Below are 115,343 nucleotides of genomic sequence, written 5' to 3'. Positions count from 1 at the left end.
TATGAGGGTACGCGTCCCCGGGGCGCCTCCCGGCCGCGGGGGCTCCACGGGGCGGGCGGCCGGGCACGGTTCCTCAGTCGCCGGCCGGTACGTGTTCGGCGGCGGTGCGCAAATCGACCTCGCGCCAGAATCCGGCCCGGATGGCGTAGCGGTCGTGCTCGTCGATCTGGTCGTCCTTGTGGGCCAGCAGCCCGAAGCGGGCGGCGTACCGGAGCAGCTCGCCGTCGATTCGGTGCGGGATGCGCGGGTACTCCGTCGAGAGCTGCTGGAGATGCGCGGTGTCGGAGAGCCGCTCGGTCCAGCGGCGGGCGAAGACCTGGCCCACCTCGAAGGGGTCGCCGCTGACGGCGGTGATGTCCTCCTCGCGGTCAGCCCAGCGCTGCTCGGCGCTGGTCAGCTGGGCCAGGGTCGGAAGGGAGGCCGTCTCGGACGGCTCGCCCACCGGGCCGCCGCGCTCGACCCAGCCCTTGTCGGACGACCAGCGCAGGGTCGCGCTGGGCGCGGGCACCGGCTGGCCGCCGCCGGGCCCGGCCGGTCCCTGTCCGGCGGCGTGGGCGCGGCCCAGTCCGGCCAGGTCCTTGGGGGTGGGGACGACCTTGCCGCCGCCGCTGCCCGGCTCGTCGGCGGCGTCGTCCTGGGTGGCGGGCCGCCGGGTGCCGTTTGTGCCGTTGCGTTCGTGGGTGCGCTCGTCGGCGCCCGGTACGGACGCCGAGGCGGCGGCCGCCGCTGCCGCCGCGACCGCGGACTCGGGCAGCGGCGCGGAGAGGATCGCGGCGATCTCGGGCCGCGGCGCGGGCGGCGGGGCGCAGGGCCCGCCGAGCTCCTTGGCACGTACCGCGCCGGTGATCCAGGCGCGGTCCAGCACCCGCCGCTCATCGGCCTCCGCGACCAGGTCCTCGGACTGGTTGTAGTCGCCGTCCGCGGCCTGCACGGCCCAGAGGTGGACGGCGACGCCGTGCTCCTTGGCGGACATCAGGCCGGGCAGCAGATCACCGTCGCCGGTGACCAGCACGATGTCGGAACAGGCGCGGTTGCGGGCCAGCTCGGTCAGCTCGGCGTGCATGGCGGCATCCACGCCCTTCTGTGCCCAGCGGCCGTCGCTGCGGGTCAGGGCGCCGAGCCGGACGGTGACCCGGGGCATGACCCGCAGCCGGCGGTGCTCCGGCTGCGGGACGCGGTCGGGGGCGCCGTCAAACCAGTAGATCCGCAGCAGCGGCCGTTCGGTATCGGCTTCGGCGCGCTGCCGCAGGCCCTGGATGAGGGCGGCATGATCGACGGTGATCCGGGACCGGGCAGGCTCTCCGGCGAGCAGACTCGCGGCGGCGCCGAGCAAATATCCGGCGTCCACCAGGACGACGCAGCGATCCACGTTCCACCCTCTTCCCTGAGGTGCTGAAGTCCGGTCGCCCCCCGGCTCGGCCTGTGGCGCGAGTTCTCTTCGGCTTCCTTCGAGTCTGCCCGACCGTACGAGGGTTATCTGCCCCAACTGGATCATCGGCGTGGCGGATTCGGCAGGGATCTTGGGTACGGCGCGTAACCGGCCACAATACGCACGGTAATTGCCCGAAATGCACGGTTCTGTCCCGCGTGTAACTCTGGTTCCGGCCCGATCCCAGGATCCCCGTCAGGAGGCACGATCATGGCCAAGAACAAGAACCGTGACCGTAATCAGCAGAAGGACGCCCAAGCGGCCGAGCGCGGCCGCCAGAACGCCGAGAAGTCGGCCATGGAGGCGCACTCCCAGTCCGCCGCAACCACCCCGGGGGACATGGCCCGCAAGAGCCGCGAGAAGCGCTTCGGTCACAACTGACTTATGCCACAGATGAGTTGAGGGCGCGCCCGATGCGGGCGCGCCCCTCACGACGGACCGACGCCGGTGACTCAGCCCGCCAGGCAGGACGGGCCGAGCAGCACCTTCAGATCGCCGAACAGCGACGGATCGGGGGTCACGCGGTGCCGGTCCAGCCGTAGCACCGTGGTCTTCCGCGCCCCCTGGAGCTTGATCCGCACCTCCGTGGAGCCGCGGTGGCTGCTGAGCACCTCGCCGAGCTTCTCGACCATCGGCGGGGTGACCTTGACCGTCGGAATGGTGATCGTCACCGGGGCGTTCGTACCCGCCTCCGAGAGGTCGGGGACCATCATCTCCATGGCGACCAGGCGCGGGATGTCCTCGCGCTTGTCGAGCCGTCCCTTGACGAAGACGACGGTGTCCTCGACGAGTTGGGTGGACACCAGCTGGTACGTCGCCGGGAAGAACATGCAGTCGATGGAGCCGGCGAGGTCCTCGACGGTGGCGATGGCCCAGGCGTTGCCCTGCTTGGTCATCTTGCGCTGGAGGCCGGAGATGATGCCGCCGATGGTGACGATCGAGCCGTCCGAGTAGTCGCCGCCGGTCAGCTGGGCGATGGCCGCGTCCGCCTTGTCGGACAGCACGTGTTCCAGGCCGAAGAGCGGGTGGTCGGAGACATAGAGCCCGAGCATCTCGCGCTCCTGGGCGAGGAGATACGCCTTGTCCCACTCGATGTCGGAGAACTCGACGTCCAGCCCGAAGCCGGGCCCCTCGGAGGCACCGTCGGCGGAATCGCCCATGCCGCCGAAGAGGTCGAACTGCCCCTCGGCCTCCTTGCGCTTGACCTGGACGACATTGTCGATCATCGATTCGTAGTGCGCCGTCAGCCCCTTGCGGGTGTGGCCCATCTCGTCGAAGGCGCCGGCCTTGATCAGCGACTCCGTGGTCCGCTTGTTGCAGACGACCGCGTCGACCTTGTCGAGGTAGTCGGGGAACGAGGCGTACTTCCCCTTCGCCTTGCGGCAGCGGATGATCGAATCGACGACGTTCTGACCGACGTTACGGACCGCGGTGAGGCCGAAGAGGATCACATCGTCACCCTGGGCGGCGAAGTTCGCCACGGACTCATTGACGTTCGGCGGCAGCACCTTGATGCCCATGCGGCGGCATTCGTTCAGATAGACCGCCGACTTGTCCTTGTCGTCGCGCACCGAGGTCAGCAGCGCCGACATGTACTCGGCCGGGTAGTTCGCCTTCAGATAGGCGGTCCAGTACGTGACCAGGCCGTACGCCGAGGAGTGCGCCTTGTTGAAGGCGTAGCCGGCGAACGGGACCAGGACGTCCCACAGGGCCTGGATCGCCTGGTCGGAGAAGCCCTTCTTCTTCGCTCCCTCCTGGAAGAGAACGAAGTTCTTCGCCAGCTCCTCGGGCTTCTTCTTGCCCATCACACGGCGCAGGATGTCGGCCTCGCCGAGGGAGTATCCGGCGATGATCTGGGCGGCCTTCTGCACCTGCTCCTGATAGACGATCAGGCCGTAGGTGAGACCCAGGGTCTCCTTGAGCGGCTCCTCCAGCTCCGGGTGGATCGGGGTGATCTCCTGGCGGCCGTTCTTGCGCTCCGCGTAGTTCGTGTGGGAGTTCATGCCCATCGGGCCCGGCCGATAGAGGGCCGATACGGCGGAAATGTCCTCGAAGTTGTCGGGCTGCATCTGGCGCAGCAGCGAGCGCATCGGGCCGCCGTCGAACTGGAAGACGCCGAGCGTGTCACCGCGGCAGAGCAGTTCGTACGTCTTGGGGTCGTCCAGCGGGAGGTCGAGCATCTCCAGCTTGATGCCCTTGTTGGCCTCCACCATCTTCACGGCGTCGTCCATGATGGTGAGGTTCCTGAGGCCCAGGAAGTCCATCTTGATCAGGCCGAGCGACTCGCACTGCGGGTAGTCCCACTGCGTGATGGTCACGCCGTCCGTGTGCCGCACCCAGATCGGGGCGTGCTCGATGATCGGCTCGCTGGACATGATGACGCCGGCGGCGTGCACGCCCATCTGCCGGACCAGGCCCTCGACGCCCTTCGCGGTGTCGATGACCTTCTTGACGTCGGGCTCGTTCTCGTACATCCCCCGGATCTCTCCCGCCTCGTTGTAGCGCGGGTGCTTGGAGTCGGTGATGCCGCTGAGGTCGATGCCCTTGCCGAGGACGTCGGCGGGCATGGCCTTGGTGAGGCGGTCGCCCATCGCGTACGGGTAGCCCAGCACACGGGCCGAGTCCTTGATGGCGTTCTTCGCCTTGATCTTTCCGTACGTGCCGATCATGGCGACCTTGTCGGCGCCGTACTTCTCCGTCACGTACCTGATCACTTCGACGCGCCGACGCTCGTCGAAGTCGATGTCGACATCGGGCATGGAGACGCGCTCGGGGTTGAGGAACCGCTCGAAGATCAGCCCGTGCGTGATCGGGTCGAGGTCGGTGATGCCCATGGCGTACGCGACGATCGAGCCTGCGGCGGAACCACGGCCGGGTCCCACCGCGATGCCGTTGTTCTTGGCCCACATGATGAAGTCGGCGACGACGAGGAAGTACCCCGGGAACCCCATCTGGATGATGATGTCCATCTCGTACTCGGCCTGCTTCTGCCGGTCCTCGGGGACACCGCCCGGATAGCGGCGGTTCATGCCGCGCCGCACTTCCTCCTTGAACCAGGTGGTGTTGGTGTAGCCCTCCTCCGGGATGTCGAACTTCGGCATCAGGTCGCGCTTCTCGAACATCCCGGCGGTGTCGATCTGCTCGGCGACCAGGAGCGTGTTGCGGCAACCCTCCTGCCAGGCGTCCGAGGAGTCGATGGCGTACATCTCGTCCGTGGACTTCAGGTAGTAGCCGGTGCCGTCGAAGCGGAAGCGGTCCGGGTCCGAGAGGTTCTTGCCGGTCTGGATGCAGAGCAGGGCGTCATGGGCCGTCGACTCATGGGCGTACGTGTAGTGCGAGTCGTTGGTCACCAGCGGCGGGATGCCGAGCTTCTTGCCGATCTCCAACAGGCCGTCGCGGACCCGGCGTTCGATCTCGATGCCGTGGTCCATCAGCTCCAGGAAGTACCGGTCCTTGCCGAAGATCTCCTGGTACTCGGCGGCCGACTTCAGGGCCTCGTCGAACTGGCCGAGGCGCAGCCGGGTCTGCAGCTCGCCGGAGGGGCAGCCGGTGGAGGCGATGAGCCCCTCCGACCACTGGGAGATGGTCTCCTTGTCCATCCGCGGCCACTTCTGCAGCCAGCCCTCGGCGTACGCGTCCGAGGAGAGCCGGAAGAGATTGTGCAGACCGGTCTTGTTCGCCGCCCAGATCGTCTTGTGTGTGTAACCGCCCGAACCGGATACGTCATCGCGCTTCTGGTGCGGCTGGCCCCACTGGATCTTCCGCTTGTTGCGCCGCGACTCGGGCGCCACATAGGCCTCGATACCGATGATCGGCGTGACGCCCGCGCCCTTCGCCGAGTGGAAGAAGTCGTACGCCCCGTGGAGGTTGCCGTGGTCGGACATGGCGATATGCGTCATGCCCATCTCATTGCAGGCCGCGAACATGTCCTTGAGCCGCGCGGCACCGTCCAGCAGCGAGTACTGGGTGTGGACGTGCAGGTGCGTGAAGGGCGGCTTTGCCACGGCGGGGGACCTCCGGATGAGATGAACGGTGCGGCGCGCGACGCCTCGATGAGGAGCTGCGGTCGGGCGACGGGTGGGCGGGCGACGGACTGGTGAGACGGTCCCGAAGTCTACGGCTCCCGACTGACAGACGCGGGGCACTCACGGGTAGCCTCGCCCGTTGTCACAGGCAGATCCGAGCGCTCGACGCGCCCTGATCACCGACTCGTTTCCGCACTTCAGGAGGCACCCAGCGATGTCGTCCCAGCACGCCCCGGCGCAGGACGCCGCGCAGCGCGGCGAGGAAATCCTCGATGTCTTCGGCACCGCGTTCGGGGAGCTGCTCGCCGCCGACCCCGCGGCCTTCCGTGTGAAATTCCGGAAGATGGCGGCCTCCGCCTTCGCCTTCTACCGGGGCACGGCGTGCCTGTTCTACCGGGACCTGGAGGACGGCAGGGACAACGGACCGTATCTGGACGAGCGGACCTCCCGGGTGTGGATCCACGGCGATCTGCACGCCGAGAACTTCGGCACGTACATGGACTCCACCGGCCGGCTGATCTTCAACGTCAACGACTTCGACGAGGCGTACGTCGGGCCGTTCACCTGGGACCTCAAGCGGTTCGCCGCCTCGGTCGCGCTGATCGGCTACGCCAAGGCACTCAGCGACGAGCAGATCACCGAACTTGTGCGGACCTATGCCGCCGCCTACCGCGAGCGGATCCACGCGCTGGCCTCCGGCGGGAAGAGCGCCGACAAGAACGAGGTGCCGCCGTTCTCGCTCGACACCGCCGAGGGCCCGCTGCTGGACGCGCTGCGCGACGCCCGCTCGCTGACCCGGTTCGGGCTGCTGGAGTCGATGACGGAGATCCGCGACTTCGAGCGGCGGTTCTCGGCCGGCGGCGGTTCCGTCGAGCTGGACGCGGCGACCCGCTACAAGGTGCTGGCCGCCTTCGACGGCTATCTGGAGACGCTGCCGGAGTCGAGCCTGGACCGCCCGGACTCCTACCGCGTCAAGGACGTGGTGGGCCGGCGCGGCATCGGCATCGGGTCGGCCGGTCTGCCGTCGTACAACATCCTTCTGGAGGGCAACAGCGACGCCCTGGAGAACGATGTGGTGATCTACATGAAGCAGGCGCAGACCCCGGCCGTCTCGCGGCACATCACCGACGCCGGGGTACGCGAGTACTTCCAGCACGAGGGCCACCGCACGGTGATCTCGCAGCGCGCCCTGCAGGACCACGCCGATCCGTGGCTGGGCTGGACGGAGCTGGATGGCGCGGGCCAGCTGGTCGCCGAGATCTCGCCGTACGCCGTCGACCTGGACTGGTCGGACATCGACGACCTGGAGGAGATCGCCGCGGTGGTGGCCGACCTGGGCCGGGCCACGGCCACCATGCACGCCGCCGCGGACGACGAGAGCGGCCACTCCCTGGTCCCGTTCTCGACCGAGCGCGCCATCGACGCCGCCATCGCGGCCGACGAGGACGGCCTCGCGCAGCTGCTGGTGGACTTTGCGCACGCGTACGGCGCCCGTGCCCGCGCCGACCACCAGATCTTCGTGGATCTGTTCCGCAACGGCCGGATCCCGGGCCTGTAGGACCGGTGGTCCAATGGTCCGGTGGTCCGGTATGCGCGGTTTCGACCACCCTTAGGTGCCGCATACCCCGGCCCATGGCACACTCGCAGGAATGGACCTCTCGGCGGCACACCTGCGGGCACTGCGCGCAGCGCTCTTCACAGCGCTGTGCGTCACGCTGTCCTCGGCGTCCCATGTGCTGCTGTCCCGTATGCCGCTGCCGCTGACCACCGTCGCCGCTCTCTCGGCCGGCGTGTTCGCCATCGCCTACACGCTGGCGGGCCGCGAGCGCGGCTACTGGCGGATCGCCGCGCTGCTGCTCCCCCTGGAGCTGGCCGCCGACACCGTCTTCAGCCTCGGCCAGCACACCTGTTACGGCCGGGGCGGCGGCCCGGTGACCGGCCCGCTGCGCTCCCTGGGCGTGGACCTGGTGTGCGGCGGCGGCAACGTCGGCGCACCGCTGGCGCAGCTGTCCGAGGACAACGCCACGCCCGCCTCGACCTGGACGCTGCTCCTCGCGGCGCATCTGCTGATAGGGCTGCTGGCGGCCGCCTGGCTGCGCCGCGGCGAGGCCGCACTGACGCGGCTGCTGGGCGCGGTGGCCGGCTTCGCGTTCCGCCCGCTGCTGATCGCCGTCGCGGTCATCGGCGCGTCGGCCGCGCCGCGCCGCCCGGCGCCCGCCCCCGTACGGCCCGGTCCGGCCGCCCACGCCGTCCCGCTGCTGGTGCACTGTGTCGTGCGCCGTGGACCGCCCTGCGCGCTCGCTGCCTGAGGCCCCGGCCCGCAGCAGGCGTTCGCCCGTAACGCGCGCGTACGCCTCCGACAGCACGCACCCGTCCCACGGATTCCCACGGAGCAGGATCAGTCATGAGCAATCGCAACAACCAGGCCAACAAGCAGGCAGCCCGTGAGCGGCTGCGCGCCGAGCGTGAGCGGCAGGCGAAGAAGGAGCGGACCCGCAGGCAGCTGATCGTCGGCGGCGCGGTCGTCGCGGTGCTGGCGGTCGCCGGCGGGATCGGCCTGGCGGTCGTCAATGCGGGCGGCGGCAACGGTGGCGGCGGCGCGAGCGGCGACGTCTGGGCGAAGGCCGCGAAGGCCCCGCTCGTCAAGCCGGCCAACACCAGCGGCACCGGTGGTACGGCCATCGTCATCGGCAAGCCGGACGCCAAGCACACCCTCTCGCTCTTCGAGGACGCGCGCTGCCCCGGCTGCGCCAACTTCGAGCAGAAGGTCGGGGAGACGGTCCAGAAGGACATCAAGGACGGCAAGTACAAGGCGTCCTTCCACCTCGGCACGTTCCTCGACGCCAACCTCCAGGGCACCGGCTCCAAGAACGCGCTGAGCGCGATGGGCGCCGCCCTCAACGTCGGCCCGGACGCCTTCCTGGAGTACAAGCAGGCGCTGTTCTCGAAGGAGTTCCACCCCGACGAGGCGGGCCCGGACAAGTTCGCCGACGACAGCTACCTGATCAAGGTCGCGGACACCGTCCCGGCACTCAAGGGCAACGCCGCGTTCCAGAAGGCCGTCAAGACCGGCACCTACGACCGGTGGGCGCTGACCGTGTCCGACGCGTTCAACAAGGTCAAGGACGTCACCAGCACCCCGACCGTCAAGCTCGACGACACGGTGCTGGGCACCGACACCCCGCAGGGCAAGGCGGCCCCGTCCGATCCGGCGGCCTTCACCACCATGGTCGACAAGGCCATGAAGTCCTGACCCCGGCCTAGGGCTTGGCCCGGCCACCGACCCGGCCAAGCCCTGGCCCAATGGGCCCCATCAGGTCGTGACCCCGGCCGGCGCGCCTCCCGCGCCGGCCGTTGCCACGTCCCGGGACCCATCTCGATGCCAAATCTTGACCCGGGCCGGTGCCGTGCCCATGGCAGACTCCCGGCATGGAGGGGACGGGAGTTCGCCCCGGGGCCCGGCCAGGGGCCTCGCCGGGAGTTCAACTCAGGGCGGTGCGGGCCGCGTTGTTCACCGCGCTGTGCGTCACCCTGTCCGCCACGTCCCATGTGCTGCTCTCCGGCGCCCCGTTGCCGCCCGTGACGGTCGCCGCGATCTGCGCCGCCGTCTTCACCGCGGCGTACGCGCTGACCGGCCGGGCACGCGGATACGGCCGGGTCGCCGCGCTCCTGGTGCCGCTGGAGCTGGCCGCCGACACCGTCTTCACCGCCGGGCAGCACACCTGCTACGGACCGGCCGGCGGCCCGGTCACCGGCCCGCTGCACTCGGTCGGCGTCGATCTGCTGTGCCGGGGCGGCGAGTTGGGCACTCCGCTGGCCCGGGTGGCGGCACTCCCCCACAGCCTCAAAGGCATGGGAGGTGCCCCCATTGAGAGCCCTCCCGTGGTACCCGCAGCCGCTCCCTGGCTGCTGCTCGCCGCCCATGTGGCCGTCGGCCTGCTCGCCGCCCTCTGGCTGCACCGCGGGGACGCCGCGCTGGACGCTCTGCTGCGTGCGACGGCCGCCCACGCGTTCCGGCCGCTGCTCATCGCGGTAGCGGTGGCCGCGGGCGCGCCGCCCCGGCTCCGCCGCGGGATCCGGCCGCCGCACCCGGCGCCGCCCGCCCGCCCGCTCCCCCTGCTCGCGCACTGCGTACTGCGGCGCGGCCCTCCCCGTACGGCCGCCGCCTGAGCAGTCCGTACAAGCCATCAGCTCTTCACAGCACCGAGGGGATCGGGACACACCCATGAGCAACCGCAACAGCCAGAGCAACAAGTCGGCCGCCCGCGAGCGGATCCGCGCCGAGCGCGAGCGGCAGAAGAAGAAGGAGCAGCTGCGCCGCCAACTCATCGTGGCCGGCACGGTGGTCGGCGTGCTGGCGCTGGCCACCGGGGTCGGCTTCGCCGTGATGAAGGCGAACGAGCCCACCGGCTGGGAGGCCGCCAAGGAGGCCAAGCTGATCAAACCGGCGCACACCCAGGGCAAGGACGGCACCGAGATCCTGATAGGCGACAAGAACGCCAAGGAGACCCTGGAGGTCTTCGAGGACATCCGCTGCCCGTCGTGCGCCTCCTTCGAGCAGAGCACCGGCGAGACCCTGAACAAGGACATCAAGGACGGCCGCTACAAGGTCCGCTTCACCATGTACTCGTTCATCGACGGCATGGCGGGCGGCGAGGGCTCCAAGAACGCGCTCAGCGCGCTCGGCGCGGCGCTGAACGTCAGTCCGGAGGCCTTCCTGAAGTACAAGGCGGCGCTGTACTCCGTCAAGTACCACCCCGATGAGCGGGAGGACGTCTACGGCAAGGACTCCGAACTGCTCAAGGTCGCCGCCGCGGTACCGGAGCTGAAGAACGACAAGGCCTTCGCGACGGCGGTCAAGAAGGGCACCTACGACCCCTGGGCGATGAAGATGTCGGACCTGTTCGGCCGCAAGGGTGTCCGGGGCACGCCGACCTTCATGCACGGCGACAAGAAGCTGGTGATGGACAAGATCCCGCAGCAGCAGATGACGCAGGCGCAGTACAACGCCCTCGCCGACGCCAACTTCAAGAAGATGATCGACAAGGAGTTCGGCCCGGCCAAGGGGACGGACGCGGGCAAGGACGACGGCAAGGGCGACGACAAGGGCACGGACGGCGGAAAGGGCATCCGTGAGGGCGAAAAGGACCCGACGCGCAAGAACTGAGCGCCCGGCACGGTCCGCAACGTGCGGGTTTTGAGTGCCCCGTAGGGAACGGGTGGGCGAATTCTCGGGATTCCCCGTGAATCGCCCTCCCGAACCTTCCTACCGGCCAGTAGGGTGATCGGCCGTGACCGATCATGAGCAGATCTCCCGCCGCACCGCCGTCACGGCCGTAGCCGCCACCGCCGCACTGCTGCCCTTCGCCGGCGCCGCCACGGCGTACGCCCAAGAGACCAAGGACCACAGCGGGTTCTTCCAGCACGGCGTCGCCTCCGGTGACCCGCTCCCCGACGGCGTCCTGCTGTGGACCCGCGTCACGCCGACCGCCGCGGCCACCCCCGGCTCCGGCCGCGGCCCGGCCACCAAGGTGGGCTGGCAGATCGCGACAGACGCAGACTTCGCCTCCGTCGTCGCGCACGGCAGCGTGACCGCCTCCGCCGCCGCCGACCACACCGTCAAGGCGGACGTCCGCGGCCTGCGCCCGGCCACCCGCTACTACTACCGCTTCACCGTGGACGGCGAGCACTCCCCCGTCGGCCGCACCCGCACCGCGCCCGCCCACGGCTCTGCGGCCGGCAACGTCCGTTTCGGCGTGGTCTCCTGCGCCAACTGGGAGTCCGGCTACTTCTCCCCGTACCGCCACCTCGCGGCCCGTACCGACCTGGACGCGGTGCTGCACCTCGGCGACTACATCTACGAGTACAAGTCGGGTGAGTACCCGGACTTCAAGTACGTAGTACGCCCGCACTCCCCCGCCCACGAGCTGCTCACGCTCGCCGACTACCGCACCCGGCACGGCCTCCACAAGACCGACCCCGACGCGCTGGCCATGCACGCCGCGCACCCGGTCATCGCCATCTGGGACGACCATGAGTTCGCCGACAACGCCTGGTCGGGCGGTGCGGTCAACCACACCCCGGACAGCGAGGGCGCCTGGTCGGCGCGGATGGCCGCCGCGAAGCAGGCGTACTTCGAGTGGATGCCGGTCCGCCCCTCCATCGCCGGCACGACCTACCGCAGGCTGCGCTTCGGCAGTCTCGCCGATCTGCATCTGCTGGACCTGCGGTCGTTCCGCGACGAGCAGGCCAAGCCCGGCAGCGGCGCGGTCGACGACCCGAGCCGGACGCTCACCGGACGGGCCCAGCTGGACTGGCTCAAGGCCGGTCTGGAGCGCTCGGACACCGCCTGGCGGCTGGTCGGCACCTCGATGATGATCTCGCAGATGGCGTTCGGCTCCATACCCGCGCATCTGCTCGGCCCGCTCGCCGAGATCCTCGGCATCCCCAAGGAGGGCCTGGCGGTCAACACCGACCAGTGGGACGGCTACACCGACGACCGCCATGAGCTGCTCAGCCACCTCAGCGACCGCGGCATCGACAACACGGTCTTCCTGACCGGCGACATCCACATGGCGTGGGCCAACGATGTGCCGCTCAAGGCGGCGACCTACCCGGCCACCCGGCCGGTGGCGACGGAGTTCGTGGTCACCTCCGTCACCTCCGACAACGTGGACGACTTCCTGCATGTCGCCCCGCACACCGTCTCGCTCGCCGGCGTCGCCGCCATCAGGGCCGCGAACCGGCATGTGAAGTGGCTGGACATGGACTCGCACGGCTACGGCGTCCTCGACGTCAGCGCCGAGCGCACACAGATGGACTACTTCGGCATCTCCGACAAGACCGACCCGAACGCCACCAGCGAGCTGCTGCGCTCGTACCGCACACGGTCGGGGACCCAGCAGGTGGAGCGGGCCGACCAGCCGGTGGGCTGAGCCCGGGACGCCGGGAGCCCGGTCTCAGCCCCGGGCCCCCTCGCCGTGCGGCCCCGGCCCCGGAGTCACAGCCCGGCCAAGAACCCCAGCGCCACCTTCCAGGCGCTCTCCGCCGCCTCCGCGTCGTAGTCCGGCAGGTCGGGATCGGTGAAGAGATGGCCGGCGCCGGCGTAGCGGAAGACCTCGACATCCGCGCCGGCCCGGCGCATCTGGAGGTACCAGGCGTTCAGCCAGTCGTGCGGCTCGTACGGGTCCGGGTCGGCGACATGCAGCTGTACGGGCAGGTCGTCGGCCTCGGTGCCGTCCGCGATGTCGGAGGTGCCGTGCAGCAGGAGCAGCCCGCGGGTCTTCTCGTCGGCGAGCGCGAGGTTCTGCGCGACCGCGCCGCCGAAGGAGAAGCCGGCGTAGACCAGGCCACGGTCGGAGTGCGGCGCCACGGCCGTGACGGCCCGCTTGAGCAGCTCCTCCTTGCCGATCTCTTCCTTGATGGCCATGCCGTCCTGCACCGATTCGGCGGTCCGTCCGTCGAACAGATCGGGGACGATCACCTCGTGTCCGGCGGCCCGCAGCCGGTCCGCCGCGGCATGCACCGCGGGGCGTAGCCCGCACACCGAGTGAAACAGGACAATCGTCAAAGACCCGCTGGTCGGGGACTCGGCGGAGGCCGGCACTGACATCACTTCCCTGGAGTTGGATCGCACTCCCCCCATCGTGCCAGTTACGGTCGGTGGGACCGGCACGAGCACACCGCACCGCTGCCCGAGCGGTCCCGTACACCGCACCGAGGAGGACCCGTGTCACTGGAGGACGTGCTGCGTCCGATCGCCGTGATCGGTGGCGCGATCGTGGTCACGCTCATCCTGGGCTGGCTCGCCGACCGGGCGCTGCACCGGATCGACGCCGCGCACCCGGAGACGCCGCTGTGGGAGCAGCTGCGCCGCTGCCGGATCCCGCTGCAAGTGGTGCTGTGCGCGGCCCTGTTGCGCGGCGCGTACGACGAGACCGGGCTGGACACCGTCCAGCGGCACTCGACGGCCGTCGGCCGGGCGCTGTCCCTGATCATGATCGCGGCCGCCGCCTGGCTGCTCGTACGGGCCTCGGCGGCGGTCGTCGAGTCCTGGTACTCGCGCTACGCGGCGGGCACCCGGGACGCGGCGCGGGTACGGCGGGTCCGGACACAGGTGACGCTGATCCAGCGGGTGGTGACGGCCGTGGTGATCGTCGTCGCCGCGGCCTCGATGCTGCTGACCTTCCCCGAGATGCGGGCGGTCGGCACGTCCATGCTGGCGTCGGCCGGGCTGCTGGGCATCGTCGCCGGCATCGCCGCCCAGTCCACCCTCGGCAATCTCTTCGCGGGGCTGCAGATCGCCTTCGGCGACATGGTGCGGATCGGCGACACGGTGGTCGTGGACGGCGAGTGGGGCACCGTCGAGGAGATCACGCTGACCTTCCTGACCGTACGGACCTGGGACGAGCGCCGGATCACCATGCCGGTGTCGTACTTCACCGGCAAGCCGTTCGAGAACTGGTCACGCGGCGGGGCGCAGATGACCGGCACGGTGTTCTTCCACCTCGACCACTCCGCGCCGGTGGAAGCCATGCGGCAGCGGCTGCACAAGATCCTCCAGGAGTCCCCGGACTGGGACGGCCGGTCCTGGAACCTGGTGGTCACCGACACCACACCGTCCACGATCGTGGTGCGCGCGCTGGTCACCGCCCGGGACGGGGACACCATCTGGACGGTGCGCTGCGAGGTCCGCGAGCGGATGATCGAGTGGCTGCGGGCCGAGCACGCCTACGCGCTGCCGCGGATCAGCACGGCGGCGGCTCCGGCCGGGCCCGAGGAGATCCGGGTGGCACGGGCGGTCCGCCCTGACGGGAAACCGGACGCGAAGCGGCCGGCGGACTGAGCGCCCGCTACGGCGCGCCCCGCAGGCTCTTTATGTCCAGATGCCGCAGTACCCGGTCCACGACCTCCGGGTCGGCGCCCGGCTCGCTGCGGGCCGCGAGCACCTCGTGCCGGGCCGCGGAGAGCATCTCGCCCTGGATGCGCTGCACCTTCTTCATCCGCGTGATGCGCTTCTCGAAGAGCTCGCGCCGCTCGTCGTCGACGATGTCCGGCGCGATACGGGCACCGATGTCGTACGCGCGGCGCGCCAGCTGATCGCCGACCTCCTCGGGCAGCTCCTCGACCGCCAGGATCTCCTTCAGCCGCCGCTTGGACGCCTTGATGACCCGCAGCGCCAGCTCCCGCTCCAGCGCGTCCTCGGCATCGGTGTCGGCCCGCACCTTGAGCCTGCGCACCAGCCACGGCAGGGTGAGGCCCTGGACGATGAGGGTGGTGAGCACCACCGCGAAGGCGATGAAGAGGATCTCGTCGCGGACGGGGAAGCCGGACCCGCCGTCGATGGAGTACGGAATGGCCAGTGCCAGCGCCACCGAGGCCACACCGCGCATCCCGGACCACCACATGATGAGCGTCTCCCGCCAGCTCATCGGGATGTCCTCGTCGTAGTCGCGGCGCTTGTGCATCCGCTTGGCCAGCCAGGCCGCGGGCAGCAGCCACAGCAGGCGGACCGCGACGACCACGCCGACGACGACGGCGCCGGCACCGAGCAGCTGGCCCCAACGGCCGGACGCGGCCCCGAAGATGTTGTGCAGCTCCAGCCCGATCAGCCCGAAGGCGACGCCGGTGACCAGGGTGTCGACGATTTCCCAGAAGGTGTAGCCGGCCAGCCGGCCCATCACATCGTCGGCGTCCACCGCGTACTCGGCCAGGAAGAGCGCGCAGGTCAGCACCGCGAGCACGCCGGACCCGTGGAACTCCTCCGCCAGGACGTACGCGACGAACGGCACCAGCAGCGTCAGCCCGATCTGGAGCGTCGGGTCGCCGAGCATCCCCATCAGCTTGTTGGTGAGCCAGCCGAGCACCAGCCCGACCGCTATGGCGACCACCGCGGACAGCACCAGCGAGCCGAGCGCGCCGGGCACCGAGAACGTGCCGCTGACGGCCGCGGCGAGCGCGACGTGGTAGAGCACGATGGCGGTGACGTCGTTGAACAGCCCCTCGCCCTCCAGGATCGAGACCATCCGGCGGGGCAGCCCGAGCTTGCCGGCAACGGCCGTCGCGGCGACCGGGTCGGGCGGTGCGACCAGCGCGCCGAGCACCACCGCGGCGGCCAGCGGCATACCGGGCACCACGGCCTGGGCGACCGCGGCGACGGCGGCCGTGGTGGCGAAGACCAGCGCCACGGCGAGCAGGAAGATCGGCCGGAGGTTGGCGGTGAACTGCCGCCAGGACGTGCGCTGCACGGCGGCGTAGAGCAGCGGCGGCAGCACCACCGGGAGGATGAACTCGGGCGGGATCTCGACGTTCGGCACGAACGGCAGCAGGGCCAGAACGGCCCCGGCAAGGGTCATCAGCACCGGCGACGGCAGTCCCAGCCGGTCGCCGACCGGGACCATGACCACGGCTCCGAGGAGAAGGACGAACATCAGAGCCAGCTGGTCCACGAGGCTACGCTCCGGGGTCGGTTTCGATCACTGTCGAGGCACGGGAGGTTCCGCCCCAAGCCTGCCACGACGCCGTTCGGAACCCGCTCAGCCGGTGCGCAGCCGCCGGCGCATCGCCCGATGGGCGAGACCGCTGCCCTCGTCGAACTCCGGTCCGTACGCGGTGTATCCGAGCCGCTCGTAGAAGCCGAGCGCAGACACCTGGGCCTCCAGGTAGACCTCGGTGAGCCCGCGCCGCAGCGCCGCGTCCTCGACCGCGCGCACCAGGGCGACGCCGAGTCCGGTGCCACGGGCGGCGGTGGTGACGGCCAGCCGGCCCAGGACCGCGGTCAGCGCGTCATCGATGACGGCGGACGGGTACTTCTTGCGGGCGGCCGGTCCGTACAGGAAGCGCGCGGTGCCGGCCGGGCGGCCGTCGGGAGCGGTGGCCAGCAGATGCACGGCGTACACGTCGTACGCGTCCATCTCGATGTCCAACGGGACGCCCTGCTCACCGACGAAGACCTCGCGGCGGACGGCATGACAGCCCGTCAGATCGCCGTCGGCGACGATCTCGATGGCGTACGGGTTCATGCCGGGCCGCCGGCGCTCATGCGCCGGCCTCGCTACGGTCACTCACGCGCTCTCGTCCCGCACGGTGTCCAGGGCGTGCTGCAGGTCGTCGGGGTAGGAGCTCTCGAACTCGACCCAGCCCCCGTCGGACGGGTGCTCGAAGCCCAGCCGGACCGCGTGCAGCCACTGCCGGCCGACGCCCAGCCGCTTGGCGAGGGTGGGGTCCGCGCCGTACGTCAGGTCGCCGACGCAGGGATGGCGGTGCGCGGCCATGTGCACCCGGATCTGGTGGGTGCGCCCGGTCTCCAGCTTGATGTCCAGCAGGCTGGCCGCCCGGAACGCCTCGATCAGGTCGTAGTGCGTGACCGACGCCTTGCCCTCGGCGGTGACCGCCCACTTGTAGTCGTGCTGCGGGTGCCGGCCGATGGGGGCGTCGATGGTGCCGCTCATCGGATCGGGGTGGCCCTGGACCAGGGCGTGGTAGCGCTTGTCGACCGTACGCTCGCGGAACTGCTGCTTGAGCAGGGTGTAGGCGCGCTCGGACTTGGCGACCACCATCAGGCCCGAGGTGCCGACGTCGAGGCGGTGCACGATGCCCTGCCGCTCGGCGGCACCGGAGGTGGAGATCCGGTAGCCGGCCGCGGCGAGGCCGCCGATGACCGTGGTCCCGGTCCAGCCGGGGCTGGGATGCGCGGCGACGCCGACCGGCTTGACGATCACGACGATGTCGTCGTCGTCATGCACGATCTCCATGCCCTCGACGGGCTCGGCGACGATCTCCACGGGCGGCGCGGCCTGCGGCATCTCGACTTCCAGCCAGGCGCCGCCGCGCACCCGCTCGGACTTCATCACCTCGGCACCGTCGACCCGGACCTTCCCGGCTGCCGCGAGGTCGGCGGCCTTCGTACGGGAGAAGCCGAACATGCGGGCCAGCGCGGCGTCGACGCGCTCGCCCTCCAGGCCGTCCGGTACGGGCAGGGTGCGGATCTCGGGAATGGTGCTCACCCCACGAGTATGGCAGTCCCGTCACGGTGTCCTGCCCAGCGGCGGCTCCTGGGCCCCGGGGCCGGGGCCCGAGGGCCTGTGGACGGACAGAGACGGCCGGTCAGTCCTTGTGCACCGTGCCGTCCGGGTCGAGCCCGCGGAAGGACAGAATCACGATCAGGAAGCCGCCGCAGACGATCCCGGAGTCGGCGAGGTTGAAGACCGCGAAGTGCGCCGGGGCGATGAAGTCGACCACCGCGCCCTCGAAGACGCCGGGCGAGCGGAAGAGCCGGTCGGTGAGGTTGCCGAAGGCGCCGCCGAGCAGCAGCCCGAGCGCGATGGCCCAGGGCAGGCTGTAGAGCTTGCGCGCGATACGGGCGATCACCACGATCACGGCCGCCGCGATGATCGTGAGGAAGATCGTCAGCGCCTCGCCCATGCCGAACGCGGCGCCGCGGTTGCGGATCACCTCGAACCGCAGCAGCGACCCGATGACGTGGATGGGCGCGTGGTGCTCCAGCTTCTCGACCACAATGATCTTGCTGCCCAGGTCCAGCAGGTAGACGAAGGCGGCGACGAGCAGCAGCGCGACGATCCGCCGCTTGCCCCGGTCCGCGCTCTGCTCCGGCTCCGCCGGCTGTCCCCCTTCGGATCCCGGCGCGGGATCCGCTCCGGAACCCGGCTCGGATTCCGGCGTACCGGTGATGCGTTCCGCCTCTGCCACGTGTGAGTCCCTCAGCCCGTTGAGTCCGCGCCAGGCCGCGCCTGGCTCAGAGCCCGTCCGCGAACCCGGGACTTTCCGGCCGGGGTTCGCAGGGCAAGCTCTGAGGACGAGAGTACGGCACAGCCTTACGGCCGCGGCGGGAACGGGTGCCGGTCACGACGAGGTGGCTGCCGCGTCAGCGCCGCTCCTGCTTCTGCTTGCACTCCACGCACAGCGTCGCGCGCGGGAACGCCTGCATCCGCGCCTTGCCGATCGGCTTGCCGCAGTTCTCGCACAGCCCGTACGTGCCCGCGTCCAGCCGGCCCAGCGCCCGCTCGGTCTGCTGGAGCATCTCGCGGGCGTTGGAGGCCAGCGACAGTTCGTGTTCGCGGGCGATGTTCTTGGTGCCGGTGTCGGCCTCGTCGTCGCCCGCGCCGTCGCCGTCCCGCATCAGTCCGGCGATGGCGTCCTCGGACGCGGTGATCTCGGCGCGCAGCCGTCCCACCTCGCCCATCAGCTCGGCCCGCGCCGCGGCGACCTCGCCCGGTGTCCAGGGGTCCTCACCGGGCCGTACGGCGAGCTCTTCCGGCGTCGCGGCCACCCGGGCCTTGGGCACCGCGGTTTCATGACGGGGCGCCTTGCCGTGCGCCCTGGCCGCCGGCGCGGTCTTCTTCGCCACCACCGTCTTGGCTCCCGTCTTCTTCGCAGGCACCGCTGCCTCCTTGGCCGTGGTCTTCTTCGCCGCTTTCTTCGCGGTCTTCCCTGCGGTCGTCTCCGCGGTCTGCTTTGCGGCCGTCTTCTTCGCCGCCGTCTTCTTCGTGGCCGCTTTCTTCGTGGCCGCTTTCTTCGTCGCCGTCTTCTTCTGCGCTGTCGTCCGGGCGGGCTGTTTCGCGACGGCCTCGTCGGCAGGCGTCGTGCTCTGCTCCGCGGCGGTCTTTTTCGCCACCATGGCCGCGACCCCTTCACATATGTGATCTTGTTCGCGAATCGTGACGGGAACGATAAATCGCCGCACGGCACGCGGCAACGGGACGCACCGCCCGACGGGTCCGGGCCACCCCGCCTGAAGGCGGGGTCTGCCTCGGTTGTGCCCCGCTCCCCGCCCCGTAATCCGGCAGATCATCCCGGCCGGGGAGAGACCCGCACCCCGGCCCCCGGCGTCTCGCCATTCGGGTCACGCCGCGGCACACACCCGGCAAGCACCCCCCGGCCCCCGCCCCTCCCCTCCACTCCCTCGGCTCCGGGAAAACCGGTCGGCCGCTGTCGTCGCGGCCCCGTACACTGGGCCCAGCGAAAGGCATCGATGGGACGAGTAGCGTCGTACGCAGCCAGGAGCGACCCGGGGACGGTGCGAGCCCGGGGGCGTGCACGACGTGAAGATCACCCCGGAGTCGCCGGAAGAAAGCTCTGGACAGTGGGCTCCGCCCACGGGCCGGCAGGTCCCAGGGGCGAGTAGAACCGGCAGCGCGACCCCAATGAGGGGGCGGTGCTACGGCACCGCCAAGGAGGGTGGTACCGCGGGAGCGCGAGCTCTCGTCCCTCCGGACGGAGAACGCAGCAGGTGTCCGCCGGAGGAAGCCCCCGATGAGTCCGCAGCCCCAGTACCGCCAGGTGCCCGCCCAGGTAGACCTTCCCGCCCTTGAGCACGCCGTGCTTGAGTTCTGGCAGGAGCAGAAGGTCTTCGCCCGTACCCTCCAGCAGTCCGAGGGACGGCCCGAATGGGTCTTCTACGAAGGCCCCCCGACCGCCAACGGCATGCCCGGCGCCCACCACATCGAGGCACGCGTCTTCAAGGACGTCTTCCCCCGGTTCCGCACGATGCAGGGCTACCACGTCGGCCGCAAGGCCGGCTGGGACTGTCACGGTCTCCCGGTCGAGCTGGCCGTGGAGAAGGAGCTGGGCTTCAACGGCAAGAAGGACATCGAGGCGTACGGCATCGCCGAGTTCAACGCCAAGTGCCGCGAGTCGGTGACCCGCCACACCGACGCCTTCGCCGAGCTCACCACCCGCATGGGCTACTGGACCGACCTCGACGACCCGTACCGCACGATGGACCCGCAGTACATCGAGTCGGTGTGGTGGTCGCTGAAGGAGATCTTCAACAAGGGCCTGCTGGTCCAGGACCACCGCGTCGCCCCCTGGTGCCCGCGCTGCGGCACCGGCCTGTCGGACCACGAGCTGGCCCAGGGCTACGAAACCGTCGTCGACCCCTCGGTCTTCGTCCGGCTCCCGCTGACCTCCGGCCCGCTCGCCGGCCAGGCCGCCCTCCTGATCTGGACGACCACCCCCTGGACCCTGGTCTCCAACACCGCCGTCGCCGCACACCCCGACGTCACCTACGTCGTCGCCACCGACGGCACGGAGAAGCTGGTCGTCGCCGCGCCGCTGCTGGAGAAGGCCCTCGGCGAGGGCTGGACCGCCACCGGCCAGTCCTTCACCGGCCGCGAGATGGAGCGCTGGTCCTACGAGCGCCCGTTCTCCCTCGTCGAGCTGGAGGGCGCCAACTTCGTCGTCAACGCCGAGTACGTCACGACCGAGGACGGCACCGGCCTCGTCCACCAGGCCCCGGCCTTCGGCGAGGACGACCTCAAGACCTGCAAGGCGTACGACCTGCCGGTGGTCAACCCGGTCCGCCCGGACGGCACCTTCGAGGACGGGCTGACGCTGGTCGGCGGCCAGTTCTTCAAGAAGGCCGACGAGGCGCTGGTGGCCGATCTCGACGCCCGCGGCCTGCTGTTCAAGCACATCGCCTACGAGCACAGCTACCCGCACTGCTGGCGCTGCCACACCGCGCTGCTCTACTACGCCCAGCCGTCGTGGTACATCCGCACGACCGCGGTCAAGGACGCCCTGCTCCGCGAGAACGAGAACACCAACTGGTTCCCGGACTCGGTCAAGCACGGCCGGTTCGGCGACTGGCTCAACAACAACATCGACTGGGCACTGTCCCGCAACCGCTACTGGGGCACCCCGCTCCCCATCTGGCGCTGCGAGGACAACCACCTCACCTGCGTCGGCTCGCTCGACGAGCTGACCGAGCTGACCGGCGCCGACCAGTCCGCCCTGGACCCGCACCGTCCGTTCATCGACGACGTCACCTTCGCCTGCCCGACGTGCCAGGGGACCGCGACCCGCGTCCCGGAGGTCATCGACGCCTGGTACGACTCCGGGTCGATGCCGTTCGCGCAGTGGGGCTACCCGTACCGCAACAAGGAGCTCTTCGAGAAGCGCTACCCGGCGCAGTTCATCTCGGAGGCCATCGACCAGACGCGCGGGTGGTTCTACACCCTGATGGCGGTCGGCACCCTCGTCTTCGACAAGTCGTCGTACGAGAACGTCGTCTGCCTGGGCCATATCCTCGCCGAGGACGGCCGCAAGATGTCCAAGCACCTGGGCAACATCCTCCAGCCGATCCCGCTCATGGACCAGCACGGCGCCGACGCGGTCCGCTGGTTCATGGCCGCCGGCGGCTCGCCGTGGTCCGCCCGCCGGGTGGGCCACACCACCATCCAGGAAGTCGTCCGCAAGACGCTGCTGACGTACTGGAACACCGTCGCCTTCCAGGCGCTGTACGCCCGTACCTCCGAGTGGGCACCGTCCGCGGCCGACCCGGCGCCGGCCGACCGTCCGCTCCTGGACCGCTGGCTGCTCGGTGAGCTGAACACGCTGGTGGCGGGCGTCACCGAGGCCCTGGAGGCCTACGACACCCAGCGGGCCGGGAAGCTCCTCTCCACCTTCGTCGACGACCTCTCCAACTGGTACGTCCGGCGCTCCCGCCGCCGCTTCTGGCAGGGCGACGCGGCCGCGCTGCGCACCCTCCACGAGGTCATCGAGACCGTCACCCGCCTCATGGCGCCGCTCACCCCGTTCATCACCGAGCGGGTCTGGCAGGATCTGGTCGCCCCGGTGAGCGCGGACGCCCCGGACTCCGTCCACCTCTCCAGCTGGCCGGTCGCCGACCAGGCCCTCATCGACCCGGCCCTCTCCAGCCAGATGCTGCTGGTCCGGCGCCTGGTCGAGCTGGGCCGGGCCACCCGTGCCGAGTCCGGCGTGAAGACCCGCCAGCCGCTGTCCCGCGCGCTGGTCGCGGCCGCCGGCTTCGCGGACCTCTCCGAGGACCTGCGCGCGCAGATCGCCGAGGAGCTCAACGTCAGCTCGCTGGCCTCACTGTCCGAGGTGGGCGGCTCCCTCGTGGACACTACGGCCAAGGCCAATTTCCGTGCCTTGGGCAAGCGGTTCGGCAAGGGTGTCCAGGCGGTCGCCAAGGCCGTCGCCGAGGCGGACGCCGCGGCCCTCTCGCTCGCGCTGCGCAACGGCACGGCGAGCGTCGAGGTCGACGGTGAGACCGTCTCCCTCGCCCCCGACGAGGTCATCATCACCGAGACCCCGCGCGAGGGCTGGTCGGTGGCCTCCGACTCCGGCGCGACGGTCGCCCTCGACCTGGAGATCACTCCGGAGCTGCGCCGGGCGGGCCTGGCCCGCGACGCCATCCGCCTGATCCAGGAGGCCCGTAAGAACAGCGGCCTGGACGTCGCCGACCGGATCGCGCTGCGCTGGCAGTCCGCCGACGACGAGCTGCGTACGGCGCTGACCGACCACGCGGGTCTGATCTCCGACGAGGTCCTGGCGGCGGACTTCGCCCCCGGCGAGGTGGCCGAGGACGGCTACGGCGAGGCCTTCACGGACGAGGCCCTGGGCCTGACGTTCCGCCTCCGCAAGGCGTAAGCGGCCCCAGCCCCTGACGAAGCCCCCGGCGCACCAGGCGCCGGGGGCTTCGCCGTATCCGCGGCGGACTCGGCGGCACGGCCGCAAAAAGGGCCGGGCCCCTGGGGAGCAACTCCCCAGGGGCCCGGCCCTGATTGCCGACTACGCGTGCCCTACGCGGGCGTCAGTTGTCGTCCTCGTCGATGAGGAAGCCACGCATCGGTGACGGCGCCTGCTGCATCGGCGACGGGCCCTGCGGCCGCACCGGAGCCATCGGCTGGGTCATCGCCGGCGACATCTGCTGCTGACCGCCGTAGGACGGACCGCCGCCGGACGGGCCGGCCATCGAGTGGTTGCCGCCCATGGACTGGTTGCCACCCATGGTGTGGTTGCCGCCCATCGTGCCCGCACCGGCCGACGCCATCGAGGGGGACGGCGGCAGCGAAGCGGCCGCCGGGGTCCGCGGCGGGGCCAGCGAGTCGTCGGCCTGGTTCTCCAGCTGACGCAGCTGGCTCTCCAGGTACGACTTCAGCCGGGTACGGTACTCGCGCTCGAAGCCACGCAGGTCCTCGACCTTGCGCTCCAGCGTCGCGCGGGCCGACTCCAGCGAGCCCATCGCCACGCGGTGCTTCTCCTGCGCGTCCCGCTCCAGGGCGTCGGCCTTGGCGCGGGCGTCCCGCTCCAGGCCCTCGGCACGGCTGCGCGCCTCGCCGACGATCTTGTTGGCCTCGGAACGGGCCTCCGCGATCGCCTGGTCGGCGGTCTGCTGCGCCAGCGACAGCACACGAGCGGCGCTGTCACCGCCGGGACCGCCCTGCTGCTGCGGCTGCGGCATCTGCTGCGGACCGGGGCCGCCCATCGGGCCGCCCAGAGGGCCACCGGGGCCCATCGGACCGGGACCGTGGCCCTGCGGGCCATGACCACCGGGACCTGGAGGCAGCTGCGGTGCACCACCGGGCAGTTGGGGCGGGCCACCCATCCCCTGCTGCTGCGGCGGGACCGGCTGCGGACCGGATATGGCGGCGGGCACGGGGGCCCCGCCACGCTGCTGCTGCTCCTGCTGCTGGTCGGGTCCCTTGCGCAGGCCCTGCTGCTGCTGGTTCTGCGCGGCGGCGCGGGTGGCAGCGGCCAGCTTGGCGCGGAGGTCCTCGTTCTCGCGCAGCAGGCGGGTCAGTTCGGCTTCGACCTCATCGAGGAAGGCATCGACCTCGTCCTCGTCATAGCCTTCTCGGAGGCGGACGGTCGTGAACTGCTTGTTCCGCACGTCCTCGGGGGTCAACGGCATCTCTACTTCACCTCAACGTAGTCGTCGGCAATCGGCAAGACCGTATCGTTCACACCAACAACACCGACCTCACGACGGTGATCAGGATGTACACGATGATCATCAATACGAAGAAGGACAGGTCGAGCGCCACGCCCCCGAGACGCAGCGGCGGAATGACCCGCCGCAGAAGCTTGAGTGGCGGATCGGTCACAGTGTAGGTGGCCTCCAGAACGACCACCATCGCCTTGCCGGGTTGCCATGAACGGGCGAACTGGAAGACATAGTCCATCACCAGCCGGAAGATCAACACGATCAGGAAGCAGTACAGCGCGATATAGATCACCTGACCAAAGACACTCATCTCGCGCGTCCCTCTCCCCTTGATCCTTGCTGGCCTCGCGGCCTTGGTGTGCCCGGTGTTGCGTCTCAGCTCTGGTTGAAGAACCCGCCCTCTGCGATACGGGCCTTGTCCTCCGCCGTGACATCGACGTTAGCAGGCGACAACAGGAACACCTTCTGCGTCACCCGCTCGATGCTGCCGTGAAGACCAAACACCAAACCGGCCGCAAAGTCGACAAGTCGCTTCGCGTCGGTGTCATCCATCTCCGTGAGATTCATGATCACCGGAGTGCCCTCACGGAAGTGTTCCCCGATGGTACGGGCTTCGTTGTAGGTCCGGGGGTGCAGTGTGGTGATGCGGTAGGGCTCCCGCTCGGACACAACCTTGGGCATGATCACCGGTGCGTTCTTCTCCAGATTCGGGCGGTCGGGTGTGATGGATGCCACTGGGGCGATTCGCGCGGGTCGTCCGCTTTCCGCGGCGAGAGGAGTGGGCTCGCGCTGCGCCGGGGGCGTCACGACTCGGACGGGTTCCTCCCGTTCCGGGCGCGTTTCGGCCTGCACTTGGTGCTGCTGCCGCCGTCCCCGATCGGGCTCCGGGTCAAGCTCGGGCTCGAACTCGTCGTCGGGGTCGAAGCCCCGGCCGTCGTACCCATCGTCCTCCACGAGGCCGAGGTAGACCGCCATCTTGCGCATCGCGCCGGCCATTCTCTGCGTCCTCCGCTCTGTGGTGGATCGGCTCCGTCACCGGGCGCCTTGGATCCACGCGGCCTGCCCGCTTTTTGCGGGAATGACCATATTTTGTGCTGTGGTCCGACTTGCTTGGCGACGTTACCCGAGCCGTGGTCGGACTCCGAGTACCGCAGTACCGACGCGCACATGTGTCGCCCCGGCTGCTACGGCGTCTTCGAGGTCCGCACTCATGCCTGCTGACACCATGTTGGCAGCAGGATGGGTCGCGCGCAGGTCGGATGAGATTTCCATGAGTCGCTCAAAAGCCGCGAGTTGGCGTCCGGCGTACGGACCGGACAGCGGCGCGACGGTCATCACACCGTCCAGCCGCAGACCTTGGGCACCGGCGATCGCCTCACCGAGCGCCGGAACGGCGTCCGGCGCCGCCCCTCCGCGGTCGGCCCGCGCGGCAATCCGCGCGGTGCTGCTCCCGCCCACCCGCCCGGCGCCGCTCCCGCCCACCCCTCCGGCGTTCCCCGACTCGGCGTCAAGTGCCACCTGGATCAGGCAGCCCAGCTCCCTCCCCGTGCGCACCGCCTCCCGGGAGAGCGCGGTAACCAACTTGGGCCGGTCGACCGATTGAACAATTCCGGCGTAACCGGCCACAGACCGCACCTTGTTGGTCTGCAACTGGCCGACGAAGTGCCAAGTAAGGGGCAGATCAGCACATTCGGCAGCCTTGGGTGCCGCATCCTGATCGCGGTTCTCCGCGACATGCCGCACTCCCAGCTCCGCCAGCAGCCGGACATCGCTCGCGGGGTAGGTCTTGGTGACCACGATCAGGGTCACTTCGTCACGTGGGCGGCCGGCCTTGGAACAGGCTGCGGAGATACGTTCCTCCACCTGTGCCAGGTTGTCGGCCAGTTGCGTCCTGCGGTCGTCCGTCACTGCTTCACCCTCCCCCAACCTTCGGCCGGGAGGTGCCCCCAAGCCATACATAGCTCGCCTGCCGCCCGGTTGCGCGGTCGCGCCGGTAGGAGAAGTAGTCCGCCGACTCCAGCGTGCAGATGTGGGAATCATCACTCAACTGCACGCCGGCTGCGGCGAGTTGGGCGCGTACACCCGCGGTGACATCCACCGCCGGGGTGCCCCAGGTGGTCGTCGACCGGGTCTCCGGGACCACCGCGGCGACCTCGGAGCGCATCGCCTCGGGCACTTCGTAGCAGCGCCCGCAGACCGCGGGTCCGGTGTATGCGACGATCCGTCCCGGTTCGGCCCCGAGTGCCACCATCGCCTCGACGGCCGCCGGAACGACTCCGGCGACCAGGCCCGGCCGGCCGGCGTGGGCGGCCCCCGTGATCCCGGCGACCGGGTCCGCGAGCAGCACCGGAGTGCAGTCGGCGGTCAGTACGGCGAGCGCGAGGCCCCGGCGGGCGGTCACCACCGCGTCCACACAAGGGACCTCGCCGGTACGCCATGGTCCGTCGACCACCGCCACATCCCGGCCGTGGACCTGGTTCATCCAGACCACCGCGGCCGGGTCGAGGCCGAGTTCCTTGGCGGCGAGTTCGCGGTTGGCGCGGACCGCCTGCGGGTCGTCGCCGACCGCGCCGCCCAGATTGAGCTGGTCATACGGAGCGGCGCTCACCCCGCCCCACCTGTCGGTGAAGGCGAAGTGCGCGCCGCTCTCGTGGTGCTGTTGCCCTATCACGTGGGTGCTTCGGTCACTTCAGGAAGTCGGGGACGTCCAGCTCCTCGGCCGCGGTGTCCGAGTACGGACGGGCCGGGGGAACCTGCGGGGCGCTCGCCGGGGGCGCCGGCACCTCACCCAGCGACGAGGTCTCGGCCGGGGCCGGCTCTTCGTCCCGTACCGGCACCGCGCCCAGGCCGCCGAAGGCCGACGACCGCGGTTCGGCCGGGGCGGCCGGACGGCTCGGGGCCGGCGTCGGCTCCTCGCGCTTCGCCGAGGTCAGCCCGGTCGCCGCCGAGTCGCGTCGGGCCGGCGGCTGCCCCCCGTCAAAACCCGCCGCGATCACGGTCACCCGGACCTCGTCGCCCAGCGCGTCGTCGATGACCGCACCGAAGATGATGTTGGCCTCGGGGTGCGCGGCCTCGCTGACCAGTTGCGCGGCCTCGTTGATCTCGAAGAGACCGAGGTCGGAACCGCCGGAGATGGAGAGCAGCACACCGCGGGCGCCGTCGATGGACGCCTCCAGGAGCGGCGAGGAGATCGCCATCTCCGCGGCGGCCACCGCGCGGTCGTCGCCGCGCGCCGAGCCGATACCCATCAGGGCCGAGCCGGCCTCCGACATCACGGACTTGACGTCGGCGAAGTCCAGGTTGATCAGGCCCGGGGTGGTGATCAGGTCGGTGATGCCCTGGACACCCGACAGCAGCACCTGGTCCGCAGACTTGAACGCGTCGAGCACGCTCACCTGGCGGTCCGAGATGGACAGCAGTCGGTCATTGGGAATCACGATGAGGGTGTCGACCTCTTCGCGCAGCTGCGCGATGCCGTCCTCGGCCTGGTTGGCGCGACGGCGGCCCTCAAAGGTGAACGGCCGGGTGACCACACCGATCGTCAGGGCGCCCAGCGAGCGGGCGATGTTGGCGACGACGGGCGCGCCGCCGGTGCCGGTGCCGCCGCCCTCACCCGCGGTCACGAAGACCATGTCGGCCCCCTTGAGGACCTCCTCGATCTCCTCGCGGTGGTCCTCGGCCGCCTTGCGACCCACATCCGGGTTGGCGCCCGCGCCGAGTCCGCGCGTCATTTCGCGACCGACGTCGAGTTTGACGTCGGCGTCGCTCATCAGCAGCGCCTGCGCATCGGTATTGATCGCGATGAACTCGACGCCCTTGAGCCCGACCTCGATCATCCGGTTGATGGCGTTCACGCCACCGCCGCCGATGCCGACGACCTTGATGACTGCGAGGTAGTTCTGCGGTGCTGCCACGTCGAAGGCCTCTCGCCTCGAGTTACGTGTCGTCGCCTCACATTCCGTGTGGACGCCGACTGATGCCGATTGGGACGGTTCCGTATCGCCGACCCGAACCCTAACGTTCAAGTTTAGGGTTACCTGTGTCTGTGTTCCTTGGTTCCATAGTCCCTTTGGAACGAGACACTAAGTCGACAAGGCGCGCGCGTTCAACGAACACGCCGAACCTCCCGTTTTTCTTTTCACCCTATGTGATCACCCATAGTCGTAGCCATCCAGGGTGCTGGCCTGCGGCTACACACGTCAACTCCCCGACACCGCAGGCGCACTGGGCACCGAGATGTCGAAGTGGCGCGCGTCACCCGCCGCTTTCAGCAGCGCGACGAGGACCTTTGCCTTCTGAACACCCTGTTCCTCGCTTCCCCACAGGACCGTGCGGCCCCCTGTCAGTTCGAGGGTGAGGGAGTCGTAAGACCGTACGCGGACCTTGTGTACGTCCTTGTGTACGGCCTTGGGCAGGCGCGCGATGACGCCGACCGCGGAGCGTCGCAACCGGTCGGTTCCGAACCGGTACAGACTCCGGGAGTCCGATGCGGTCATTTCCAGAAGCGGAACGCCCTTGGGAGCGGTGGCGACAGTGGCGAAACGGACGCCCTCGACGTCCACTTCGACAAACTTTCCGCCCGATCGGATCAGGAGTTCCGGCGTCCTTTCGGTCACTTTGAGACCGATGGTGTGCGGCCAGGAGCGCACGACATCAACGGATTTGATGCGTGGCAGGCGCGCACGGAGCCGGTCGGCCATCGCGTCGGTGTCCACCGAGACCAGCGGCGTATTCACCGGGGCATCGGCCACGGCAATGACTTCCCCCGGTGTCAGGACCTTGGTGCCTTCGGTCTTGACGTGTTCCACGCGCAGCCAGTTCGACCCGTACAGGGCCCAGACGCCGAACGCTCCGAACAGCACCACGAGAACCAGTGTGATCATCAGGCCGCGACGGCCCGGCGTACGAAAGGGAATCCGGAGCCGGGGGAACCACCGCGCGCGGGACGGCGAGGAAGAGGGCGGGCCGGCCGGCGATTTCTTCTGGTTCCCCGCGCCGCGCCGGGCGGTTGTCGGTCCGGCCACGCTCCCCTGCTCTCTCTCGTCCGCTACCGGTTCTGGGCGATCGCCTCGTACACCATGCCGACCAGCAGCTCATCGGCGTCCCGGCGGCCGAACTCGGAGGCCGCGCGGGACATCTCGTACAACCGGTGCGGATCGGCCAGGACCGGAAGCACGGTGCTCTGCACCCACTCCGTGGTCAGCTGGGCGTCATCGACCAGCAGGCCGCCGCCGGCGTTGACCAGCGGCTGGGCGTTGAGCCGCTGTTCGCCGTTGCCGATGGGCAGCGGGACGAACGCGGCGGGGAGCCCGACGGCGGACAGTTCGGCGACGGTCATCGCGCCCGCACGGCAGAGCATCATGTCGGCCGCCGCGTACGCAAGATCCATCCGGTCCACGTACGGTACCGGGACATACGGCGGCATCCCGGGCATGTTGTCCACGTGCGGCAGTTCGTTCTTCGGGCCGACCGCGTGCAGGACCTGGATGCCGGAGCGCTGCAGCGCCGGTACCGCGGCCTGGATGACCTCGTTCAGCCGGCGGGCGCCCTGCGAACCGCCGGACACCAGCAGTGTCGGCAGGTTGGGGTCGAGACCGAAGGCGGCGCGCGCCTCGGGGCGGACCGCCGCACGGTCCAGGGTGGCGATGGTGCGGCGCAGCGGGATCCCGACATAGCGGGCACCGCGCAGCTTGCTGTCCGGGGTGCTGACGGCGACGAACTTGGCGTACCGGGAGCCGATCTTGTTGGCCAGGCCGGGGCGGGCATTGGCCTCATGGACGATGATCGGCACGCCGAGCCGCTTGGCGGCCAGATAGCCGGGCAGCGCCACATAGCCGCCGAAGCCGACGACGCAGTCCGCCTTCGTGCGCTCCAGGATCTGCTCGGCGGCCTTGATCGTGCCGCGCAGCCGCCCGGGGACGGTGATCAGTTCGGGGGTGGGCTTGCGCGGCAGCGGTACGGCCGGGATCAGGCCGAGCTCATAGCCGCGCTCCGGGACGAGCCTGGTCTCCAGGCCCTTCTCCGTGCCGAGTGCCGTGATCCCCACGGTCGGGTCCTGCCTCCGCAGGGCGTCCGCGAGGGCGAGCGCGGGCTCGATGTGGCCGGCGGTCCCCCCACCGGCGAGTACGACATGCACCGAAATTCACCGCTCTCCGGACGGTCGCTTCTTGACGCGCCGTCTCATCGTCTTCCATCTCACCCCAGCCGGCCTTCTACCGAAAACCGGTGTCCGCGCCGACCGGGCCGCCAACGCCGCCCGTGCAGCGGGCTCGTCACGCGCGAAGGCGATCAGCAGCCCGATGGCGAACATCGTCGGCAGCAGGGCGGAGCCTCCGTAGGAGAACAGCGGGAGCGGGACACCGGCGATCGGCAACAGGCCGAGCACCGCACCGATATTGATCATGGCCTGGGCCGTGATCCAGGTGGTCACGCCTCCCGCGGCGTACCGTACGAAGGGATCCTCCGTGCGTCCGGCCACGCGGATACCCGCATAGCCTAGAGCCGCGAAGAGCGCGAGCACCGACAGCGTCCCCGCCAGACCCAGTTCCTCCCCGGTGATGGCGAAAATGAAGTCGGTGTGCGGTTCAGGGAGTTCTCCCCATTTTTCCATACTCGCGCCGAGCCCGGAACCGAAGAATCCGCCCGACGCCAGGGCATAGATCCCGTGGACGGCCTGCCAGCACTGATCACCGGGGCCCGGGTCGGTCGCGCCGATGCAGGCCAGCCGGGACATCCGGTTGGCGCTGGTCGTGATCAGCAGCGCGCCGATCACCGCGGCGCCGCCGAGGACGCCCACGAAAAGCCGGGTGGGGGCGCCGGCCAGCCACAGCAGTCCGAAGACGATCGCCGTGAGAATGATCGCGGTGCCCATGTCGCCGCCGAGCATGATCAGCCCGAGCAGCAGAAAGGCGACCGGGATCAGCGGCACCAGCAGATGCTTCCACTGCACCAGCAGCTTCTTGTCCTGCTTGCGGGCCAGCAGATCGGCGCCCCACAGGACGAGCGCGAGTTTGCCGAACTCGCTCGGTTGCATCTGGAAAGGTCCGCCCAGGCTGATCCAGTTCTGGTTGCCGTTGACCGCGACCCCTATGCCCGGAATCTGCACCAGGCCCATGAGGAACACCGACCCGGCGAGCAGTGGATAGGCCAGCGCGCGGTGCAGCTTGACGGACGTCCGGGAGGCGAGCAGCAGCATTCCGCCGCCGAGGACGGCCGCGAGCAGCTGCTTACGGAAGAAGTACGTCGGGGCGAGACCGGACTGCATGGCCTTGATCTGGGAGGCCGAGTAGACCATCACCAGGCCCAGGACGGTGATCAGCAGGCTGCCGCCGAGGATCAGGTAGTAGGCGGTCAGCGGCCGGTCCCAGGCCCGTTTCGCCCGGGTGTAGAGCCGGCGGGGGGCGCGGGGGCCGCGCGGACGGGGTCTCCCGGAGGGTCGGCCGCCGCGCGACGGGCGCACCGTGGAGGTCCGACGTCCCGGGCGCGGCGGGGCGGACGGGCTCCCACCCGCCCGCCCTGTCTTCGCTGGCCGGACGGTCATCCTCGTCCCCTCCACAGGTGCGCTCGCCGCGGGTGCCCGACGGCTGCGGGGACTGGCTAGTGATCCTCTGCGGTCAGCTCACCGACCGCGTCGGCGAAGGCTTCGCCCCGCTTGTTGTAGTTGACGAACATGTCCATGGAGGCACAGGCCGGGGCCAGCAGGACCGTGTCACCGGGCTCGGCCAGACGGGTCGCCTGGCGGACCGCCTCGGACATCGCCCCAGTGTCGGTCCGGTCGAGGTCGACGACCGGGACATCGGGGGCGTGTCGCGCCAGCGCTTCGCGAATCAGCGCCCGGTCGGCGCCGATCAGCACCACACCGCGCAGCCGCGCCACCGACCTGCGCACGAGCTCGTCGAAGGTCGCGCCCTTGGCCAGGCCGCCGGCGATCCACACGATGTGCTCGTACGCCGCCAAGGACGCCTCGGCGGCGTGGGTGTTGGTGGCCTTGGAGTCGTCGATGTAGCTGACGCCGTCGACGTCCGCGATGTGCTGGATGCGGTGCGCGTCCGGTTGGAAGGCACGCAGTCCGTCGCGTACGGCAGCGGCGGGCACGCCGAAGGCACGGGCCAGTGCCGCGGCCGCGAGGGCGTTGGCGATGTTGTGCGGCGCCGCTTTCCCTGACTGGGGTGCGACGTCCGAGACCTCAGCGAGCTCCTGGGCCTGCTGCTGCCGGTTCTCGACGAAGGCGCGGTCGACGAGGATGCCCTCGACGACGCCGAGTTGGGAGGGCCCCGGAGTGCCGAGGGTGAAGCCGACGGCGCGGCAGCCCTCCTCGACGTCGGCCGCCCGGACCAGGTCCTCCGTCACCGGATCGGCGACGTTGTAGACGCAGGCGACGGTGTTGCCCTCGTAGATGCGGCCCTTGTCGGCGGCGTACGCCTCCATGGAGCCGTGCCAGTCCAGGTGGTCGGGCGCCAGGTTGAGGACGACCGCGGAGTGCGCCCGTACCGAGGGCGCCCAGTGCAGCTGGTAGCTGGAGAGCTCCACCGCGAGAACGTCATAGGGCCCGTACGACTCGCCGCCCTCCCGGCCCTCGCCGAGCACCACGTCGACGAGCGGGACGCCGATGTTGCCGACGGCGGCGGTCCGCAGACCGGCCGCCTTCAGGATCGAGGCCAGCATCTGGACGGTGGTGGTCTTGCCGTTGGTGCCGGTGACCGCCAGCCAGGGGGCGGAGTCGGGACCGCGCAGCCGCCAGGCCAGCTCGACGTCGCCCCACACCTCGATGCCGGCCTTCTCGGCCGCGAGGAAGAGCGGGCTGGTCGGCTTCCACCCCGGGGTGGTGACCACCAGTTCGGTGCCCTCGGGGAGCGTGTCACCGTCGCCGAGGCGGACGGTGACGCCCAGCGCCTCCAGTTCGGCGGCCTGCGCGCGCTCGCGCTCACCGTCGCTGCTGTTGACGACGGTGACGTGGGCGCCGAGGCCGGCCAGGGCGCGGGCGGCGGGAACGCCGCTCACGCCCAGACCGGCGACGGTGATGTGCCGGCCGGCGAGGTCCTGGGGGTCCCGCGGGTGCTGCGCGGTCACTTGGCCGCCTGCCAGCCGCCGTAGAAGATGCCGAGTCCGACGATCACGCACATGCCCTGGATGATCCAGAATCTGACCACCACAAGGACTTCCGACCACCCCTTGAGTTCGAAGTGGTGCTGGAGTGGCGCCATCCGGAAGACCCGCTTGCCGGTGAGCTTGAAGGAGCCGACCTGGATGACGACGGACATGGTGATCAGGACGAAGAGGCCACCGAGGAGCGCCAGCAGCAGCTCCGTACGGGAGCAGATCGCCAAACCGGCGAGCGCGCCGCCCAGGGCCAGCGAGCCGGTGTCGCCCATGAAGATCTTGGCGGGCGAGGTGTTCCACCACAGGAAGCCGAAGCAGGCACCCATCAGCGCCGAGGCGACGACCGCGAGGTCGAGCGGATCGCGGACCTCGTAACAGCCGGGTCCGGCGGTGGGCACGTTGGCGCAGGACTCCTGGTGCTGCCAGATGCCGATGAAGGTGTACGCGCCGAAGACCATCACCGAGGCGCCGGTCGCCAGACCGTCGAGGCCGTCGGTGAGGTTCACACCGTTGGACATCGCCAGGATCATGAACAGCGCCCAGATCACGAAGATCACCGGGCCGACCTGCCAGCCGAAGTCCTGGGTGAAGGACAGCCGGTCGGACGCCGGGGTCTGCCCGCGCAGATCCGCGAACTGCAGCGACAGCACCGCGAAGGCGATGCCGACGATCAGCTGGCCGGCCATCTTCGCCTTGGCCCGCAGGCCCAGCGAACGCTGCTTGACGATCTTGATGTAGTCGTCCAGGAAGCCGACCAGGCCCATGCCCGCCATCAGGAACAGCACCAGCACACCGGAGAAGGTGGGGTCGCTGCTCGTGATCACCTTGGTCAGCGCATACGCGATGATCGTGGCCAGGATGAAGGCGATACCACCCATGGTGGGGGTACCGCGCTTGCTGTGGTGGTCGCGCGGGCCGTCGTCACGGATGAACTGCCCGTAACCCTTTTTGGCCAGCAGCTTGATCAGCACCGGGGTGCCGATCAAGGTCAGGAAGAGCCCGATCATTCCGGAGAAGAGGATCTGCTTCATCGAGTTCATCGGGACGCGGCTCCGCCCTCAGCGACCGAAACGCCCTCGCCGTCCAGCAATGCTGCGGCGACCCGCTCCAGTCCCACCGACCTGGACGCCTTCACCAGCACGACGTCTCCCGGTCGCAGCTCGCTGCGCAACAGGTCGACCGCCGCCCGCGCGTCGGACACGTGCACCGACTCCTCACCCCACGAACCCTCGTTCTTGGCGCCCATGTCGAGCCAGGCCGCTTCCCTGCCGCCGACTGCCACGAGCTTGCTGACGTTGAGCCGGACGACCAGCCGTCCGACCGCGTCGTGTTCGGCGAGCGAGTCCTCGCCGAGCTCGGCCATCTCACCGAGCACCGCCCACGTACGACCGCCCTTCGCCTTGGCGGCTGCGCCCATCGCGACCAGCGCTCGTAGCGCCGCTCGCATGGACTCGGGGTTCGCGTTGTAGGCGTCGTTGACGACCGTCACGCCATCCGCGCGCTCGGTGACCTCCATCCGCCAGCGGGAGAGCGTGCCGGCTTCGGAGAGCGCGGTGGCGATCTCGTCTACGGGCATGCCCAACTCATGGGCGACGGCGGCCGCGGCGAGCGCGTTCGACACGTGGTGCTCACCGTACAGCCGCATGGTCACATCGCTGCACCCGGAGGGTGTGTGAAGCGTGAAAGCGGGGCGGCCCTGATCGGTGAGCCGGACATTCTCGGCACGTACATCGGCGTCCGGGGCCTCGCCGAAGAGCACCGTACGGGCCTTCGTGCGGGACGCCATGGCACGTACGTACGGATCGTCCGCGTTGAGCACCGCGCGGCCGCCGTTCTCCGCCGAGGGCAGCGCCTCGACGAGTTCGCCCTTTGCCTCAGCGATCCGCTCGCGGCCGCCGAACTCGCCGATGTGCGCGGTGCCGACGTTCAGCACCACACCGATCGACGGCGGGGTCAGCCCGGCGAGATAGCGGATGTGGCCGACGCCGCGGGCGCCCATCTCCAGGACGAGATTCCGGGTGCCGGCCTCGGCGCGCAGCGCGGTCAGCGGCAGCCCGATCTCGTTGTTGAGGTTCCCTTCGGGCCAGACGGTCGGGCCGTGCCGCTGCAAAAGCTGGGCGATCAGGTCCTTGGTGCTGGTCTTGCCGGCCGAGCCGGTGAGGCCGACGACGGTGGCGCCGAGGCGCTCGACGACGGCGCGGGCGAGCGCGCCGAGCGCGGCGACAACGTCGTCAACCACGATGGCAGGGACGCCTACGGGGCGGGCGGCCAGTACGGCCACCGCGCCCGCCTCTACGGCGCCCGCGGCGAAGTCATGGCCGTCGACACGTTCACCGGCGAAGGCCACGAACAGGCCGCCGGGGCGGACCTGGCGGGAGTCCGTCACGACCGGCCCGGTGACCTGGAGGCCGTCATCCGGTATGTCGTGCTGCTGCCCGCCGACGATGCTGGTGATCTCGGCGAGGGACAGGGAGATCACAGGTCACCCCCGGTGTGAAGCAGGCAGTGACGGGGGAAGGGTTGTACGCGCATGGCGATGTGTCATCCCTGGTGGTTCGGCTGCGGCGATTGCTGCGACTGCTGTGACTTCAACGAGTCCTCGATGGCATCGCGCAGCACCTGGCGGTCGTCGAAGGGGCGGACCACTCCGGCGATGTCCTGGCCCTGCTCGTGGCCCTTGCCCGCGACGATCACGGTGTCGCCGGGCTCGGCGCGGGCGACGACGGCGGCGATGGCGGCGGCCCGCTCTTCTTCGACCAGCACCGTGCCGCGTTCGTGGATGGGGACCTCGGCGGCCCCCGCGAGCATGGTGGCGAGGATCGCGAGCGGGTCCTCGGTACGGGGGTTGTCGGAGGTCAGGACGGCGGTGTCGGCGAGGCGGGCCACCGCGGCGCCCATCGGGACGCGCTTGTGCGGGTCACGGTCGCCGCCGCAGCCCAGGACGGCGTGCAGCTTGCCGCCGGTGACCTTGCGCAACGCGCGCAGAACCGATTCGACGGCGTCGGTCTTGTGCGCGTAGTCGACGACGGCCAGGTAGGGCTGGCCCGCGTCCACGCGCTCCAGGCGGCCGGGGACACCGGGGACCGCGGCGACGCCGTCGGCGGCGGTCTGCGGGTCGATGCCGGCGGCGACGAGGGACGTGATGGCGGCGAGCGCGTTGGCGACGTTGAACGGGCCGGCGATCGGGGAGGCCGCGCGCAGCGTCTGGCCGTCCGGGCCGTGCACGGTGAAGGTCGAGCCGAGCGCACCCACCTCGACGTCCGAGGCGCGCCAGTCCGCATCCGGGTGGCCCTCCGCGGAGAAGGTGGTCACCGGGACCTCGGACTCGCCCTCGGCGAGCCGCTTGCCGTATTCGTCGTCGAGGTTGACGACGCCGGCGCGGCTGCGGGCCTTGGTGAACAGCCGGGCCTTGGCCTGGAAGTAGTCCTCCATGCCGGAGTGGAACTCCATGTGCTCCGGGCTGAGGTTGTTGAAGATCGCGACGTCGAAGACACAGCCGTCGACGCGGCCGAGGACCAGCGCGTGGCTGGAGACCTCCATGGCGACCGCCCGGACACCGCGCTCGCGCATGACGGCGAACAGCGCCTGCAGGTCGGTGGCCTCGGGGGTGGTGCGCTCGGACTTGATGCGCTCGTCGCCGATCCGGGTCTCGACGGTGCCGATCAGGCCGGTCAGCGAGCCGTCCGTCTTCGCCGCCGCGGCCCGCAGACCGCCCTCGATGAGGTACGCGGTGGTGGTCTTGCCGGAGGTGCCCGTGATGCCGATCTGGAGGAGGTCCTCGCCCGGCGCCCCGTAGATCGAGACGGCCAGCGCGCCCATACGGGAGCGCGGGTTCTCGACGACGAGGACCGGCAGGCCGGTCTCGGCGGCGCGTTCCTCGCCCGACGGGTCGGTCAGGATCGCCGCGGCGCCGAGGTCGGCGGCCTGCGCGACGAAGTCGGCGCCGTGCAGACGGGCGCCGGGCAGGGCCGCGTAGACATCGCCGGGGCGGACCGCGCGGGAGTCGTGCGTGATGCCGGTGACCGCAACGGGGGACTCGCCGGGGGCAGGAGCCTGGATGCCCAGCTGCTCGGCCAGATCCGCCAGGGGTGTGGGGCGGACCTGCTCGGGGCGGGGCGCTCCCGGATATTTGCCGGGTTCGCCCTTCTCACCGGTCTGGGCTTTGGGGGACTGATCAGAGCGTGACACGGCGGTGAGCGTACCGGGCACAACGGGCTCGGGGCGAAGTGAGGGCCGCGCCGAGGAGCAGTTACCGGATGCGGAAGTGCCGTCGGGGGTGATGGTCGTCACGGCGGTATTGCCTCGATTTCATTGGCCTGGCTTGAACGTGACCGGCAGCCGCGGGGGCTGGGCGCCGGTCGGCGGGACCTGGAGGGTTTTCAGCGCGAACGCCATGACCTGCTGGTAGATCGGACCGCACACCTGGCCGCCGAAGTAGCTGCCCTTGGTGGGGTTCTGGACGGCGCAGTAGACGGTGATACGGGGCTTGTCGGCGGGCGCGAAGCCGGCGAAGGAGGCGGTGTAGCCGTGGTAGCGGCCGGTCCTGGGGTCCACCCGGTTGGAGGTGCCGGTCTTGCCGCCCACCCGGTACCCGGCGATCTTCGCCTTCGAGCCGGTGCCTTCCTCGTCGTCCACCACGGACTCCAGCATGGCGGCGAGCGTGCCGGCGGTCTTCTTGCTGACCACCCGGTTCTTCGCGGGCTTGGGCGCCGGGACGTACCGGCCGTCGGGCCCGGTGGTGCCGCGGACGAGCGAGGGGGCGATGCGCTCGCCGCCGTTGGCGATCGTGGAGTAGACGGAGGCGGCCTGGACGGCGTTGAGGGACAGTCCCTGGCCGAACGGGATCGTGTACTGCTGCGAGGTGTTCCAGTCCTGCGGCTTGGCCAGGATGCCGGCCGTCTCACCCGGGAAGCCGAGCCCGGTCGGCTTCCCGATCCCGAATTCCCGCAGGTAGGAGTAGAGCACCTGGTTGGACTGGCGCTGGGTCCTGCCGAGCTGGCCGGCCGCCAGGATGGTGCCGATGTTGCTGGACTTGGCGAGCACGCCGTTGAGCGTGAGATGCCAGGTGGGGTGGTCGATGTCGTCGGCGAACAGCCGGTCGCCGCGGTGCAGCCGGTTGGGCACGGTGACCCGGGTGGCGGGGGTGGCGACGCCCTCCTCCAGGACGGCGGCCATCGACATCAGCTTGCTGGTGGAGCCCGGCTCGTACGCGTCGGAGAGCGCGGCGTTGCCCAGCGCCGCCGGGTCGGCCTTCGACACGTCGTTGGGGTCGAAGCCCGGCGAGTTGGCCAGCGCGAGGATCTCACCGGTCCGGGTGTCCTGGACGACGACGTAGCCGCGGTCCGCCCGGGAGGCCGCGACCTGTTTGGTGATGGCCTGCTGCGCCGCCCACTGGATGTCGCGGTCGAGGGTGAGCTCGACGTCGGTGCCCGGGACCGCGGGGTGCTCCTGGGTATCGGCGGTGGGGACCCGGCGGCCGCCGGACTGGGCGTAGACGAACTTGCCGTCCTTGCCCGCGAGCTGCTGGTCGAGCCGGGCCTCCAGGCCGCCGCGGCCCTTGCCCTCGCTGTTGACGAAGCCGAGGACGCCGGCGGCCAGGTTCTTGTTGGGGTAGACGCGCTTGCTGTGCTTGTCGGCGAAGATTCCGACGAGGACGTTCGGGCGGGGCGCCCGCTTGGGGGCGGCGGCCGCCTTGGCGTCCAGGGTCTTACGGAGGTCCTTGATCTTCTTCCAGACCTGCGGGGTCTGCTGCCGGGAGAGCAGGACGTAGCGCGCCTTGGGCTTGGCGAGCTTCGCCGCGAGGGTGCCCTTGTCCTCGTGGAGGATCGGCGCGAGCAGCGCCGCGGCCCGCTGCGGAGCGTCGTCGATCTTGGTCTTGTCGGGCGCCAGCAGGCTCGGGTCGGCGGTGATGTCGTACGCGTCCACGGTGGTGGCCAGGTCGACGCCGTCCCGGTCGGTGATCGCGCCGCGCTCGGCGGCCAGCTTGACCGGGACATAGCGGTTCTCGTTGGCCTTGGCGGCGAACGCCCCGGCGTCCACGGCCTGCACCTGGAAGAGCCGTACGACGAAGACCAGCATCACCACGGTCAGCCCGAGGGAGACCAGCCGCAGCCGGGGCCGCGGGCGGCCGAGGCGGAGCGGGGCGGCGCCGGAGCGGGGGCGTACGGGACGGGCGGCGGGGCGGCGGGCGGCGGAGGGCCTGGCGGCCTGTCCGGAGGCCGGCCTGGACGCCTGTGGGGACGCCTTTCTGGGGGCCGCCGAGGGTCTGGGGGCGGCGGGCTCGGCGGCGGTCCGCTCGGCGGCGGTCCGCTTGGCGGCCGGGCGCTGCGGGGTGCCGCCCCGGCCGGCCTGGCCACCGCGGTTTCCGGCCTGGCCACGCCCGGTGGGGCGCGGGACGCGGCGGCGGGGGTCCCTGGGCTCGGTCATACCGTGCTCTCCAGGGCGGGGGCGGCGGGTGCGGTGCACGGGTCGGCGGCCTGGCGCGTCACGGGGTCACCTGCCGGAGGTCGTCGGGAAGAGGGCGGCCGCGATGCCGGACGCCGGACCGATGGGGGCGGGTGGTGCGGAAGAGGCGGAGAGTGCCGGGGAGGCGGTCGTGCCCGAGGCCTCCGGCAGCACCGGGGCGACCGGCGACACCGGTGCCCTCAGCGGACCCGGGAGCGGCGGCGCGGCGGGGGCCTTCAGCACCGACGCGTCGGAGCCGACCTCGTTCGGCTTGCCCCGGACCGTGCCGTCCGGCAGCAGGAACGCCGGGTTGCCGCCCGGCACCATCCCCAGCTCCCGGGCGCGCTTTTCGAGGGCGCCCGGGGCGGAGTACGCGTCCACGTCCTGCTGCAGCGCCTGCTGCTCGTCCGTCAGGTCGTCGGTCTTCTTCTCCAGGTTGCTGAGCTCGAACGACCCTTGGTTGAGGGCGGAGTTGAGCAGCAGGAGCGCGATCAGCCCGGAGCCCAGCAGTACGACGACCAGAAGCACAAAAGGCGTGCGCGCGGCAGTGCCGGCGCCGGAGGGGAAGAGCGCGGAGAGGCGTCCCGGCCTTCCGCGCGGCCGCCCCTGGCCGGTCACACTGCGCCCTTGGCGTTCTCGACGTTCTCGCGGATGCGCTCCGCTCCGCGCAGCCGGGCCGGGGCCGCCCGCCGGTTCTCGGCGACCTCCTCCTCCGTGGGGAGTTCCGCGCCCCGGGTCAGCAGCTTCAGACGGGGCTGGTAGCGCTCGGGGACAACCGGCAGCCCGGCCGGTGCGGTGGTGGCCGCGCCGGCCGCGAAGACCTGCTTGACCAGGCGGTCCTCCAGGGAGTGGTAGGAGAGCACGGCGATCCGGCCACCGACCGCCAGCGCCTTCACCGCGGCCGGAATGGCCCGCTCCACACTCGCCAGCTCACCGTTGACCTCGATGCGCAGCGCCTGGAACGTGCGCTTCGCGGGGTTGCCGCCGGTGCGCTTGGCGGCCTGGGGCAGCGCGTCGCGGATCAGCTCGACCAGCCGCGCGCTGTTGGTGAACGGCTCCTTGGCGCGCTCGCGGACGATCGCCGAGACGATCCGCTTGGCCTGCTTCTCCTCACCGTAGGCACGCAGGATCCGGACCAGTTCCCCGGGCGCGTAGGTGTTGAGGACGTCGGCGGCGCTAATGCCCGTCGACTGGTCCATCCGCATGTCCAGCGGGGCGTCCTGCGCGTACGCGAAGCCGCGGTCGGCCTCGTCGAGCTGCATGGAGGAGACACCGAGGTCGAACAGGACGCCCTGGACGCGCGGCAGCCCGAGCCGGTCGAGGACCTCGGGGAGCTCGTCGTAGACGGCGTGCACCAGGGTGGCGCGCTCTCCGTACGGGGCCAGCCGCTCCCCCGCGAGCCTCAGGGCGGCCGGGTCGCGGTCGAGTGCCACGAGACGGGCCGACGGGAAGGTGGAGAGCAGCGCCTCGCTGTGCCCTCCGAGGCCGAGCGTGCAGTCGACGACAACCGCTCCGGGCTCGGCGAGCGCAGGGGCGAGCATGTCCAGACAACGCTGGAGCATCACGGGTACGTGGCGGGTATTGCTACTCATGCGCCTTCCGATGGGTGGCGGCAGGTGGGTCCCCCCGGCCGTTGGCTGGGGTAGTGCCGCACGTACCGCTTGGTCCCCGCCCGCTCTGAAGGGGAAGTGGTTCTCCGGCGACGGGGAAGTGACGTCGGAGGACCGGTGGAGCGGGAGGAGGCCGAGCCGTACGTACGAAGTGCGTACGTCAGGGACTCGGGATCCAAGGAGAGCGTCGCGCCTCCCACTTCGCGCCACTTTAGTCCACCGGGTGCCCCGGTCAATCAACCGGTTCCGCGCGTCCCGCGACGGCTTTCGCACATCCTTCGCACAGCCCTCTCACCCGGCCTCTCACCCGGACGGCGGAGACGCGGAGACTCATGTGGGTTACCTCACAAGGAGTTACGTTGACCCCTATGCCCGTCCTCACATGCGGCCAAATGTCGCCCTGACGATTACCGTGAGGACATGCCCATATCTGCGTCGCAGCCGATGTCCACGTCCGCCGACAGCGCCGCCGTCCCTACCGGTGGCACGATCACCGACCGCCTCGTCGAGGCCAACCGGCGCTATGCCGCCGCATTCCGCGACCCCGGAATGGATGCCCACCCCGTCCTCAAGGTCGCCGTCGTGGCTTGTATGGACGCCCGGCTCGACCTGCACGACGCGCTGGGCCTGGAGCTCGGCGACTGCCACACCATCCGCAACGCCGGCGGTGTGGTCACCGACGACATCATCCGCTCACTGACGATCAGCCAGCGCGCGCTGGGCACCCGCTCGGTCGTGCTCATCCACCACACCGGCTGCGGGCTACTGAACCTGACCGAGGACTTCCGGCACGAGCTGGCGGCCGAGGTCGGCCAGCGTCCCACCTGGGCCGTCGAAGCGTTCAAGGACCTCGACGAGGACGTACGGCAGTCCATGCAGCGGGTGCGCACCTCGCCCTTCCTGCCGCACACGGACGACGTCCGCGGCTTTGTCTTCGACGTGACAACCGGTCTGCTGCGGGAGATCGACCCGCGGAGCTGACACATCCGGCGGGGCGGCCGCCCGGAGCGAAGCGCAGGTGGCGGGATCGCCGGGGACGGTCCGGACATATCGCCCCGAGTTATCCACAGGCCATGACGCGAGGCCTCGCGGACGGCAAGAATGCGTACGTGACGTTGCCCCGGCGGCTGCCGGGCGCAGCGTCCGTATGCGGGGTGGGCCGGGTCCGTACAGGGGGGCGCCGGCCCGATATGGGGAATTCCCAGCTCCTTACAGAGCGCGGGGAGGGGCCGAGGAGGGCCGAGTGACGACGTATGACGAACGAGCGAGCCTCAGCGATCTGACCACCACGGGCGAGCGTGTTCACCGGTCTGTGGAGGGTGTGATCGAGGGCAAGCCGGAGGTCGTACGGCTCTCGCTGACCGTGCTGCTGGCCGAGGGGCATCTGCTCATCGAGGATGTGCCGGGCGTGGGCAAGACCATGCTCGCCAAGGCGCTGGCCCGCTCCATCGACTGCTCGGTGCAGCGCATCCAGTTCACGCCGGATCTGCTGCCCTCCGACATCACCGGTGTCAGCGTGTACGACCAGCAGCGGAAGGAATTCGAGTTCAAGCCCGGCGCGATCTTCGCCCAGATCGTGATCGGCGACGAGATCAACCGCGCTTCGCCCAAGACCCAGTCGGCGCTCCTGGAATCCATGGAGGAGCGCCAGGTCACGATGGACGGGCAGACCTACGAGCTGCCCAGCCCGTTCATGGTCATCGCGACGCAGAACCCGGTGGAGATGGAGGGCACCTACCCCCTCCCGGAGGCGCAGCGGGACCGCTTCATGGCGCGGGTGTCGATCGGCTATCCGAGCCCGGCCGCCGAGCTGCAGATGCTGGACGTACACGGCGGCGCCTCTCCGCTGGACGACCTCCAGCCGGTCGCGCACGCCCACGAGATCGTGAAGCTGATAGAGGCGGTGCGTACCGTCCATGTCTCCGAAGCGGTGCGCAGATACGCGGTGGATCTGGTGTCGGCCACCCGAAGCCACCCCGATCTGCGGCTGGGCGCCTCGCCGCGGGCCACGCTGCATCTGCTGCGGGCCGCGAAGTCCGCGGCGGCGCTCGCCGGGCGGGAGTACGCGCTGCCGGACGATGTGCAGTCGCTGGCGGTGGCGGTGCTCGCGCACCGGCTGCTGCCCACCGCCCAGGCCCAGTTGAACCGCCGCACCGCCGAACAGGTCGTACTGGAGATCCTGCGGCGCACCCCGGTGCCGGACCCGTCCGCGCAGCAATGGCGGCAGATCCGCGACCAGCCGCCCGGGGCACGGGGGTTGTGATGTCCGACGGGGGGAGCGGGGGCGACGAGGGGACTCCGGAGCGGGGCGGACTGCGGGCGGCCCTCGGGGGGCTGACGACGCGCGGCCGGTCGTTCCTGGCGGCCGGGGTGGCCGCCGCGGTGTGCTCGTACCTCCTGGGGCAAGCGGATCTGCTGCGGGTCGGGCTGCTGCTGGCGGCGCTGCCACTGGTGTGTGTCGTCGTCCTGCACCGCACCCGCTACCGCCTCGCGGGCAGCCGTACCCTCTCCCCCGCCCGGGTGCCCGCGGCCGCCGAATCCCGGGTCCGGCTGCTGATCGAGAACGTCTCCCGGCTGCCAACCGGCGTGCTGATGCTCCAGGACCGGGTGCCGTACGTCCTCGGGCCGCGGCCGCGCTTCGTCCTGGACCGGGTGGAGGCCGGCGGCCGCCGCGAGGTGGCCTACCGCGTCCGCTCCGACCTGCGCGGACGCTATCCGCTGGGGCCGCTGCAGCTGCGGCTGTCGGACCCGTTCGGGATGTGCGAGCTGACCCGTTCCTTCAGCGCGTTCGACACCCTGACGGTGGTGCCCCGGGCCGAGCCGCTGCCGCCGGTCCGGCTGGCGGGCGAGGTGTCGGGGTACGGCGACGGGCGGCAGCGTTCGCTGGCGCTGGCCGGCGAGGACGATGTCATCCCGCGCGGCTACCGCCATGGCGACGATCTGCGCCGGGTCCACTGGCGGTCCACCGCGCGCCACGGCGAGTTGATGGTCCGCAGGGAGGAGCAGCCGCAGAAGGCGCGCTGCTCGGTGCTGCTCGACACCCGCTACACGGCCCACCGGGGAGCCGGGCCGGACTCGGCCTTCGAGTGGGCGGTCTCGGGCGCCGCGTCGGTCGCGCTGCATCTGCTGGAGCGGGGGTTCTCGGTGCGGCTGCTGACCGACACCGGCACCTCGGTGCCGGGCCCGGACGGCGCCGGCGGCACCGCGTCCGCGGACGCGGCGGGCCTGCTGCTGGACACCCTCGCCGTCGTGGAGCACTCCGACGAGGAGGGGCTCTCGGCGGCGTACGACGCGCTGCGCGGCGGCAACGAAGGCCTGCTGATCGCGTTCTTCGGCGATCTGGACGAGGAGCAGGCGGCGGTCGCCGGGCGGATGCGGCAGCGCACCGGCGCGGCCGTCGCCTTCGTCCTGGACGGCGACGGCTGGACGCGGGGTCCGGGCGGGATCAGGTTCTCCGGCGACCAGGTGCCGCTGGCCGAACGGCTGCGGATGCTGCGCGAGGCGGGCTGGACGGCACTGCCGGTGGCCCCCGGCGCCTCGCTCGCCGACCTCTGGCGGACGGCGGACCGGGCCGGGATGCGCCTGGAGCGGACGGCGGAAACCGGGGCGGCGCCGACGGGGGGCGGTGCATGAGCGGGGGGCCGACGCACCGGGACGTGACGTATAAGAGCGTGGCGTACACGGGCGTGGCGTACACGGGCGTGACCTGCGGGAACGTGACCGGTCGGCGGGTGGCGGACGGGCACGTCCCGCCGGTGCCCCGCGCACCGGGCTCCCGCGGTTGGATCAACGACCGGCGCGGCCTCCGTGCGGGCGGTCCCGAGCGCAGCGAGCGAATCGTCAGAGGGTGCGCGCCTCGCGAATGTGAGGCCGAGCGAAGCGAGGTTTCGGCATGAGTGGGCGGGCGCGGCTGGCTCTGTGCGCGGCAGCGGCGACCCTGTGCGCGGCCTGCGCACTGCTGCCGCTGGTGGATCCGGTGACGTGGATGCTCCAGGCGGTGATCCTGCTGGGGATCGTGACCGGGGTGGGGGCACTGACCCGCCGGGTCCCGCTGGCCAGACCGCTGACCATCGGCGCACAGGCGCTGACCGGCGTGCTGCTGATGACCGTGTTCTTCACCCGCGACCAGGCGATCGGCGGGCTGCTGCCGGGCCCGGACGCCATCGCGGCCTTCGGCCGGCTGATGCAGGACGGCGTCCAGGACGTCGGACGGTACGCCATACCTGCCCCCGTCACCCCCGGCATACGGCTGCTGCTGGTCGGCGGAGTGCTGGTGATCGGCCTGGTCGTGGACGCGCTGGCGGTCACGTACCGCAGCGCCGCCCCCGCCGGGCTGCCGCTGCTCGCGCTGTATTCGGTGGCCGCAGGATTGTCCCAGGGCGGCGCGGGCTGGCTGTGGTTCCTGATCGCGGCGGCCGGCTATCTGCTGCTCCTGCTCGCCGAGGGCCGCGACCGGCTGTCCCAGTGGGGCCGGGTGTTCGGCGCCGCGGGCTCCGGGACGGCCCGGCCGGGCGGCGGCCAGAGCTTCGCCGCCGGGGCCGGCGGACCGGCGCCGGCCCCGGTCCGTACGGGCCGCAGGATCGGCGCCGTGGTGCTCGGTATCGCGCTCGTGGTGCCCGCCGCGCTGCCGTCGCTGGGCGGCGGACTGCTCGGCCCGTCCAGCGGCGGACCGGGCCCCGGGGGCGGTGGCGGCACGATCTCCGCCGTGAACCCGCTGGTGTCGCTGCAGAACAGCCTGAACCAGCCGGCGGACAAGGAAGTCCTCAACTACCGCACGACCGCGGCCGACACGCGCGACATGTATCTGCGGATCGTCGCCCTCGACCAGTTCGACGGCACGGCCTGGAAGCCGTCCGAGCGCACCGTCACCGACGTCCCCGACCGGCTGCCCCAACCGCGCGGCCTGAGCTCCGCGGTGGACCTCGAAAGGATCAACACCTCCATATCGACCGCCGAGTGGTACGCCCAGAACTGGCTGCCGCTCCCCTACCCGGCATCCCAGGTGGACATCGCCGGGCGCTGGCGCTTCGAACCCCAGGGCCGCACCCTCGTCGGCGACCGCGGGCAGAACACCCGCGGGGTGCAGTACCAGGTCGAGAGCCTCCAGGTGCGGCCCACGCCCCGCCAGCTGGCCAACGCCCCGGCACCGCCCCCGGAGCTGCTGCGCGAGTACACCAAGGTGCCTGACTCGCTGCCGCCCATCGTGCGGACGACCGCGCGGAAGGTCACCCACGGCACACGGAACGCCTACGAGAAGGCCGTCAAGCTGCAGGAATGGTTCGCGCTCTACGGCGGCTTCACCTACAACACCGAGGTCAGGGCGGGCAGCGGCTCCGAGGCGATAGCCCGTTTCCTGGAGCAGAAGGAGGGCTTCTGCGTCCACTTCTCCTTCTCGATGGCGGCGATGGCCCGGACGCTGGGCATCCCGGCCCGGGTCGCGGTCGGCTTCACCCCCGGCGCCAAACAGCCGAACGGCACCACATCGGTCGGCCTCAAGGACGCACACGCCTGGCCCGAGCTGTACTTCGAGGGCACCGGCTGGACCCGCTTCGAACCGACCCCGAGCCGCGGCAGCGTCCCCGACTACAGCTACCCGGACACCGCGGACACGGGCGACCCCGGCCGCCCCGCGCCGGAGCCGAGCCAGCCCGCGGCCCCCTCGGCCGAACCCTTCGCCGACCCGACCTGCGGCCCCGGTGAGGGGCCCGGAACAGGGTCGGCGTGCGTACCGGTGCCCGCCGAGTCGGGTGCCCGCCCGTCGGACGGCGGCCCGTCCCCCTGGGCTGTCGTCGGCATCGCGCTCGCCGCGCTGCTCGTCCTGCTGCTGCCCGCGCTCCCGATGCTGTGGCGTATCCGTACGCGGTCCCGGAGGCTGGCGGCCGGCGGACCCGGCGGGGACCAAGCGGCAGGCACCCTCTCCGCCTGGCGGGAGATGCTGGACACCGGCTGGGACTACGGCATCCTCCCGGATGACTCGCTGACCCCACGCAAGGCGGCCACGCGGATCGTACGCATCGGGGAACTGCCGCCGGAGGACGCCGACGCCGCCCACCGGGTGGCGGCAGCGGTCGAGCAGGCCCTGTACGCCCCGCAGCCGCGCCCGGTCTCCGGCCTCGCCACGGACGTGGCGCGGGTACGGGCCGGACTGCACGCCACGGCGACGCACGGCCTGCGGCTGCGCGCCCTGCTCGCCCCGCGCTCCGCGGTCCGCCTCCTGTGGGCCGTCTCCGCCCGCTGGAGGGGCCTCGTCGTCCGCTGCACCGCCAGCCGCCCGGTCACCGCGGCACGGCGCGCGGCGGCCGCCCTCCGTCCGGGACGGCAGCGGGCTTAGCGGCCGCCACAGAAACCGCCGGACGAGAAAACGCAGCGGCCGCCCGGTCAGGGTCCGGGCGGCCGCGGAGAGCAAAGGAATGCCGGCGCTTGGGTTCAGGGGCGCGGGCCGCGTAGGGCGGTCCGTAGCCGGTTGCGTAGGCCGGCCCGCAGTCGGCCGCGTAGGCGGAGTCCATTCGGCCCGTCGTACGGCATCGGCATCAGCCCGTTGCCGGGGCAGTGGCCCATTGCCAGGGCAGTGGCCCATCGACCGGCATTGGCTCGTCGCGGGCATTGGCCGTCGCACGAAGAACTCGTTCGCGGACTCCCCGCTGCGAGTTCTCCCGCGAATTCCCGGGTGAGAATCCGGGCGGAGACCTGCGAAAACCCGGCGCGAAGGATTCACGAACGCATCACTGTCGCTTGCCGGTGGTAATGAGGTCCCGACAGCGATTCGGGCCTGTCCGGCCGCTGTGCGGACATTCGCGGATCAGGCCCGAGAGCGCTTTTCCCTGACGCTCGGTGGTGTCAGTGGCCTTGTTCGTCGCGGCGCCGCTGCCAGCGGTCCTCGATGCGGTTCATCATCGAGCGCCGCTGCCTGGCCTGACGGCGTGCGGGGGCACCCGCGGTGCCTCCGGAGCCCGCGCCGGCCTGTTGCTCACCGGCTTTGGGAGCCTTACGCCATCCGGTGACTGCCAGTACCGCGCAGCCGAGCATGACGAGGAAGCCCACCACGCTGATCCAGATCTGCTGCCAGACCATTCCGGCCATGAGCAGCGCGATACCCACCAGGAAGCCCGCGACCGCTTGGTAGACCCGTCGCCGGGTGTACGTACGCAGCCCGCTTCCCTCAAGCGCTGTCGCGAACTTGGGATCTTCGGCGTACAGCGCTCGCTCCATTTGCTCGAGCATGCGCTGCTCGTGCTCCGAGAGCGGCACGGAGACCTCCTACTCGTCGGTCGCGGGGGGCGACCGGGTGCGACCCCTTCAGGATAGGCAGGGAATCGCCCCCGTGAAACCCGCCCCTCTGCGCCAGTTCACTGTCCGGGCCGCTGCGGCTGCCGGTGGTGATGCTGCCTGCATTCCCCACCCGCCTGTCCGTCATGCCGGAACGTCGTACCCCGATCATACGGGGAGAAGGGGCTGATCGGGTGGCCTGTGGCCGACTGCACGCGGTAGTCGTGCGGGCGATTGGGGACGCGGTGCGGTCAGTCGCGCTCGGCGAGGACGTGCAGCTGGGTGGCGACGGAGTGGAAGGCGGGCTGCTCGGCGGCGGCCGCTTCCAGCTTGAGCAATGCCTCCATGGCGCCCGGCTCGGTGTCGACGAGCACACCGGGGACCAGGTCGGCGAAGACCCGTACGCCGTGCACCGCGCCGACCGTCAGGCCGGTGAGGGAGACCAGCGCGGTGAGCTGTTCGGCGGTGAAGCGGCGCGGCACCGGGTCGCCCTCGCCCCAGCGCCCGGCCGGGTCGGTGAGGGCGTGCCGGGCCTCGTTGAAGTGTCCGGCGAGGGCGCGGGCGAGCACGGCGCCGCCCAGGCCCGCGGCGAGCAGGCTGAGGGTGCCGGCCGGGCGCAGCGCGTCGACGGCGTTGCGGACGCCCTCGGCCGGGTCGTCGACGTACTCCAGCACGCCGTGGCAGAGCACGGCGTCATAGCCGCCGCGCTCGACGACGTCGAAGAGGCCGTGGGCGTCGCCCTGCACGGCGCGCACCTGGTCGGCGACGCCCGCCTCCGCGGCCCGGCGCTCCAGGGCGAAGAGGGCGTTGGGGCTGGGGTCGACGACCGTGACGCGGTGGCCGAGGCGGGCCACCGGCACGGCGAAGTTCCCGGTGCCCCCTCCGGTGTCGAGGACGTCCAGGGCCTCACGCCCGGCGGCCTTGACCCGGCGCTCCAGGGCGTCCTTGAGGACCTCCCAGACCACGGCGGTACGAAGGGATGCGCGCGGGCGCAGCGGGTCAGACACGGCGGGTGGCTCCTCGGCGGGGGCATGAACATCTAGCGTCCACCACCCTATTGCGTTCCGGGGCTCGATCGCGTGCCCAGGCGCCCGCAGCCTGCGGCGGCGGGGCGGCTTCCTTTCCTCCCCTCCCCCCCCCGGGCCCCGCCCCAACCCACCCCACCCCCACGCCCCCGTCTGGTGCGTCAGACGCATCGGACGCGCCAGCTCCCTCCACAGCCTCCTCCCCAACCCCGGACCTCCGCCCTGGCCCAACCACGGGCGCAGCCCCAGGCCGAGGCACTGGCCCAGGCCGAGAAGCAGGCCCAGGCCGAGGCACAGGCCCGGACCCAACCCCGGCCGCTGACTCCCCTCAGCCCGCCCGCTGCGGCGGCAGGGACGGCTGGAGCAGCAGCATCCGCTCCACCAGGCGCAGGAACATGCCTGCATCCCGCAGCAGGTCGTCGGCGTCGCGGCGGCTCGCCGCGCCGGCTATGCCCGCCTCCGCCTTGGCCCGGCGGGCGGCGCCGGCGGCGAACAGGGCGCTCCACTCGGCGAGTTCGGGAGCGACCTCCGGGAGAACCTCCCAGGCGCTACGGATACGCTGCCTCCGGCGCACCGTGCTCTCCGGCCTGCCGCGCACGGCGAGGACGGCGGCCGCGGTGCGCAGCGCGGCCAGATGCGCCGTGGCGAACCGCTCGTTGGGGGTTTCCAGGGTCTGCGCCTCGGCCAGGCCGTGCTGGGCCTTGGTGAGGAGATCGAGGGCGGCGGGTGGCGCTGCCGTCCGCCGCAGGACGGGGTGGACATCGCTCGGGGGACCGTACGCAGCGGAGCTGCCCGCTGTGGGACGAGCTGCCATGACGAACCTCCTGTCGTCGCATGCCGGTTCGGGACCGAATGCCGATTCGGGACCGTATGAACCCATCGTGAGGTACACCACTGACAATCGGTGCTGACCTGCTCTTTTGCCGGAAAGGGGACGAGGTTCTCGGCGGATCCCCAACGGATTCCCCGCATCCCCTTGCGGAGAGGGGGGTGGGGTACTGCATACTTTTTGCACTGACCAGTCAGTTCAAGGAGGGATCGTGGACAGCACCCCGCGCGGGGCGGCGGTCACGGCCGCGGGATTCGGGGTCAAGGGCCCCCGCGGATGGGCGTTCCAGGGCATCGACATCACGGCGGAACCCGGCTCGCTGATCGCCGTGCAGGGCCCTTCGGGATCCGGCCGTACATGTCTGCTGCTCGCGCTGACCGGACGGATGAAGACCGCCGCCGGAACCGCCGAGGTCGGCGGTCTGCCGCTGCCCAAGAAGATGGCCGCGGTCCGGGCGGTCACCGCGCTCGCCCATGTACCGGGGATCGCCGAGCTCGATCCCGCGCTGACCGTGGGCGAGCATCTGCGGGAACGCGCCCTGTTGCAGGGCCGGTTCGGCGGCTCTGTGCGCGCGCTGCTGCGGCCGCGCCAGGAACGCAGGGCCGAGGCGCGCGCCTTGGTGGACGCCGCGCTCGAAGCGGCCGGCCTGGACGTGGCATCGCTGCCCAAGGGGATCCGTACGTCGGTGCGCGACCTGGAGCGGCTGGAGGCGCTGCGGCTGTCCGTGGCACTCGCGCTGATCGGCGGCCCGCGGGTGCTGGCCGTGGACGACACCGACCTGAAGCTGTCGGACGGCGAGCGGGCCGCGGCCTGGGCGATGCTGCACGGCCTCGCGGCGGCCGGCACGACGGTCATCGCGGTGTGCAGCGAGCCGCCGGAGGGCGGCGCGGAGGGCGCGGGCCTGGTGCTGGTGCGTACCGACCGCCCGGAGCAGGGCACCGCAGACGGCGCCGGGGAGACCGCAGCTGCCGACGCCACAGGGGACACCGCGACCGCCGACGCCACCGGCGACGATGTTCGCAACGACGAGGAGGGGGCGGCCGATGCGCTCGCCGAAACTGGCCGCGCTTGAGCTGAAGCGGTTCGGGAGGGGGAAGCTGCCGCGCGCGGCACTGGTCGCGCTGCTGCTTCTGCCGCTCCTGTACGGCGCCCTCTACCTGTGGTCCTTCTGGGACCCCTACGGGCGGCTGGACCGGATCCCGGTGGCACTGGTCAACGAGGACAAGGGCGCCGACGTCGACGGCAAGCGCATATCGGCGGGCGACAGCATCGTCACCGGGCTGCGCGACAGCCACGTCTTCGACTGGCGCACCGTGGACGCCGACGACGCCAGGAACGGCGTCGAGGACGGCTCGTACTACCTGTCGCTGAACATCCCGGAGGACTTCAGCCGGCGGATCGCCTCCAGCTCCGGGGACCACCCGGAGACCAGCGCCCTCAAGGTGCGTACGAACGACGCGAACAACTACATCGTCGGGCAGATCTCCCGGACGGTGTTCTCCGAGGTGCGTTCCGCGGCCTCCACGAAAGCCTCGCGGACCTTCCTCGACAAGATCTTTGTCTCCTTCTCCACGCTGCACGGCAAGACGGAGGAGGCCGCGGACGGCGCCGACAGGCTGAAGGGCGGCATCGGCAAGGCCAAGGACGGCACCGGCGAACTGGCCGACGGCCTGGGCACCGCGAAGGACGGCAGCGGGCGGCTGGTGCAGGGCCTCGGGGACCTCGACGCGGGCGCCGGGCGGCTCACCCAGGGCAGCTCCGACCTCGCCCACGGGGCGGACACCGCGGCCGGCGGCTCGCACCAGGTGGCCGACGGGTCCGGGCGGGTGGCCCAGGGCACCCAGCAGCTCGCCGACACCGTCAACGGGATGGCCGACAAGGTCGGGCCCTTCATCCGGGCGCACGGCAAGGAGATCGGCGAGGCCGCACAGCTGGTCGCCGACGGTTCCCAGGCGGTCCGTGACCACCTGGACAAGCTGCCCGCCGCGGCCGCCACCGGGGCGAAGCTCTCCCGGGGGATCTCCGACCACCTCGACCGCTTCTATCGGCTGCGCTGCGACAGCGGGGTCACCCTCGACACCTCCTGCGCCGAGCTGAAGAAGATCACGGAGCAGGCGGCCACCGCGGCGGACAAGGCCGAGGAGGTCAGCGGGTACGTCCACGACCAGGAGAACCTCGACAAGCTCGGCAGGGACCTGGACACGCTGCACCACCTGGCCGGCGAGCTGGCGAAGCACGGACCGACCCTCGGCGCCGACATGGACGCCGCCGTCAAGAAGATCAACGACCTCAACGACGGCGCACACAAGGTCTCCGCGGGTGCCCGCAAACTGGCGGCCGGCACGGACCAACTCGCCGACGGCGCGGGCAAGGTGGCGGACGGTGCGCGCGAGCTGCACGACGGCACCGGCCGCGCCTCGACCGGCATGGGCGACCTCGACTCCGGTGTGGGCAGGCTCAAGGACGGCGCGCAGACGCTGAACGGCGGCATGTTCAAGCTCTCCGACGGCTCCGCGAAGCTGGCCGGCGGGCTGCACGACGGGGCGCGGCAGATTCCCGACTACGGCAAGAAGGACCGCGACGCGCGCACCCTGGTCATGTCCGACCCGGTGCAGCTCGCTTCAGGCTCGGCCCACAAGGCGCCCAACTACGGCACCGGCTTCGCCCCGTACTTCATCCCGCTGTCCCTGTGGGTCGGCGCCATGGTGGCGTACATGCTGATCAAACCGCTCAACCGGAGGGCCCTGACGATGGGCGCGTCCTCGTGGCGGGTGGCGGTGTCCGGGTGGCTTCCGGTGTTCGCCATCGGGGTGCTGCAGACCGCGGCCCTGATGTCCGTGCTGCACTTCGCGCTCGGCCTGGAGATGGCGCGGGCGGCGGGCACAATCGGCTTCCTCGTGCTGGTCACGGCCTGTTTCTCGGCGATCGTGCAGTGGCTGAACGCACAGTTCGGACCGGCCGGCCGGATCCTGGTCCTGGCGTTGCTGATGCTCCAGCTGACCTCGGCGGGCGGTACGTACCCGGTGCAGACCAGCCCCGGCTTCTTCAGCGCCATCCACCCCTTCCTGCCCATGAGTTACATCGTGGAGGGGCTGCGCCGGCTCATCACGGGAGGCGACCTGGGGCCTGTGTGGCAGGGCAGTCTGGTGCTGCTCGCGTTCACCGTCGGGGCGCTCGCGCTGACCTCCCTGTCGGCCCGTGGCCGCCAGGTGGTGCGGATGAAGGACCTGCATCCGGAGCTGAGCCTGTGAGCGCGCACACCGCGGAGACCGGCACAATCGCCCCCATGGACAGCTCCAATACACGCCGCGACGCCACCCGGCGCAAACTCTTCGAGGCCGCGGTCACGCTCATCGCCGAACAGGGCTTCTCCTCCACCACGGTGGACGAGATCGCCGAGCGGGCGGGCGTCGCGAAGGGCACCGTCTACTACAACTTCGCGAGCAAGAACGTTCTCTTCGAGGAGCTGCTGCGGCACGGCATCGAACTGCTGGCGACCTCCCTCCAGGCGGCCGCGGAGGAGGTCGCCGACCGGGGCGGCAGCCGGATCGACGCCCTGGACGCGATGATCCGGGCCGGGCTGGACTTCATCTCCCGTTACCCGGCGCTCACCCAGCTCTACGTGGCCGAGCTGTGGCGCACCAACCGCGCCTGGCAGTCCACCTTGATGGTGGTGCGCGAGCGGGCCATCACCGTGGTGGAGGACGTGCTGCGGGAGGCGGTGGCCAATGATGAGCTGAGCGAGGAGATCGACATTCCGCTCACCGCCTCGGCGCTGTTCGGGATGGTCCTGGTGGCCGCGCTGGACTGGCAGTCCTACCAGCCGGACCGGTCGATCGACGATGTCCACGCGGCGCTGTCGCGGCTCCTCCAAGGGCGGGTCAGCGGCCGCTCGGCCTAGACGGGTAAGTCCCGTGTCCCTTCTGGCTCCCGCCCTACGGGCGGACGAAGGGGCACAGGACTTACTCGTCCAGGGGCCGTGAGTGCGCGCCGTATGGTCGGTACGGCGCGCACCAGTACGGCCCATGGCCCCGCACAAAAGAGTGCGCTGCCCTGGCGCAGATCGTTCCCCCATCGATCCGACCAGGACAGCGCTTCCCCCGTGCTCCCCCGTGGAGCCCCCGTACTTCCCCCGTTACGTCCGGGAGCCGCGCCGTTCCGCCGCCCCGTGTCGGCGGTGCGGCGCCGCGTCCCTTCCGTGGTCCCCACTCTTCCGTCCCGAGGGGCCCCGGCCCATCCGCGTACCTACTCATCTGGGCGTCTGAGTACGGATACTCAAACGTGAGCACCGGAGCCCAGCGCTCGCCTACGATCTTCCGCGTGTCCGTACTTCCGTTGGTCTTCACCAGTGGCTGGGCGAGCGGGATCAACGCCTATGCCGTCGTCCTGCTCTTCGGCCTGCTCGGCGCGACCGGCGTCACCGACGAGGTGCCCGCCGCGCTACAGCGCCCCGATGTGCTGATCGTCGCGGGGGTGCTGTTCCTCGTGGAGGCCGTCGCCGACAAGGTCCCGTACGTGGACTCGGTGTGGGACTCCGTGCACACGGTGATCCGGCCCGTCGCGGGCGCCGTGGTGGCGGCGCTGCTGGCCGGTCACAACGGCTCGCTGCCCGAGCTCGCGGCGGGCGCCGTGGGCGGCTCCACGGCGCTGCTGAGCCATCTGGTGAAGGCGGGCACGCGGATCGCGGTCAACACCTCGCCGGAGCCCGCGAGCAACATCGTGCTGAGCATCGCCGAGGACCTGGGGGTCGCCGGGCTCATCGCGTTCGCGGTGTTCCATCCCGTGGCCGCGGCGGTGATCGCGGGCACGCTGCTGATCGCGGGCATCACGCTGGTGATCTTCCTGTGGTCGCGGATCCGCCGGTTCCTGCGGCGCAGGCGGCTGCGGCGCGAGGAGAAGCGGCTGGCCACGGCGGAGGGCGCGGTGGCACCGCCGGGCTGAACCACCGCCGTTCGGACGTTGTCAGTGGGCCCGGATAAAGTCGCAGGCATGGCACGGATTGCGGTGATCGGCGCCGGGATGGGCGCGATGGCGGCCGCTGCCCGGCTGGCCGTCGCGGGCCACCGGGTGGCGGTGTTCGAGAGCGGCGCGACGCATGGCGGCGCGGTGCAGCGGATCGAGCGGGACGGCTTCGCGTTCGACACGGGGCCCGGCCTGCTGCATCTGCCGGCCGTCTACCGCGATCTGTTCGTCAAGACCGGCCGCGAGCCGCTGGAGAAGTGCGTCGAGCTGTCACAGGTCGACCCCGCGAGCCGCCATGTCTTCGCCGGCGGCACCGCCGTCCCGCTGCCGAACGCCTCGCGCGCCGGGGTGGTCGAGGCGCTGGACGGCGCGCTGGGCGCCGGCTCGGGCGAGCGCTGGAGTGCCTTCATCAACCGGGCCCGCGAGGCCTGGGACGCCACCCGGCGGCCGCTCCTGGAGGAGCCGCTGCGGCCGGACTGGCAGGTGCTGGGGCGCGATCCGTATCCGGCGGTGCGCAGGCGCGGGCTGTTCGGCCTCGGCAAGGGCCCGGCGACCGCCACCCTCGCCGAGGTCGCCCGCCGCGAGCTGGCCGACCCCCGGCTGGTCGCGCTGCTGGAGAGCCATGCGCTGGCCTACGGCTTCGACCCGCGCAGCGCTCCGGCGAGCGCCGCCGTGCTGCCGTATATGGAGCAGACCTTCGGGAGTTGGTACGCGCGCGGCGGTATGCGGGCGCTGGCCGACGCACTGTACGAGCGCTGCCTGGCCCGCAAGGTGGAGTTCTCCTTCGGCGCTGAGGTGACCGGGATCGTCGAGAAGGACGGCCGGGCGGCGGGCGTCGAGCTGGCCGACGGCCAGGTGGCCGGCGCGGAGTTCGTGGTCGCGGGCGTCGCTCCGGCCCGGCTGGCGCCGATGGTGCCGGGCGGGCTGCCGTGGGGCGCGGACGATGTCCGGCCGGACGCCCGTCCTGAGGGTGTGCCGGGGCGGTTCACGGTCGCGCTCGCGCTGCGTGGCGCGCGGCCGCAGGACGCCGCGCACCGGACGGTCGTGCACGCCCGCGACCGCGCGGCCGAGCTGGCGGCCGTCTTCGGGGACGGCGCGGGCCCACGTCCCCCGTGCGCCGACCCTACGGTGACGGTGCTGCGGCCGGACGACCCCGCCTCCCGGCCCGACGACGAGCACGAGGCCGTGACGCTGAGCGCCACAGTGGCGCCGGGCGGCCCGTTGGACCGTGCGGCCACCGAGGCGGCCGCCGACCGGCTGACGGAGATCGCCGAGGCCGCGGTTCCCGGACTGCGGGAGCGGGTGCTGTGGCGGGAGGTCCTGCCGCCCACGGACGAGGCGTTGGTGCCCGGCCCCGCGCTGGCGGGGCAGGAAGGACGCTTTCTGCGGCCCGCCAACCGCACCCGGATACCGGGGCTTTACGCGGTCGGCGGCTGGTCGCACCCGGGCGGCGGGCTGGCGCATGCCGGGATGTCCGGCGCGATCGTCGCGGGCCTGATCGTGAACGGCGATGACTGGCGCGGGTCGACGTGAGAACACAGCCGGTGTGAGAACACAGCCGGTGTGAGGACGTAGTCGGCGTAAGGGCGTCATACGGCGACGGCGCCCGGGCCCAGAGACTCGATGGCTCAGCGCTCAGTAGCGGTACTGCTGCTCGTCGTAGCCCTGCTGCTGGTAGGGCGGGTACGGCGGCTGCTCGGGCGGGAGTTCGCCGCCGCGCTGCTGCGGGACCCACACCCCGCCGGGCGGCGTCTCACCGTAGCCCTGCCCCGGGTTCTGCCCCAGCGGCTGGCCCTGGCCGTCGAGCTGTATGCCGTCGTAGGGCTGCTGCGGGGCATACACCGGCTGCCCATAGGGATCCAGCTGCTCGTACGGGTCGTACTGCGCCGTGTACTGCTGGGCGCCGATGTACGGATCGGAGTAGGGCGCCTGCTGGCCCTGGCCTTGGCCCTGACCGTCCCCGTACGCCGCGTAAGGGTCGGCATAGGCATCCTGGCCCGCGTAGGTCTGACCGTAACTGTCGCCGTACGCATAGCCGTTGCCGTTGCCGTTGCCGTCGCTGGACCCGTTGCCGTTGGCCGCACCGTACGCGTCGTAGGCCGGGTAGTCCGACTGCTGGGCGCGGGCGTCGGGGCTGTAGACGCCGTACTGCCCGGTCTCGTCGGGCATCGGCTGCGGGGCGTAGACGGCGGCGGCGTCCACCCGCGCGTAGCCGTCCTGGCCCGCGTACCCCGGCTGCGGGGCGTAGCCGTCGTCCTGACCCGCGTAGGTCTGCTGCTGGGTCTGGTACGGGTCCTGGCCGAGCGAGCCGTCATTCGCTTCGTAGGCCGTCCCCTGCCCGGCGTAGCCGTCCTGGACGCCCTGGTAGCCGCCCTGGCCGGCGAACATCCCCTGGTCGTCCGTGCCCTGGCCGGTGCCGCCGGTGAGCGGTACGTCTTCCAGGCCGGAGACCTGGAGGGTCGGCTGGGCGGGCGCGCCGCTGGAGCGGGCCCGGCGGCGCCGGCTCTCCCCCGGCTTCCCGCCCAGCGCCCAGCCGGTCGAGAAGCCGCGTTTGAAGGAGAGCGTCACATTCGTCTGCCCGACCGCGAAGGCGATGGCGCCGACCCCGATCACGATCACCGAGGAAACGATGACGCCGACCACCACACCGATGAAGCCGGTGAAGGCGAGCAGCCGCCAGCGCAGCCGGGCCTTGTACTGAAGCAGAACCTCACCGAGGAGCCACAGCGCGACGAGGCCGAACGCGATGTAGAGGACCGTCCAGCCCATATACGCCCCTCTTCCGCCGTTTTCCGGCCACCGTGATCAGGACTGCTGGTGCAGCCCCAGATTCTCGTAGATCTCCAGCGTCGCCGTGGAGTGGTTCAGGGTAATGAAGTGCAACCCGGGAACGTCCTCGGCCATCAAGCGCGCACACAGTTCCGTCGCGTACTCGATGCCAATGGAGCGTACAGCCGCCGGGTCGTCCTTGACGGCGAGGATGCGGTCGGCCAGCTCGGGCGGGAAGGCGGCGTTGCTGAGCTGCGCGAAACGCTCGATCTGGCGCACGTTCGTGACCGGCATGATCTCCGGGATGATCGGCGTCGAGCAGCCGGCGGCGCTGACCCGGTCGCGCAGCCGGAAGTAGTCCTCGGCGTAGAAGAACATCTGGGTGATCGCGAAGTCGGCGCCCGCCCGGCACTTGTCGACGAAGTGGGCGACGTCCGTGTCCCAGTCCGTCGAGCGCGGGTGCATCTCGGGGAAGGCCGCGACGCCGACGCAGAAATCGCCCGACTCCTTGATCAGCTGGACGAGGTCGGCGGCGTAGCCGACGCCTTCGGGGTGCCGCACCCACTCACCCATGGGGTCGCCGGGCGGGTCGCCGCGCAGCGCGAGCATGTTGCGGATACCGGCATCGGCGTACTGCCCGATGATGTTGCGCAGGTCGGCCAGGGAGTGGTTGACCGCGGTGAGGTGGGCGACCGGGGTCAGGGTGGTGTCGGTGGCGATGCGTTCGGTGGCGCGCACCGTGCCGTCACGGGAGGTGCCGCCGGCTCCGTACGTCACGGAGACGAAGGTCGGCGCGACGGCCTCGATCCGGCGAATGGCGTTCCACAGGGTCCGCTCGCCCTTCTCGGTCTTCGGGGCGGCGAACTCGAACGAATACGACTGCTTGCCTGAAGCCAGCAGATCGCGCACGGTACGAGCGCGATCAGTCCTGGTGGAAGCTGTACCTAGGGCCATACGGGCAGGTTAGCCACAGGGCAGGCACACACCAACCATCGACGGCGTTATGCCTGGTTAGCCGGTTTCGTGTCCACTGGTTGGACATCTCCCGGCCATCGGCCGTCCAGAAACCACCACCGGAGCGACCACCCGACCGGCAGCCGGAGCGGCAGAGCCGGAGCGCCATCGGGACCCGATCCCCACATGCGGATTCCGAGCCCGGACAAGAGGTGCGCGGCTCAGGCGCCCCAGGCCCGTACGCGCTTCGCCAGGTCCGCGGCCGCGGCCCCCGGATCGTCCGCCTCGGTGATCGCGCGGACCACCACGACACGGCGGGCGCCCGCCTCCAGCACCTCGTCCAGATTGCCGGCGTCGATCCCGCCGATCGCGAACCAGGGGCGCTCGGGTGCGAGCGAGGCGGTGTAGCGGACCAGGTCCAGGCCGGGGGCGTGGCGGCCCGGCTTGGTGGGCGTCGGCCAGCACGGTCCGGTGCAGAAGTAGTCCACCCCCGCCTCGGCGACCGCGGCGTCCACCTCGGTCTCGGCGTGGGTGGAGCGGCCTATGAGGACATCCGCGCCCAGGATGGCGCGGGCGGCCGGGACCGGGATATCGCCCTGCCCCAGATGCAGCACATCCGCGCCGATGGCGTGGGCGACGTCCGCGCGGTCGTTGACCGCCAGCAGCTTGCCGTGCCGCCGGCAGGCGTCCGCGAAGACCTCCAGATGCCTGAGCTCCTCGCCGGCCTCCATGCCCTTGTCGCGCAGCTGGACGATGTCCACGCCCGAGGAGAGCACCGCATCCAGGAACTGCGGGAGGTCGCCCTGCCGGGTGCGGGCGTCCGTGCACAGATACAGCCGGGCCTCGGACAGGGCCTGTCGTGCAGTGCTCATCGGGTGGTTTCCCCCCAGGTCAGGGGCGTACGGGCCGGGCCTTCCGGTCCGTACGCCCCTCAGATGCGGTTACGGATGATGGTGCGGTTGCCGATGGGAGCGCGCTCGCGCCCGGTGCGTCAGACGGCGAGCGCCTGCGCCCGGCGCTTCACCTCCGTGCCGCGATTCTCGCGCAGCGCCTGCGCCGGGGTGCCGGGCAGGGTGTCATCAGCGGTAAAGAGCCACTCCAGCATCTCCTCGTCGGCGAAGCCGTCGTCGCGCAGCAGCGTCAGGGTCCCTGCGAGCCCCTTGACGACCTTGCCGTCCTTGATGAAATCGGCCGGCACCTGCAGTGCCCTGTTCTCGCCGCGGCGCACCGCGATCAGCTGGCCCTCCTTGACCAGCTGCCGGACGCGCGTCACCTCGACGCCGAACTCTTCGGCGATGTCGGGGAGGGTGAGCCAGGCGGGGACGAGTCCATCGATGTTTGCGTCAATCTCGGTCACAGGACAAGCGTGCCACCTCGCACTGACAGCCGGTACCCGGGCATCGCCATCAGGGGCCGCCCCGCGCCCGCACCACCCCGGGCTCACCGCCGGTTTCGGCTAGCTCACCGCCGATTTGAGCGACACCGACGCGTCCGCGGCCCGTTGCCGGTCGAGGGTGGCGCCCCGCTCGATGAGCTTGCGCCCCTGGGCGAGGTCCCGGGGCCGGCCGACGGCGAGCAGCGCGACCAGGCGGCCGTCCCGCAGCCAGATCACCGACCAGGCGGCACCGGCCGGGTCGCCGCGCCAGACCAGCTCGTCGGCGCCCGAGTGGTGGCCCGCGTACTGCACGAACCGGCCGAACTGCTCGGACCAGAAGTACGGGACCGGGTCGTAGACCAGGCCCTCCGCCGGTTCGCGGGCGATGTTCTCGGCGACCGTACGGGGGCCCTGGAGGGCGTTGTCCCAGTGGTGGATCAGCAGGCGGCGGCCGTAGCGGGCGGACGGGAAGGAGGCGCAGTCGCCGACCGCGTAGACGTCGGGGACGGAGGTGCCCAGGTGTTCGTCGGCCAGCACGGAGCCGTCCTGCGGCGACAGGGCGACGCCCGAGCCGGCCAGCCAGCCGGTCGCGGGCCGGGCGCCGATCCCGACGACCACGGCGTCGGCGGGCAGCGTCGTACCGTCGGCGAGGGTGACCGCGCCCGGCGCGACGGACGCGACCGAGACGCCGGTGCGCAGATCGGCGCCGGCGTCCGCGTACCAGTCGGTCATGTGGGCGGCGACCTCGGCGGGCAGCGCGCCGGCCAACGGACGCTCGGCGGCCTCGACGACGGTGACCGCGCAGCCCGCCTCGCGCGCCGCGGTCGCGAACTCCGCGCCGATCCAGCCGGCCCCGACGACCACGATCTCGTGCTGGGCGGCGAGCACCGGCCGCAGCCGCTTGGCATCATCGAGGGTGCGCAGCAGGTGGACGCCGGGCAGCCCTTCGCTGCCGGGCAGCACGACCGGGTCGGCGCCGGTCGCGAGGACCGCGTAGTCGTACGGGACGGGGCCCTCGGCCGTCTCGACGGCATGGGCGTCCGGCCGCAGGGCGGTGACCCGGCGGCCGAGGTGCAGATCGATGCCGAGCGCGCCGAAGTCGACGTCGAAGGTGGAGCCTTCGGCCTTGCCGAGCAGCACCGCTTTGGACAGCGGGGGGCGGTCGTAGGGCTGGTGCGGCTCGTCGCCGAGGAGTGCGATCGCGCCGCGCCAGCCCTGTTCGCGCAGGGCGACCGCGGTCTGCACACCCGCTATTCCCGCGCCGACGATCACGACGCGCGGCGTGCGGTCAGGGGCCTGGGAAGACGTGCTGTGCTCGCTCACCCGATCACTGTAGGACGGTGTGTCGTGCGGCTCGCAGCAGCGCGCAAGGAGATCTCTGACACAGCGTCACGATCGGCCGTCGCGGGGCGCCACCCGGGCGGGGCCCCGGGGCGCTCCCTTACGGCGCGTCGCGGCCCCGTATTAGGGTGACGGATGCACGCACTCGCGGGAGCCCGGACGCACCGGGCTGAGAGGGAGGCTGGCCGGCCTCCGACCGTACGAACCTGATCCGGGTCATGCCGGCGAAGGGAGGGGCTGGACGCCCATGCATCCACCTGCCACACCACCCATCTCAGCCACGTCATCCACCTCGTCCACAGCACCACCGCGACACCCCGACGTCCTCGTCATCGGGGGCGGCATCATCGGCCTGGTCACGGCCTGGCGGGCGGCCGGCCGCGGACTGACCGCCGCCGTGGTCGACCCCGCGCCGGGAGGCGGCGCCGCCCAGGTCGCCGCGGGCATGCTGGCCGCGGTCACCGAGCTCCACTACGGCGAGCAGACCCTGCTCGGCCTCAACCTCGCCTCCGCGGGCCGCTACCCGCGGTTCACGGCGGAGCTGGAGGAGGCCAGCGGGCAGCGGATCGGCTACCGGCGGTGCGGCACCCTCGCCGTCGCCCTGGACGCCGATGACCGCGCCCATCTGCGCGAACTGCACGCCCTGCAGATCCGGTCGGGGCTGGACTCGCAGTGGCTGTCGGGGCGCGAGTGCCGCCGCCTGGAACCGATGCTGGCCCCCGGGGTCCGTGGCGGGCTGCGGGTGGACGGCGACCACCAGGTCGATCCGCGCCGGCTGGCGAGCGCCCTGCTGATCGCCTGCGAGCGCGCCGGGGTGGCCTTCCACCGTGGCCGGGCAGAGCGGCTGACGGTCTCCGGCGACGTCTCCCGCGGGCGCGCATCGGGCGTCGAACTCGCCGACGGCACGCGGCTGTCGGCCGGTCAGACGGTGCTGGCCGCGGGCAGCCACAGCGGGCGGCTGGCCGGTGTCCCCGAGGACGTGCTGCCTCCGGTGCGGCCGGTCAAGGGGCAGGTGCTGCGGCTGCACATGCCGGACGCGCCGGCCGGTGGTGCCGCCTTCCTCTCGCGCACCGTACGGGCCGTCGTACGGGGCGGGCCGCTCTATCTGGTGCCCCGGGAGAACGGCGAACTGGTCGTCGGCGCCACCAGCGAGGAACTGGGCTGGGACACCACCGTCACCGCGGGCGGCGTCTACGAGCTGCTCCGGGACGCGCACGAGCTGGTCCCCGGCATCACCGAGCTGCCGCTCGTCGAGACCTGCGCCGGGCTGCGCCCCACCTCCCCCGACAACGCCCCGCTGCTCGGCCCGTCCGCGCTGCCCGGCCTCCACCTGGCCACCGGCCACTTCCGCAACGGGGTGCTGCTGACGCCGGTCACCGGCGATGCGATGGCCGAGGTACTGGCCACCGGGAACCTCCCGGAAGAGGCCCGTCCCTTCTCCCCCGCGCGATTCTCCACCGCGACCGCCCAGCGGCCGGAACGCGCCCGCGTCCTAGAGGAGCAGCCCGTATGAGCGCCCCCAGCACCCCCGCCCCCGGTGCCCCGGGTGGCCCCACCCTGTCCGTTTCCGTCAATGGGGAGGCCCGCGAGATCCCCGGCGGTCTGACCCTCGACCGGCTTGTCGCGACCCTGTCCACGGCGCCGGGCGGGGTGGCCGCCGCGGTCAACGAGACCGTGGTGCCGCGCACCCAGTGGTCCGCGACCGCGCTCGGCGACGGCGACCGCGTCGAGGTCCTCACCGCGGTCCAGGGAGGCTGATCACCAGACATGGCCGATACCGCAGTCATCCGGGGGACCGACCCCGCTGGGTCCGACGGCGACGCCGCCGCCGGCACCGACACTCTCACCATTGCCGACACCACCTTCCGGTCCCGTCTGATCATGGGGACCGGCGGCGCGCCCAGCCTCGACGTCCTGGAACGCGCGCTGCTCGCCTCCGGTACGGAGCTGACGACGGTCGCCATGCGGCGGCTGGACCCGACCGTGCAGGGCTCGGTGCTGTCCGTACTGGAACGGCACAAGATCCAGGTGCTGCCGAACACCGCGGGCTGCTTCACCGCTGGCGAGGCGGTGCTCACCGCCCGGCTCGCCCGGGAGGCGCTCGGTACCGACTGGGTCAAGCTGGAGGTCGTCGCCGACGAGCGGACCCTGCTGCCCGACCCGATCGAGCTGCTGGACGCCGCCGAGACCCTGGTGGACGACGGTTTCACGGTGCTGCCCTATACGAACGACGATCCGGTGCTGGCCCGCAAGCTGGAGGACGTGGGCTGTGCCGCGATCATGCCGCTGGGCTCGCCGATCGGCTCCGGCCTGGGCATCCGCAATCCGCACAACTTCGAGCTGATCACCGCGCGGGCCGGCGTCCCCGTCGTGCTGGACGCGGGCGCGGGCACCGCCTCGGACGCCGCGCTCGCGATGGAGCTGGGCTGTGCGGCGGTGATGCTGGCGTCCGCGGTGACCCGGGCGCAGGAGCCGGAGCTGATGGCGGCGGCGATGCGGCACGCGGTCGAGGCGGGCCGGCTGGCGCACCGGGCGGGCCGGATCCCGCGCCGCCACTTCGCGCAGGCGTCCTCGCCCACGGAGGGCGTGGCGGAGCTGGATCCGGAGCGGCCGGCGTTCTGAGCGGCGGAGCGGGGCAGGGACCCGGCGGTGTCCATGACCCGGGTTCCTGTCACCGTTCGGCTGCAGTACGGCCGAGGGGCGGCCGCGGCGTTCGACCTGTCAGTGCTTCCTCGTAGACTCATCTGCCGTGGATACGACCCTTCAGGACCCACTCGTGGGCCAGCTGCTCGACGGCCGCTACCGCGTCCAGGCGCGCATCGCCGCCGGCGGGATGGCCACGGTCTACCGGGCCATGGACACCCGGCTCGACCGTGTGCTCGCGCTGAAGGTGATGCACCCGACCCTCGCCGTGGACGACGCGTTCGTCGACCGGTTCATCCGTGAGGCCAAGTCGGTCGCGCGCCTGTCGCACCCGAATGTGGTGGGCGTCTTCGACCAGGGCACGGACGGTACGTACGTCTATCTGGCCATGGAGTACATCGCCGGGTGCACACTGCGCGACGTCCTGCGCGAGCGCGGCGCCCTGCAGCCCCGGGCCGCGCTGGACATCCTGGAGCCGGTCCTCGCGGCCCTGGGTGCCGCGCACCGTGCCGGCCTCGTGCACCGCGACATGAAGCCGGAGAACGTCCTGATCGGCGACGACGGCCGGGTCAAGGTCGCCGACTTCGGCCTGGTGCGCGCGGTGGACACCAACACCACCGCCTCCACGGGCTCGGTCCTGGGGACCGTCTCCTATCTGGCCCCCGAGCAGATGGAGCACGGCACCGCGGACGCCCGGGTGGATGTCTACGCCTGTGGCGTGGTGCTCTACGAGATGCTGACCGGCGGCAAGCCGCACACCGGCGGCACCGCGGCGCAGATCCTCTACCAGCACCTGCATGAGGACGTGCTGCCGCCGTCCGAGTTCGTGCCGGGTCTGGCGCCGCAGCTCGACGACCTGGTGGCGCTGGCCACCGCCCGTGACCCGCAGCAGCGCGCGCAGGACGCGGTGGCGCTGCTGTCCCACTCGCGGGCGGCCCGCGCGGAGCTGACCGACGAGCAGCTGGACATCGTGCCGCCGCACGCCAAGGAGGTGCCCGCGGAGGGCGCCGTGGCGGGCGGGGACTCCGAGCGTACGGACGTGCTCCCGCGGATCGGCGGCGTGCAGATGCAGCTGCCCGCCGAGGAGACTGACCTCAACCAGCTCAACCGCACCAGCCGGCTGGAGGTGCCGCCGGCGGACGCCGCGCCCCCGACGGACCAGACGACGCGACTGCGTCCGGTGCCCTCCCCATCGGCGCCCCGTGGCGGCCTGCTCCAGCGGCACCGGCTCCTCACCATCGTGGCGGCCGTGCTGCTGGTCCTCGGGGTGGGCACGGGCGTCTGGTACATCACTTCCGGCCAGTTCACGACCGTCCCCGCGGTGCTGGACATGCCGCAGGCCAAGGCGGAGAAGAAGCTCCGCGACGAGGGCCTGGGCGTGAAGGTGAAGCGGGGCTTCAGCTCGAATGTGGAGCGTGGCCGTGTCATGGCCACGGACCCCGCGAACGGCCAGCGGATCCGCGGCACGGGCACGGTCACCATCACCGTCTCCCGCGGCCCGGACATCGTCACGATCCCCGACCTGGCCGGCACCCCGATCGCGGACGCCAAGCGCAAGCTGCGCGACCTCGGGCTGACCCCGGGCACCGAGCGCCGGGTGTTCGACGCCGACGTCGCCAAGGGCTCGGTGATCAGTACGGACCCGACCCCGGGCACCAAGCGCCGGCCCGATACGGCGGTGGCGCTCACGATCAGCCGCGGCGCCCCGCTGAAGGTTCCCGATGTGATCGGCGACGACCGGGCGGACGCCGAGGAGACGCTGCGGGGAGTGGGCTTCAAGGTGAAGTTCGCGGCCCAGCCGGTGTTCTCCGAGGAGGACCGGGGCACCATCGCCCTGCAGTCGCACGGCGGGAAGGACGAGCTGGGCCAGGGCGACACAGTCACCCTCACGGTCTCCAAGGGGCCGGAGATGGTCACCGTCCCGGACGTCACGGGCCAGAACGAAGCGGACGCCAAGAAGGCGCTGACGGATCTCGGCTTCCGGGTCGAGGTGAAGAAGCCGTTCCTCTTCCCCCAGGACGAGGTCGAGAGCCAGTCGGTCGAGGGCGACGAGCAGGCCCCGAAGGGCAGCACGATCACCATCAAGCTCAAGGGAGCGCTGTAAGGGGGGGCGATCCCCGCAGGTAAGGGAGCGGTGTCAGGGATCCTTTCGGTCCCTGGCACCCTGGGAGCGTGAGTACTTCCCCGTCGGCTTCGGCGTCCCCCTCCCCGTCCCCGGATCGCGCCGAGCAGCGCGCCCGTGCACGTAATCCGGTAGGCGGCCATGTGCCGGTGGCCGGCGGCCTGGCCAAGGTCGGCCTTCCCTACGCCCGCGAGCTGGGCGGCGAGACCGTGCAGGTCTTCGTGGCCAATCCACGCGGCTGGGCGACGCCGACCGGGAGCCCCGAGCAGGACGAGGCGTTCCGGGCGGCTTGCGCGCAGGACGACATCCCGGCGTACGTCCACGCCCCGTATCTGATCAACTTCGGCTCACACACCGAGGCGACCGTCGACAAGTCCGTGGCGTCGCTGCGGCACTCGCTGCGCCGCGGCCGGGAGATCGGCGCGCTCGGGGTGGTCGTGCACACCGGCTCGGCGACCGGCGGGCGGCCGCGCGAGCAGGCACTGGCGCAGGTCAAGGAGCGGATGCGGCCGCTGCTGGACGAGCTGACGGGGGACGACGACCCGTGGCTGCTGCTGGAGCCGACGGCGGGCCAGGGTGCGTCGCTGTGCGCGCTGGCGGAGGATCTCGGACCGTACTTCGACGCGCTGGACCGGCACCCGCGGCTCGGGGTCTGCCTGGATACGTGCCATGCCTTCGCGGCCGGTCACGACATGGCGGCGCCGGGTGGAATGAAGGCGCTGCTGGACGAACTGGTGGAGGTCACGGGCGAGGGCCGGCTGAAGCTGATCCACGCCAATGACTCCAAGGACGTGGTCGGTGCCCACAAGGACCGGCACGCGAACATCGGGGCCGGGCACATCGGTGCGGAGCCGTTCGGGGAGCTGTTCCGTCATCCGGCGACCGACGGCGTCCCCCTGGTGATCGAGACACCGGGCGGCAAGGAAGGACATGCGGCGGACGTGGCCCGTCTGAAGGAGCTGCGCGCGCTGGCGTCCGGTCAATCCTGACGGGCGGCGCCGGAACCGGAATTCGGGTCACGTGGCCGGGCCTCAGAGCTCGGGGCCCTCCCCCGGCTCCTCCTGGTAGGAGTAGCGCTGCTCCCGCCACGGGTCGCCGAGGTTGTGATAGCCGCGCTCCTCCCAGAAGCCGCGGCGGTCCGCCGTCATGTACTCGATGCCGCGGACCCACTTGGGGCCTTTCCAGGCGTACAGATGCGGGACGATCAGCCGGACCGGGAAGCCGTGCTCGGCGGTGAGCAGTTCTCCGGAACAGTGCGTGGCGAAGATGCAGTTCTCCGCGGCGAAATCCGCCAGGCGCAAATTCGAGCTGAATCCGTACTCGGCCCACACCATCACATGGGTGACATCCGGCGCGGGCGGCGCGAGCTCCAGGATCGTCTGTGTACGCACCCCGCCCCATTCGGCGCCCAGCATGCTGTATTTCGTCACGCAGTGCATATCGGAGACGACCGTGGCATACGGCAGTTCCGTGAATTCCTCATGCGACCAGCAGTGTTTGCCGCCGTCCGCGGTGGCGCCGAAGGCCCGGAACTCCCAGCGTTCGGGGCGGAACTTCGGAACCGGCCCGTAATGCGTGACCGGCCAGCCTCGTTGCAGTCGCTGCCCCGGAGGGAGCTGAGGATGCTCCTGCTCGCGGCGTTCCGGCTGACCCATGCCCTCCATGTTGTCAGACCGGGAGGGGTGCCGATGACCAGGGAGGTAAGGATTCGGGCAACTCGCACTAAGCGTGAACTTACTGGACGCCCCGCTCCGGGCGGTGCAAGGATGCGCGGCATCTGCCCAGTTCACGCGCGGAAGGAGCCCGCTGCCATGCAGGGCGACCCCGAGGTCATTGAATTCCTCAACGAGCAGCTGACTGCCGAGCTGACCGCGATCAACCAGTACTTCCTGCACGCCAAGATGCAGGAGAACTTCGGCTGGACGAAGCTTGCGAAGTACACCCGCAGCGAGTCGTTCGACGAGATGAAGCATGCCGAGGTGCTGACCGACCGCATTCTCTTCCTCGACGCGCTGCCGAATTACCAGCGGCTGTTCCACGTACGCGTCGGCCAGACCGTCACCGAGATGTTCCAGGCGGACCGGCAGGTCGAGGTCGAGGCGATCGACCGGCTCAAGCGCGGTATCGAGTTGATGCGCAGCAAGGGCGACATCACCTCGGCGAATATCTTCGAGGGCATCCTCGCGGACGAGGAGCACCACATCGACTATCTCGACACCCAGCTGGAGCTGGTCGAGAAGCTCGGTGAGGCGCTCTACATCGCCCAGTTGGTCGAGCAGCCGAGCTGAGACGGGACAGCTGTTGTCATGCCCACCCGCCGGCCGGCCGTCGTACGCCCAGGACGGCCGCTGGGGGCTACGCGGCCCCCGGGAACCCCGCGAGCACCCCTTCGGCCTCCTCCGCGACCAGCGGCTCGGCCGCACCGTTGTCGATGAGTTCGCGCCGGGGGCAGGCGCCACGGCCGAGCAGCGCCTGGATGCGGCGTACGCAGTTGCCGCAGTCGGTGCCGGCCTTGCAGGCGGAGGCGATCTGGCGGGGCGTGCAGGCGCCCGTATCCGCGTGTTCGCGGACCTGCTGCTCGGTGATCCCGAAGCATGAGCAGACGTACACGCGGTTCACCCCCGAGGAGGATTGGCTCGTCGATCCGGCTGATCTTGAGTGAGGTAACCCTTACCTTACCTGTCCCGGCGGGTGCTCCACAACGCAGTGGGGCGCGGATCATCCTGTGATCCGCGCCCCACTGTGTTGTGTATCGGCTTACTGGTCGCGGTACATCTCCGCCACCAGGAACGCCAGGTCCAGCGACTGGCTGCGGTTGAGCCGCGGGTCGCAGGCCGTCTCGTAGCGCTGGTGCAGATCGTCGACGAAGATCTCGTCGCCGCCGCCCACGCACTCCGTGACATCGTCGCCGGTCAGCTCGACATGGATGCCGCCCGGGTGGGTGCCGAGGCTCTTGTGGACCTCGAAGAAGCCCTTGACCTCGTCCAGCACATCGTCGAAGCGACGGGTCTTGTGACCCGAGGCCGCCTCGAAGGTGTTGCCGTGCATCGGGTCGCAGATCCATGCGACCTGGGCGCCGGACGCGGTGACCTTCTCGACCAGCTCGGGGAGCTTGTCGCGGACCTTGTCCGCACCCATCCGCGTGATGAAGGTCAGTCGGCCGGGCTCACGGTCCGGGTCGAGGCGCTCGACTAGGGTGAGCGCGTCCTCCGGTGTGGTCGTCGGGCCGAGCTTGACGCCGATCGGGTTGCGGATGCGCGCGGCGAACTCCAGGTGCGCGCCGTCCAGCTGACGGGTGCGCTCGCCGATCCAGACCATGTGGCCGGAGACGTCGTAGAGGTTGCCGGTGCGCGAGTCGGTGCGGGTCAGCGCCGACTCGTAGTCCAGGATCAGCGCCTCGTGGGAGGAGTAGAACTCGACGGTCCGGAACTCCTCCGGGTCCACCCCGCAGGCGTTCATGAAGTTCATCGCGCGGTCGATCTCGCGGGCCAGCGCCTCGTAGCGCTGCCCGGAGGGCGAGGACTTCACGAAGTCCTGGTTCCAGGCGTGCACCTGGCGCAGGTCGGCGTAGCCGCCGGTGGTGAAGGCGCGGACGAGGTTCAGCGTCGCCGCGGAGGCGTGGTACATCCGCTTGAGCCGCTGCGGGTCCGGGATGCGGGCCGCCTCGGTGAACTCGAAGCCGTTGACGGAGTCGCCGCGGTAGGTCGGCAGCGTCACACCGTCGCGGGTCTCGGTCGGCTTGGAGCGCGGCTTGCTGTACTGGCCGGCGATCCGGCCGACCTTGACCACCGGGACGGACCCGGCGTAGGTCAGTACGGCGCCCATCTGGAGCAGCGTCTTGAGCTTGTTGCGGATGTGCTCGGCCGACACCGCGTCGAAGGCCTCGGCGCAGTCGCCGCCCTGAAGCAGGAACGCCTCACCACGGGCGACGGCTCCCAGGCGCTCACGCAGCTGGTCGCACTCACCCGCGAAGACGAGCGGCGGATAGGACTCGAGCTCCGCGATCACATCGCGCAGAGCCTCTTGGTCCGGCCAGTCAGGCTGCTGCGCCGCGGGCAGGTCTCGCCAGGTGTTGCCACCGGCGTGGGTTTCAGCGTTCACGGTCACATGGCCCACATTACGGGGTCTTCCCGGGCGTCCAGCACGCCGACCGCACTATGAGACAGGCTCCACACCGTGAGGCACGCCCGGCGCGCTCGCGCCCGTGCCGGGTCCGGCCCCGCTCACTCCGGCCCGGCTCACTCGGGAAGCGCGTCCTCCGGAGTGCCGCGGGCGATGGCCGCGAGCGTGCTCAGCGCGTACGGCAGCAGCTCCAGGGGAGCACCGGCCAGGCCGAGGCGTACCGCGTTCGGTGCGGGCGCGGCGGCCTGGGTGCCCTCGGGTGCGACCGCGAAGGCCGTGGCCGGGGTGACGGCGATACCGCGCCGGGCGGCGGCGGCCAGGAAGCTCTCCGCCCGCCAGCCGTCCGGCAGCTGCCACCAGGCGCAGTAGGACCGCGGGTCGGTCCGTACGTCGAACCCTTCGAGGTGCTCGCGGACCCGCGCCTGCCGGACGGCGGCGTCCCGGCGCTTGGCGCGGACGATGCGGTCCACGGTGCCGTCGGCCAGCCAGCGGGTGACGGCTTCCAGGGCGAAGCCGCCCGCGGTCCAGCCGCCGGACCGCAGGGCCGCGGCGACCTTGTCGGTCAGCGGCCCGGGCGCGAGGACCAGGCCGACGGTGAGGCCGGGGGCGAGCCGCTTGGAGAAGCTGTCGACGAGGAAGGTCCGCTCGGGCGCGAGGGCGGCGAGCGGCAGCAGCGGCAGGCCGGGCGGGAACGGTACGCCGGGCGGGAGCGGCAGCCCCGCACTCAGCGGCACTCCGGGGGCGAAGGGGGCGAGCGGAGACACGGGGGCGGGGTGCATGAGGGGGGCGTGCTGCATACCGGGGGCGCCGGGGATGCCCGGGGTGGCTCCCATGCCCGCCAGGCCGGCCGGCGGCAGGGAGAACGGCAGGCCGGGCCCGCCGGCCGGATCCGCCCCGTAGGCAGCGTGGAACACCTCCGGGTGTGTATCTCCCCCCTCGCCCTCACCACCTTCCTCCGCCTTCCCGCCCGCCTCCACGTCCTCCTGGAGGAACGACCAGATCGCGTCCTCGACCGCCCACAGGTCCAGCTCACGCAGGGTCTCGGTCAGTTCGGTGCGCCGCTGGGCCGGCATCGTCACGCCGAGCGGGTTGTGCAGGGTGGGCTGGAGGTAGACCGCGCACAGCGGGGCGGAGCGGTGGGCGGCGCGTACCGCGTCCGGGCGCAGCCCGTACTCGTCCGTCGCAAGCGGTACGAGCGTCACGCCGATCCGTGCCGCGATGGCCTTGACCAGTGGATATGTGAATGCCTCGACGCCCAGTCGGCCGCCCGGCGGGACCAGCGCGGCCACCGTGCCGGCCACCGCCTGCCGGCCGTTGCCCGCGAACAGGATCCGGTCGGGGTCGGCGGCCAGGCCGGTACGGTCGAGGAGTGCGGCCGCGGCGGTGCGGGCCGCCGGGGTACCGGCCGGGCCGACCGGGCCCATCGCCGCTTCGAGGGCGTCGGGGCGCAGCAGCGGCGTGATGCCCTCGGCGAGCAGCGCGGCCTGTTCGGGGACGACGGGGTAGTTGAGTTCGAGGTTGACGCGGGTGCCGGCGGCCGGGGCGGCCGGTTCGGCGAGCGCGGGGCCCGGCGCGTGCTGTGCGGCGCGGACGTAGGTGCCGCGGCCGACCTCGCCGACGGTCAGGCCGCGGCGGGCCAGTTCGCGGTAGACGCGGGTGGCGGTGGAGTTGGCGATCCGGCGCCCGCGGGCGAAGTCACGCTGGGTGGGGAGCCGGTCGCCGGGGCGCAGCCGTCCGGCGGCGATATCCGCCGCGACGGCGTCGGCGATGCGCTGGTAGTCCTTCGCGGCCATGGTCCGCCCCTTCTCGCGATCGCCTTCGCTCCGCCGATGGCACATTGCACCGAGTGCAATGTTTTCATTGCACCGGGATTGTCTGCCTCATAGCATCGAGACGTCAAGGGGCACGAAGCCAACTGACAGGCGAAAGGGGCGAGTTGTGTCGAGCGCGTCGTACGCGAGGGATATCAACGGGATCAGCATCGGCTACGAGGACCGGGGCGCCGGGGCACCCCTGGTACTCGTCCACGGCCATCCCTTCGACCGCACGATGTGGGCACCCCAGATCGAGACCTTCGGAACCGCGGGGCCGCCCGGCGACTGGCGGGTGATCGCCCCGGATCTGCGGGGATACGGCGCCTCGACGGTCGTTCCCGGGGTCACGCTCCTGGAGACCTTCGCCCACGACATCGCCGCGCTGCTGGACGCACTGGGCCTGGGGGCGGAGCGGATCGTGCTCGGCGGGCTGTCCATGGGCGGCCAGATCGTCATGGAGTTCGCCCGGCTGTTTCCGGAGCGGCTGCGCGGCCTGGTGCTCGCCGACACCTTCGCGAGGGGCGAGACTTCCGAGGGCAAGGCGATCCGTAACGCCATCGCCGACCGGCTGCTGCGGGAGGGCATGGGCGGCTACACGGACGAGGTGCTGGACAAGATGGTCGCGCCGTACAACATCGAGCGGCAGCCGGAGGTCGCCGTGCACGTCCGCCGGATGATGCTCGGCGCCCCGCCCGAGGGAGCCGCCGCGGCGCTCCGCGGCCGGGCCGAACGCCTCGACTACACCGAACTGCTGGGGCGGATCACGGTGCCCACGCTGGTCGTCGTCGGCGAGGACGACAGCTACACCCCGGTCTCCGACGCGGAGTTCCTGCACTGGCACATCCGGGACGCCACGCTCACCGTGATCGAGGACGCCGCCCATCTGCCGAACCTGGAGCAGCCCGCCCAGTTCGACGAAGCGCTCGGGAAGTTCCTGGCCACCATCCGGTAGGGTGCGCACCATGCACGCGCAACCAACCATGAACATGAACTGGTGGTGGACCGCTCATCCGGCGGCCCACTGATTCGCGCGCACACCACACACTCCGCGAAGGCCGCCCGAGGGGCGGCCTTCAGTGTTTCCACCGGCCGTTCCTCTTCTGGCTCACCTGGAAGGAACCGCCATGCACCGCGAGCCCCTCGCCCCGACCGACGCCGCCGCGCTCGTCCAGCGGCTGCTCGACCCGGCCTGCCCTCCGTTCGCCCTGCTGCGCCGCCGCTCTCCGGGCCGGGAGTCGGCCGGCTGCCCCGCCACCATCGAGGTGCTGATCGGCGAGGTGGACGAGGTCGAGCGGCTGGCCGACATCCCGCTGGGTGACGGTGTGCCGGACGCGCCGGTGACCGACGCGCTGGCGCTGATCCCGTTCCGGCAGATCCGCGAGCGCGGCTTCCGCGCCCACGACGACGGCACTCCGCTGGCCGTGCTGCGCCCCCGGGAGACAGCCGAACTGCCCCTGGACGAGGTGCTGGCGGCCCTTCCGGCGCATGACGTGCGGGTGACGGACGGGGCGTTCGACGTGGACGACGCGGCGTACGCGGAGATCGTCGGGCGGGTGGTCCGGGACGAGATCGGCACCGGCGAGGGCGCGAACTTCGTCGTCCGCCGGACGTTCGAGGGGGAGATCCCGGACTTCTCGGCGGCCGACGCGCTGGCGCTGTTCCGCCGACTGCTGGCCGGTGAGCGCGGCGCGTACTGGACGTATGTCGTGCACCGGCCCGGGGTGCGCACGCTGGTCGGCGCCAGCCCCGAGGTGCATGTGCGGATGACCGGGGGAACGGTGGTGATGAACCCGATCAGCGGTACGTACCGCTATCCGTCCGGGGGCCCCACCTCCGAGAGCCTGCTGGCGTTCCTCGGCGACCGGAAGGAGGTCGAGGAACTGTCCATGGTGGTGGACGAGGAGCTGAAGATGATGTGCACCGTCGGGGACAAGGGCGGTGTGGTGATCGGGCCCCGGCTCAAGGAAATGGCCCACCTCGCGCATACCGAATACGAGCTGCGTGGCCGGTCCACTCTCGATGTGCGGGAGGTGCTCAAAGAGACGATGTTCGCGGCGACGGTGACCGGGTCGCCGGTGCAGAACGCCTGCCGGGTCATCGAGCGGCATGAACCGGTCGGTCCTGACGGGCGCGGGCGGGGGTACTACGCGGGAGCTCTGGCGCTCATCGGCCGGGATGCCGGGGGTGCGCAGACCCTGGACTCGCCGATCCTGATCCGTACCGCCGATATCGCCGCGGACGGCCGGCTGCGGGTCCCCGTCGGCGCCACCCTGGTCCGTGCTTCCGACCCGCACGGCGAGGTCGCCGAGACGCATGCCAAGGCGGCGGGGGTGCTCACCGCCCTCGGGGTGCGGCCTTCGCCGGTACGGGCCACGGCGGCCGGGGAACCACCGCGGCTGGCCGACGATCCGCGGGTGCGGGCCGCGCTGGACGCCCGCCGCGCCGACCTCGCGCCCTTCTGGCTGCGGATGCAGACCACCGCGCCGACCGCCGCGCTGAGCGGCCATGCGCTGGTCGTCGACGCCGAGGACACCTTCACCGCGATGCTGGCGCATCTGCTGCGCACCTCCGGGCTGGCAGTCACCGTCCGCCGCTACGACGAGCCGGGGCTGCGCGAGGCCGCCCTGACGCACGAGGGGCCGGTGGTGCTGGGCCCGGGGCCAGGCAATCCGTCCGACGCGGCCGACCCCAAGATGCGCTTTCTGCGCGCGCTGACGGCGGAGCTAGTCGCCGGCCATCGCCATGGCCTGCTCGGCGTCTGCCTGGGGCACGAGCTGCTCGCCGCCGAGTTGGGGCTGGAGATCGTGCGCAACGACGTGCCGTTCCAGGGAGCGCAGGAGCGGATCGACTTCTTCGGGCGCCCGGAGACGGTCGGCTTCTACAACACCTTCTCGGCCCGCTGCGATGACACCACTGCGGCCGAACTCGCCATGCACCGCGTCGAGTTGAGCCGGGACGCGGGGACCGGTGAGGTGCACGCGCTGCGCGGTCCGGGCTTCGCCGGGGTGCAGTTCCACCCCGAGTCGGTACTGACCCTGGACGGCGCCGCGGTCACCGCGCAGCTGTTGGCAGCTGTCCTCGTGTGACCAGCATGTTCTCGCTGGAGCGGCCGGCCAGATAGTCCTGGACATTGGTCACGGTGGTCTCGACGATCCGGCCGACCGCTTCCTCGGTGAAGTACGCCTGATGCGAGGTGACCAGCACGTTCCCGAACGTCATCAGGCGGGCGAGGATGTCGTCGTTGATCACGTCCAGGGAGTGGTCGAAGAAGAACAGCCCGGCCTCCTCCTCGTAGACGTCCAGGCCGACGCCGGTCAGCCGGCCGGCCTTGAGCGTGCCGACGAGGGCGGCGGTGTCGATCAGTCCGCCGCGGCTGGAGTTGATCAGGATCGCGTCGTCCTTCATCGCGGCCAGCGCGGCGGCGTCGACGAGGTGCCGGGTGGTCTCCAGCAACGGGACGTGCAGGGTGATCAGATCCGCCTCGGCGAACAGCTGCTCCTTGGCGACGTACTTCATGCCGAGCGCGGCGCAGCGGGGGTTCTCGGCGATGTCCCAGCCGAGCAGGTTCATGCCGAAGCCGTGGGCGATCCGGGTGAACGCCTCGCCGATCCTGCCGGTGCCGATCACGCCCGCCGTCCGGCCGCGCAGATCGCGGCCCATCAGGCCGTCCAGCCGGAAGTCGAAGTTACGGGTGCGATTGGCGGCCCGTACGATCCGCCGGTTCACCGCCAGCGCCAGGCCCCAGGCGAATTCCGCGACCGCATAGGGCGAGTAGGCGGAGACCCGGCCGATGGTCATGAGGAGGTCGGCCGCGGCCTCCAGATCGATGTTGTTGAAGCCCGTGGAGCGCTGGGCGATCATCTTGGTGCCGCCGGCCGAGAGGGTCTGCAGGACATCGGCGCTCAGATCGGCGTTGACGCTGGTGCTGACGATCTCGTAGCCGTGCGCGATGGGGGCGGTGTCGCGGTTGAGGAAGACATCCAGGCTGCGGACCTGGTGACGGCCTTCGAAGGCCTTCGCCAGCAGCGGCCGCTCATCCGCCTGCACACCGAATGCAACGATCTCCACGATCACTCCCGCCGATGCCGCTTCTTCCGGTTTCCCCCTGTTCCGAGCGATAGGCCGAATATAAGGCCCATCGCTCGGCGGTGCCGTCCGGAGCGCGGTGCCGTCCGGAGGCAAGAGCAGGGGACGCGGCTTCGCTCAGCCGAAGAAGACGCCGACCTCGGAGTAGAGCGACGGATCGACCGTCTTGAGCTTCGCGGTCGCCTCGGCGATCGGCACCCGGACGATGTCCGTACCGCGCAGCGCGACCATCTTCCCGAAATCGCCGTCCTGCACCGCGTCGATGGCGTGCAGCCCGAAGCGGGTGGCCAGCCAGCGGTCGAAGGCGCTGGGCGTGCCGCCGCGCTGGGTGTGCCCGAGCACCGTCGTCCGGGCCTCCTTGCCCGTACGCTCCTCGATCTCCTTGGCCAGCCACTCCCCCACGCCCGACAGCCGGACATGACCGAACGAATCGGTGGACCCGTCCTTGAGCACCATCTGGCCGTCCTTGGGCATCGCGCCCTCGGCGACGACCACGATCGGGGCGTAGCGGACCTTGAAGCGGGAGTCGATCCAGCGGCAGACCTGCTCGATGTCGAAGCGCTGCTCGGGGATGAGGATGACATTCGCCCCACCGGCCAGGCCCGAGTGCAGGGCGATCCAGCCGGCGTGCCGGCCCATCACCTCGACGACCAGCACCCGCATATGGGATTCGGCGGTGGTGTGCAGCCGGTCGATGGCCTCCGTGGCCACGCCGACGGCGGTGTCGAAGCCGAAGGTGTAGTCGGTGGCCGAGAGGTCGTTGTCGATGGTCTTGGGGACGCCGACGCAGGGCACGCCGTGTTCCTCGTAGAGCCGGGCGGCGACGCCGAGGGTGTCCTCGCCGCCGATCGCGATCAGCGCCTCGACCTCATGCTTGGCGAGGTTCTCGTTGATCCGGCGAACGCCGTCGTCCACCTTGAAGGGGTTGGTCCGCGAGGAGCCCAGGATCGTGCCGCCACGGGGCAGGATGCCACGGACCGCCGCGATATCCAGCGGGACCGTGTCGCCCTCCAGCGGTCCGCGCCAGCCGTCGCGGAACCCGATGAACTCGTATCCGTGCTCCTGGGTGCCCTTGCGCACGGCGCCCCGGATCACCGCGTTGAGACCGGGGCAGTCGCCGCCGCCCGTCAGTACTCCGACCCGCATCGTTGCTTCACCTACATCCCGTCAGGGCCGCGCACACGGCCGTGAATGAGCCGACCCGGTCACGCTAATGGTGATCTGGGTCACTCCGGGATGGGGCGAGGGTCGATTCCGTTGAAATGCCGGGGAGTTGACGCGATGCGTTCACCCGTACGAGCGGGACCGGATGGGTCTACGGCGCCCGCTACGCGTCGTCGAGGCCGCGCTCTATCGCGTACCGCACCAGCTCCACGCGGTTGTGCAACTGCAGCTTGCCGAGGGTGTTCTGGACGTGGTTCTGCACCGTGCGGTGCGAGATGACCAGCCGCTCGGCGATCTGCTTGTACGAGAGCCCCTTGGCGACCAGGCGCAGCACCTCGGTCTCCCGGTCCGTCAGCTGCGGTGCGCCGGGCTCGTCCGGCGTCGCCGGGGCGGGCTCCGTGGCCAGCCTGCGGTACTCGCCCAGCACCAGACCGGCCAGGCCGGGGGTGAACACCGGGTCGCCGGCGGCGGTGTGCCGCACCGCGTCCAGCAGTTCCTCGGTGCTCGCCGACTTCAGCAGATAGCCGGTCGCCCCGGACTTGACCGCCTCCAGGACATCGGCGTGCTCACCGCTCGCGGAGAGCACCAGCACCCGCAGCGCCGGATTGGCGCCGACCAGCTCCTTGCACACCTGGACACCGGGCAGCCCCGGCAGATTGAGATCCAGCACCAGCACATCGGGCGCCACGGCCTGCGCCCTGCGCACCGCCTGGAGGCCGTCCCCGGCCGTCGCCACCACGTCGAACCCGGCCTCGGCCAGATCCCGCGCGACCGCGTCACGCCACATCGGGTGGTCGTCGACCACCATGACCTTCAGGCCCGTCTGCTCGCTCATGCCTTCCCCCGCCTTCCGCCCTCGGGCGCACCGCCCTTGGGGATCTTCAACTCCACTTCCGTGCCCTGGCCCGGGACCGAGACCCAGTCGGCGCTGCCGCCCAGCTCCCGCAGCCGCCCGCGGATCGACAGGGCCACCCCGAGACGGCCCTCGCGCTCGGCGTCGGCGAGCCGCCCCTCGGGAATGCCGGGGCCGTCGTCGCGCACCGTCACGATCACCTCGTCCGGTTCGTCCTCCACCAGGATCCACGCGTGGGCGCCTTCCCCCGCGTGCACCCGCACATTGTCCAACGCGGCACCGACAGCGGCCGTCAGCTCCGCCGCCGCGACGGCCGGCAGCTCGACGGGCGCACCGGGCTCGGAGAAGGTGATGCCGGCGCACGCGTACGGCGCGAGCAGCGCCCGGATGTCGCACGGCGCACCGGGGCGGTCGGGCAGCGGGGTACCGGCTTTCGGCATCATCACGCCATTTGCCGAGGTGGGACCCGCCGGGTCCGTCCCGCGCTGCGGCGGCACCAGCCCGCTGGAGACCAACGTCCGCAGCGCGACCTCCTGTTCGCCCGCCATCCGGCCGAGTTCGGCGGCCTCGCCACCGATCGCGGCACCGCGCCGCTGCACCATCGCCAGCACCTGGAGCACGCTGTCGTGGATATCGCGGGCCAGCCGCTCCCGTTCGCGGGTGGCGGCCTCGATCTGCAACGCGCGGGCGAGGGTGCGCTCACTCGCGCGGGCCACCTCGACGACATAGCCGATCGCGACGCTGGCCACCCACACCAGGACCACGTTGTGGATGGTGTCGCGGGCCAGCTCCTGGCGTTCGAGGAGATTGGCCACGGCGACGGCGCTGGAGGCCGCCGCGGCCCAGCGCCAGCCGCCCTTGATCGCGAAGCCCAGGACCGCGCCCGCCGTCCAGATGGACGGCAGCGTGGGCCCGCCGTCCATGATGCGGGCGTGCGTGTCGACCAGCAGGGTGAGGAGGATGCCGCCGACCGCGAAGCTGAGGTCGGCGATCAGGAACTGCCGGGTGCAGCGCTCCGCGGCGGTGGTACGCCGCCAGGTCAGCGCCATCCAGAGGGTGAGCGCGCCCATGTAGGCAGCGGCGCCCAGCGGATGGGCGTACTTGTTGTAGGAGAGCGCGAACAGTACGAGGGTGTAGACGAGAGTGAGGATCCGGTAGCCGGTGAGCGCACGCCACAGGGGCAGCTCGACGGACATCCGCATCACCTTCGGGCGCTTGCCCTTGCGCCTGTCCACGGTCCGTATCGCGGCATCCGTCATGCCGGCCCCCACCCCCTGCCGGGCGTCTTTACGCCCCGGCCTCGGCCTTGCCCTTGCCCGTCTTGTCCGCGGCGGCGTTCCCGGACTTCGCTGCCTTCTCCGCCTCCGCCTTCTTCTTCGCGGCATCTGCGATCTGGCGCTTCGCCGCCGTCGCGTAGATGTCGACGTACTCCTGGCCGGACAGCTTCATGATCTCGTACATGACCTCGTCGGTGACCGACCGCAGGATGAAGCGGTCGCCCTCCATGCCCTGATAGCGGGTGAAGTCCAGGGGCTTGCCGATACGGATGCCCGGCCGGATCATCTTCGGCACGATCTTGCCCGGAGGCTGCACCTTCTCGGTGTCGATCATCGCGACGGGGATCACCGGCGCCCCGGTGGCCAGCGCGACCCGCGCCAGGCCGCCCGGCTTGCCGCGGTAGAGCCGGCCGTCCGGGGAGCGGGTGCCCTCCGGATAGATGCCGAACAGCTCACCGCGTTCCAGCACCTCGATACCGCTCTTGATCGCCGCCTCGCCGGCGCCGCGGCCGCCGGAGCGGTCCACCGGAAGCTGGCCCACACCCTTGAAGAACGCCGCCGTCAGCTTCCCCTTCACGCCCGGGGAGGTGAAGTATTCGGCCTTCGCGATAAAGGTGACCTTGCGGTCGAGCACCGCGGGCAGGAAGAAGGAGTCCGAGAAGGACAGATGGTTGCTCGCGAGGATCGCCGGACCCTCGGCGGGAATGTTCTCGATGCCCTCCACCCAGGGCCTGAAGGCAAGCTTCAGCGACCCGCCGATGGAAAACTTCATTGCGCCGTAGATCAACCGACTGCCTCCTGTGTGTGACGCAAAGACCTTAACCTGCCCCGGCTCCCCGCTCACCGCGACGGGGCTGCGGCGGCTCACCGGCCGCCGGGCACGGGTCCCGCGGACCGCTTCGGAGGGGACTGCGGACTTCCCCGTCCGGCGGCCCCCGTCGGACCTATCCGGCCGCCGTCACTCCGCGTACCCTGGGGTAACTCGCCAGCCCCCTTCATTGATCGGAGTCTCCCGGTGCCGCTCCTTCCCGGAGCCGAGCCGTTCCGCCGTGACGGCGGAGAGGTCGGCGTTCTTGTGTGCCACGGCTTCACCGGCTCCCCCCAGTCCGTGCGCCCCTGGGCCGAATATCTCGCCGACCGCGGGCTGACCGTCTCGCTGCCGCTGCTGCCCGGCCATGGCACCCGCTGGCAGGACTTGCAGCTCACGACCTGGCAGGACTGGTACGCAGAGGTGGACCGCGAACTGCGGGCGCTGACCGAGCGCTGCACCAAGGTCTTCGTCTGCGGGCTGTCCATGGGCGGCGCGCTGGCACTGCGGCTGGCCGCCAAGCACGGCGACGCGATCAGCGGGGTGGCCGTGGTCAATCCGGCCAACAAGGTGCACGACAAGGCGGGCGCACTGCTGCCCGTGCTGCGCTATGTGGTGCGTACGACCAAGGGCATCGCCAGTGACATCGCCAAGCCCGGCGCGACCGAGGTCGGCTACGACCGCACCCCGCTGCACGCCGCGCATTCGGTACGGAGGTTCTTCCTCCAGGTCGACTCCGAACTCCCGGCGGTCACCCAGCCGTTGCTGGTGATGACCAGCCCGCAGGACCATGTCGTACCGCCGGTGGACTCCGAGCGCATCCTGAGCCGGGTGTCCTCCACGGACGTACGGCAGACGCCGCTGGAGCGCAGCTACCACGTCGCGACGCTCGACCACGACGCGGAGCAGATCTTCCAGGACACCTTCGCCTTCATCACCCGGCTCGCGCCGGAAGCGCGCGCGGGCGCGGTCGAGGAGGGGACGGCGGCCAGTGGCGGAGCGTAGCCCCCGCGACCCCCGGGACCCGCTGGACGAAGAGGCCGCCTGGGCCGAGATCGTGGCGGGCTACGGCGAGCAGCCGCAGTTCCCGACGGCGGACGACGGCGAGGACGGGGACCGGGCCGGGGACGGCGGCGAGGACGGCAAGGACGGGAAGAGCGGGAAGGGGCCTGCCGAGCCGGGCACGGACGGCACGGGCCACGAGGACAGCGACGACGGTGCCGACGCGAAGCCCGCCGGCTCCGCGGACGGTGGAACGGGCGACGCCGGCGCCTCCCGTCCGGGCAGCTTCGTCGTCTATGCCCCCGGCGTCGGGCCGCGCGACTGGAGCGCCGCCGCGCCGTCCGACGACGACTTCGACGAGACGGACGAGGGCCACTTCACGCCGCCCGAACCGCCTCCGCTGCCGCAGGCCGATGTCACCGCCAAGTTCGCCTGGATCGCGGTGCTCGGCGGCCCCCTGCTGCTGGTCGTCATGATGCTGCTCCAGCAGCCGGTGACGTGGTGGATCACGGTGCTGGGCATCGGCGGATTCCTCGGCGGCTTCGCCACCCTGGTGGCCCGGATGAAGAGCGACGACGAGGACGACGAAGGGACACCGGGCAGCGGCGCGGTGGTGTGACCTCAGCCGGCCGGCACCCGCAGTGCCGCCAGCACCGGCAGATGATCCGTGGCGGCCTTGAGATCCGCCTCGCGCACGCCGGGCAGGCCATGGGGCACCCCGCAGCCGAGCACCTCCACACCCGCCGTCGTGAACACCGCGTCGATCCGCTGATGCGGATCATGGGGCGTGGAGGTGAACTCGCCGCCCCACGGCTTCGCCGCCCAGCCGTCGGTGAGCGCGGCCGCCAGCCGCTGGAAACTGCGGCCGGCCGGCCGGTCGTTGAGGTCGCCCGCGGCGACGGCGTACGGGACGTCCAGCCGCGCCAACCGGTCCAGGAGCAGCCCGGCCTGTTCGTAGCGCTCTTCGGCGGCGAGGCTGAGATGGCAGCTGAGCACACCGAGCCGGGCCCGGCCGAGCCGGACCACGGCGGTCGCGAAGCCGCGCTGGTGCAGCCCGGGGGTGCGGGGAAGCAGGACGTCCTCCGTACGCTCCACATGGGCGCGCAGAGTGGAGAGGATCATCGGGCCCGCCGTGGTGCCGCCGCCGGTGACGTACACCAGCCCGGACGCGCGGGCCAGCCGCTCGGCGGCCTTGCGCCAGCGGAAGAACCGCGGCGCCTCCTGGATCAGCACGAGGTCGGGGGCGCAGCCCCGGATGACTCGGGCCAGCGCCGCCCGGTCATCGCGCATCGAGCGGATGTTGTAGCTGAGCACCCGGATCACGGCCGAACCGTCGGGCTCGGTGTGGGAGTCGGGGAGCGAATTCAACGGTAACGTCACGCGCGCCAAGATATGGCAACGCCCGCCACCTCCACAGGACGCGACGGGCGTTGCCGTACCGATGAGAAGCCGCTACCGGCGTACCCCTAACCCTGACGGGCCAGGTCCGCCGCGCCCACCAGCCCCGCCTTGCCGCCCAGCTGTGCGGCCAGTACCTGTGCGTGCGGGCGCCACTGGTTGCCGACCAGCCAGCGGCGGAAGGACTTGCGGATCGGGTCGAGGACCAGTTCGCCCTCGTCCGAGACGCCGCCGCCGACGATGAAGGCGGACGGGTCGAAGAGCGAGGCCAGGTCGGCCAGGCCCGCGCCGGCCCAGCGGGCCAGTTCGCGGAACGAGTCGATGGCGACCGGGTCGCCCTGGCGGGCGGCCTCGCTGATGTGCTTGCCCTGGATGCCGTCGGGGGTGCCGTCGCCGAGGGCGAGCAGCACCGCGGCGGCGTCGGGTGTGGCGGAGGCGCGCTGGCGGGCGTAGCGCAGCAGGGCCCGCCCTGAGGCGTACTGCTCCCAGCAGCCCTGGCTGCCGCAGCCGCAGAGCAGACCGTCGGGGACGACCCGGATGTGGCCGAACTCGGCGGCGACGCCGAAGCGTCCGCGGCGCAGCTTGTTGCCGATGATGATGCCGCCGCCCAGGCCCGTGCCGAGGGTGATGCAGATGACGTCGCTGTGGCCCTGGCCGGCGCCGAATTTGTACTCGCCCCAGGCGGCGGCGTTGGCGTCGTTCTCGACGACGACGGGGAGACCGACGCGCTGCTCGACCTTGTCCTTGAGCGGTTCGTGGCGCCAGTCGATGTTGGGCGCGAAGAGGACCGTGGCCCGCTTCTCGTCGACGTAACCGGCGGCACCGATGCCGACCGCCTCGACCTGGTGGTCGGCCCCCACCGTCCGGACGGCGTCCGCGATGGCCTCGGTCAGCGCATCGGTGGCCTGCGGGGTCGGCACCTTGCACGTCTCAAGGATCGAGCCCTCTTCGTCGACCACGCCGGCCGCGATCTTCGTGCCGCCGATGTCGACGCCGATGGTGAGTCCCATGTGTCCCTCAGTATTCGCTCGAACCCCGCCGGGACCAACCGTACCGGAGCCGGGTCAGTCGAGATCGATCCGCTCGGCGCCGGTGGGACCGTCGTCGTCGCGCGGATCGTCGCCGCGGGCCGTTCCGGTGGTGCCGCCGGGCCGCTCACCGAGGTCCTCGCGGGTCCAGCGGCGCTCGCTGCTCTCGACGGCCGAGCGGTAGGCGGCGAGCAGCTCGGAGCCGGCCGCGGCGAGGTGGTCGAAGATGTCGGGGTTGCGCTCGATGACCGGCTCGACGGCGGCCTTGGCCTGCCGGAACAGCTGGTTGACGGCGCCCTGCGCGGCGATCCCGCCCAGCGCGCCGGGCAGCTGGATGCCGCTGAGCTTCTCGGTCACCGCCTCGGCGAGCTTGCGCAGCTCCTCGGCGGCGTTGCCGGGCTGCGGGCCGTTCTCGGCACGACGGCGGGCCTTGAGCGTGGCGAGGTCCTCGGCGCACGCCGTCTCCCAGGCGTCGGCATCGACATCGGCCTTGCGGTCGGCGGGACGCTCGGTGGCATCACTCATGATGAACTCCGTGGACTCCTGCGGCGCGGCGGGTACGGCGGTGCTGTACAGCGGTGCGGTACAGCGGTGGTACGGCGGAGCGGGTCGGGAAAGGTACTCGGGACGCACGCTCCGGAGCGGGACTCACTCCCGACGGTACCCGAATGGTGGTACGGCGTTCACGGCTCTCCGGCCGTTCAGTGCCTCTCGGGCCACAGCGCCGGATCGGGGGTGAAGCGGATGTCCAGGACGCCGTCCCGCAGCCCGGCGCCGGAGACCGTGCAGCGGCGCAGCGCGGAGGGGAGCGTACGGATCCGCCGGAAGCGCCCGACGGTGACGACGATCTCGTCGCCGCGGCGCACCAGGCCGAGGGCGTCCCGCTCGGCGCCGGGCAGCGGCACCCGCCAGACGAGGATGCCGTCGGTGGCGAGGCGGTCCTCGACGGTCCAGGGGTCGGAGTGCGCTCCCCCACCGGCAGGGGCGGTGTCGGCAGGGGCGCCGTGGCCGGGAGCCGTGTCGTCGATCTCGCCGAGGGGCCCGTCGATCAGCTCGTCGAGCTCCTCGACGCCCTGGGGGTCGCGGCCCAGGTGCGGTACCTCGTGGACGGGAATGTCACGGAATTCGTCGCGCAGCGCCTTGAGGGCGGTCTGCTGGCTGCCGGAGAGCGCGGCGAGGAAGGGGTCCGCCGAGTCGGTGGGCAGCAGCCGGTTGACGAGGACGCCGTCGGTGCGGCGGCCGTGCAGCGCGAGTCCCGCACGGACGCTGCGCAGATTCGCGGCGGCGACCGGGCCGGCCTCGGTGATCAGGCGTACGGACGTGCCGGGGTCGTCGATCACCCGCTGGACGGCGGCGAGTTCGCTCTCCCAGCGCTCGGCGGCCTCGTACAGCTTCTGGGCCGGCATGGGGACGCCCGCGAGCTGGGCGAGGACCGGGCGCAGCGCACGGGCGGCCTGGCGTTCGGGCGGCAGCAGGCGGCGCAGATAGCGGCGGACCTGGGCGGGCAGGGCGAGCAACCGGATCGTTTCAGCGGCCGGCGGTGTGTCGACGACGACCAGGTCCCAGGCGTCCGAGGCGTGTTCGGCGCGCAGTGCGTGCAGCAGCGCGAAGGCCTCGGAGCCGGGGAGCTCGGTGAGTTCGTCCTCTTCGAGGGGGGCCGCGCCGAGCAGGTCGAGGGCGGCGCCGGCGCGCTCCTGGAAGGCGAGGAATTCCTGGCGGAAGCGGTCGCCGGGGTCGACCCGGCGGACGTGCAGGCCGGGGAGTACCGGGGTGGGCACGTCGGCGGCGAGGCGCCCGGAGCGCAGCACCGTTTCCGGAGCATCGCTCTCGGTGGTGAGCAGCAGTACGCGCGCTCCCCGCCGGGCACCGGCCAGAGCGGTCGCGGCGGCGAGCGTCGTGCGGCCCGCGCCGCCGGAGCCCGTGACGAGGAGGGTGCGCACGCTCAGAGCTTCTTGGCGGGGTCGATGGGGTCCGCGGGCGCGGCGTCGCCGGCCGCTGCCGCGGGGCCATCGGCACCACTCTCGACGCGCTTCTTCAGCCCGGCCAGCGCCCGGTCGATGATGACCTTCTCCGCCTTGCGCTTGATCATCCCGAGCATCGGGATCTTGACGTCGACGGTGAGCTGGTACGTCACCTCGGTGCTCGCGCCGCCCTGCACCGCGGCGAGCCGGTAGGAGCCGTCGAGGGCGCGCAGCATCTGCGACTTGACCAGCGACCAGCTGACCTCGTTCTCCCCGGTCCAGGTGTAGGCGAGGGTGTGGTCGTCCTTGATCGCGCCGGCGTCCAGCAGCAGGCGGACCTGCTCCGCTCGGCCCCGGTCGTCCTTGGCGAGCACCTCTGCCTCTTTGACCTCGCCGGTCCACTCCGGGTAGCGGTCGAAGTCGGCGATCACTCCCATCACCTCGGCGGGTGCCGCCTCGATCGTGATGCTAGAGCTGGTGTGTTCGGCCATCGCCGTGACTCCTCCATGCCGATTCATGCCGGTCCGCCGACTCGCGGCAATCTCGCGTCAATCCTGGTGTCTCTGCTGCTGAAGGCTACCGCGCGGCGAACCGCCGACGGACACCAGCAGGCCCCCGACGAGGGGCCCGTCGGCTATCGGCCACCGGCCCGCCACCGACGGCGAAGGCCGCCGCACGGCGCCGGGCCGGGCCCAGGGCCGGTCCGGCGGATCATGGCCGGGCCCTACCACTCCAGGACGTACGGCGTCCCGGTCGCGTTGAAGTGCCCCACATTGACGCATTCCGTGCCCCCGATCCGGGCCCGCCGGGCGAGCGGCTGGTGGACATGACCGAAGAGCGAATAGCGGGGCCGGGTGCGGCGGATGGCCTGCAGCAGCGCCGCGCTGCCGCGCTCGAAGCGGCGGGCGACGGTGTCGTAGCAGAGCTCGGGGACGTCCGGCGGGATGTGGGTGCACAGCACGTCCACCTCGCCGACCGCCTCGATCTTGGCGGCGTACTCCTCGTCGCTGATCTCGTACGGCGTCCGCATGGGTGTGGTCAGGCCGCCGCCGATGAAGCCGAAGACCCGGCCGCCGATCTCCACCCGCTGCCCGTCCAGGACCGTGGTGCCGGGTCCGGCGTATTCCGGCCACAGGCGCGGCATGTCGACATTGCCGTAGGTGGCGTACGTGGGCGTGGGGAAGGCGGCGAACAGTTCCGCGTACTGCTTGCGGACCGCGCCCTCGATGACCGACTCCTGGGTCACGCCCGTGCGGGTCAGCTCACCCCACAGCCTGCGGCCCAGCTCACGGGCCTCGTCGAAGCGGCGGGCGGTGCGCAGCTCGACCAGGGTGTCGGCGTGCGCGACGCCGAAGAGGTCGGGGAAGATGCCGCGCGAGTGGTCGTCGTAGTCGAGGAAGAGCACCAGGTCGCCGAGGCAGACCACGGCGTCGGCGCCGGCTCCGGCCCGAGCGAGGTCCCGGCTGTTGCCATGTACGTCACTGACCACATGCACGCGCATGGCGCCACCCTAGATCCATCGGGACCGCGGTCGGGAGGGGGCCCCGGACCTGCGGTTATTTCGGGTCACCGACGGGCTGGTCTAGTCTGCGCGGAGCAGTCCCCTGGCGTGTCCCCAAGTGTGTGACGCATCAAACATCTGGGCGCGACCCCCTATCCCAATAGCAATACCGGTGGGTAACGTCCGGGCAGTCCGATCCCCCCGCATGATCATGGACCGCAACCGGTGTACACACAGCGTCGTGGCGCCGGCGCCAATGAGGAGCAGCAGTCTTGCGCGAGTTCAGCCTTCCGGCCCTGTACGAGGTCCCCGCGGACGGCAACCTGACGGATCTGATCCGCCGAAATGCCGCGCAGCACCCTGATGTCGCGGTCATCGGCCGCAAGGTGAACGGTGCGTGGCAGGACGTCACCGCCACCGACTTCCTCGCCGAGGTCCGCGCCGCGGCCAAGGGTCTGATGGCCTCGGGTATCCAGCCCGGCGACCGGGTCGGCCTGATGTCGCGCACCCGCTACGAGTGGACGCTGCTGGACTTCGCCATCTGGAGCGCCGGCGCGATCACCGTCCCCGTGTACGAGACCAGCTCCGCCGAGCAGATCCAGTGGATCCTCGGCGACTCCGGCGCGGTGGCCTGCCTGGTGGAGACCCCCACGCACGAGGCCGCCGTCGAGTCGGTCCGCGACCGGCTGCCGGGTCTGGCGAACGTCTGGCAGATCGAGCGGGACGCCATCGCCCGGCTGCGGGCCGCCGGCGACGGCATCGCCGACGAAGAGGTGGACGAGCGCAGCGCCATCGCCGACGCGGACTCCCCCGCCACCATCGTCTACACCTCGGGTACCACCGGCCGCCCCAAGGGCTGTGTGCTCAGCCACCGCAGCTTCTTCGCCGAGTGCGGCAACACCGTCGAGCGGCTGCGGCCGCTCTTCCGTACCGGTGACGCCTCGGTGCTCCTCTTCCTCCCCGTCGCGCATGTCTTCGGGCGGCTGGTGCAGATCGCTTCGGTGCTGGCCCCCATCAAGCTGGGCCACGCGCCGGACATCAAGCACCTCACGGAGGACCTCGCCTCCTTCCGGCCGACGATGGTCCTGGGCGTACCCCGGGTCTTCGAGAAGGTCTACAACTCGGCGCGCGCCAAGGCGCAGGCCGACGGCAAGGGCAAGATCTTCGACAAGGCGGCGGACACCGCCATCGCGTACAGCCGCGCGCTGGACACCCCCGAAGGGCCGTCCCTCGGCCTGAAGTTCAAGTACAAGGTCTTCGACCGGCTGGTCTACAGCAAGCTGCGGTCGGTCCTCGGCGGCCGTGCCGCGCACGCGATCTCCGGCGGCGCCCCGCTCGGTGAGCGGCTCGGCCACTTCTACCGCGGCATCGGTTTCACCGTCCTGGAGGGCTACGGCCTGACGGAGTCCTGTGCGGCCACCGCCTTCAACCCCTGGGACCGCCAGAAGATCGGCACCGTGGGCCAGCCGCTGCCCGGCTCGGTCGTCCGTATCGCCGACGACGGCGAGGTGCTGCTGCACGGCGAGCACCTGTTCACGGAGTACTGGAACAACGAGCCGGCAACCAAGGAAGCCCTGTCCGACGGCTGGTTCCACACCGGCGACATCGGCACCCTCGACGAGGACGGCTACCTCGCCATCACCGGCCGCAAGAAGGAAATACTGGTCACGGCGGGCGGCAAGAACGTCGCCCCGGCGGTGATCGAGGACCGCATCCGGGCGCATGCGCTGATCGCCGAGTGCATGGTCGTCGGCGACGCCCGGCCGTTCATCGGCGCGCTGGTCACCCTGGACGAGGAGTTCCTGCCGCGCTGGGCCGAGGAGCACGGCCACCCGGCCGGTGTGACCCCCGCCGAGATCGCCGACGACCCGGAGCTGCTGGCCGCCGTGCAGCGCGCGGTCGACGACGGCAACGCCGCGGTCTCGAAAGCCGAGTCGGTGCGCAAGTTCCGTATTCTGCCGACCCAGTTCACCGAGGAGTCGGGCCATGTCACGCCGTCGCTGAAGCTCAAGCGCAATGTGGTGGCGAAGGACTTCGCGGAGGAGATCGAGGCGATCTACCGCGCCTAGGCGTGTCCGCGAGGTGGCCGTTGATGAGCCGCCGGGGGGACTGGGCACGCGGTCGGTTCGGTACCGCCGGAATCCGCCGTCGTGGCTGCGCCGCGGCGGCGGATTCTTTTTGCCGCTTCTTTTTGCCGCGGCGGCGCTTCCCATCTCAGGGAACCGCGACAGCAGTTCCCTTACAGGAGTTCCTTCCCAGCAGGTCCTTCACAGGAGTTCCTTGAGGCGCTCGGCCAGCAGGTCCCAGCGCCACTTCTCCTCCACCCACATCCGGCCGCGCTCGCCCATCCTGCGGCGCAGCGCCGGGTCCTTGAGCAGGGTGACGATCCGCTCGGCGGCGGCCGTGGGCGAGCCGCCCGGCACCACCCATCCCGTCTCGCCGTCCAGGACCGCGTCCGGTGCGCCTCCGGAGTCCCCCGCGATCACCGGGAGTCCCGTGGCCGACGCCTCCAGGTAGACGATGCCCAGGCCCTCGACGTCCAGCCCGCCGCGGCGGGTGCGGCACGGCATCGCGAAGACATCGCCCGCGCCGAAGTGGGCGGGCAGCTCGTCCCAGGGAACGGCGCCGGTGAAGCGCACCGCGTCCCCGACGCCCTTCGCCACGGCCAGCGCGCGCAGCTCCTTCTCGTACGGGCCGCCGCCGACGATCAGCAGGACGGCATCGGGCACCGCGGACACAATGGCGGGCATTGCCTCGATGAGGGTGTCCTGGCCCTTGCGCGGGACGAGACGCGAGACGCACACCACGACCGGGCGGTCGGCGAGACCGAGTCCGGCCCGTACGGCGTCGCCGCCCGAGCCGGCGTGGAAGGTCTTCTCGTCGACGCCGGGCGGGAGTTGGACCATCCGCGCGGCGGCCTCCGGGGTGAGCGCCCCGGCGATCCGCGAGCGGGTGTACTCGCCGAGGTAGGTGAGGGTGTCGGTGCCCTCGCCGATCCGGCGCAGCAACTGGCGGGCGGCCGGCAGCTGCGCCCAGCCCGCTTCGTGGCCGTGGGTGGTCGCCACGATGCGGCGGGCGCCGGCCGAGCGGAGCGCCGGCGCCATCAGGCCGAGGGGCGCGGCGGCGCCGAACCAGACGGAGGAGCAGCCGTGTTCGCGCAGCAGAGAGGTGGCTCGCCGGGTCACCCGGGGGGTGGGCAGCAGCATCGTCGTACGGTCCCGGATCACGGGGAACGGCTGCTCCGCGTCGAAAGCGGCGGTGGCCTTGATGCCCTCCGCGCTCCGCTTCCAGGTCGAGGCGTAGACGACGACCTGGGTGGGGTCCAGGCGCAGCGCCATGCTGTGCAGGAAGGCCTGGATGCCGCCGGGCCGTGGCGGAAAGTCGTTCGTGACGATCAGGGTCTTGTGCACTCTGGTCTCTCGACGGTCGGGCGGCCGGACAGGCCCTAGGGTCTCGGCCGAGAGTACCGGGTTGGCGGAGACCGAGCCGGGGGACGGGGGCGGCGGGCACCACCGGCGCCCGCACCTCCCCTACGGTCGTGAGCAGCCACCACCGACGGAGTCAGGCGGGTCCCGTGAGCCATCAGGCAGTCAGCAGCAGCGCCGTCGCCCCTCGGCGGTGGATGTGGCTCCCGGTCGCGGCCTGGGCGGCGACCCGCGCCGTGCTTCTGCTGTGCGTCACGAAGGTGCTGTTACTTCCGGGACCCGATGTCACCAGCGATGTCTCCGTGATCTACCAGGGCTGGTCCGAGGTCCTGAAGACCGGCACCTTCCCACTGGACGATGTGACCTGGCAGTACCCGCCGGGCGCCGCCCTTGCCGTCCTCGCCCCCGGTCTGCTGCCGTTCCTCGGCTACGCGCCGGCGTTCTTCGCTCTGGTCCTGGTCGCGGACGCGGCCGGCCTGGCGCTCTTCCTGCGCGCCGGCCGACGGCCCGGCAACCGGCCGCTCGGGGCCTGGGTGTGGATCGCGGGCGTCGCGCTGCTCGGCCCGACCGCGTACGCCCGCTACGACCTGATGGTCACCGCCGTCGCCGCGGCGGCCCTCTTCGCGGCCGCCCGCAGGCCACGCGTGGCGGGCGCACTGGCGGCGTTCGGAGCGCTGCTGAAGGTATGGCCCGTACTGCTGCTGTGCGGGGCCGCGTGTCCATGGTCACGCCGTCGACAGGCGCGCGCCCTGTGGCTGAGCACGGCGGGCACCACGGCCGGGCTGACCCTGCTCTTCGTGGCCATCGCGCCCGGTGCGCTCGCCTTCGTCACCTTCCAGCGCGACCGCGGCACGGAGATCGAGTCGCTCGGCGGGCTGGTCTTCCATATCGCCCGGCACTACGGGTGGAGCGGCGAGGTGCTGCTGAACTACGGCTCGGTGGAATTCCTCGGCCCGGGGGTCCCGTTCGTCAGCACCCTGGCGCTGGCGCTGACCGTCACCGCCATGGGCTGGCTGCTGCTGTGGCGGCTGCGCGCCCGGACGTTCAGCGCCGCGACGCTCTGCGATGCCGCCTTCACCGCCACCCTGCTGTTCACCACCACCAGCCGGGTCATCAGCCCGCAGTACATGCTCTGGCTGGTGGGTCTCGCGGCGGTGTGCATGACCGTACGCGCCAGTCGGCAGGCGCTGCCGGCGGTACTGGTGCTGCTGGCGACGGGGGTGACGCTGCTGGAGTTCCCGGTCTCGTTCACGCACGTCGTGGCGAGCGACGCGCGGGGCGTCGCCCTGCTCGCACTCCGCAACGGCCTGCTGGTCACCGCGTCGCTGATCGCCTGCCGACGGCTGTGGGTGGCGACGGGCGCGGGGAGGCGGGCGGATTCCGGCGAGCGCGGGGGCGGCGCCGAGCGGGACGCCGTCATCGCGCCGCGCGCCCCGGCGGAGGCCGCCCTCACTTCAGCTGCGCCTTCACATACGCCCGCCACTGACGCGTGAACTCCGCCAGCCCGACGCCCAGTTGGGCCCGCATCGCCCGGTCGAGCCGGCCGACGCGGACCGGCCGGCGGTCGTCGTCGCCCGCCGGGGTGAGCGCAGCGAGACGGGGGACCCCCGGGCCGGAGGCCGGGGGAGCCCCCGGCGTGGCCGCCGCCCCGGGCACTGCGGTCGCGCCTGGCTGCACCGCCTCCATCGGCGCCACCGCCATCCCGGCCGACGTCCCGCCCCCGCTCTTCCCCGCAGCCCGGTAGAAGGCGATCAGCTTGGCCTCGCCCCACTTGTCGGCGATCATCCGGCAGGCCAGCCAGCCGCCCTCGTACGCCTTCGCCAGCCGGTCCGCGCCGGCCGTGAAGCCGAAGTCCTCGTCGCTCGGCAGCCGGGCGGGCGGCCGGCCGGTCGCGACCGCGCGGGAGAGTTCGGGGGCGGCGGTGGCGGCCTTGCGGTGCGTGCCGCGGTAGGCGACCCAATCCGCGAAGCCCTCGGAGAGCCACAGCGGGGTGGCCGCGGTGGTGACCGTACGGGTGGCGACATGGGTGGTCTCGTGGGTGAGCACGACCGCGCGGCCGAGGTCGGTGAGCTCCTCGTACGCGTCCGGGTTGACGATCACCCGGTCCGCGGGGGCCGTCGTCGAGGCTCCCGCCTCGCCGGTCGTGACCGCCGCGATCCCCGCGTAGCCGGACGGATCGTCGCTGCCGAGCAGCTGCGCCATCCGCTCGACGGAGTCCGGCGCCTCCACGACCACCTTCCGCGACCACGTCCCCTTCCAGGCGGCGGACACCGCGGGCACCGCCGCGTCCACCCGGTGCGCGAGATCGCGCAGCCGCGCCGGGTCCGCCGCGTCGCCGAGGACCAGGCTGTGCCGGCCGCGGACCAGCCGCACCGGGCCCTGGTCCCACAGCTGGCGGGTGCCGGTCCGGCCGGCCGCCGCGCCGTCGCGGTCCGAGGAGATCCGCCAGCGGCCGTCCCGCTCGGTCAGCGTCAGATACTGGATGGCGGTGACCGGCGCGGTGTCATAGCCCTTCAGGCGGTAGCTCAGCCGCACCTCGGCGGCCAGCCGCTCGCCGTGGCCGCCGTCCGGGAGCGGGAAGGCGCCGGTCGAGACGAGGTCGTAATGCCAGTCGGTGAGCGGCAGGGCGGCGAGATTGCCGAAGACCTGGCGCTGCCGGTCGCGGTAGCCGGTGGCCCGCGGGTCGACGGAGCCGAGGAACCCGGCGGCGTCCCGGTCCTGGACGGCCCGCGCCCGGGCGTCGAGCATCCGCTGGACGTCCGGGAACCGGGCGGTCGGCGGCGCGGACGCACAGCCGACGAGCGGGGCGAGCAGCGCGAGAAGCGGGACGGCGGCGACCGCCCCGGCTCGCGACGGCCACCGCCGTCCCGCCCGCTGACCTGACATGGGGCCGATCGTATGTGCGGTCCCGGCGGGACAAAAACGCCGGGAGCCGCCTCAGGGCCTGGTGACGGCCGCGACCGGCATCATGCCGACCGGGTCGTAGCGCACCCGCGCCCCGGGATAGGGCGCGTGCACGACCTGGCCATTGCCGACGTACATCCCGACATGGCTGGCGTCCGACCGGTAGATGACCAGGTCACCGGGTTGCGCCTGGTCGAGTGAGACCGGCCGGCCGGTGCCCTGCTGGGCCTGTGAGGTGCGCGGGAGGGAGATGCCGGCCCGGCCGTAGGCCCATTGGGTGAGTCCGGAGCAGTCGAAGGAGGAGGGCCCGGTACTGCCCCAGGCGTACGGGGCGCCGACGGCGGCCTGGACCGCGGCGACGGCCGCGGCGGCCCGCCCTGAGGCCGGTACGACACCGGAGAGGTCCGGGAGCTCCCCGTCCCGCCCGTCGCCCCTGGAGGCCCGGACATAGGCCGCCCGGACGTCCCTGGGGAGTGCGTTGAGCATCCGCTGCGCGGTGGCGAGCTTGCGCTGGACGTCCTTCTTGTGGCGTGCCACGTCCTTGCGGCTGGCCTCCAGGTCGAGCAGCTTCCCGGCGGTCTGCCGGCGCTGCCGGTCCAGCTCCCGCTCCGCCTCCTGGAGTTCCCGCAGCTCGCCGGCGCGGGTGCGGTTGAGCCGGTCGAGGGCGGCGGCCTTCTCCAGGTAGCTGTCCGGCTGTTCGGAGAGCAGCAGCTTGACGGTGGGATCGATGCCGCCGCCCCGGTACTGGGCGGCGGCCAGCGCGCCGATCCGGCCGCGCATCCGGTTGACCCGCTCCTGGGCGCGTGCGGTGCGGTCCTGGAGGTACGCCACCTCGTCGCGCAGCTGCCCGGCCCGCTCGTCGGCGCCGTTGAACTTCTCGGTGGCCCGCTCCGCCTGCTCGTAGAACTCGTCGACCCGCGCGGCCGCCGCGTCACGGGCCGCGGGCTGTTCCGCGGGGTCGGCGGACGCCGACGGTGCCGAGAGCGCCGCGGCCGCGGTGGCCAGGGCGGCCGACAGGACGGTGACACCGGCGAAGGTGGCCTGGCCGGGCTGCGAGGTACGGCGATGGGACGCCACGAGAGCCGCACTCCTTTTCCGTGTGCGGTCCCTGCCGCCAGGGAAGGCGGACGGTGACCGGCAGCTGGTGCGAGGCCAGACAGTAACCGCACGCAACCGCACCGACCAAAGACCCGTGCCCGTACGCAAAACGCCGCCCCGCCGGTGACTTTGCAGGTCACCGGCGGGGCGGGAAGTCAGCGGCGGGGGCCGCGAATCGCCCGTTCGGGCGGCAGGTCGAGAGTGTTGTGAGGCTTTTCAGCCCGCGGTCCTCAGGCGGTTCAGACCCGCACGCCGAACATGTACGGCATGTTGTTGATCGACTCGTAGCGCACGGCGGCGCCCGGCTTCGGGGCGTGCAGCACCTGGCCGTTGCCCGCATAGAGGCCGATGTGGTGCAGGTCGCCGTAGAAGAGCACCAGGTCGCCGGGCTTGAGCGCGTCCTGCGAGCTGATCCGGGTGCCGGCGTTGGCCTGCTCCTGCGAGGTGCGCGGCAGCGACTGGCCGGCCTGCTGGTAGGCCCAGGAGGTCAGGCCCGAGCAGTCGAAGGAGGACGGGCCGGTGGCGCCCCAGACGTACGGCGAACCTATCTTGGCCTGCGCGGCGGACAGGGCGGCCGCACCGCGCTGCGAGGCCGGCACATCGTCGCCGAGGTTGACCCGGTCGTTGCTGCGGTTGGCGCGGTCCTCCTTGGCCTGCAGCGCGGCGCGCTCCTTGGCCGTGAGGGTGTTGAGCAGCTCCTGCGCCTCGGCGAGCTTGCCCTTGATCTCGTCCTTCTTGTCACCGAGCGCCTTGCGGGTCTCGGTGAGGTCTCGGATCTTGGCCGAGGCTTCCGCGCGCTCCTGGGCGAGCCGGCGCTGCTTGTCCGCGATGCCCTTCAGCTGTTCGGCCTGCTTGCCGCTCAACTGGTCGAGGGTGGCGGCCTTCTCCAGGTAGGTGTCCGGGTCGCCGGAGAGGAACAGCTGGACGGACGGGTCGATGCTGCCGCTGCGGTACTGGCCGGAGGCGACGGCGCCGAGGCCCTTGCGGAGCTGGTTCAGCTCACCCTGGCCGCGGGCGACCTTGTCCTGGAGGTCCTCGACCTCCTTCTGGAGCTCCTTCTGGTCTTCCTTGACACCGTTGTACTTCTCGGTGGCCTGCTCCGCTTCCTCGTAGAGCTTGTCGACCTTGGCCTTGACGTCCTGCTTTTTCTGCGCCGGGTCGGCCTGGGCGGCCTGCGACGAGAGGGCGACGGCCGCGGCTGCGGTCGCGGTGAGCACGGTGACGCGAGTGCGGCTCGGCTGCTTGGGTCGACGGTGGGACGCCACGGGGGCGAGCTCCTTCTTCCTCCAGCCGCCTACCGGGAAGTGGGGGGGTGAGACCCCGGCTCCGCGCGAACGCCGCGGACTCGGCGGTTCCTTCACTGACCATCCCGGTTGGATAATCATCTGCATGAAGGATCGGGCCCGACCTTAGTAACGGAGCTGTGATCGCTTCAAATCCTCACAGGCAAAAAATGCACCACGGGACCCATCCTTTACCAACATCACACAGGCAGTGAGCGGCACTTGACGCTTAGAGACGGAACGCTCGCGACTTTCCGCCCGGATCAGACATTGCGCCGGGTCCGGGTCAGGTCCGGGCAAGTCGCTTGAGGAGCAAGGCCGATGCGACCGGCCGCGCACCGGCCTTCGCCACACCGTCGGCCACTTCCCGGTCCGTGGAGACCACGACGACCGGACGGCCGGGCGGTTCGGCCCTCACCAGCTGACGAATCAACTCATCGGCCGTTACACCCGGTTTGCTGAACAGCACCCGCACCCCGCGCGGCGGCGCCAGCAGCACCGGCGCCGCCAGCTCCGCACCGTCGAAGACACAGGTCATCTCCGCACCGGTCTGCGCCGCCAGCACCGCGAGCCCGCCCAGCAGCCGCAGCCGCTGTTTGTCCAACGGCATGGTGGGATAGCCGGTTTTGGTGACGTTGTAGCCATCCACCACCAAATGCGCCTGCGGCAGGGCCAGAAGCTGGTCGAGCAGCGCCGGGTCCGTCTCCGACAGCGCCCGCGTCGCGATGTCCTTCGGCGTCATCTTGCCCGGCGCCACCGCGTCGACGGTGTCCGCCGGGTGGACGCTCGCGGGCGGCAGCGCCAGCTCGCGGCGCAGCCCCTGAGCCGCGTCCAGCACCGTGTCCAGCAGCAGCCGCAGCCGCATGTCCTCGACGCTGCGGCCCTCACGGGCGGCCCGCCGGCTGGTCTCCAACGCCGCCTCGACCTCGGCGACCCGGGCCTTGAGCCGGCGCACCTCGCCCTCCGTGGCGGCCTTCTCCGTCGCGGCCTGGGACCGTACGGCCTCCAGCGCGGCCCCTGCCTTACGCACCGCCGCCTCGCCGCGCTTGACGTCGCTCTGCGCGCTGCGCAGCTTGCGCTGCAGCGACTCGTTCTCCTTGCGGACGGCGTCCAGGTCCACCCGGACCCGGTCGGCGTCCGCACGCGACTCCGTACGCACCTGCGCCAGTTCCTCGCGCAGCCGGCCCAGCTCCCGCTCGGCCTCCTCGCCCGCCCGCTCGGCACGGGCCCGCTGGGCCTCCTCGCCGGCCGCCGCGACCAGTTTGACCCAGCCTTCGGGGCGCAGCACGTAGGCCGCCGCCGCGACATCCAACGGGTCGGCGGCCGCGGGCGGGGTGCCGTGGTCCAGGGCTTCGGCGAGCTCCGGCTGGGTCTCGCGGAGCTTGCCGGCGATCCGCTGCCGGAAGACCGGGTCGCTCTCCAACGCGGCGGCCATCGCGTTACCGGCGAACTTGGCCCGGCGGGTCGGGGTGAAACGGGCGTACTGCCGCAAGGCGGGCGGGAGTTCGGCGACGGTCAGACCGCCGAACGACTCCGCGGCGAGCGCCACGACCCGGTGCCGAACGCCCTCGGGCAGCGGGCGGTCGAGCACTTCGTCGGCCGCACCCTCGGATGCGTCGACGTGCCCCGCCCCCCGCTCCCTCTCCGGACGCTCCACCACGGCTGCATCGCTCCGATCTCAGGCGCTCGCGCCCGGCCGGTCCACCAGCTCGATCTGGTCGACCGCATTGCACCAGCGGCAGCGCACGGACTCGATGCTCTCACTGAGGACCTCGCGCTCCTCCACCTTCGGCTCCCCGGCCAGGTCCAGGTGGATGTACTCCACGACCTTGGACCGGCGGGTCACATCGAAACGCGTGAGGTTGCCGCACAGCGTGCAGCGCCACCGGGTTTCGGCCGTCGGCAGGGGAACAGCCATCGTCTCGTCCTCTTTCGTGCTAGTCGATCTCGTGCTGCTGCGCGGTTCACGCGGTGCGCCGTCGGACTGCGGAAGTACGCAAAGTACTGCCTGTAACCCTACGGCCTGACGGGGGCCCGGTGCGGGCGCTGCCCAGGAGGCGGGACGCGGCGAGGCGCTCTGTCCCGATTGCCCGGCATTGAGTCATGATCACTTCATGACGGCGCCGGCCCCTCCTCCCCGCCCCTCCCGTTCCCTGCGTTCCCCGGGCATCCCCCGCCCCCCGCATCCGACCCGGTCCCTGGCATCGGTCTTCTCCCGGATGACGAACGTACTGACCGCGCTGTGCTGCGCGATCTTCGTCATCGGCCCCGCCTCGGGCCTCAACGGGATATACAGCGCCGACGCCCTCCTCCAGGCGCAGACCGCCTATTTCGAGCGGTGGGGCGTGATCCCGGTCGATCTGTGGAGCGGCTCGGTACGGGCGCTGATGACCCCGCTCACCGCGCTGTTCGTACACGGCAGCTGGCTGCATCTGCTCGGCAACATGCTGTTTCTGTACGTCTTCGGCGGCATGACCGAGGAGCGGATGGGCCGACTGGCGTTCGTCGCCTTCTACATCGGCATCGGCTATCTGGCGCTGCTCGGCTACGCGGCCGCACACGCCACCTCCGGCCAGACCCTGGTCGGCGCCTCCGGCTCGATCTCCGGGATCCTGGGCGCCTTCCTCTACCTCTTCCCCAAGGCCCGGGTCACCAGCGTCTTCCCGTTCCTGCTCTTCCTGCCGCTGCGCTTCCCCGCCTGGATCGTGCTGCTCTTCTGGTTCTTCCTGCAGTGGCAGGCAGCGCAGGACGACCCCAACGGCCCCGGCGTCGCCTACCTCGCCCATGTCGTCGGCTTCGCACTCGGCTTCGTGTACGCGTGGGTGCGCTACGGGAGGGATAGTGTGGTGGCCACCAGGGGGAACGACCCGGCGACCGAGGGAGAGAGCCAGCCGTGATCACGTCGATCGTGCTCATCAAGACCAGCGTGGACCAGATCCCGGAGATCGCCGAGAAGATCGCCGCGCTGGAGGGTGTCAGCGAGGTCTACTCCGTCACCGGTGCGCACGACCTGATCGCCATGGTCCGGGTCGCCGCGCACGACGATCTCGCGGATGTCATCCCCGGCCGGATCAGCAAGGTCCCGGGCGTCGCCTCCACCGAGACGCACATTGCGTTCCGCACGTACTCCCAGCACGACCTCGAGGCGGCGTTCGCGATCGGCCTGGACGCGTGACGCTGCGCTTGGCTTGAGCCGGCTTGGTTGCGCGCCGTTTTCGGCTGTCCCGCCGTGGGGGTTTGTCGCCGTTGCGCCTGCGGCGGGCCGGTCCGCTGCGCTTTGTCTAAGCCGCGTTTTTGGCCGCCCCGCCACTGTGCTTGCGGCGGGCCGTTGCCGCTGCGCGGGGCTGTCGGGTGCGGTTCCGGACCTCCGGACTCCGTCCTGCGGTCCGGCCCCTCCCGTTGAGTGTGGGAAAAGACGGTGGGGGTGCACGTAAGCGATCACGCTCGCCCAGTGGACGAGTCGCCCAGTGGACGAGTCGTAGGGAACTGAACACTCAACGTCCGCCCCCACTCGGTTTCTCCAACCACCCACGGGAGGGGACAGCCCGCAGGACGAAGTCCGGAGGGCTGTCACCGCACCCGAAAAACCACGCACGCCGCAGGCGCAACGGCGAGACACCACCACGGCGGGACAGCCAGAAACGGCCTGGGCAAAGCGCAGCGGACCGGCGGGACAGCCAAAAACGGCGAGCAACCAAGACGGCACAAGCTCAGCGCCGCGGGACGCAACGCCCGTCCTCCGTGCGGTAGTTCCAGCGCGCGCCGTCCGTCACGAGTTCCTTGACGGCCCGGACGAACCGCTCCACGTGCTCATCGGGCGTACCCGCCCCAAAGCTGACCCGGATGGCGTTCAGCGACTTCTCGCCGGGCGCCGCCTCCGGAGCGCCGCACTCCCCCGGCTCCTGCGGCTCGCTGCCCAGCAGCGTCCGTACGAGCGGGTGCGCGCAGAACAGGCCGTCGCGGACGCCGATGCCGTACTCCGCCGACAGCGCGGCCGCGAAGTGCGAGCTGTTCCAGCCTTGGACCACGAACGAGAGGACGCCCACCCGCGGTGCGTCCTCGCCGAAGAGCGAGAGCACGTTCACCTCGGGCACCTCGGCCAGGCCCGCCCGGAGCCGGGCGATCAGCGCCTGCTCACGTGCGACCAGGTCGTCGAAACCGGCCTCGGTCAGCGCCTGGCAGGCGGAGGCGATGGAGTAGGCGCCGATGACGTTGGGCGAACCGGCCTCGTGCCGGGCCGCGGTGGTGTGCCACTCGACGTCCACGCCGCCGTCCGTACGCCGGGAGACCTTGCGGCTGGCGCCGCCGCCCGCGAGATACGGCTCGGCGCTCTGCAGCCAGTCCGCCCGGCCCGCCAGCACACCGGCGCCGAACGGCGCGTACAGCTTGTGCCCGGAGAAGGCGACCCAGTCGACGTCCAGTTCGGCGATGTCGACGGGGTGGTGCGGCGCCAACTGCGCCGCGTCCAGCACGATCCGTGCGCCGTGGGCGTGCGCCGCGGCCGCCAGCTCCTTCACCGGCCACAGCTCGCCGGTCACGTTCGACGCGCCGGTGACGCACACCAGCGCCGGTCCGTAGGGCTCGCGCGCGGCCAGCGCCTTCTCCAGGGTGTCCACCGCCTGCTGCGGGGTGCGCGGCGCGTTCAGGTACGTCACGGCGGTGTCGGGCCGCTGCTCCCACGGGAGGAGCGAGGCGTGGTGCTCGGTCTCGAAGACGAACACCCGGGTGTTGTCCGGGAGTACGGACGCGAGCAGGTTCAGCGAGTCGGTCGTGGAGCGGGTGAAGACCACCTGGTCCTCGGCGCGGCAGCCGAGGAACGTCGCGATGGTGGCACGGCTGTTCTCGAACAGGTCGGTGGAGAGTTGCGAGAGGTACCCGGCACCGCGGTGCACGCTGCCGTAGTACGGGGCGTAGGCGGCCACGTCGTCCCAGACCCGCTGCAGCGCCGGCGTGCTGGCCGCGTAGTCCAGCGCGGCGTAGTCGACCTCGCCGCCGGTCACGAGCGGGACGCGGACATCCCGCCCCAGAACCGGCAGCGGGGCACAAACGGAACGGTCGGCGGCAACGGCGGAAACAGACATGGCGAACTCCCGTAAGAGGCAAGCGAATTCACTGCGGAAAGGCGCACGTCCGTCAGACACGACGGGCAGAACGGCGCGGCCGCAGGAGAAGGAAAAAGGTGCGGAAAAGGGGCCGTCGGGCCCTATCGCATTCGCTGAATCACGGAAGAGGCTCCCTCAGAGGACCAGGATCCCTGGCGAGGGATCCGCGCTTGCCGCAGACCTCGCTGCCTGCGGCCTGGTCATCACCCGGGGCACCCCGCCACGGAAGGAGGGTTGCCGGACAGCGGGCCGGGGCCTACATCGCTGTCACTCGTGACCTGCGCAGAATCATGCCACAAGAGCGTTTACGCGCAAGGGCCCAGTCCGAATGACGGACTGAGCCCTGCGTCACACCCTGTGTCACCGCGCGCTCATCTGTTGCTGGCGGCCACCCAGCGCTCCAGCGCCCGCTTCGCCGCCCCGGAGTCGATCGACTCGGCGGCCCTCTCGATGCCCGCCCGGATCTGCTCCGCCAGCGGGGCGTCCGTGGGCTCCAGCGCCACCAGCGCCGCCGCGGAGTTCAGCAGCACCGCCTCGCGTACCGGGCCGGTCTCGCCGTCCAGCACCCGGCGCGCCACATCCGCGTTGTACGACGCGTCCGCGCCGCGCAGCGCCTCCACCGGGACGAGGGCGATGCCGACGTCCCGCGGGTCGAAGGACTCCTCGCGGACCGTGCCGTCCCGGACGATCCACACCCGGGAGGTGGCGGTCGTGGTGAGCTCGTCCAGGCCGTCGTCGCCGCGGAACACCAGCGCCGACGAGCCGCGCTCGGCGAGCACCCCGGCCAGGATCGGCGCCATCCGGGCGTCCGCGACACCGGTCGCCTGGGCGCGGACCTTCGCCGGGTTGGTGAGCGGGCCCAGCACATTGAACGTCGTACGGATTCCCAGCTCGCGGCGCGCGGGTGCGACATGCCGCAGCGAGGGGTGGAACTTCACCGCGAAGCAGAAGGTGATGCCTGCTTCCTCTGCGACCTCGGTGACCCGCTTCGGGGTCAGATCGAGATTGACGCCGAGCTTCTCCAGTACGTCGGAGGCGCCGCTGGCCGAGGACGCCGCGCGGTTGCCGTGCTTGACGACCTTCGCGCCGGTGCCGGCCACCACGATCGACGACATCGTGGAGATATTGACGGTCTTGGCGCCGTCGCCGCCGGTGCCGACGATGTCCACGCTCGGGCCCGGCACCTCGATCAGCCGGGCGTGCGCGTACATCGTCCGTACCAGTCCGGAGATCTCCGCGACGGTCTCGCCCTTGGCCCGCAGCGCCACCGCGAAGCCGGCGATCTGGGCGTCGCTGGCCTCGCCCCGCATGATCCTGTCCATCGCCCAGGCGGTGTCGTCCGCGGTGAGGTCACGGCCGTCGAGCAGGGCGTTCAGCACGCCCGGCCAGGTGTGGGCCGCCACGCTGTCGCCGCCGACCGGGGTCACAACGTTCATGGTCCACACTCCTGGTTCGTCTCCTGCTTCTACCGTCACCCTATCGATCTCCGGGCACGCCGGAGGGCCCCGTCCGCACGGCGGACGGGGCCCTCTGGGTGGCGTACTACTCGTGGCGCGCTATACGGCGCCGCGGTGATCAGTGGTGGCCGTGGCCGCTGGTGATCTCCTTGTATTCCTCCACCGTGGGCTTCGGAATGACGTTGTCCTCGCCGTAGTAGCTCTTGGAGAGCTTGGCGCGCAGCTTCTGCGAACGCGACACCTTGCGCTTGACGCCGTTCTCGTCGACCTCCGGGCCGAGCTCGATCGGCTTGGGCTGCTCGTGCTGGGTGAGCACATGCAGCTGCTCCTGGTCGAGCGGCTCGTGGACCTCGATGAACTCACCGTGCGGCAGGCGCTTGATGATGCCGGACTCACGACCGTGCAGCACCTTGTCCTTGTCGCGCCGCTGCAGACCCATGCAGATCCGCTTGGTGGCGATGAAGGCCAGCACCGGCCCGACGAAGAACGCGATCCGGACGAACCAGGTGATGGTGTTGATCGACAGGTGGAAGTGCGTCGCCCACAGGTCGTTACCACCACCGATGAGCATCACGAAGTACGCGACCAGCCAGGCCACACCGAAGGCGGTGCGGGTGGGGACGTTGCGCGGACGGTCCAGGATGTGGTGCTCGCGCTTGTCACCCCGCACCCAGGACTCGACGAACGGGTAGACCGCGATCGCGACCAGGACCAGCGGGAAGACCAGGATCGGGATCAGCACACCGAAGTTGAGGGTGTGGCCCCAGAAGTTCCACTCCCAGCCCGGCATCACACGCACCAGACCCTCGGCGAAGCCCATGTACCAGTCGGGCTGGGCGCCGGTGGACACCTGATCCGGCCGGTAGGGGCCGATCGCCCACACCGGGTTGATGCTGGCGATCGCGGAGATCACCGCGATCACACCGAAGACCAGGAAGAAGAAGCCTCCGGCCTTGGCCATGTAGACGGGCAGCAGCGGCATGCCGACGACGTTGTTGTTGGTCTTGCCGGCACCCGGGAACTGCGTGTGCTTGTGGTAGAAGACCAAGATCAAGTGCGCTACCAGCAAGCCCAGCATGATGCCCGGCAGCAGCAGTACGTGGACCGTGAAGAACCGCGGAATGATGTCGTGGCCCGGGAATTCCCCGCCGAAGATGAACATCTGCAGGTACGAACCGACCAGCGGCATCGCCAGGATGACGCCCTCGATGAACCGCACACCGGTGCCGGAGAGCAGGTCGTCGGGGAGCGAGTAACCGGTGAAGCCGGTGAACATGCCCAGCACGAACAGCAGGAAGCCGAACAGCCAGTTGACCTCACGCGGCTTGCGGAACGCGCCGGTGAAGAACACCCGCATCATGTGGACCATCATCGCGGCCAGGAAGACGAGGGCCGCCCAGTGGTGGATCTGCCTTATAAGCAGACCACCGCGGACGTCGAAGCTGATGGCCAGCGTCGACTCGAAGGCCTGCGTCATCCGGATCCCGTGCATGGGCACGTACGAGCCGTGGTAGACGACCTCGGCCATGCTCGGGTGGAAGAACAGCGTCAGATAGACACCGGTCAGGATGATGATGATGAAGCTGTAAAGCGCGACCTCACCCAGCATGAAGGACCAGTGGTCCGGGAAGATCTTGCGCATATTGGACTTGGCGAGGCTGTAGATGCCCAGCCGGCCGTCCGCCCAGTCGGCGACCCGCTCGCCCCGCGGCGCCTTGCCGCGGCGCGGGTTGGTCCCGCTCGTCTCGTTACTCATCCGCGCTCCCAGAAGCTCGGGCCGACGGGCTCCTCGAAGCCGCTTGCGGCTTCGAGGAAGCCGTCCTTCACCATGATGTTCAGCTGCGGCAGGGCGTGTCCGGCCGGGCCGAAGATCACGCGGCCACCGTCGGAGAGGTCGAAGGTCGACTGGTGACACGGGCAGAGCACGTGGTGCGTCTGCTGCTCGTACAGGCTGATCGGGCAACCCACGTGGGTGCAGATCTTCGAGTACGCCACGATGCCGTCGTACGACCAGGCGAGTTCCTGCTTGTCCTTGATGTTCTGCGGCTGAATCCGCACGAGCATCAGGGCGTCCTTGGCGATCTTGACGTTGAAGTCGTGGTCGTCGTCTTCCAGGCCCTCGGGCTTGGCGAACGTCAAGGAGCCGACCGCGATGTCCTCGGGACGCAGCGGAAGGTTGGTGGCCTGGTTGACGAGGCGGATGCCGCGCTTCCAGCCGGTGGTGCGCAGCTTGGTCCCGGGCAGCGGCCCGAGGTCGCGCAGCAGGACGACGCCGGAGAGCGGCACCAGGGCCAGCGCGCCGAACATCGTGTTGCGGATCAGCTTGCGCCGTCCGAAGCCGGACTCCTTCGCGCCCTGCGCGAAGTCCTCCAGGACCTTGGCCTTGACCTCGGGCTCGGCCTCGATCGGGTGCCGCTCGTCGGCGACCTCCTCGTCCGACATCAGCGTGCGGGCCCAGTGGACCGCGCCGGCGCCGATGCAGAAGAGCGCCACACCGAGGGTCAGACCGAGCGCGAAGTTCAGCGAGCTGATGTAACCGAGCGGCCAGATGTAGACGATCTGGTCGATCGGCAGGACCACATACGAGGCGATGAAGCCGACCGTGGCGAGCATGGACACCACGAAGAGCAAGGCGACGGTGCGCTCGGAGCGCCTGGCCGCCCTCTCGTCGATGTCCTGGACGCGGTGCTCGTGGGGCGGCAGCCCCGGATCGGCGAACGGGTTGTCCGCCTTCTCCACCGCGACGTGAGCCGTCTCCCGCTCACTGGGAAGGGTTTCTTCTGGCACGTCTGCGTGTCGTCCAGTCTCACTCATGACTTCTTGGCCTTCGTAGTCCGGGCAGCGACCCAGATGGCGACAACAATCAGCGCGCCCAGGCCGAAGATGTATCCGAAGAGGCCCTCACTGACCGGGCCGAGACCACCGAGGTCCAGGCCGCCGGGGCTCTCGGATTCATCGCCGTTGACGGCGTCGAGGTACGCGATGATGTCCTTCTTGTTGTCCTTCGAGAGCGAGCCGTCACCGAAGGAAGGCATGTTCTGCGGGCCGGTTTCCATGGCCTCGTAGATGTGCTTCGGGTCCACGCCCTCAAGCGTCGGTGCGTACTTGCCGTCGGTGAGGGCGCCGCCCTTACCGGTGAAGTTGTGGCACTGCGCGCAGTTCGTACGGAACAGCTCGCCGCCCTTGCCGATGTCGGCACCGTCCGGGCTGTACTGCTCCTTCTCCGGCACGGTCGGGCCGGCGCCCAGCGACGCGACGTACGCCGCGAGCTGGTCGATCTGGGCGTTGGTGTAGATGTTCTTCTTCCGCGGCACCTGGGCGCTGGGCTGCTGCGCCGGCATGCGGCCGGTGCCGACCTGGAAGTCGACGGCGGCGGCGCCGACGCCGACCAGGCTCGGTCCGTCGGTGGTGCCCTGACCGCCGGTGCCGTGGCAGCTTGCACAGCCCACGGCGTAGAGCTTTTTGCCCTCCTCGATGGCGAGGGACTGGGCGGAGTCATCGGCCTGAGCCTTGTCCGCCGGCGCGAACGCGGCGTACAGCCCCCCAGTGACCGCCAGCGCGAAGAGTAGGACGACGAGCGCCGCCAGCGGATGGCGCCGTCGTGCGGAGAGCTTTTTCACGGATTACCCCGGTGTCAGGATCTTCTGCGTCGATGCTTTGGCTATGTCTGTCGGAAATGCGGGCCCGGCAATCGGGCCCTGTACCGGTTACCGGATCAGGTAGATCGTGGCGAAGAGGCCGATCCAGACGACATCGACGAAGTGCCAGTAGTAGGACACAACGATGGCCGCGGTGGCCTGCGTGTGGGTGAACCTCTTGGCCGCGTACGTCCTGCCCAGGACCAGCAGGAAGGCGATCAGACCGCCCGTCACATGCAGTCCGTGGAAACCGGTGGTCAGGTAGAACACCGAGCCGTACGGGCCGGACGAGAGCGAGAGGCCCTCGTGCTTGACCAGCTCCGTGTACTCGAAGACCTGACCGCCGATGAAGATCGCACCCATGATGAAGGTGACCACAAACCAGGCCCGGAGCTTCTTGACATCGCCGCGCTCGGCCGCAAAAACACCGAGCTGACACGTCAGGGAGCTGAGCACCAGGATCGTGGTGTTCGTCGCGGAGAACGGAAGATTCAGCGCTTCGGCTGATTCCTTCCAATACTCGGCTCCGGTCACCGATCGAAGGGTGAAGTACATCGCGAAGAGGGCCGCGAAGAACATCAGCTCGGAACTCAGCCAGATGATGGTTCCGACGCTGGTGAGGTTCGGCCGATTGACCGACGGGTGCGCGTGCCCGGTTTCTACTGTCGTTGCTGTCGCCACGACCGACATTATGTCGGTCGCTTATCCCGCCCTCACTCCGGGGGGTGCCGTTCGGTGTGTCAAGGACGTATGCCCTGCTCGTACGGACCATTCCGCCGGTCGCTCGAAGGGGGGAAGTCCGGCCCCCGCGCACGCCCGCCGGCCCCGCCGCGGCCGGTCCTGACGGCCCGTCGGACAGATCGTGGATACGTCCGAACCCTCCTGTGGGGCCCCACTGCGGGAGTAGCATCCGCCGGACAGGCCCTAGACGAGTAAGTCCTATGTCCGACCCGATGCTGTGCCGCTACGAAAAGCCACGAGAAACGCGGAGGAACGATGCAGGCGACTGCCACGGTGCTGGTCTACAGCGACAACGCCAACACCCGCGAGCAGGTCCGGCTGGCGGCCGGCCGGCGGCCCGCCGCCGATGTCCCGCAGATCGAGATCCTGGAGTGCGCCACCCAGCCCGCCGTTCTGGAGGCCCTGGAGCAGGGTGGTATCGATGTCTGTGTGCTGGACGGCGAGACCGCGCCGGCCGGCGGGATGGGCGTCTGCCGGCAGATCAAGGACGAGATCTTCCAGTGCCCGCCGGTGCTGCTGCTCATCGGCCGCCCGCAGGACGCCTGGCTGGCCACCTGGAGCCGGGCGGACGCCGCGGTGACGCATCCGCTGGACCCGGTGGCGTTCGCGGACGCACTGGCCTCTCTGCTGCGCCGCAGGCACCTCACACAGGTCTGAGCGGCCGTCTGAGCGGCTCTCTGAGGGGCCCTCAGACCTCCGGGCGCAGTCGGGCGCCGTCGTCGGTACGCGACTCCCGCTCGGCCGCTCCTGTCTTGGTGGCGCCCTTGTTCCGCAGCGCGCTGCCGTCGCGCCATTCCTTCCAGGGCATGTTCCAGTCGCCGAAGCCGTTCCCGAACGGGGCCATCGAGTCGCCCTCGCTGTTGACGACCTTGACGACGTCGCCGAGTTGGACGTTGTTGAAGAACCACTCGGCGTTGGCGGTGGACATACCGGTGCAGCCGTGGCTGACGTTGGCCGCGCCCTGTGAGCCGACGGACCAGGGGGCGGCGTGCACATACTCGCCGCTCCATGTGACCCGGGTGGCCCAGTAGACCGGCAGGTCGTAGAAGTCCGAGGCGCCGATGCTGGCGCTGGTCATCCGTACGAAGCTTTCCTTGCCGAGGATGACCTTGACGCCATTGCGGGTCGAGTAGCCGGGTTTGCCGGTGGTGACGGGGATGGTGTGCACGGCCTTGCCGTTGCGCAGCACCGTCATCTGGTGCGACGAGGCGTCGGTGACGGCCTCCACCCGGTCGCCGGTGGAGAGCCGTACGGGCTTGGCGGGGCCCCCGTAGAGCCCGCCGGAGATCTTCAGGCCGTCCAGGTTGCTGTGCACGGCGATGGTGGCGTGGGCGGGCCAGTATTCCTTCGGGCGGAAGTGCAGCGATTTGCCGTCCACCCAGTGCCAGGAGCCTTCGACGCGGGGCGTGGAGTCGACCTTCAGGGCGCTCTCGACGACGGCCCGTGCCTTGGGGTTGTCGACCGGCTTGCTCAGCTCGGCGGTGACCGGCTGGCCGACGCCGTACGTGCCGCTGCCCGGGCCGAAGGTGACGCGGAGCCGGTCGTCGGCGTCGGTGGTGTCGACCACGAAGGTCTTGCGGCCCGGGGCGCCGTCCTCGTCCTCGGTGCTGACCCGCACCGTGTAGCGGGTGCCGGCGGCCAGTGGCACGGTGGTGTGCCAACGCCTGCCGTCGGCGCTGAGTTCGCCGCGTATGTAGCGTCCGGAGGCGTCGGTGGCGGTCACGTCCGTGATCCGCGCCTCGTCACCCTTGACGGAGACCTCAAGCGGCTTGTCGGGATCCGCTTTGTGATTGCCGTCCGGGGCGTTGGCCGTGATCTGGTCGGCCGCGTCGTAGGGCTGGGCGGAGAGCGACTCCGACGACGAGCTCCCGCACGCGGTGGCGCTCACCGCCAGGGGCACTATCAGGAGGCCGCAGCTCAGCGCTTTCCGGGTTCGAGGTCTGTGGCTCATGACCCAAAACTAAGAAGAATCACCTGTTTCAGCGCGCTGGAAGACGGCAAACGGGTCTCCCCCTACACCGAAACGGGGCGGGCCCGGACACCTGTTGAGGTGCCCGGGCCCGCCCCGTGCGGTGTGTGTACTGCCGTGCCGCGTGGTTACTGCGTGCGGTTCTCGCCGCGGTAGTACTCGAAGACCCAACCGAACAGGCCGACGAGAATGACCGGCATCGAGAAGTAGAGCAGCCACCAGCCGAAGACGACGCCCAAGAAGGCGAGCGCGCCACCGACGGCCAGGGACAGCGGCTGCCAGCTGTGCGGGCTGAAGAAGCCCAGCTCGCCCGCGTCGTCCGAGACCTCGGCGTTCTCGTTGTCCTGCGCACCCGCGTCCACCCGCCGGGCCGTGAAGGCCAGGTAGTAGCCGATCATGATGCACAGACCGAAGGCGAGGAACAGTGCGGTGGTGCCCGCCGGCTCCTTCGACCAGACGCCATAGACGATCGCCATGGCGAGGACGAAGACGGAGAGCCAGATGAACATCTTGCCCTGGATCTTCACTTGCCCGCCTCCTTGCCGCCGGCGACGGCCTTGTCAGACTCGGCGCCGTGACCGTTGTGCAGCGCGTCGAGGGCCGCGATCTCGGGGTGGTGCAGGTCGAATGCCGGGGATTCGGAACGGATACGCGGCATCGTGAGGAAGTTGTGCCGCGGCGGCGGGCAGGACGTCGCCCACTCCAGCGAGCGGCCGTAGCCCCACGGGTCGTCGACCTCGACCTTCTTGCCGTACTTCGCCGTCTTCCAGACGTTGTACATGAAGGGCAGCATCGACAGGCCCAGCACGAACGAGCTGATCGTGGAGATGGTGTTCAGCGCCGTGAAGCCGTCGGCCGCGAGGTAGTCGGCGTAACGCCGCGGCATGCCCTCGGCGCCCAGCCAGTGCTGGACGAGGAAGGTGCCGTGGAAGCCGATGAACAGCGTCCAGAACGTGATCTTGCCGAGCCGCTCGTCCAGCATCTTGCCGGTGAACTTCGGCCACCAGAAGTGGAAGCCGGCGAACATCGCGAAGACGACCGTGCCGAAGACGACGTAGTGGAAGTGCGCCACGACGAAGTACGAGTCCGAGACGTGGAAGTCCATCGGCGGCGACGCCAGGATGACGCCGGTCAGACCACCGAAGGTGAAGGTGATCAGGAAGCCGATCACCCAGAGCATCGGTGTCTCGAAGGACAGTGAGCCCTTCCACATCGTGCCGATCCAGTTGAAGAACTTCACACCGGTCGGCACCGCGATCAGGAATGTCATGAAGGAGAAGAACGGCAATAGCACGCCGCCCGTCACATACATGTGGTGCGCCCAGACCGTGACCGAGAGACCGGCGATGGAAATCGTCGCCGCGATCAGGCCCATGTAACCGAACATCGGCTTCCGGGAGAACACCGGAATGATCTCGGAAACGATGCCGAAGAACGGCAGGGCGATGATGTAGACCTCTGGGTGTCCGAAGAACCAGAAGAGGTGCTGCCAGAGCAGTGCTCCGCCATTTGCCGCGTCGAAGACATGCGCACCGAATTTACGGTCCGCCTCCAGCGCGAACAGCGCCGCCGCCAGCACCGGGAAGGCCAGCAGGACCAGCACACCGGTCAGCAGCACGTTCCACGTGAAGATCGGCATCCGGAACATCGTCATGCCAGGCGCACGCATGCAGATGATCGTCGTGATGAAGTTGACCGAACCGAGGATCGTGCCGAAGCCGGAGAAGGCCAGACCCATGATCCACATGTCGGCACCGACGCCCGGCGAACGCACCGCGTCCGAGAGCGGCGAGTACGCGAACCAGCCGAAGTCCGCCGCACCCTGCGGGGTGAGGAAGCCGGCCACCGCGATCAGCGAGCCGAAGAGGTAGAGCCAGTAGGCGAACATGTTCAGCCGCGGGAACGCCACGTCGGGCGCGCCGATCTGCAGCGGCATGATCCAGTTCGCGAATCCGGCGAACAGCGGCGTCGCGAACATCAGCAGCATGATCGTGCCGTGCATCGTGAACGCCTGGTTGAACTGCTCGTTCGACATGATCTGCGTACCCGGGCGGGCCAGCTCGGCGCGCATCAGGAGCGCCATCAGGCCGCCGACGCAGAAGAAGGCGAACGAAGTGACCAGATACATCGTGCCGATGGTCTTGTGGTCAGTGGTCGTGAGCCACTTCACCACCGAATTACCCGGCTGCTTCGAGCGCAGCGGCAGCTCGTTCTCGTAAGAGTCCTCTGCTGCGGCGGCACCCTGAGGTTCGTTGAGGATGCTCATCGGTTCTTGATCTCCGCGTTCCTGGCGTGGTCCGTCTGCGCGATGCCCGACGGCAGGTAACCGGTCTGGCCCTTCTTCGCCAGTTCCTTCAGGTGCTCCCGGTACCGCTCAGGGGAGACGACCTTGACGTTGAAGAGCATCCGGGAGTGGTCGACGCCGCAGAGCTCGGCGCACTTGCCCATGAAGGTGCCCTCCTTGTTGGGAGTCACCTCGAAGACGTTGGTGTGGCCCGGAATGACGTCCTGCTTCATCAGGAACGGCACGACCCAGAAGGAGTGGATGACGTCACGCGACGTCAGGACGAACTGGACCGACTCGCCCTTCGGCAGCCACAGGGTCGGACCCGGGTTGCCGTTCTGCGGGTTGCGCTCGCCCGGGGTGCCCTCGTCGTAGACGCCGTCGGCACCGGCCGGAGCACCCTTCTTCCACTTGTCGGGGAGCGCGGAGAGTTCCTTGGAGTCGATGTTCGTGGTCGACTTGTCGCCGTCCACGTCCTCCATGTAGTTGAACGCCCAGCTCCACTGGAAGCCCACCACATTGATGACGTGGTCCGGCTTCTTGGAAGTCTTGAGGAGTGCGTTCTCATCGCGCGCGGTGAAGTAGAAAAGCACCGCGATGATGATGAACGGCACGATCGTGTACAACGCCTCGATCGGCATGTTGTACCGCGTCTGTGTGGGGACTTCCACCTTGGTCCTGCTGCGGCGGTGGAAGACCACGCTCCAAATGATCAGTCCCCAGACCAGCACGCCCGTTGCGAGGGCGGCGGCCCAGGAGCCCTGCCAAAGAGAGAGGATCCGCGGCGCCTCGTCGGTGACGGGCGTTGGCATGCCGAGGCGGGGAAAGTCCTTATATGTGCAACCAGTCGCGGTCGCCAGGACCAGGCCCGCAGCAAGCACCTGCGGCAGCTTCCGCCGCATCGGGCGCCGCGACGAGCGGTCGGAGCCGTTGGGACTCACGTAGCGCCTTCCCGAGAGTCTCGCCCGCGCGGTCGGCTGCGGCCTTACTCGCTGGTCGGTCGCCGCCCTGCGTCGGGCAGGGGTTTGGATGTTTATGCGGACCAAACCCTACTGGACGCTATTTGGGGTCGCGCGGGGAGGGTGCCCAACGCGCCGCGTCGGACTCCGAAGGGGTGCCGAGGGTCTCCGGGGACCGCCGCTCGGACGCCCGATTCCCCGCTTCCACCAGGCATCTGACGGCGTGCCCGGACACCTCCGGGCACGGGGGGCTAACGTCTCGTACGTGCCCTACTTCGACGCCGCATCCTCCGCTCCGCTGCACCCCGTCGCCCGGGAGGCGCTGCTCGCTTCGCTCGACGAGGGCTGGGCCGACCCGGCCCGTCTCTACCGCGAGGGGCGGCGGGCCCGGCTGCTGCTGGACGCCGCCCGGGAAGCGGCGGCGGAGGCCGTGGGATGCCGTCCCGACGAGCTGGTTTTCACCCCTTCGGGGACGCAGGCGGTGCATTCCGGGATTTTCGGCGCGCTCGCGGCACGTCGGCGTGTCGGCCGGATCCTGCTGTACTCCGCCGTCGAGCACTCCTCGGTACTGCACGCCGCCGAGGTCCACGAGGCGGCCGGCGGCACACTGACCGAGATCGCGGTGGACCGTACGGGCCGGGCGGCGGCCGAGGACGTCGCCGCCGCGCTGCGGCCGGACACCGCGCTCGTCTGTCTCCAGTCCGCCAATCACGAGGTGGGAACGGAGCAGCCGGTCGAGAAGGTGGCCGAACTCTGCCAGGAGGCGGGCGTGCCGCTGCTGGTGGACGCGGCCCAGTCGCTCCCCTGGGGCCCGCTGCCCGGCGCCTGGTCCGTGCTGGCGGCGAGCGCCCACAAGTGGGGCGGCCCGCCCGGTGTGGGGCTGCTGGCGGTCCGTAAGGGGACCCGGTTCTCGCCCCAGGGGCCGCAGGACGAGCGGGAGTCGGGCCGCAGCCCGGGGTATCAGAACCTGCCGGCGATCGTGGCCGCCGCGGCGTCCCTGCGGGCGCTGCGCGCGGCGGCGGAGACCGGACCGGACGAAGCGGCCCGGCTGCGGCGGCTGGTGGACCGGATCCGGGTCGGGGTGCCGGAGCTGGTCCCGGACGTGGAGGTGGTCGGCGCCCCCGTCCACCGTCTCCCGCACCTCGTCACCTTCTCCTGTCTCTATGTCGACGGAGAGGCCCTGCTGCACGAACTCGACCGGCTGGGCTTCTCGGTGTCGTCCGGATCGTCCTGTACGTCCAGCACCCTGACGCCGAGCCATGTGCTGCGCGCGATGGGTGTGCTGTCCGAGGGGAATGTCCGGGTCTCGCTCCCGTACGGCACGCCCGAGGCGGAGGTGGACCGGTTCCTGGAGGTGCTGCCGGAGGCGGTGCGGTCGGTACGGGACCGGCTGGGCGTGCCGACGGCGGCACCCAAGACACCCAAGGCACCCGGCACACCCGAAGCTGCCGGGACACCCGGAGGGTCGTCGGAGGACGAGACCGGGCTGGTCCTCGACACACTCGGCAAGCTCTGCCCGCTCCCGGTCATCGAGCTGGCGAAGGTGATCGGCGAGGTGCCGGTCGGCGGCACGGTCACGGTGTTCTCCGACGACGAGGCGGCGCGGCAGGACATCCCCGCCTGGTGCGTGATGCGGGACCAGGAGTTCGTGGGCGAGCGGACGGCGCCGCGCGGGACCGCGTACGTGGTGCGGCGCCGGGCCTGAAGACGGTACGGGCGGGGACGCCGTGCGCGCCCCCGCCCGTACCAGTGGAATTCCGTCACGCCAGGTGGGCGCGGACCTCCTCGGCGGCCGCGTCGCCGTACGCCTTGGTGAAGCGGTCCATGAAGTGGCCGCGGCGCAGTTCGTACTCCTGGGTGCCCAGGGTCTCGATGACGAGGGTGGCGAGCATGCAGCCGAGCTGGGCGGAGCGCTCCAGCGACAGGTCCCAGGCGCGGCCGGCCAGGAATCCGGCGCGGAAGGCGTCGCCGACGCCGGTGGGGTCGACCTTGGCGTCCTCCTGCGGGACGCCGACCTCGAACGGTTCCTCGCCCTGGCGCTCGATGCGGACGCCCTGGGCGCCGAGGGTGGTGACGCGGGTGCCGACCTTGGCCAGGATCTCGTCGCCGGTCCAGCCGGTCTTGGACTCGATCAGGGCCTTTTCGTACTCATTGGTGAAGAGGTACTCGGCGTCCTCGACCAGGACGCGGATGTCGTCGCCCTCCATGCGCGCGAGCTGCTGGGAGGGGTCGGCGGCGAACGGGATGCCGCGCGAGCGGCACTCCTCGGTGTGCCGGATCATCGCCTCGGGGTCGTCCGCGCCGATCAGCACCAGGTCCAGGCCGCTGACGCGGTCGGCGACCGGCTGCAGCTCGATCTGGCGGGCCTCGCTCATCGCGCCCGTGTAGAAGGACGCGATCTGGTTGTGGTCGCTGTCGGTGGTGCACACGAAGCGGGCGGTGTGCAGGACCTCGGAGATACGGACCGAGGCGGTGTCGACGCCGTGCCGGTCGAGCCAGGCGCGGTACTCGGCGAAGTCGGCGCCGGCGGCACCGACCAGGATCGGGCGCAGGCCGAGCAGGCCCATGCCGAAACAGATGTTGGGGGCGACGCCGCCCCGCCGGATGTCGAGATCGTCGACCAGGAAGGAGAGCGAGACCGTGTGCAGCTGGTCGGCGACCAGCTGGTCGGCGAAGCGGCCGGGGAAGGTCATCAGGTGGTCGGTGGCGATGGAGCCGGTGACTGCGATACGCACGACGGGTCTGCTCCTGCGGAAGGCGTAAGGGCTGACGGACGTGGAGCAACGCTACCCGCTCGTCCTGGTGCCTCCTACCTGACAAATCTACCCAATAGTAGGTCTTTCTTCCCAGGCCGCGAGGTGCGTACG

General features: G+C 70.9%; 98 protein-coding genes and 2 riboswitches. Of the genes, 34 read left to right on the top strand and 64 right to left on the bottom strand.

All coding sequences use genetic code 11. The features are described 5' to 3' along the window. Window positions 1-73 precede the first annotated feature (73 nt). Window positions 74-1,369 carry an NYN domain-containing protein gene (locus AB0I10_RS06710; protein WP_363151229.1) on the bottom strand — a complete coding sequence of 432 codons (1,296 nt, stop codon included), beginning with the start codon at window positions 1,367-1,369 and terminating at the stop codon, window positions 74-76. 270 nt (window positions 1,370-1,639) lie between these two features. On the opposite strand from AB0I10_RS06710, the gene AB0I10_RS06705 reads away from it, so the two are divergent. Continuing rightward, complete coding sequence (locus AB0I10_RS06705; protein ID WP_363151228.1) at window positions 1,640-1,810, top strand: hypothetical protein; 171 nt, start codon at window positions 1,640-1,642, stop codon at window positions 1,808-1,810. Between the two features lie 71 nt (window positions 1,811-1,881). Here the strand turns inward: AB0I10_RS06705 and dnaE are convergent, their stop codons facing one another. Further along, complete coding sequence (gene dnaE / locus AB0I10_RS06700; RefSeq protein WP_363151227.1) at window positions 1,882-5,433, bottom strand: DNA polymerase III subunit alpha; 3,552 nt, start codon at window positions 5,431-5,433, stop codon at window positions 1,882-1,884. Between the two features lie 235 nt (window positions 5,434-5,668). Between dnaE and AB0I10_RS06695 the strand changes: the two genes are divergently transcribed. The 6 genes from AB0I10_RS06695 (at window position 5,669) to AB0I10_RS06670 (ending at window position 12,389) form a co-directional block, all read left to right on the top strand. After that, complete coding sequence (locus tag AB0I10_RS06695) at window positions 5,669-7,012, top strand: DUF2252 domain-containing protein (RefSeq protein WP_363151226.1); 1,344 nt, start codon at window positions 5,669-5,671, stop codon at window positions 7,010-7,012. 91 nt (window positions 7,013-7,103) lie between these two features. Beyond that, window positions 7,104-7,763 carry a hypothetical protein gene (locus AB0I10_RS06690; RefSeq protein ID WP_363151225.1) on the top strand — a complete coding sequence of 220 codons (660 nt, stop codon included), beginning with the start codon at window positions 7,104-7,106 and terminating at the stop codon, window positions 7,761-7,763. 95 nt (window positions 7,764-7,858) lie between these two features. After that, the gene (locus tag AB0I10_RS06685) at window positions 7,859-8,707 is read left to right on the top strand and encodes a thioredoxin domain-containing protein (protein ID WP_363151224.1); all 849 of its coding nucleotides are present in this window, start codon (window positions 7,859-7,861) and stop codon (window positions 8,705-8,707) included. A 176-nt stretch (window positions 8,708-8,883) separates the two neighbouring features. Next, window positions 8,884-9,624, top strand: a complete 741-nt coding sequence (locus tag AB0I10_RS06680; RefSeq protein WP_363151223.1) for a hypothetical protein — start codon at window positions 8,884-8,886, stop codon at window positions 9,622-9,624. Window positions 9,625-9,679: 55 nt separating this feature from the next. Continuing rightward, on the top strand, window positions 9,680-10,621 hold the full coding sequence (locus tag AB0I10_RS06675) for a thioredoxin domain-containing protein (RefSeq protein WP_363151222.1): 942 nt from the start codon (window positions 9,680-9,682) through the stop codon (window positions 10,619-10,621). Between the two features lie 124 nt (window positions 10,622-10,745). Continuing rightward, window positions 10,746-12,389 (top strand): alkaline phosphatase D family protein, encoded by a 1,644-nt coding sequence (locus AB0I10_RS06670; RefSeq protein ID WP_363151221.1) that lies wholly within the window; start codon window positions 10,746-10,748, stop codon window positions 12,387-12,389. 65 nt (window positions 12,390-12,454) lie between these two features. Here the strand turns inward: AB0I10_RS06670 and AB0I10_RS06665 are convergent, their stop codons facing one another. Continuing rightward, a complete protein-coding gene (locus AB0I10_RS06665; protein ID WP_363151331.1) occupies window positions 12,455-13,066 on the bottom strand; it encodes a dienelactone hydrolase family protein in 612 nt (203 codons plus the stop codon). 123 nt (window positions 13,067-13,189) lie between these two features. Here AB0I10_RS06665 and AB0I10_RS06660 point away from each other — a divergent pair, with 123 nt between their 5' ends. After that, window positions 13,190-14,299, top strand: coding sequence for a mechanosensitive ion channel domain-containing protein (locus AB0I10_RS06660; protein ID WP_363151330.1), 1,110 nt, complete (start codon window positions 13,190-13,192; stop codon window positions 14,297-14,299). A gap of 7 nt (window positions 14,300-14,306) precedes the next feature. Here the strand turns inward: AB0I10_RS06660 and AB0I10_RS06655 are convergent, their stop codons facing one another. The 5 genes from AB0I10_RS06655 to AB0I10_RS06635 form a co-directional block, all read right to left on the bottom strand. Then, window positions 14,307-15,902, bottom strand: a complete 1,596-nt coding sequence (locus AB0I10_RS06655; RefSeq protein ID WP_363151220.1) for a Na+/H+ antiporter — start codon at window positions 15,900-15,902, stop codon at window positions 14,307-14,309. A gap of 87 nt (window positions 15,903-15,989) precedes the next feature. After that, entirely contained in the window at window positions 15,990-16,475 is a 486-nt protein-coding gene (locus tag AB0I10_RS06650) for a GNAT family N-acetyltransferase (RefSeq protein ID WP_363151329.1), read from the bottom strand. 42 nt (window positions 16,476-16,517) lie between these two features. Next, on the bottom strand, window positions 16,518-17,459 hold the full coding sequence (locus AB0I10_RS06645; RefSeq protein ID WP_363151219.1) for an RluA family pseudouridine synthase: 942 nt from the start codon (window positions 17,457-17,459) through the stop codon (window positions 16,518-16,520). A gap of 100 nt (window positions 17,460-17,559) precedes the next feature. After that, a complete protein-coding gene (lspA, locus tag AB0I10_RS06640; RefSeq protein WP_363151218.1) occupies window positions 17,560-18,162 on the bottom strand; it encodes a signal peptidase II in 603 nt (200 codons plus the stop codon). Between the two features lie 175 nt (window positions 18,163-18,337). After that, window positions 18,338-19,090 carry a TraR/DksA C4-type zinc finger protein gene (locus tag AB0I10_RS06635; RefSeq protein WP_363151217.1) on the bottom strand — a complete coding sequence of 251 codons (753 nt, stop codon included), beginning with the start codon at window positions 19,088-19,090 and terminating at the stop codon, window positions 18,338-18,340. A 635-nt stretch (window positions 19,091-19,725) separates the two neighbouring features. On the opposite strand from AB0I10_RS06635, the gene ileS reads away from it, so the two are divergent. After that, on the top strand, window positions 19,726-22,866 hold the full coding sequence (gene ileS / locus AB0I10_RS06630; RefSeq protein ID WP_363151216.1) for an isoleucine--tRNA ligase: 3,141 nt from the start codon (window positions 19,726-19,728) through the stop codon (window positions 22,864-22,866). Window positions 22,867-23,029: 163 nt separating this feature from the next. Here the strand turns inward: ileS and AB0I10_RS06625 are convergent, their stop codons facing one another. From AB0I10_RS06625 to rsmH, 16 genes are all read right to left on the bottom strand, one after another. Further along, window positions 23,030-24,130, bottom strand: coding sequence for a DivIVA domain-containing protein (locus AB0I10_RS06625; RefSeq protein ID WP_363151215.1), 1,101 nt, complete (start codon window positions 24,128-24,130; stop codon window positions 23,030-23,032). A 49-nt stretch (window positions 24,131-24,179) separates the two neighbouring features. Beyond that, complete coding sequence (locus AB0I10_RS06620; protein ID WP_044364269.1) at window positions 24,180-24,473, bottom strand: YggT family protein; 294 nt, start codon at window positions 24,471-24,473, stop codon at window positions 24,180-24,182. Between the two features lie 65 nt (window positions 24,474-24,538). After that, entirely contained in the window at window positions 24,539-25,159 is a 621-nt protein-coding gene (sepF, locus tag AB0I10_RS06615; protein WP_363151214.1) for a cell division protein SepF, read from the bottom strand. Between the two features lie 123 nt (window positions 25,160-25,282). Continuing rightward, entirely contained in the window at window positions 25,283-26,122 is an 840-nt protein-coding gene (locus AB0I10_RS06610; protein ID WP_363151213.1) for a YggS family pyridoxal phosphate enzyme, read from the bottom strand. Continuing rightward, window positions 26,076-26,834: a peptidoglycan editing factor PgeF gene (gene pgeF, locus AB0I10_RS06605; RefSeq protein WP_363151212.1), complete on the bottom strand. Its 759-nt coding sequence runs from the start codon at window positions 26,832-26,834 to the stop codon at window positions 26,076-26,078. Before pgeF ends, AB0I10_RS06610 begins: the two co-directional genes overlap by 47 nt. 13 nt (window positions 26,835-26,847) lie before the next feature. Next, a complete protein-coding gene (gene ftsZ / locus AB0I10_RS06600; protein ID WP_363151211.1) occupies window positions 26,848-28,077 on the bottom strand; it encodes a cell division protein FtsZ in 1,230 nt (409 codons plus the stop codon). Window positions 28,078-28,362: 285 nt separating this feature from the next. Beyond that, window positions 28,363-29,187 carry an FtsQ-type POTRA domain-containing protein gene (locus tag AB0I10_RS06595; protein ID WP_363151210.1) on the bottom strand — a complete coding sequence of 275 codons (825 nt, stop codon included), beginning with the start codon at window positions 29,185-29,187 and terminating at the stop codon, window positions 28,363-28,365. 23 nt (window positions 29,188-29,210) lie between these two features. After that, window positions 29,211-30,299, bottom strand: a complete 1,089-nt coding sequence (murG, locus tag AB0I10_RS06590; protein WP_363151209.1) for an undecaprenyldiphospho-muramoylpentapeptide beta-N-acetylglucosaminyltransferase — start codon at window positions 30,297-30,299, stop codon at window positions 29,211-29,213. A gap of 6 nt (window positions 30,300-30,305) precedes the next feature. After that, entirely contained in the window at window positions 30,306-31,703 is a 1,398-nt protein-coding gene (ftsW, locus tag AB0I10_RS06585; protein ID WP_363151208.1) for a putative lipid II flippase FtsW, read from the bottom strand. Between the two features lie 56 nt (window positions 31,704-31,759). Next, on the bottom strand, window positions 31,760-33,232 hold the full coding sequence (gene murD / locus AB0I10_RS06580; protein WP_363151207.1) for a UDP-N-acetylmuramoyl-L-alanine--D-glutamate ligase: 1,473 nt from the start codon (window positions 33,230-33,232) through the stop codon (window positions 31,760-31,762). Beyond that, complete coding sequence (gene mraY, locus AB0I10_RS06575; protein ID WP_363151328.1) at window positions 33,229-34,293, bottom strand: phospho-N-acetylmuramoyl-pentapeptide-transferase; 1,065 nt, start codon at window positions 34,291-34,293, stop codon at window positions 33,229-33,231. The genes murD and mraY overlap by 4 nt, the downstream gene beginning before the upstream one ends. A gap of 5 nt (window positions 34,294-34,298) precedes the next feature. After that, on the bottom strand, window positions 34,299-35,741 hold the full coding sequence (murF, locus tag AB0I10_RS06570) for a UDP-N-acetylmuramoyl-tripeptide--D-alanyl-D-alanine ligase (RefSeq protein ID WP_363151206.1): 1,443 nt from the start codon (window positions 35,739-35,741) through the stop codon (window positions 34,299-34,301). A 62-nt stretch (window positions 35,742-35,803) separates the two neighbouring features. After that, a complete protein-coding gene (locus AB0I10_RS06565; protein WP_363151205.1) occupies window positions 35,804-37,552 on the bottom strand; it encodes a UDP-N-acetylmuramoyl-L-alanyl-D-glutamate--2,6-diaminopimelate ligase in 1,749 nt (582 codons plus the stop codon). Window positions 37,553-37,570: 18 nt separating this feature from the next. Further along, the gene (locus tag AB0I10_RS06560) at window positions 37,571-39,688 is read right to left on the bottom strand and encodes a penicillin-binding protein 2 (RefSeq protein ID WP_363151204.1); all 2,118 of its coding nucleotides are present in this window, start codon (window positions 39,686-39,688) and stop codon (window positions 37,571-37,573) included. Window positions 39,689-39,754: 66 nt separating this feature from the next. Beyond that, a complete protein-coding gene (locus AB0I10_RS06555; protein ID WP_363151203.1) occupies window positions 39,755-40,324 on the bottom strand; it encodes a septum formation initiator family protein in 570 nt (189 codons plus the stop codon). Then, window positions 40,321-41,298, bottom strand: coding sequence for a 16S rRNA (cytosine(1402)-N(4))-methyltransferase RsmH (gene rsmH / locus AB0I10_RS06550; protein WP_363151202.1), 978 nt, complete (start codon window positions 41,296-41,298; stop codon window positions 40,321-40,323). Before rsmH ends, AB0I10_RS06555 begins: the two co-directional genes overlap by 4 nt. A 438-nt stretch (window positions 41,299-41,736) precedes the next feature. Between rsmH and AB0I10_RS06545 the strand changes: the two genes are divergently transcribed. The 4 genes from AB0I10_RS06545 to AB0I10_RS06530 all read left to right on the top strand — a co-directional run bounded on the left by AB0I10_RS06545 (window position 41,737) and on the right by AB0I10_RS06530 (window position 47,647). Next, window positions 41,737-42,297 carry a carbonic anhydrase gene (locus AB0I10_RS06545; protein ID WP_363151201.1) on the top strand — a complete coding sequence of 187 codons (561 nt, stop codon included), beginning with the start codon at window positions 41,737-41,739 and terminating at the stop codon, window positions 42,295-42,297. A gap of 262 nt (window positions 42,298-42,559) precedes the next feature. Further along, complete coding sequence (locus AB0I10_RS06540; RefSeq protein ID WP_363151200.1) at window positions 42,560-43,579, top strand: MoxR family ATPase; 1,020 nt, start codon at window positions 42,560-42,562, stop codon at window positions 43,577-43,579. Then, a complete protein-coding gene (locus AB0I10_RS06535) occupies window positions 43,579-44,949 on the top strand; it encodes a DUF58 domain-containing protein (RefSeq protein WP_363151199.1) in 1,371 nt (456 codons plus the stop codon). Before AB0I10_RS06540 ends, AB0I10_RS06535 begins: the two co-directional genes overlap by 1 nt. 259 nt (window positions 44,950-45,208) lie before the next feature. Continuing rightward, on the top strand, window positions 45,209-47,647 hold the full coding sequence (locus AB0I10_RS06530; RefSeq protein ID WP_363151198.1) for a DUF3488 and transglutaminase-like domain-containing protein: 2,439 nt from the start codon (window positions 45,209-45,211) through the stop codon (window positions 47,645-47,647). Window positions 47,648-48,153: 506 nt separating this feature from the next. Here AB0I10_RS06530 and AB0I10_RS06525 read toward each other — a convergent pair. The 3 genes from AB0I10_RS06525 to AB0I10_RS06515 form a co-directional block, all read right to left on the bottom strand. Beyond that, window positions 48,154-48,564 carry a DUF3040 domain-containing protein gene (locus AB0I10_RS06525; RefSeq protein ID WP_363151197.1) on the bottom strand — a complete coding sequence of 137 codons (411 nt, stop codon included), beginning with the start codon at window positions 48,562-48,564 and terminating at the stop codon, window positions 48,154-48,156. Window positions 48,565-48,833: 269 nt separating this feature from the next. Then, the gene (locus AB0I10_RS06520) at window positions 48,834-49,589 is read right to left on the bottom strand and encodes a methyltransferase (RefSeq protein ID WP_363151196.1); all 756 of its coding nucleotides are present in this window, start codon (window positions 49,587-49,589) and stop codon (window positions 48,834-48,836) included. Window positions 49,590-49,935: 346 nt separating this feature from the next. Beyond that, window positions 49,936-50,421, bottom strand: a complete 486-nt coding sequence (locus AB0I10_RS06515) for an SAV_6107 family HEPN domain-containing protein (RefSeq protein ID WP_363151195.1) — start codon at window positions 50,419-50,421, stop codon at window positions 49,936-49,938. A 226-nt stretch (window positions 50,422-50,647) separates the two neighbouring features. Here AB0I10_RS06515 and AB0I10_RS06510 point away from each other — a divergent pair, with 226 nt between their 5' ends. The 5 genes from AB0I10_RS06510 to AB0I10_RS06490 all read left to right on the top strand — a co-directional run bounded on the left by AB0I10_RS06510 (window position 50,648) and on the right by AB0I10_RS06490 (window position 56,931). Then, window positions 50,648-51,508: an ATP-binding cassette domain-containing protein gene (locus tag AB0I10_RS06510; RefSeq protein ID WP_363151194.1), complete on the top strand. Its 861-nt coding sequence runs from the start codon at window positions 50,648-50,650 to the stop codon at window positions 51,506-51,508. Continuing rightward, the gene (locus AB0I10_RS06505; protein ID WP_363151193.1) at window positions 51,480-53,687 is read left to right on the top strand and encodes a YhgE/Pip domain-containing protein; all 2,208 of its coding nucleotides are present in this window, start codon (window positions 51,480-51,482) and stop codon (window positions 53,685-53,687) included. The genes AB0I10_RS06510 and AB0I10_RS06505 overlap by 29 nt, the downstream gene beginning before the upstream one ends. A 35-nt stretch (window positions 53,688-53,722) precedes the next feature. Continuing rightward, on the top strand, window positions 53,723-54,337 hold the full coding sequence (locus AB0I10_RS06500; RefSeq protein WP_363151192.1) for a TetR family transcriptional regulator: 615 nt from the start codon (window positions 53,723-53,725) through the stop codon (window positions 54,335-54,337). Window positions 54,338-54,756: 419 nt separating this feature from the next. Next, window positions 54,757-55,377 carry a DUF4126 domain-containing protein gene (locus tag AB0I10_RS06495; protein ID WP_363151191.1) on the top strand — a complete coding sequence of 207 codons (621 nt, stop codon included), beginning with the start codon at window positions 54,757-54,759 and terminating at the stop codon, window positions 55,375-55,377. Between the two features lie 48 nt (window positions 55,378-55,425). Continuing rightward, window positions 55,426-56,931, top strand: coding sequence for an NAD(P)/FAD-dependent oxidoreductase (locus AB0I10_RS06490; protein WP_363151190.1), 1,506 nt, complete (start codon window positions 55,426-55,428; stop codon window positions 56,929-56,931). A 102-nt stretch (window positions 56,932-57,033) separates the two neighbouring features. Here AB0I10_RS06490 and AB0I10_RS06485 read toward each other — a convergent pair whose 3' ends face one another. From AB0I10_RS06485 to AB0I10_RS06465, 5 genes are all read right to left on the bottom strand, one after another. Then, window positions 57,034-58,167 carry a hypothetical protein gene (locus tag AB0I10_RS06485; protein ID WP_363151189.1) on the bottom strand — a complete coding sequence of 378 codons (1,134 nt, stop codon included), beginning with the start codon at window positions 58,165-58,167 and terminating at the stop codon, window positions 57,034-57,036. Between the two features lie 36 nt (window positions 58,168-58,203). After that, the gene (gene metF / locus AB0I10_RS06480; protein ID WP_363151188.1) at window positions 58,204-59,121 is read right to left on the bottom strand and encodes a methylenetetrahydrofolate reductase [NAD(P)H]; all 918 of its coding nucleotides are present in this window, start codon (window positions 59,119-59,121) and stop codon (window positions 58,204-58,206) included. Between the two features lie 221 nt (window positions 59,122-59,342). Then, window positions 59,343-59,993: a thiamine phosphate synthase gene (gene thiE, locus AB0I10_RS06475; protein ID WP_363151187.1), complete on the bottom strand. Its 651-nt coding sequence runs from the start codon at window positions 59,991-59,993 to the stop codon at window positions 59,343-59,345. 119 nt (window positions 59,994-60,112) lie between these two features. Then, a complete protein-coding gene (locus tag AB0I10_RS06470) occupies window positions 60,113-60,478 on the bottom strand; it encodes an Rv2175c family DNA-binding protein (protein WP_363151186.1) in 366 nt (121 codons plus the stop codon). Between the two features lie 99 nt (window positions 60,479-60,577). Beyond that, the gene (locus AB0I10_RS06465) at window positions 60,578-61,819 is read right to left on the bottom strand and encodes an FAD-dependent oxidoreductase (RefSeq protein ID WP_363151185.1); all 1,242 of its coding nucleotides are present in this window, start codon (window positions 61,817-61,819) and stop codon (window positions 60,578-60,580) included. A gap of 155 nt (window positions 61,820-61,974) precedes the next feature. Beyond that, window positions 61,975-62,087, top strand: a riboswitch (TPP riboswitch). On the opposite strand from AB0I10_RS06465, the gene thiO reads away from it, so the two are divergent. From thiO to AB0I10_RS06440, 5 genes are all read left to right on the top strand, one after another. Continuing rightward, window positions 62,085-63,350, top strand: coding sequence for a glycine oxidase ThiO (gene thiO / locus AB0I10_RS06460; protein WP_363151184.1), 1,266 nt, complete (start codon window positions 62,085-62,087; stop codon window positions 63,348-63,350). It overlaps the preceding riboswitch by 3 nt. Then, window positions 63,347-63,595: a sulfur carrier protein ThiS gene (gene thiS, locus AB0I10_RS06455; protein WP_363151183.1), complete on the top strand. Its 249-nt coding sequence runs from the start codon at window positions 63,347-63,349 to the stop codon at window positions 63,593-63,595. The genes thiO and thiS overlap by 4 nt, the downstream gene beginning before the upstream one ends. 123 nt (window positions 63,596-63,718) lie before the next feature. Then, the gene (locus AB0I10_RS06450) at window positions 63,719-64,459 is read left to right on the top strand and encodes a thiazole synthase (protein WP_363151327.1); all 741 of its coding nucleotides are present in this window, start codon (window positions 63,719-63,721) and stop codon (window positions 64,457-64,459) included. Between the two features lie 127 nt (window positions 64,460-64,586). Further along, window positions 64,587-66,584: a Stk1 family PASTA domain-containing Ser/Thr kinase gene (gene pknB, locus AB0I10_RS06445; protein ID WP_363151182.1), complete on the top strand. Its 1,998-nt coding sequence runs from the start codon at window positions 64,587-64,589 to the stop codon at window positions 66,582-66,584. 161 nt (window positions 66,585-66,745) lie between these two features. Next, window positions 66,746-67,591, top strand: coding sequence for a deoxyribonuclease IV (locus AB0I10_RS06440; RefSeq protein ID WP_363151326.1), 846 nt, complete (start codon window positions 66,746-66,748; stop codon window positions 67,589-67,591). 42 nt (window positions 67,592-67,633) lie between these two features. Here AB0I10_RS06440 and AB0I10_RS06435 read toward each other — a convergent pair whose 3' ends face one another. Beyond that, window positions 67,634-68,266, bottom strand: a complete 633-nt coding sequence (locus AB0I10_RS06435; protein ID WP_363151181.1) for a sulfite oxidase-like oxidoreductase — start codon at window positions 68,264-68,266, stop codon at window positions 67,634-67,636. Window positions 68,267-68,413: 147 nt separating this feature from the next. Between AB0I10_RS06435 and bfr the strand changes: the two genes are divergently transcribed. After that, window positions 68,414-68,890: a bacterioferritin gene (bfr, locus tag AB0I10_RS06430; protein WP_363151180.1), complete on the top strand. Its 477-nt coding sequence runs from the start codon at window positions 68,414-68,416 to the stop codon at window positions 68,888-68,890. 67 nt (window positions 68,891-68,957) lie between these two features. Here bfr and AB0I10_RS06425 read toward each other — a convergent pair whose 3' ends face one another. From AB0I10_RS06425 to AB0I10_RS06415, 3 genes are all read right to left on the bottom strand, one after another. After that, the gene (locus AB0I10_RS06425; protein WP_363151325.1) at window positions 68,958-69,212 is read right to left on the bottom strand and encodes a (2Fe-2S)-binding protein; all 255 of its coding nucleotides are present in this window, start codon (window positions 69,210-69,212) and stop codon (window positions 68,958-68,960) included. A 147-nt stretch (window positions 69,213-69,359) separates the two neighbouring features. Further along, entirely contained in the window at window positions 69,360-70,709 is a 1,350-nt protein-coding gene (locus AB0I10_RS06420) for a class II 3-deoxy-7-phosphoheptulonate synthase (protein ID WP_363151179.1), read from the bottom strand. A gap of 131 nt (window positions 70,710-70,840) precedes the next feature. Beyond that, window positions 70,841-72,517 carry a PLP-dependent aminotransferase family protein gene (locus AB0I10_RS06415; RefSeq protein WP_363151178.1) on the bottom strand — a complete coding sequence of 559 codons (1,677 nt, stop codon included), beginning with the start codon at window positions 72,515-72,517 and terminating at the stop codon, window positions 70,841-70,843. Window positions 72,518-72,662: 145 nt separating this feature from the next. Between AB0I10_RS06415 and AB0I10_RS06410 the strand changes: the two genes are divergently transcribed. Both AB0I10_RS06410 and AB0I10_RS06405 read left to right on the top strand, forming a co-directional pair. Continuing rightward, the gene (locus tag AB0I10_RS06410; protein WP_363151177.1) at window positions 72,663-73,490 is read left to right on the top strand and encodes an alpha/beta fold hydrolase; all 828 of its coding nucleotides are present in this window, start codon (window positions 72,663-72,665) and stop codon (window positions 73,488-73,490) included. A 172-nt stretch (window positions 73,491-73,662) separates the two neighbouring features. Then, a complete protein-coding gene (locus AB0I10_RS06405; RefSeq protein ID WP_363151176.1) occupies window positions 73,663-75,624 on the top strand; it encodes an anthranilate synthase family protein in 1,962 nt (653 codons plus the stop codon). On the opposite strand, the gene AB0I10_RS06400 is transcribed toward AB0I10_RS06405, so the two are convergent. The 5 genes from AB0I10_RS06400 to AB0I10_RS06380 all read right to left on the bottom strand — a co-directional run bounded on the left by AB0I10_RS06400 (window position 75,590) and on the right by AB0I10_RS06380 (window position 80,690). Beyond that, window positions 75,590-76,606: a 2-hydroxyacid dehydrogenase gene (locus tag AB0I10_RS06400; protein ID WP_363151175.1), complete on the bottom strand. Its 1,017-nt coding sequence runs from the start codon at window positions 76,604-76,606 to the stop codon at window positions 75,590-75,592. The two genes, AB0I10_RS06405 and AB0I10_RS06400, sit on opposite strands and share 35 nt — an antisense overlap. Before the next feature lie 135 nt (window positions 76,607-76,741). Next, window positions 76,742-77,770 (bottom strand): 6-phosphofructokinase, encoded by a 1,029-nt coding sequence (locus AB0I10_RS06395; RefSeq protein ID WP_363151174.1) that lies wholly within the window; start codon window positions 77,768-77,770, stop codon window positions 76,742-76,744. 181 nt (window positions 77,771-77,951) lie between these two features. Then, on the bottom strand, window positions 77,952-78,623 hold the full coding sequence (locus AB0I10_RS06390) for a response regulator transcription factor (protein WP_363151173.1): 672 nt from the start codon (window positions 78,621-78,623) through the stop codon (window positions 77,952-77,954). Next, complete coding sequence (locus AB0I10_RS06385) at window positions 78,620-79,837, bottom strand: DUF5931 domain-containing protein (protein ID WP_363151324.1); 1,218 nt, start codon at window positions 79,835-79,837, stop codon at window positions 78,620-78,622. Before AB0I10_RS06385 ends, AB0I10_RS06390 begins: the two co-directional genes overlap by 4 nt. Before the next feature lie 91 nt (window positions 79,838-79,928). Then, complete coding sequence (locus AB0I10_RS06380; protein WP_363151172.1) at window positions 79,929-80,690, bottom strand: lysophospholipid acyltransferase family protein; 762 nt, start codon at window positions 80,688-80,690, stop codon at window positions 79,929-79,931. Window positions 80,691-80,933: 243 nt separating this feature from the next. On the opposite strand from AB0I10_RS06380, the gene AB0I10_RS06375 reads away from it, so the two are divergent. Both AB0I10_RS06375 and AB0I10_RS06370 read left to right on the top strand, forming a co-directional pair. Beyond that, window positions 80,934-81,731 (top strand): alpha/beta fold hydrolase, encoded by a 798-nt coding sequence (locus AB0I10_RS06375; protein ID WP_363151171.1) that lies wholly within the window; start codon window positions 80,934-80,936, stop codon window positions 81,729-81,731. Then, the gene (locus AB0I10_RS06370; protein WP_363151170.1) at window positions 81,718-82,347 is read left to right on the top strand and encodes a hypothetical protein; all 630 of its coding nucleotides are present in this window, start codon (window positions 81,718-81,720) and stop codon (window positions 82,345-82,347) included. Before AB0I10_RS06375 ends, AB0I10_RS06370 begins: the two co-directional genes overlap by 14 nt. Window positions 82,348-82,349: 2 nt before the next feature. On the opposite strand, the gene AB0I10_RS06365 is transcribed toward AB0I10_RS06370, so the two are convergent. The 6 genes from AB0I10_RS06365 to AB0I10_RS06340 form a co-directional block, all read right to left on the bottom strand. Further along, window positions 82,350-83,108, bottom strand: coding sequence for an endonuclease/exonuclease/phosphatase family protein (locus AB0I10_RS06365; protein WP_363151169.1), 759 nt, complete (start codon window positions 83,106-83,108; stop codon window positions 82,350-82,352). 86 nt (window positions 83,109-83,194) lie between these two features. Continuing rightward, entirely contained in the window at window positions 83,195-84,136 is a 942-nt protein-coding gene (locus AB0I10_RS06360; protein ID WP_363151168.1) for an ROK family glucokinase, read from the bottom strand. 54 nt (window positions 84,137-84,190) lie between these two features. After that, window positions 84,191-84,679: a DUF5304 domain-containing protein gene (locus tag AB0I10_RS06355; protein WP_363151167.1), complete on the bottom strand. Its 489-nt coding sequence runs from the start codon at window positions 84,677-84,679 to the stop codon at window positions 84,191-84,193. A 176-nt stretch (window positions 84,680-84,855) separates the two neighbouring features. After that, the gene (locus AB0I10_RS06350; RefSeq protein WP_363151166.1) at window positions 84,856-86,094 is read right to left on the bottom strand and encodes an ArsA-related P-loop ATPase; all 1,239 of its coding nucleotides are present in this window, start codon (window positions 86,092-86,094) and stop codon (window positions 84,856-84,858) included. A gap of 2 nt (window positions 86,095-86,096) precedes the next feature. Next, window positions 86,097-86,606, bottom strand: coding sequence for an SRPBCC family protein (locus tag AB0I10_RS06345; protein WP_363151165.1), 510 nt, complete (start codon window positions 86,604-86,606; stop codon window positions 86,097-86,099). A 233-nt stretch (window positions 86,607-86,839) separates the two neighbouring features. Beyond that, window positions 86,840-87,616 carry a metallophosphoesterase gene (locus AB0I10_RS06340; RefSeq protein ID WP_363151164.1) on the bottom strand — a complete coding sequence of 259 codons (777 nt, stop codon included), beginning with the start codon at window positions 87,614-87,616 and terminating at the stop codon, window positions 86,840-86,842. A 272-nt stretch (window positions 87,617-87,888) separates the two neighbouring features. On the opposite strand from AB0I10_RS06340, the gene AB0I10_RS06335 reads away from it, so the two are divergent. Further along, window positions 87,889-89,685: an AMP-dependent synthetase/ligase gene (locus AB0I10_RS06335; RefSeq protein ID WP_363151163.1), complete on the top strand. Its 1,797-nt coding sequence runs from the start codon at window positions 87,889-87,891 to the stop codon at window positions 89,683-89,685. Window positions 89,686-89,883: 198 nt separating this feature from the next. On the opposite strand, the gene AB0I10_RS06330 is transcribed toward AB0I10_RS06335, so the two are convergent. Further along, complete coding sequence (locus AB0I10_RS06330) at window positions 89,884-91,026, bottom strand: glycosyltransferase family 4 protein (RefSeq protein WP_363151162.1); 1,143 nt, start codon at window positions 91,024-91,026, stop codon at window positions 89,884-89,886. Between the two features lie 212 nt (window positions 91,027-91,238). Here AB0I10_RS06330 and AB0I10_RS06325 point away from each other — a divergent pair, with 212 nt between their 5' ends. Further along, entirely contained in the window at window positions 91,239-92,534 is a 1,296-nt protein-coding gene (locus tag AB0I10_RS06325; RefSeq protein ID WP_363151323.1) for a glycosyltransferase 87 family protein, read from the top strand. On the opposite strand, the gene AB0I10_RS06320 is transcribed toward AB0I10_RS06325, so the two are convergent. From AB0I10_RS06320 to AB0I10_RS06300, 5 genes are all read right to left on the bottom strand, one after another. After that, window positions 92,491-93,927, bottom strand: coding sequence for a hypothetical protein (locus AB0I10_RS06320; RefSeq protein ID WP_363151161.1), 1,437 nt, complete (start codon window positions 93,925-93,927; stop codon window positions 92,491-92,493). The genes AB0I10_RS06325 and AB0I10_RS06320 overlap by 44 nt on opposite strands. Before the next feature lie 51 nt (window positions 93,928-93,978). Further along, window positions 93,979-95,022 (bottom strand): NlpC/P60 family protein, encoded by a 1,044-nt coding sequence (locus AB0I10_RS06315; RefSeq protein ID WP_363151160.1) that lies wholly within the window; start codon window positions 95,020-95,022, stop codon window positions 93,979-93,981. A 260-nt stretch (window positions 95,023-95,282) separates the two neighbouring features. Beyond that, entirely contained in the window at window positions 95,283-96,308 is a 1,026-nt protein-coding gene (locus AB0I10_RS06310; protein WP_363151159.1) for an NlpC/P60 family protein, read from the bottom strand. A gap of 304 nt (window positions 96,309-96,612) precedes the next feature. Next, complete coding sequence (locus tag AB0I10_RS06305; RefSeq protein ID WP_363151158.1) at window positions 96,613-97,986, bottom strand: NYN domain-containing protein; 1,374 nt, start codon at window positions 97,984-97,986, stop codon at window positions 96,613-96,615. 18 nt (window positions 97,987-98,004) lie between these two features. Continuing rightward, window positions 98,005-98,244: a hypothetical protein gene (locus tag AB0I10_RS06300; RefSeq protein ID WP_363151157.1), complete on the bottom strand. Its 240-nt coding sequence runs from the start codon at window positions 98,242-98,244 to the stop codon at window positions 98,005-98,007. Between the two features lie 301 nt (window positions 98,245-98,545). Here AB0I10_RS06300 and AB0I10_RS06295 point away from each other — a divergent pair, with 301 nt between their 5' ends. Both AB0I10_RS06295 and AB0I10_RS06290 read left to right on the top strand, forming a co-directional pair. Continuing rightward, entirely contained in the window at window positions 98,546-99,223 is a 678-nt protein-coding gene (locus tag AB0I10_RS06295; protein ID WP_363151156.1) for a rhomboid family intramembrane serine protease, read from the top strand. Then, a complete protein-coding gene (locus tag AB0I10_RS06290) occupies window positions 99,220-99,501 on the top strand; it encodes an Lrp/AsnC ligand binding domain-containing protein (protein WP_136741556.1) in 282 nt (93 codons plus the stop codon). The genes AB0I10_RS06295 and AB0I10_RS06290 overlap by 4 nt, the downstream gene beginning before the upstream one ends. A gap of 535 nt (window positions 99,502-100,036) precedes the next feature. On the opposite strand, the gene AB0I10_RS06285 is transcribed toward AB0I10_RS06290, so the two are convergent. From AB0I10_RS06285 to AB0I10_RS06260, 6 genes are all read right to left on the bottom strand, one after another. Beyond that, window positions 100,037-101,407 carry an aminotransferase class V-fold PLP-dependent enzyme gene (locus tag AB0I10_RS06285; RefSeq protein ID WP_363151155.1) on the bottom strand — a complete coding sequence of 457 codons (1,371 nt, stop codon included), beginning with the start codon at window positions 101,405-101,407 and terminating at the stop codon, window positions 100,037-100,039. Between the two features lie 182 nt (window positions 101,408-101,589). Then, window positions 101,590-101,707, bottom strand: a riboswitch (SAM riboswitch). Between the two features lie 92 nt (window positions 101,708-101,799). Beyond that, window positions 101,800-102,864: an anthranilate phosphoribosyltransferase gene (gene trpD, locus AB0I10_RS06280; protein ID WP_363151154.1), complete on the bottom strand. Its 1,065-nt coding sequence runs from the start codon at window positions 102,862-102,864 to the stop codon at window positions 101,800-101,802. 139 nt (window positions 102,865-103,003) lie between these two features. Beyond that, window positions 103,004-104,641 (bottom strand): ubiquinol-cytochrome c reductase cytochrome b subunit, encoded by a 1,638-nt coding sequence (locus AB0I10_RS06275; protein WP_363151153.1) that lies wholly within the window; start codon window positions 104,639-104,641, stop codon window positions 103,004-103,006. Then, the gene (locus AB0I10_RS06270) at window positions 104,638-105,699 is read right to left on the bottom strand and encodes a Rieske 2Fe-2S domain-containing protein (protein WP_363151152.1); all 1,062 of its coding nucleotides are present in this window, start codon (window positions 105,697-105,699) and stop codon (window positions 104,638-104,640) included. Before AB0I10_RS06270 ends, AB0I10_RS06275 begins: the two co-directional genes overlap by 4 nt. Continuing rightward, a complete protein-coding gene (locus tag AB0I10_RS06265; RefSeq protein WP_363151151.1) occupies window positions 105,696-106,505 on the bottom strand; it encodes a c-type cytochrome in 810 nt (269 codons plus the stop codon). The genes AB0I10_RS06270 and AB0I10_RS06265 overlap by 4 nt, the downstream gene beginning before the upstream one ends. An 87-nt stretch (window positions 106,506-106,592) precedes the next feature. Next, window positions 106,593-107,213, bottom strand: coding sequence for a heme-copper oxidase subunit III (locus AB0I10_RS06260; protein WP_363151150.1), 621 nt, complete (start codon window positions 107,211-107,213; stop codon window positions 106,593-106,595). A gap of 306 nt (window positions 107,214-107,519) precedes the next feature. Here AB0I10_RS06260 and AB0I10_RS06255 point away from each other — a divergent pair, with 306 nt between their 5' ends. Beyond that, window positions 107,520-107,921, top strand: a complete 402-nt coding sequence (locus tag AB0I10_RS06255; RefSeq protein WP_363151149.1) for a hypothetical protein — start codon at window positions 107,520-107,522, stop codon at window positions 107,919-107,921. Window positions 107,922-107,952: 31 nt separating this feature from the next. Here AB0I10_RS06255 and AB0I10_RS06250 read toward each other — a convergent pair whose 3' ends face one another. The 4 genes from AB0I10_RS06250 to coxB all read right to left on the bottom strand — a co-directional run bounded on the left by AB0I10_RS06250 (window position 107,953) and on the right by coxB (window position 112,458). Further along, window positions 107,953-109,215: an Ig-like domain-containing protein gene (locus AB0I10_RS06250; RefSeq protein ID WP_363151148.1), complete on the bottom strand. Its 1,263-nt coding sequence runs from the start codon at window positions 109,213-109,215 to the stop codon at window positions 107,953-107,955. A 146-nt stretch (window positions 109,216-109,361) separates the two neighbouring features. After that, window positions 109,362-109,760 (bottom strand): cytochrome c oxidase subunit 4, encoded by a 399-nt coding sequence (locus AB0I10_RS06245; protein ID WP_363151147.1) that lies wholly within the window; start codon window positions 109,758-109,760, stop codon window positions 109,362-109,364. Continuing rightward, window positions 109,757-111,499, bottom strand: a complete 1,743-nt coding sequence (gene ctaD / locus AB0I10_RS06240) for a cytochrome c oxidase subunit I (RefSeq protein WP_363151146.1) — start codon at window positions 111,497-111,499, stop codon at window positions 109,757-109,759. Before ctaD ends, AB0I10_RS06245 begins: the two co-directional genes overlap by 4 nt. Continuing rightward, a complete protein-coding gene (gene coxB / locus AB0I10_RS06235) occupies window positions 111,496-112,458 on the bottom strand; it encodes a cytochrome c oxidase subunit II (protein WP_363151145.1) in 963 nt (320 codons plus the stop codon). Before coxB ends, ctaD begins: the two co-directional genes overlap by 4 nt. A gap of 283 nt (window positions 112,459-112,741) precedes the next feature. On the opposite strand from coxB, the gene AB0I10_RS06230 reads away from it, so the two are divergent. After that, entirely contained in the window at window positions 112,742-114,181 is a 1,440-nt protein-coding gene (locus tag AB0I10_RS06230; protein WP_363151144.1) for an aminotransferase class V-fold PLP-dependent enzyme, read from the top strand. 55 nt (window positions 114,182-114,236) lie between these two features. On the opposite strand, the gene AB0I10_RS06225 is transcribed toward AB0I10_RS06230, so the two are convergent. Further along, on the bottom strand, window positions 114,237-115,211 hold the full coding sequence (locus AB0I10_RS06225; protein ID WP_363151143.1) for a carbohydrate kinase family protein: 975 nt from the start codon (window positions 115,209-115,211) through the stop codon (window positions 114,237-114,239). Window positions 115,212-115,343 lie beyond the last annotated feature (132 nt).

The organism is Streptomyces sp. NPDC050636 (genome assembly GCF_040654775.1).
GTDB lineage: Bacteria > Actinomycetota > Actinomycetes > Streptomycetales > Streptomycetaceae > Streptomyces.
The sequence above is the reverse complement of the archived record's forward strand: the minus strand, read 5'-3'. Positions and strand labels throughout refer to the sequence as shown.

Coding starts and splice junctions, on each gene's coding strand:
- AB0I10_RS06665 (WP_363151331.1), bottom strand. CDS start 13,066: ATGTCAGTGCCGGCCTCCGCCGAGTCCCCGACCAGCGGGTCTTTGACG.
- AB0I10_RS06325 (WP_363151323.1), top strand. CDS start 91,239: ATGTGGCTCCCGGTCGCGGCCTGGGCGGCGACCCGCGCCGTGCTTCTG.
- AB0I10_RS06385 (WP_363151324.1), bottom strand. CDS start 79,837: ATGTCCGTCGAGCTGCCCCTGTGGCGTGCGCTCACCGGCTACCGGATC.
- AB0I10_RS06675 (WP_363151222.1), top strand. CDS start 9,680: ATGAGCAACCGCAACAGCCAGAGCAACAAGTCGGCCGCCCGCGAGCGG.
- AB0I10_RS06625 (WP_363151215.1), bottom strand. CDS start 24,130: ATGCCGTTGACCCCCGAGGACGTGCGGAACAAGCAGTTCACGACCGTC.
- AB0I10_RS06255 (WP_363151149.1), top strand. CDS start 107,520: ATGCAGGCGACTGCCACGGTGCTGGTCTACAGCGACAACGCCAACACC.
- AB0I10_RS06695 (WP_363151226.1), top strand. CDS start 5,669: ATGTCGTCCCAGCACGCCCCGGCGCAGGACGCCGCGCAGCGCGGCGAG.
- AB0I10_RS06650 (WP_363151329.1), bottom strand. CDS start 16,475: ATGAACCCGTACGCCATCGAGATCGTCGCCGACGGCGATCTGACGGGC.
- AB0I10_RS06250 (WP_363151148.1), bottom strand. CDS start 109,215: ATGAGCCACAGACCTCGAACCCGGAAAGCGCTGAGCTGCGGCCTCCTG.
- AB0I10_RS06260 (WP_363151150.1), bottom strand. CDS start 107,213: ATGTCGGTCGTGGCGACAGCAACGACAGTAGAAACCGGGCACGCGCAC.
- sepF (WP_363151214.1), bottom strand. CDS start 25,159: ATGGCCGGCGCGATGCGCAAGATGGCGGTCTACCTCGGCCTCGTGGAG.
- AB0I10_RS06395 (WP_363151174.1), bottom strand. CDS start 77,770: ATGCGGGTCGGAGTACTGACGGGCGGCGGCGACTGCCCCGGTCTCAAC.
- AB0I10_RS06545 (WP_363151201.1), top strand. CDS start 41,737: ATGCCCATATCTGCGTCGCAGCCGATGTCCACGTCCGCCGACAGCGCC.
- AB0I10_RS06435 (WP_363151181.1), bottom strand. CDS start 68,266: ATGGAGGGCATGGGTCAGCCGGAACGCCGCGAGCAGGAGCATCCTCAG.
- AB0I10_RS06515 (WP_363151195.1), bottom strand. CDS start 50,421: ATGGCAGCTCGTCCCACAGCGGGCAGCTCCGCTGCGTACGGTCCCCCG.
- bfr (WP_363151180.1), top strand. CDS start 68,414: ATGCAGGGCGACCCCGAGGTCATTGAATTCCTCAACGAGCAGCTGACT.
- AB0I10_RS06705 (WP_363151228.1), top strand. CDS start 1,640: ATGGCCAAGAACAAGAACCGTGACCGTAATCAGCAGAAGGACGCCCAA.
- AB0I10_RS06680 (WP_363151223.1), top strand. CDS start 8,884: ATGGAGGGGACGGGAGTTCGCCCCGGGGCCCGGCCAGGGGCCTCGCCG.
- AB0I10_RS06490 (WP_363151190.1), top strand. CDS start 55,426: ATGGCACGGATTGCGGTGATCGGCGCCGGGATGGGCGCGATGGCGGCC.
- trpD (WP_363151154.1), bottom strand. CDS start 102,864: ATGAACGTTGTGACCCCGGTCGGCGGCGACAGCGTGGCGGCCCACACC.
- ctaD (WP_363151146.1), bottom strand. CDS start 111,499: ATGAGCATCCTCAACGAACCTCAGGGTGCCGCCGCAGCAGAGGACTCT.
- AB0I10_RS06295 (WP_363151156.1), top strand. CDS start 98,546: ATGACGAACGTACTGACCGCGCTGTGCTGCGCGATCTTCGTCATCGGC.
- ftsW (WP_363151208.1), bottom strand. CDS start 31,703: ATGACCGTCCGGCCAGCGAAGACAGGGCGGGCGGGTGGGAGCCCGTCC.
- AB0I10_RS06345 (WP_363151165.1), bottom strand. CDS start 86,606: ATGGCCGAACACACCAGCTCTAGCATCACGATCGAGGCGGCACCCGCC.
- AB0I10_RS06415 (WP_363151178.1), bottom strand. CDS start 72,517: ATGGCCGCGAAGGACTACCAGCGCATCGCCGACGCCGTCGCGGCGGAT.
- AB0I10_RS06355 (WP_363151167.1), bottom strand. CDS start 84,679: ATGAGTGATGCCACCGAGCGTCCCGCCGACCGCAAGGCCGATGTCGAT.
- AB0I10_RS06635 (WP_363151217.1), bottom strand. CDS start 19,090: ATGGTGGCGAAAAAGACCGCCGCGGAGCAGAGCACGACGCCTGCCGAC.
- AB0I10_RS06505 (WP_363151193.1), top strand. CDS start 51,480: ATGCGCTCGCCGAAACTGGCCGCGCTTGAGCTGAAGCGGTTCGGGAGG.
- AB0I10_RS06380 (WP_363151172.1), bottom strand. CDS start 80,690: ATGAAGTTTTCCATCGGCGGGTCGCTGAAGCTTGCCTTCAGGCCCTGG.
- ileS (WP_363151216.1), top strand. CDS start 19,726: ATGAGTCCGCAGCCCCAGTACCGCCAGGTGCCCGCCCAGGTAGACCTT.
- AB0I10_RS06390 (WP_363151173.1), bottom strand. CDS start 78,623: ATGAGCGAGCAGACGGGCCTGAAGGTCATGGTGGTCGACGACCACCCG.
- AB0I10_RS06450 (WP_363151327.1), top strand. CDS start 63,719: ATGGGGACCGGCGGCGCGCCCAGCCTCGACGTCCTGGAACGCGCGCTG.
- AB0I10_RS06610 (WP_363151213.1), bottom strand. CDS start 26,122: ATGTATGGCTTGGGGGCACCTCCCGGCCGAAGGTTGGGGGAGGGTGAA.
- thiS (WP_363151183.1), top strand. CDS start 63,347: ATGAGCGCCCCCAGCACCCCCGCCCCCGGTGCCCCGGGTGGCCCCACC.
- AB0I10_RS06620 (WP_044364269.1), bottom strand. CDS start 24,473: ATGAGTGTCTTTGGTCAGGTGATCTATATCGCGCTGTACTGCTTCCTG.
- AB0I10_RS06270 (WP_363151152.1), bottom strand. CDS start 105,699: ATGAGTGAGACTGGACGACACGCAGACGTGCCAGAAGAAACCCTTCCC.
- AB0I10_RS06500 (WP_363151192.1), top strand. CDS start 53,723: ATGGACAGCTCCAATACACGCCGCGACGCCACCCGGCGCAAACTCTTC.
- AB0I10_RS06530 (WP_363151198.1), top strand. CDS start 45,209: ATGAGTGGGCGGGCGCGGCTGGCTCTGTGCGCGGCAGCGGCGACCCTG.
- AB0I10_RS06360 (WP_363151168.1), bottom strand. CDS start 84,136: ATGGGACTCACCATCGGCGTCGACATCGGCGGCACGAAGATCGCGGCC.
- AB0I10_RS06405 (WP_363151176.1), top strand. CDS start 73,663: ATGCACCGCGAGCCCCTCGCCCCGACCGACGCCGCCGCGCTCGTCCAG.
- AB0I10_RS06320 (WP_363151161.1), bottom strand. CDS start 93,927: ATGTCAGGTCAGCGGGCGGGACGGCGGTGGCCGTCGCGAGCCGGGGCG.
- AB0I10_RS06560 (WP_363151204.1), bottom strand. CDS start 39,688: ATGACCGAGCCCAGGGACCCCCGCCGCCGCGTCCCGCGCCCCACCGGG.
- AB0I10_RS06485 (WP_363151189.1), bottom strand. CDS start 58,167: ATGGGCTGGACGGTCCTCTACATCGCGTTCGGCCTCGTCGCGCTGTGG.
- AB0I10_RS06285 (WP_363151155.1), bottom strand. CDS start 101,407: ATGTCTGTTTCCGCCGTTGCCGCCGACCGTTCCGTTTGTGCCCCGCTG.
- rsmH (WP_363151202.1), bottom strand. CDS start 41,298: ATGAGTAGCAATACCCGCCACGTACCCGTGATGCTCCAGCGTTGTCTG.
- AB0I10_RS06685 (WP_363151224.1), top strand. CDS start 7,859: ATGAGCAATCGCAACAACCAGGCCAACAAGCAGGCAGCCCGTGAGCGG.
- AB0I10_RS06300 (WP_363151157.1), bottom strand. CDS start 98,244: ATGGCTGTTCCCCTGCCGACGGCCGAAACCCGGTGGCGCTGCACGCTG.
- metF (WP_363151188.1), bottom strand. CDS start 59,121: ATGGCCCTAGGTACAGCTTCCACCAGGACTGATCGCGCTCGTACCGTG.
- thiE (WP_363151187.1), bottom strand. CDS start 59,993: ATGAGCACTGCACGACAGGCCCTGTCCGAGGCCCGGCTGTATCTGTGC.
- AB0I10_RS06690 (WP_363151225.1), top strand. CDS start 7,104: ATGGACCTCTCGGCGGCACACCTGCGGGCACTGCGCGCAGCGCTCTTC.
- mraY (WP_363151328.1), bottom strand. CDS start 34,293: ATGAAGCAGATCCTCTTCTCCGGAATGATCGGGCTCTTCCTGACCTTG.
- AB0I10_RS06340 (WP_363151164.1), bottom strand. CDS start 87,616: ATGCGCGTGCATGTGGTCAGTGACGTACATGGCAACAGCCGGGACCTC.
- AB0I10_RS06275 (WP_363151153.1), bottom strand. CDS start 104,641: ATGAGTAACGAGACGAGCGGGACCAACCCGCGCCGCGGCAAGGCGCCG.
- thiO (WP_363151184.1), top strand. CDS start 62,085: ATGCATCCACCTGCCACACCACCCATCTCAGCCACGTCATCCACCTCG.
- AB0I10_RS06535 (WP_363151199.1), top strand. CDS start 43,579: ATGTCCGACGGGGGGAGCGGGGGCGACGAGGGGACTCCGGAGCGGGGC.